Below are 115,343 nucleotides of genomic sequence, written 5' to 3' on the forward strand. Positions count from 1 at the left end.
CCGTCAAACCCAATTGATCACGCAAAAATCCAGACAATAACGTCCGACCCTCAACATCACCGCTCACAGATAATCCGTTCACAGTCATAGAGACCTGTGCCATAAGCTCCTCCCATTTCATGTTTGTATTTGGCCCGAGTTAAACACGGGAAAATTCTTTTGAGAATAGAAAACTTTACCAAATGGACACCATCCGCCCCAAGCCCGGAACGAGGAGTGTATTAAGAGCTTCTCTTGCCTGCCCGAGGCTGCGGGCGCGTGGGAATTTCCTTAAGAAGACCGCCCACTCCCATGCCTGCGATATCTGCATGGGTCGTAACAATCCCGCAGGCCACGCGCGACAGGACCCAATCCGCGCCGTTGAGCGCAGGTGCCCGTGCGCAGCCCGGAAGACCGATCACGGGACGCTCTGGCAGCGCACCCAGGAACAGCAGGTTGCCCGGGTCGACGGGCATACCGAACCGATCTACGCTTCCCCCTGCGGCACGCACCGCCTCGGGGGCCACATCGTAAGGGTCGGATGTCGCGGACCCCGTCAGGATCATGGCGATATCGCCCTTGACCTCGGAAAGCGCTCGCGCCAGCGCTTGAGTTTCATGTGGCACGATCTGAACATCGCATAGCTCCATGCCCAACGCTTCGACACGTCCGCGCATTGATGCGATCCCTTTATCATTCGATGGCCCACCGGGAATATCGGTGACGACAAGCCCGGCTGTCTTGTGGGGCGGAACCACAAGACGTATCGCACTTTGCGCCAGTCGGGCAGCCCGCAGAACATCCTTACCCGGCACCGCGTATGAGATGATCTTGATCGTGGCAACCATCCCTCCGGCACTCATTTGCTGATATTGCGGCACGGTAGCGACCGTAATCATCGGATTGATCTGATTGAACGCGTGCAGGGCATCGACATCCAGAACCGCAACACCCGGTGCCCCGGCCAGCAAGTTGACGCGACCGGTAAAAGGTTTGGTCACCCGCAACCCGGCCTTTGCCGGATCCGGGGCCAACGCGTCGGCCAGCATCTTTGCCGCCTCGTTTTCATGGGTGTCGCCCGGCTCCAGCCGGGCAACAACAACGGTGTCGAAACCCGAAGCCGCCAGCTGTTCCAAATGCGCCGGCGTCAACACCAGGCCCTTTCGCAGTTTTCCCGCGCGGGTCTGAATTGAATGAGCGAGGATGGAGCCACCTGCCCGGTTGATCGGGATCGGTCCGAATTTCACGCCTTACCCCGCAGGACAGCTGTCATTTGCGCCAGAATCGCGACCGCAATTTCAGATGGGTCCGCCGCACCAATGTCGAGCCCGATCGGGCCGTGAATACGCGCCAGTTGCTCATCGGTAAATCCGGCGGTTTTCATTCGCTCCAGCCGCTTCGCATGCGTGCGCGTCGATCCCAGTGCGCCGATATAAAAGACATCCGCCTCAAGCGCTGCCTGCAGCGCCGGATCGTCCAGTTTTGGGTCATGGGTCAGCAGGACCACGGCGGTTCGGGTATCCATCCCCAACTTGGCGACAGCCTCATCCGGCCAGTCCGTCAGGATCGTCTGATCCGGAAACCGCGCGCTTGAGGCAAAGGCGTCGCGCGGGTCGACAATGGCTGGATCATATCCGGCTATCCGCGCCATTGGCACCAATGCCTGCGCGATATGGACTGCTCCGACAACAATCAGTCGCAAGGGCGGGTTGTGAACCGCCACAAATGTCTTTTCATCTTCCTCAAAGCCCGAGCGGTCCATACGCATCCGCTGAGGGTAGGCATTGCGACGCAGGGCGCGATGGCCGGTTTCGACGTTGACCTCGTAAGCGATGGGTTCACGTTGGGCACGGGCGGCAACCAGATCAGCCAACATGGGTTCGGTCATCACGCCGCCAACCGGTTCAACCAGCACACGGATCGTTCCGCCGCAAGCAAGACCAACCGCAAAGGCATCCTCGTCACTGACCCCAAACTCCAGCAGGCGCGCCTCGCCCTCTTCAATGACCTCCAACGCCTCGACGATCACCGCACCTTCTACACATCCCCCGGAAACCGATCCCTCGATCCGACCCTCGCCCGAGATGGCCAGTTGCGATCCGACGCGGCGCGGGGCGCTGCCCCAGGTCTGCACCACCGTGGCTAAGGCCGCGCCTTTTCCGGCACGGTGCCACCGCAACGCGGTTTCCGGACTGTTGTCGAATCGTTCCATTGAGACCTCCGGTCCTCTTGAAGTTCAACATAGGGAGGATTGGCGCGATGAAAAGCGGGTCAAAAGTCTCACGCGGGGTTGTAAAATGCGCGATATCGTATTCACAAAACCAAATATTGATTGTTCTTGCCCCGGGTTCTAGCCTGTGTTCATGTTCGGCGATAACCCGAACCCAACCCTCTGCCTATTTAAAAACGGAGACAAAAAGTTGAAACGCATTCTTACACTGGGAGCCGCAATTGGCATGTTGGCCAGCACGGCCGCTGTGGCCGACACCTTTCTGCGCTACGGCGAGGTCGAAGGGTGGAAAGTATTCATTGACAACGAAAAGAAATCCTGCCTGATCGAAGCCGTGGACGACTCGGAAAATGTGGTCCAGATGGGTTTGACCGAAGATCGCGGTGTCGGTTATGTCGGCGTTTTCACCAAGGCTGAAACCGACATTAAACGGGGCGAGACAGAAGCCGTGGCCATTCTGTTGGGCGAAAACATCTATCTGGGTGAAGCGACCGGCATGAAGGGCAACATCACCAAAGGATATTCCGGTGGCTATGTCCTGTCCGACAGCCCTCAGTTTGCCGAGGACCTGGCCAAGCAAAAGGTGATGGTGGTGTTTCCCGAAAAGGAATTCGCCTTTACCGTCGACTTGACCGGAACGTTCAAGGCCATGGAAATGGCGCGTAAGTGCAACGAAGAGCAGCTGGGGTGATTACCCCTCGGACAGCGCGGCCAAGAGCCGCGCTTTCTGCCCCTGATCGTCAGGCCGCGAGATCACACTCGCCAGATCTTCGAGCGACGCGATAGAATGCCCGGCGCGGAAGCTGTCCACATGAGGTAGCATGGTCGCAACACCCTGCGCTTTGGGTGCGAACCCATCCCATCTGAGAAGCGGATTGAGCCATATCAGACGGCGGGAGGACAAATGCAGGCGCTCGATTTCCTTTTCAAGATGCCCGGGATCACCGCGTTCCAGACCATCGGTGATCAACAGGACCACAGCCCCCTGCCCCATGACCCTGCGCGACCAGTCCCGGTTAAACTGATGCAGGCAGTCACCAATGCGCGTGCCGCCTTCCCAGTCCTGAGCTTCCGCGCCTGCCGCTGCCAGGGCTGCATCGACGTCGCGTTGGTGCAGATGTCGGGTGATGTTGGTCAGGCGGGTTCCGAAGGTAAATGCATGCACCCGAGCCCATCCCGCCCCCTTGGCATTCGAAACCGTGTGCAGGAAATGCAGGATGACGCGGCTGTATTGACTCATCGAGCCGGAAATGTCGCATAACGCAACAAGGTTGGGCCATCGCGGTTTGGGGCGCTGGCGGGCAATGTCTCGCACCTCTCCGCCCTGACGCATGGCCGCGCGCAGAGTGCGCGCCCGATCAATGCGGTGACCGAGATGGCTGGCTTGCCCCCGCCGAGAGTCGATGGGTTTGACCGGCAGGGACAGGCGCGACAGCAGATGTTTGGCCTGTGCCATCTCAGCCGTGCTCATCTGTTCGAAATCGAGATTGCGCAGACGTTCTTCGGAAGATGCGGTCTGAGTGGCATCAATCTCGATTTCTGTTTCGCCTTCGGATTCAGTGATCTTGGGCGCGTCGCGTTCGATACCGTCCAACAAGGCCTCGGCCGCGCGTTTTTCTGCGGCATCTGCCTTGCGTTCTTCCTGCACGCCACGAATAGCGGGCAGCATCATGGCCATCATATGCTCCATATAACGCGGGTCGCGCCAATACATGCGAAAGACCTGCGCAAACACGGTGCGATGTTCGGGGCGGTTCACGAAACAGGCATGTAATGTCCAGTAGAAATCACGCTTTTGCGTAAAACCTGCTGCCTGAACCGCGCGTATCGCATCGACCACCCGTCCTGTTCCGATTGGTAAACCGGCTTTTCGCAAGGCCCGGGCGAAATGCGTGATGTTCTGGGCCAGTTTGGGATTGTCGGGGATGTCGATTGGAAGCTGTTCGGCCATTACATCTGGTGGGGGCTCTGCCCCCACACCCCCGGAGTATTTTTGAAAAGATGAAGCATCACGCGGGTTCGAGTGCGGCTTTGGCCTGATCGAGAATGCGTTTGGCTTCGGAGCCCTGCAGTTTCTGGATGTCGTCCTGATACTTAAGGATGGCGCCCAGCGTGTCGCCGATGACTTCGGGGCTGAGGTTGATCACGTCCAGCGCCAACAGGCATTTCGCCCAGTCAATTGTTTCGGCCACGCCCGGTTTCTTGAACAGGTCCTCGGTGCGCAGTTGCTGGACAAAGGCCACAACTTCCCGACTGAGCGCTTCGGCGGCCTGTGGTGCGCGGGCGTTCAGGATTTCGATTTCGCGGTCGAAATCGGGGTAGTCCACCCAATGATAGAGGCAGCGGCGTTTCAGGGCATCATGCACTTCGCGCGTGCGGTTTGAGGTGACGATGACAACGGGTGCCTCGGGCGCGACAATCGTGCCGAGTTCGGGGATGGTGACCTGAAAATCGCTGAGCGCTTCAAGCAGGAAGGCTTCGAAGGGTTCATCCGTTCGGTCAAGCTCGTCAATCAGCAGAACCGGGGCTCCGTTCTCGTCCGCGCGCATGGCCTGCAGCAGGGGGCGTTCGATCAGGAAGTCATCAGAGAAGAGTTCGGTTTGAAGCGATGTCCGGTCAGCACCTCCTGCGGCTTCGGCAGTGCGGATGGCCACCATCTGCGCCGGGAAATTCCATTCGTAGACTGCCGAGGACGCATCGAGCCCTTCGTAACATTGCAGCCGGATCAGGCGGCGGTTGAGACCGGCGGCAAGAGCCTTGGCGATTTCAGTTTTGCCGACACCGGCCTCGCCTTCGAGAAACAAAGGTCGTCCGAGTTTGAGCGACAGGAAGACAACCGTCGCCAGAGCCCGCCCGCAGACATAGCCTTGTGTGCCCAGCATGGACTGAACGGCGTCGATGGACTGTGGCTGCGGCATGGCGAACTCTCCCTTGGGCTCAACAGGTCATGGCGGCGCGCGGACGTCAAGCCTGTGGTTTTGTCCGGACTTACGACGTTCCGACAAGTTGACAAGGCCTGGGGCGAAAATCCGGGGTTTTCACCAGCGGATTGGCTGTGATAGCCCGATGACATGAACCAGACATTGACCATCCGCCGCCCCGACGACTGGCATCTGCATCTGCGCGACGGCGCGATGTTGCAGGCCGTCCTGCCCGAAACCGCCCGTGACTTTGCCCGTGCGATCATCATGCCGAACCTCGTGCCCCCGGTGGTGCGCGGCGATCAGGCCGCCGCCTATCGCGATCGGATCATGGCTGCGCTGCCCGATGGTATGAAATTCGAGCCGCTGATGACCCTGTATCTGACCGAGGATACAGACGCCGAAGATGTTGCCGCCGCCCATGCCAGCGGATTGATCACTGCGGTCAAGCTGTACCCGGCAGGCGCGACGACGAATTCGGCCTCGGGTGTGCGGGATTTTGATACGGTCCGCCCGGTGCTTGAGAAGATGGCCGAGATCGGCCTACCCCTGTGCGTGCATGGTGAGGTCACCGATCCCGAGATAGATATCTTTGACCGCGAGGCGGTGTTTATTGACCGTGTGCTGGATCCGATCCGCAACGCCACGCCCGGGTTGCGCGTGGTGATGGAACATATCACCACCGCGAACGGTGTCGACTATGTGAAAGCCAATGCGACCGATCTGGGCGCAACGATTACGGCGCATCATCTGATCATCAATCGCAACCACATTCTGGTCGGTGGCATCAAGCCGCATTATTATTGTCTGCCCGTCGCCAAACGTGAAGAGCATCGCAAAGCGTTGCTGGAGGCGGCCACCTCGGGCGATGCGCGGTTCTTTTTGGGGACGGACAGCGCGCCGCATACCGATGCCAACAAGGAGATGGCATGTGGATGCGCCGGGTGCTTTACAGCCACGAACACGATGTCTCTGGTCGCCGAGATGTTTGATCGCGCCGGGGCGCTGGGCAAGCTGGAAGGGTTTGTGTCGCGCAATGGGCCTGCATTCTACGGGTTGCCGGTGAATGAAGACGTGATCACTCTGATCAAGGGCGACCCGGTGAACTATCCCGACAAGATCGACACCGGCGAGGGACCGGTGACAGTGTTTGACCCCGGCTTTCCGCTGCATTGGCGCGTAAGCTAGCCGCTCAGCTTTAAGGCCAGATCGCTGGTATGGCCGCCGGTGCGTAGCATCGACCAGATTTCGTCGGCCTCGTCCTTCCCGATGAGTTTGGCGGCCTTTCCGCGCACACGGTCTTCGCGATCCGGCAGGCTTATGGGGGCAAGCAGGTCATGCGTCGCCTCCAGCCGCGCACCGTCGCGGCGCAGCACGGTCAGATTGGACTGTGTTTCCGATAATGTCTCGTCTTGCTCGACCCTGACCCGATCACGCAGGGATTGCAGACGTGGATCACCGCAGTTTTTTGCGGAAAAGTTGCCGGGCAACGCCGTGTCATATCCAAGCGCCTGCATCGCGATAACGGTGCGATAAGAAAATTTGGCGCCGAGCCCGGTTGCAGGAGACAGCTGATTGCACACGCTCATCCAGCGCGGATGAGTCCTGATCTTGATCTCGGCCACTTCCGGTTCCGCGATATCCAATTCACGGGCGGCTTCAAGCGCGGCGTGCAAACCATGACAACAGGCGTGGAATTTGTGGCTGACGCGTTCGAACAGCCACTCATCCCCAAGCCCTTCCAAGGCCGTGGCATTGTCGGCGGCACCCATATGCGTGGCGGCAAAACCGTAGGGACCTTCCAGAGCATCCGGATTGGGTTCGAACCCCCGTGACACCAAAAGCGCGGCCTCGACCCCGTTCGACGCGGCAAGGCCCGCGTTGTAAGGTTTGCCCATCGTGCCAAACTGGGCCTTCAAGCCCGAGGCGCGGGTGGCGACAAGCCCCAGCGCCTTTTGCATCTGATCGGCATCGAACCCAAGGATGCGACCCGCCGCAAGTGTCGCACCGCAAGCACCTGCGGTGGCCGTCTGGTGAAAACCACCCTGATAGTGATCGCGCCCCAACCACAGGCCCACACGGATCGAGGCTTCCATCCCGATCAGCGCTGCCTCGAGGAAATCCACCAGAATGCGTTCATCCCATTCACTCAGGGCCAAGGCGGCAGGCAGAATTGCCACCGATGGATGGCCGATATGCGCAAAATGCGTGTCATCATAGTCCAAAGCATGAGACACAGTGCCGTTGACCAGTGCAGCACCACGCAACGGGGCAACACCGCCGCCGAACAGATGAGCCTGTCCCGCACCGCCTTCGGCTGCGACCATGTCGCGCACAATGGATGAGACAGGTTCCGCCGCCCCCGCGCGCCCAACCGCCAGCCAATCCAGAACTGAGAGCGACGCGATCATCCGCGCCTGTTTCGTCGTCGAAATCGGACCCGAAGCAAAGCGGGCAAGTGCAGAGGTAAATTCGGCCATGACCGCAGTCTAGCGCGCGACCGATCAGGGTAAAGACTTAGCTGTACAAATCCGCCGCGCGAGCTTCGAACGCCTTGACGATCCTGTGCATCGCCTCGTTGAACACGACCCCGATGATGCCTTGCAGAACCGCATTCTTGAATTCGAAATCAACATGGAATGAGACGTCGCAGCCGCCATCCGCCGCGTCTTCGAAATGCCAATCAGATTTCATGTATTTGAACGGGCCGTCGAGATATTCGGTATCGATCCGCTTTTGGCCGTCAAACAGAGTGACCCGACTGCCGAACCGTTCGCGGAAGACTTTGAACGAAATGACCAGATCGGCCTCCATCACCTTTGCATCGCCGTCAACATAGGTGCGACGCACGCGCGCTGCCGCGCACCACGGCAGGAAGTCCGGGTATTTCCCAACATCACCCACCAGATCGTACATCTGCTGAGCGGTATATGGCAGGTGTCGGGTTTCGGAGTGCGTCGGCATGATGACTTGGGTATTTACAGGTGACAATGGCGCGTCATGTCGTATGTTGCGCGCCAAAGATCAAGGGGGCAGTGATGACCGACCGCGCATATGTGATAGACGAGATGATCTCGGCCAAAGCCATCGCCGCCCGGATCGAAGAGCTGTGTCGCGAGATTACGGACGAATTTGACGCAACCGACAAACTGGTTGTGGTGGGTCTTTTGCGCGGAAGCTTTGTGTTCATCGCCGATCTGGTACGCGAACTGGACTTGCCGATCGAAGTCGATTTCCTTGAGGCGTCTTCGTACGGTGATTCCATGGAGAGCAGCCGCGAAGTTCGCATTCTCAAAGACTTGCGTGGTGCAATTGAAGGGCGCGATGTGTTGGTTGTCGAAGATATCGTCGATACCGGTCATACACTGAACCACGTTACCAACCTGCTGCGTAGTCGCGAACCCAAGCGGTTGAAATCCATCGCACTGCTGGACAAACCCAGCCGGCGAGAAGTTGATTTCAGATCAGACTGGATCGGGTTTGAAATTCCGGATGAATTTGTTGTGGGGTATGGCATCGACTATGCCCAACGCAATCGCAACCTGCCATATATAGGCAAGGTTCGCTTCACCGAGGGTTAAATGAATCCCCGACATCTTTTGCGCATGTCCCAATGGGCCAGGAACCCGCCTTCAACCAGACGGGTGGTCTTCGTGTTTTCGGTCATCGCGGTTTGTCTGGGAATCGGAGCAATCGAATACATGGGGTGGTGGCCTGACTGGGCAACCGGGGAATGGACCCGGTTCAAGCCTTGAGCAGCGCGATCTCTATCGCGTTCAGAAATACCCCAGTGCCAATCGGAATCAGTACGTCGGGGAAATCATAATCGGGATTGTGCAATTGCGGATGATCCCGCCCCGCGCCCAGCCAGAACATGGCGGTTTTTGCGCTTTTTCCGAACTGTCCGAAATCCTCGGAAAACCGCTGCGGCTCGAGGCTGAACTGACAGGGTACGCCCTGCCCTGCACAGGCTTGTTGCAGGATGTCCCCCGCATCCTCATTGTTTGTGCATGCCTCGAAGATATCGTCATAGGTAATCGCCACCCCCAGCCCTTCTGCGTCACAGATCTTGGTTACGGCAGCTTCTGCATCCGTAACAAGCCGTGCCATACGCTGATCCGAGACCGTGCGCAGTGTCACCCAAAGCTGGGCGTAACCGGGCGCGATGCCAAACGTGGCTTCGCCCAGACTGGCGTGAGTCACAGTGGTCAGCGCATAGCCCTCATCCAGATCCCCGCCCAGTCCCAAACCATCCAAAACCGGAATCAAAGTTGTCAACGCCCTGGCCGGAGACAGCCCGTCCTGAGGCGCAGCCGCGTGTGAGGTCTTGCCCTGCATCTCGATCCGCATCCCGCGAGACGCACAATTGGCGGGTCCCCGACATAACGCAACCTGTCCCAGATCCAGCCCAGGCAAGTTGTGCAACGAGAACACGTAATCCGGGGCCAGTTCCTGAAACTGTGGGTCGGCACGGAACGCAGCCGCACCCTGTCCGGTTTCCTCGGCCGGTTGGAAGATCAACAAAATGCGCCCGCGCGACGGTCTGTTCCGGCCCAAGGCGCGCGCCACACCAAGCACCATGACCATATGCCCGTCATGCCCGCAAAGGTGGCCTTTGCCGGGATTTTCCGAGGCATAGGGAACTATGTTGATCTCCTGAATCGGCAAGCCGTCCAGTTCGCACCGGATGCCAATCGTTGGTCCGGGCACACCGCTGTCATAGATGGCCGCAACCCCATGTCCACCGATGCCCGTCAAAACCTTGTCGGGGTTACAAGCGCGCAACTCCTGCGCAATTCTGGCTGCGGTGTCTCTTTCCTGCCCCGAGATTTCCGGCACCCGGTGCAACGCGTGGCGCAGCTCCGTCAGTTGGTTCAGAACGTCAGGGGTCACCCCAAACTCAGTTTCTTCTGGCGCGCCTCGCGAAGGCGGGCAAAATCATCGCCCGCGTGGTACGAGGACCGCGTCAACGGGGTTGCCGACACCATCAGGAAGCCTTTGCCATAGGCCGACTTTTCATAAGACGCGAATTCTTCGGGGGTGACAAAGCGGTCGACCCCGTGGTGTTTTGGCGTTGGCTGCAGATACTGACCAATCGTCAGGAAATCGATATCCGCAGCGCGCATGTCATCCATCACCTGCCGCACGGCCTGTTCATCCTCACCCAGCCCGACCATGATGCCGGATTTGGTGAAGATCGACGGATCCATTTCCTTGACACGCTGCAACAGACGCAACGAGTGGAAATACCGCGCGCCGGGCCGTACCTGAGGATACAACCCCGGAACAGTTTCAAGATTATGATTGAACACGTCAGGCTTGGCTTCGACCACTGTTTCCACAACCGACGGATCGCATTTCAGGAAATCAGGCGTCAAAATCTCAATCGTGGTTTTCGGCGACCTGTGACGCACCGCACGGATCGTCTGAGCAAAATGCTCGGCCCCGCCATCGGCCAGATCGTCCCGGTCCACCGACGTGATGACCACATGGTTCAGACCCAGCTTTTCAACGGCATGCGCGACCCGCCCCGGTTCGAATGCATCCAGTGCGTCGGGGCGACCGGTAGCGATATTACAGAAGGTGCAACCCCGGGTACAAATCTCGCCCATGATCATCATGGTGGCGTGGCCCTGGCTCCAGCATTCGCCGACATTGGGGCAGCCCGCCTCTTCGCACACGGTCACAAGACCGTTTTCCCGCATGATCTTGTGCGTGTCCGCATAGCCTTTTCCACCCGGTGCTTTGACCCGAATCCATTTGGGCTTTTTCGGCTGCGAATTGTCGGGCCGATGTGCCTTTTCAGGGTGTCTTTGTTCGGGGATCTTCAAATCACGCACGGGCGGGGTTCCTGACTTTGGGTCAATTTGGATTGCCTGTAACATAATCCATGTTCCCTCTCTAGACCTGTGGCGCATAGCCGCTATGCGCAGCCCCCACAGGATATTGCCGATGCGACCGCATGAAAGCGCGTAATTGTCTGTTTAAAATCCCTTTTGAAGCCCGTCCCTCTGAGCAAATAGAGGCGTAAACCCTGTGCTAGGAAAACGGTCGCTTTGGTGGCACAGACAGTTTCATGCTTATAATGGGCCGATTGCGAAAGATCGCAGTTTTAAGACGCAACTTTCCGGCGGCTCTCGGCAACAATGCCTTCACCCACTGTTCGGATGACTTCTGCCAGACGTTCGAACCACTCATCCCCGCTGGTCGAGGTCCGCCGTACAAGCCCGATTGTTCGCGACGGCTGCGGCGCGTCGAAGCGCAACAATCTAAGCCCCGGCACGGCCTCGGATTCCGCGCGGGACGCCAGTTCGGGCATAAGCGTCAAACCGAAGCCCTCGGCCACGAGCCGCGACAAGGTTCCCAGTGACGACGCACCCATATTGATCTGACCGCTGGTTCTTTCCTGACCGCACACCTCCAGCGCCTGATCTGTCAGGCAATGACCGTCTTCCAGCAACATCAACTGAACATCCTTCAGATCGACAGGCCGCAGGGAATCGGGGCCAACGGTCAGGCGGTCAAGCCGGGACTGGTTGCCAGCCAGCAGGAAGTGGTCTTGAAACAGAGGCTCTTCGTACAACGCGTTCTCGCCAGACGGCAGGGCCAGAACAGCTGCGTCAACCTCACCCGTGTGCAGCAGCATCAGAAGGTGTTCTGTTCTGGCCTCACGGATAGACACGCGCAAGGACACGTCACCGGCCCGAAGACCTGCCAGAACTCCGGGCAGCAAATAAGGGGCCACAGTCGGGATAATTCCGATGGACAGCGACCTGTGCCCCTCGGAATGGTCCTTTGCAAAGCGATCCAGTTTCCCTGCAGCGTCCAAAACCTGATGTGCCCGCTCCAAAACATCGCGCCCGAGCGGGGTTAGCAGAATGTCGCGGGCCTGCCGTTCGAACAGGGTCCCGCCCATGATGTCCTCCAGCGCTTTGATCTGAACCGACAGCGCAGGCTGAGACACGTGGCATACCTGCGCTGCACGACCGAAATTGCGTTGTTCGGCCACGGCTTTGAAATACTGCAATTGCCTGAGAGAAAAGTTCATAATCTCAAGTTATTGCCAAATTTCAAAGCCGCAAGTTTTATTTATGATTTAACCAATCAAACGGTCTTTTTCCGTCTGTTCTTCGTAATGCCGCTTTAGCCGTTGCAATGCGATACGCAGCACAATCTTGCCAGACCGGGCCGACCAACCCATGCGCTTTTCCGCAAGTTCCAGCCCTTCAAGATAGCAGCAGCACCGCAATGCCACATCACTGAGACCCGGCCCCAGATCCGCAAGCGCGCGGGCAACTCGGTCGCGCGCGCCGGACGCGCCCTTGCCGAACCCAGAATCGGGCGCGAAGCCCGCGCGACCGCCGCCGGTCAGAAACCGTTCCCAGTTTTGTGTCACCTGCGGGCCGATCTGCGCCAGTTCAAAATCCTCGCGCAAGCGCTCGCCTGCCCTCACAAGCGTTTCATCCAGAAACGGCGTACCATCCCGGTCCTTCCGGCGTGCAAGCGCAATCAGAGGGCTCTCGGACGCGCTATAACGCATCCGCAACGGTCGCTTTTGTGCGACTGCCGCGCTGTCGGGTTTGGCCGCGAACGAGGTGAAGGATGCCTGCGCCTCGGCCATACCGAATTCGCTTTGCGCCCGCGCCCGGTTTTCCGCCTCGGCAATCAGATGTCCCAGCGCCGCCCGACCTGCCGACGAAATACGGTACCGTGAAATCCGGCCGGGTTTGTCGCAGGTGATCCAGTCGTTCAAGGCAAGGGCCTGCGCCAGCGTACATTCGACCACAGCTGTTTTCGTGGCTTGCTTTTCGCCGCTGTCACGCACCACAACGGCTTTGTCCATATCCTCGGCCACAGCCAGTACAGCCCCGGTTTCACAAAGCCGGCGCAAGACACGCAACGCTTTGTCGTTGAAAGCATCCGCTTCCTGCGCCTCACCCCCTCCGGGACTGGCAAAACGGCCCGCATCGGGGTACATCGCGCCATCCTGTACCGGGGTATGATCCGCTGCCAGAGCCTGTAGCGCGGCATCGACCAGCGGATCATCCCGACGCAATTCGATCTTGCGGATCTGTCTGAGGATTGTCGAGGCATGGCATCCCGCAGACCGGGCAATATCGCGGATCGAACGACCGGATTCGGTATGATCCAGATACCGCTGCGCTCCTTCCGGGACCCATGTCGGAACGTTAAATGCCACGCTGTTGTTCATCGTCTTTCGCCCTCGTCGACTACACAATTTGTCCATGTCCGCCGTCGGAATCTTGGTTAACCAAACCTAACTAGAGCCGGTTTTGTTACTCGTTCGTTAATGACGGACGGTGGAGAGCAGAATCGATTAAAAAAGATAAACAGTGGTGAAACCATAGTTCGGCGCGAAAGCAAATAGGGCAACACCCGCTAAGGTTGTGTCACAACTAAGACAACACGTTGTGAACGAAAGGAAAGCCCTGTGCAGGATCTCATGACCATGGTCACCGCCCTGAAACGCCCGCGCCTGTTGACCCGCGCCGCAAAAATCGGAGCGCGCGATTACAACAGGGACCGTCACCTACAGCGTATTCTGGGATATGGCGGGTTGCCGGGTCCGGGTGCCGCATTGATGCGGTTGATGGATCTCGAGCGAGAGATCAATTCCCAGCGGGAAGAAGAAGATGCCGGATACTCTTTGGTTCGGCATCTTGATCTTTTGATCGCGCTGGTCGGCGAGGCGCAGCTGTTTCAGGCCAGCCGCGCCAAGCGGTATCAGTGATCAGGTGAAGGCATCCGGCATGGATGCCTTTTTCGCCGCGACATACTCATCAAGCGCCGTCTTGATATCAGGATCGATCTGCGGCTGCTGGTAATTTGCCAACAGATGCTCGACCCGAGACGTGGCCAGGGTTCGCGTATCGCGCGCACCTTCTTCTTCCCAAGTCTCAAAGGGTTTGTAGTCCAGCATCTCGGATTTCCAGAATGCGTCTTTAAAGTTCGCCTGAGTGTGAGCGCATCCCAGATAATGCCCGCCGGGGCCGACCTCGCGGATCGCGTCCATCGCCTGTCCGTTTTCGTCGTAGGGCACACCTTTGGCCAGCCCGTGCAACACACCCAGCTGATCGGCATCCATGACAAACTTTTCGAAATCGGCCACAAGACCGCCTTCGAGCCATCCACAAGAATGCAGCATGAAGTTCACGCCCGCCATCAAACCCATGTTCAGCGAGTTCGCAGTTTCATAAGCCGCCTGCGCGTCTGGCAGTTTCGAACCGCAGAAGGAACCGGCAGACCGGAACGGAAGCCCGAGCCGACGCGCCAATTGTCCGGCCCCATAGGTTACCAGAGACGCTTCGGGTGTGCCGAAGGTCGGCGCACCAGAATTCATGTCGATCGAAGAAACAAATGCCCCAAAGATTGCCGGAGCGCCCGGGCGAATGATCTGGCTGTAGGCTACACCGGCCATCACCTCGGCCAGAACCTGCGTCAACGTACCAGCCACCGAAACCGGTGCCATCGCGCCGCCGACGATGAAGGGCGAGATGATGCAGGCCTGATTGTTCTTCGCATAGACTTCAAGCGAGCCCATCATCACATCATCGAAGGTCATCGGCGAGTTGATGTTGGTCAACGAGGTCATGACGGTGTTTTCCTGCACGAACTCTTTGCCGAACAGAATCTCGCACATCTCAATCGAATCCTGCGCCCGACTGGGATCGGTCACCGAGCCCATGAACGGTTTGTCCGACAGCGTCATATGCGCCAACAGCATGTCCAGGTGACGTTTGTTCACCGGGATGTCCGTGGGCTCGCATACCGTGCCGCCCGAGTGGTGCAGCCACTTGGACATATAAGCCAGTTTTACGAACTTATTGAAATCATCCATCGTCGCATAGCGACGGCCACCTTGCGCATCCCTTACGAATGGCGGGCCGTAAACCGGAGCCAACACCAGATTGCGGCCACCGATCACCACCGATTTTTCGGGGTTCCGGGCGTGCTGGGTAAACTGGCTGGGAGCAGTCTTGATCAACTCACGCGCCAGACCGCGCGGCAGACGTACACGCTCGCCATCTACATCGGCCCCAGCATCCCGCCAACGTTCCAACGCGGCAGGATTGTCGACAAAGTTGACACCTACTTCCGCCAGCACGGTTTCCGCGTTGGTTTCGATGATCTCCAAAGCCTCTTCGTTAAGGACTTCGAAATTCGGAATGTTGCGTTCGATGTATTTTGCGGTTTCGATACGGACCGCGGTGCGCTCGGCCCGGCGGGCGGCACCGCCGCCACCACGCGCCCGGCGCCGGGTGTTTGCCTCTGCCATGAGAAAATCCCGTTGGTTGGTTGATTTTATATGTAGCTACAGGAATGGTCGCCCGCCGACCGGTAATTTACGGCGAAATAGGGGGAAAAGCGACATGAACACGGTCAGGTCGCTAATCGACATACTTTTCCATCAATACAGTGTTTTCAACCACATCACGTTCTTGCCATCCCAGATGCTGGTACATGTGGCGGGTTTTCGTCATCAGACGATGCGTTCGCAGCCGCAGAAGGGACAGACCAACATTTGCGGCGGATGCCTCGGCCTCGTTCATCAACGCGCGTGCCAGGCCCTGCCCCTGCGCATGAGGCGCAATCGCAAGGTTGAAAACCATTAGGGCCTCAAGGGTTTCACCGAACACGACCACACCCAGAATACGACCGTCCTGTTCGGCAACAAAGACGTCGCGGGCTTCGATGTCCTCGCGAATGCCATCCGTAACGTCCGGTAAGTCCGGAATATCTTTTGCAAAGGATGCGTATGCGCTGGAAATACAGTCGCGGATCGCATCTGTGTCCTGAACCCTGGCCGGTCTAATACCCACTTCGGCCATTTAGTGATTCCCCCCAAAATTGCCGAATACAATGGCTTATTTGACGTCATTCCGCTTGCACAAGCAAGGCTTGCGACCTAATAGCCAAGCATGACCCAAGACACCCATGACCGCCTTCTGATCATCGACTTCGGCAGCCAGGTAACCCAGCTGATTGCCCGCCGTCTGCGCGAGCTGAATGTTTATTGCGAAATCCACCCCTATCAGAACGTCACGATGGACTTTGTGCGCCAGATGGCGCCCAAGGCTGTCATTTTCTCGGGCGGGCCCGACAGTGTCACCCGCGAAGGTTCGCCCCGAGCACCGCAGGAAATCTTCGATTTCGGCGTCCCGATCCTGGGCATCTGCTACGGTCAGCAGGTGATGATGCATCAATTGGGCGGCAAGGTGGAAAGCGGCCACGGCACGGCCGAGTTTGGCCGGGCTTTTGTCACCCCTCAATCCGGCCTCGATATTCTGGACGGCTGGTTCGCAGAGGGCGACGAACAGGTCTGGATGAGCCATGGCGATCATGTCAGCGAAATCGCGCCGGGATTTGAGGTTTTCGGCACCTCGCCCAACGCGCCCTTCGCGATCACCGCAGACCCCTCGCGCCACTTCTACGCGGTCCAGTTCCACCCCGAGGTGCACCACACCCCCAAAGGCGCGAAACTGTATGAGAACTTTGTCAAACTCGCGGGTTTTGCCGGTGATTGGACGATGGGCGCTTACCGCGACGAGATGATCCGCAAGATCCGTGAACAGGTCGGCGATAAGAAAGTGATCTGCGGCCTGTCCGGCGGCGTCGACAGCTCGGTGGCGGCGATTCTGATCCATGAGGCGATCGGTGATCAGTTGACTTGCGTGTTCGTCGACCACGGCCTGCTGCGCAAGAACGAGGCGCAGGAAGTCGTCGGCATGTTCCGCGACAATTACAACATCCAGCTAATCCACGCCGATGAAAGCGAGCTGTTTCTGGGCGAGTTGGACGGCCAGTCCGACCCCGAGACCAAACGCAAGATTATCGGCAAGCTGTTCATCGACGTATTCCAGAAACACGCCGACACCATCGAGGGCTCCGAGTTTCTGGCACAAGGCACGCTGTACCCGGATGTGATTGAATCCGTATCCTTTTCCGGCGGCCCCTCGGTCACGATCAAATCGCACCACAATGTGGGCGGTCTGCCGGAAAAGATGGGCCTGAAACTGGTCGAACCCTTGCGCGAGCTGTTCAAGGATGAGGTCCGCGCCTTGGGCCGTGAACTGGGCCTGCCCCAAAGCTTCATCGGTCGGCACCCCTTCCCCGGCCCCGGCCTTGCAATCCGTTGCCCCGGCGAAATCACTCGCGAAAAGCTCGAAATCCTGCGCGAAGCCGATGCCGTTTACATCGACCAGATTCGCAAACATGGTTTGTATGATGACATCTGGCAGGCATTTGTCGCGATCCTGCCCGTCCGCACGGTCGGTGTCATGGGCGACGGCCGCACCTATGACTACGCATGTGCCCTGCGCGCGGTGACCTCTGTGGATGGGATGACAGCGGATTATTACCCTTTCAGTCACGAATTTCTGGGCGAGACCGCCACACGCATCATCAACGAAGTCAAAGGCATCAACCGATGCACCTATGACATCACGTCGAAACCTCCCGGAACGATCGAATGGGAATGAAACCAAGCTGGGCCAAGACCCGGCTTTTTTGTTTACAGCGCAGGCAATACTCGTTCTAGTTCAGCGGGTTAAGACGCAATCTTTACAAGGGCGATCATGGACAGCGGCAAAACGCAAATCGGCAAGGCCGCGCTTTGGATGACAGGGGCCATTGCCTCGTTTTCGTCCATGGCCGTTGCCGGGCGCGAGCTGAGCGTGACCCATGACACCTTTGAAATCATGTTCTTCCGCAGTCTTGTTGGAGTCTGTGTCGTCTCATTGGTTTTGACCCTCAGCGGTAAATGGAATCAGGTGTCTACCCAGCGTCTGGGCCTTCATGGCGTCCGCAACATCCTTCACTTTACCGGTCAAAACCTGTGGTTCTACGCAGTCAGCGTGATCCCCCTTGCGCAGGTCTTTGCGCTGGAATTCACAAGCCCTCTATGGGTTATCTTGCTCTCGCCGCTGTTCTTAGGTGAACGGCTCACCGCGGTGCGGCTTGCATCGGCCGTAATAGGGTTCGCCGGCATTCTGATCGTCGCGCGTCCAGGCGCGGCACCGATAAGTCTGGGTGTCATGACAGCGGCCATGTCGGCGATCTTTTTCGCCCTCACGACGATCTCGACAAAATCACTGACCAGATTTGCCAGCACGGGTTGCATCCTGTTCTGGCTGACGGTGATGCAATCGTTCATGGGACTGGCGGCTGCCGGGCTGGATGGTCAGATCACCTTGCCGAATCCGAGCACGGCCCCCTATTTGCTGCTCGTGGGTCTGGCGGGACTGCTGGCGCATTTCTGTATCACCAACGCGTTGGCCATCGCCCCAGCCACTGTGGTGGTGCCGTTCGACTTTGCTCGCCTGCCGACAATTGCCGTTGTCGGGATGATTCTCTATCACGAGCCGCTGGACCAATGGACGCTCATTGGGGCTGCCGTGATCTTCTCAGGTATCTTTTTGAATGTTCGCGCCGAGAATCGTAACAGTTTAGCAACACTTTCCAACCACCCTGCACATAAGTAACGCGCCGTCACCGGTTGACGGTAAATTAACAATTGCGCGAGTAACAACCCGGGAACTCGCTTGAGCATTCACGAGCGTGAATGTCTGGGCAGGTGGACAGGTAAAGGGAGAAGGAAATGAGGAAAGCGCTATTGAGCGCTTGCGCGTTGTGTGCTGGGGCAACAGCTGCGCAAGCCGGGGGGCTTGATCGCAGCGGGCAGGGAATCAACCTGATCTTCGAAGAAGGATCAGCGGTTCAATTCAGCCTTGGATACACGACACCGGACGTCAGCGGGACACTGGGCGGCGTAGATTCGGGCAACGTCACCGAGAACTTCTTTTCGCCGGGCCTTGGATACAAACGTGCGCTGACCGATAAACTGGATTTCGCCCTGATTTATGACCAGCCCTTTGGCGCGGACGTATCTTATGGCGCGAATTACCCGCTCTCTCAAAACCCGTTGGCTGCTATTGGGGGGCGACCCGGTGTGCTGGCAGCAGAGGCGGATGTTGATGCGTTGTCAGCGGTATTCCGCTACAAGTTCGACAACGGGTTCAGCGCTATCGGCGGCATTCGGGCGCAGCGTGTGGATTCCAACGTAACCGTGCCCGCGGCCACCGGTTATGAATTTGATGCCGACGCCGAGGTCGACTTTGGTTACCTGATCGGTGTCGCATGGGAAAAGCCGGAAATCGCCGCGCGCGTTTCGCTGGTTTATAACTCGAAAATCACGCATGACATTCGGGCGCGTGAATCATTTGACGATCCTGCAGGCATCATCGTGATACCGGGCATCGGACCAGTTCCGACATCGGTCCAGAGGCAGAATGTTCGCACAACGACCGAGGTGGAAACACCGCAGTCGATCAACCTGGATTTTCAGACCGGCGTCGCACCGCGCACCTTGGTTTTCGGCTCGGTTCGCTGGGTGGATTGGCCTCAGACGGTCGTGCAGCCTCCGGAGTTTTTCCGTATCACCGGCACCAACCTCGTCGACTATGATGACGACACGTTCACATACTCGCTGGGTATGGGCTATCAGTTTACCGATGCATTCGCCGGTGCCTTTACGGTCGGGTATGAAACCTCCGAAGGTTCGACCGTGTCGGACCTCGGCCCGACCGACGGTTTCTGGAGCTTTGGGGTCGGCGGGACCTACTCGCTTGAAAATGCGCAGATTTCTGGCGGTATTCGCTACACCGATATTGGCGACGCCACCACAAACCAGGGCGCCGAGTTCAGCGGCAACGAAGCCTGGAGCGTCGGCATTCAGATCACATACGCGCTGAACTAAACGCGCAGCATAACTTTCAAATTGCAAAAGCCCTGCCACCGTCGGCGGGGCTTTTCGCATGTTTCGGGTCGCGTCAAACCTGATAGTCTGAAAAGACGGTCTCATGAACACTCCGATTGCCCTATCCCGCCGCGTCTGGTTCGAACTTGTTTTGCTCGGCGTCATCTGGGGTGCCTCGTTTCTGGCCATTCGCATCGCACTGGATGATATCCCCGTCATGACCTCGGTTTTTCACAGGGTGTTCTGGGCGTCACTGGCGCTGTGGATGGTGATTTGGATTCAGGGGCAGAAAATCCCCATCACACCTCAAATCTGGGGCGCATTTCTGGTTATGGGGCTTTTGAACAACGTTCTGCCGTTTTCGCTTATGGCATGGGGGCAGCTATTCGTTTCTACGGGTCTGACTTCGATCCTGAACGCGGCGACGGCAATTTTCGGCGTACTGCTGGCAGCGCTTTTCTTCAAGGATGAAAGACTGACCCTGTCTCGTCTGACGGGGGTCGGGTTGGGGTTTCTGGGCGTGTCCATCGTCATCGGTCTGCGTCAATTCACGGAATTCAACCCGAGCAGTCTGGCGCAGATCGCCATCCTCGCTGGCACCGTCAGCTATGCACTGGCCGCAGTTTGGGCCCGTCGCCACCTGTCCGGGCTCGCGCCCCAAGTTGCGGCGGCCGGAATGCTGACCACCTCGGCAGTGATGATGGTGCCGATCACCCTGATGATCGATGGCCCACCTGATCTGGTCTTACCCTTCAAAACCTGGGTCGCGATCGCTTACTATTCTCTGATCGCAACAGCCGGGGCCTATCTGCTGTATTACCGAGTTCTGGTCAGGGCGGGCAGTGGCAATCTGCTGCTGGTCACGCTGATCATCCCACCGGTTGCCATCGTTTTGGGTGCGTTGATCCGCAACGAAACGCTACCCTCATATGCTTACCTGGGTTTTGCCATTCTGGCCCTCGGGCTGCTTATTCTCAGCCGATACGGGCGCCGTGATTGACGACACGGCCTGCCCGATTTAGCTAGGGCAAAAAGCAAGGAATGGCGGATTATGATCTACAACTCGGCAAAGGACTGGCGCGACGCGGCGCGCAAAAAAGTGCTGTTTTTCGGCATGTCCGGACTGGGTAAAACCTATATGTCCAATATCCTGCGCGATTCCGGGAACTGGTTTCACTACTCCATCGATTACCGTATCGGCACGCGTTATATGGGGGAATACATCACCGACAACGCCAAGGCCGAGGCGATGAAGGTGCCGTTTCTGCGCGAGCTTCTGCTGTCAGATTCAATTTATATCGGTTCGAACATCTCGTTCGAGAACCTGACCCCCGTTTCCGCCTATCTGGGCAAACCGGGAAACCCGGATCAAGGCGGTCTGGAAATTGCCGAGTACCGCAACCGTCAGGAACAGTTCCGCCTGGCCGAGATTCATGCGTTGTTGGACACGAAGTACTTCATCGACCGTGCCGAACGGCTTTACAAATATCCGAATTTCATCTGCGACACCGGGGGATCGATCTGTGAATGGGTCGAACCGAACGATCCAAACGATCAGGTCCTTTCAGAGCTTTCGCGCCACACATTGATGATCTGGATCGAAGGCGATGAGGCACATACAGAGGAATTGATCCGACGTTTCGACAGAGCCCCAAAGCCGATGTCCTATCAGGCCGAGTTTCTGACCACGGCCTGGGACGGCTATCTGGCCGAAAACGGATGCGCCGCGCATGAGGTCGACCCCGACGCTTTCATTCGCTGGACCTATTCACGGGCGCTGAACCACAGGAAGCCGCGATATGCCGCTATGGCAGAAAACTGGGGCGTGAAAGTCACGGCAAACGACATTGCAAAAGTGCGCGATGCGGGGGATTTCGATGAGTTGATCGAACAAACCCTTGAGCACCGTGCAAACCGCGCCTAAGTTCCAGAATTCATTCATATACTCAGCAGCGTGTTCTCATGCCCATCAAGATTCCTTCCGACCTGCCTGCCTTTGACGTCCTGACGCAGGAAGGCGTTATGGTCATGGCCGAAGATCAGGCGGCCCGGCAGGATATCCGCCCCCTGCGGATCGGTTTGTTGAATCTGATGCCCAAGAAAATCCAGACCGAGAACCAGTTCGCCCGACTAATCGGTGCAACCCCGCTGCAGATCGAGCTGTCCTTGATCCGGATGACCGAACACCAGACCAAGAACACTGCTGCCGAACACATGGCCGAATTCTATCACCCGTTCCAGGAGGTCAAGGATCAGAAATTCGACGGCCTGATCATTACCGGCGCTCCGATCGAGCATCTGGAATTTTCCAATGTCACCTATTGGGATGAAATCAGCGAAGTCTTTGATTGGACACAGACAAACGTGCATTCGACCTTAGGTGTGTGTTGGGGTGGCATGGCCATGATCAATCACTTCCACGGTGTAAAAAAGCATATGCTGGACGCCAAGGCTTTTGGGTGTTTCCGGCACCAGAATCTGGATCCGGCCTCTCCGTTTCTGCGTGGATTTTCCGATGACTGCGTTATCCCCGTCAGCCGCTGGACCGAGATGAAGCAGGCCGAGATTGATGCAGCCCCGGGTCTGACCACCCTACTGGGCAGTGATGAGGTCGGCCCCTGTCTGGTCCAAGACACGGCGCACCGTGCGCTCTATATCTTCAACCATTTCGAATATGACAGCGACACGCTGAAACAGGAATATGATAGGGACATCAGCAACGGCACGCCGATAAACGTTCCAATGAACTATTATCCGGATGATGACCCAAACCGCGAGCCGCAAAACCGGTGGCGCAGTCATGCCCACCTTCTTTACGGCAACTGGATCAACGCTATCTATCAGTCCACACCATTTGAGATGGATAAAGTTGGCCGGTAAAATTCTGATATCGTTATGTGTCTTCCTTTTTGGCCTGGCGGTCGTGGTGGTGTGGCAAAACCGCCAGCGCGAATCCCGGGCCGAGGCCGCCTTTCCGCCTGAGGGCGAGATATTGCAGGTCGATGGCGTCGCCGTTCACGCGGTGGTGATGGGCGAAGGCCCCGATGTGGTTCTGATTCACGGCTCCAGCGGCAATACGCGGGATATGACTTTCGCGCTGGCTCCGATACTCGCCGAGAATTTCCGGGTGATCGTCTTCGACCGCCCCGGTTTGGGCTATTCCGAAAGCTTCAACCCCGAGGGCGAAACTATTGTCGAACAAGCAGACATTCTGCAGAAGGCAGCAGCCCAGCTTGGGGCTGACAAGCCGATTGTAGCCGGTCAGAGTTACGGTGGTTCGGTGTCTCTGGCCTGGGCCGTGACGCGACCCGACAATATCTCGGCCCTGGTGCTTATCGCACCAGCGGCGATCCCCTGGGAGACCCCGCTGGACGGGTTCAATTCCATTGCATCAACGGGCGCCGGCAACGCCTTCGCCCTGCCCCTGATTGGCGCGTTTGTACCGGATTGGTACGTGGACAAGGCTTTGGACCGCGTGTTTGCCCCGCAAAGGGCGCCTGAAGGTTATTCCGAACATTTCGGACCGGGTCTGACCATGCGACGCGCCTCCATGCACGCCAACGCCAAGCAGCGGGCCAACCTGCTGGACGAAGTGACCGAACTGCAACCACGGTACAGCGAAATTTCAGTGCCGACCGAGATCGTTTTCGGAAATGCGGATACGACTGTCAAACTGGACTGGCATGTGCCCAAGCTACTGGAACAAATTCAGGGCGCCGAGCTGATCGAGTTGGACGGGATCGGGCATATGCCACAGGTCGTGGCGGCCCCCGAGGTCGCAGCGGCCATCCAACGCGCCGCCGAACGCGCGGGTTTGCGTTAAACCCATCGGTAATCCATAGTAAGTTATGGATTTTATGACGAGGCCGGACATGACCCGTTCAGAAAAAGGCGCGATTGAGGCCTACTTTCAGAAGGACGCGCCCAAAGCGATCCGAACCGCGATTGAAGATGCCAAGAAAGGCGAAATCCTAAATCCTTCATATCCCTATTCCGATAAGATGAAGACCAAGGACTATCTGGCGCAGATGGAGGCGCTGCAGATCGAACTGGTCAAGATGCAGTCCTGGGTCAAAGCCTCGGGCAAACGGGTTGCAATTCTGTTCGAAGGCCGGGATGCCGCCGGAAAAGGTGGCACGATCAAACGCTTTCGGGAAAACCTGAACCCAAGGGGCGCGCGCAATGTCGCGCTGAGCAAACCGTCGGATGCGGAAAGCAGCCAATGGTACTTCCAGCGATACATACAGCATCTGCCTTCGGCGGGCGAAGTCGTGTTTTTTGATCGCAGCTGGTACAATCGGGGCGTTGTCGAAAATGTCTTTGGCTTTTGCACCACAAAGGAACGTGAGCGTTTTTTTCGTCAGGTTCTGCCTTTGGAAACCGGGTTTGTAAATGACGGAATCCTGCTTTTCAAATTTTGGCTCAACGTTGGTCGGGCAGAACAATTGAACCGCTTTCTGGCGCGCGAGACCGATCCGCTGAAACAGTGGAAGCTCAGCCCGATTGATGTTGCTGGGTTGCATAAGTGGGACGAGTATACCGACTCGATCCACGAAACCCTGACCCGTACGCATACCGATTTATGTCCTTGGACAATCGTGCGTTCAGACGACAAGAAACGGGCCCGTCTGGCCGCGATCCGCACGGTTCTAAGCGCCGTGGATTATGACGAGAAAGACGCCAAGGCGGTTGGGCAGCCTGACCCTGAAATCTGCGGCGGGCCGGATATTTGGGATGCGTAGGGTGACCGAAACGTACTGTCTAGCTCGTCCCCGATCAGATCATCAAACGGGCCCGAGACCTGCATGACCAAGCGCGGCTATCACCATGGAAATCTGAAGCAGGCGTTGATCGAAGCTGCGCTGTCTTTGATCGAAGAAAAAGGGCCAACGGGGTTCACCCTGTCAGAAGCAGCCAAAACCGCTGGTGTCACGCCAGCGGCTGTCTATCGCCATTATCACGGGCGCGAGGACCTGATTGCCGAGGCTGCGCGACAGGGTTTCGAGATGTTCGCTGATCTGATGCAATATGCCTATGACAAGGGCCAACCCTCGGCCCTTGCGGCGTTCGAAGCGACGGGTCGGGCCTATCTGGCCTTCGCGCGCAAGCATCCCGGGCATTACATCGCGATGTTCGAAAGTGGTATCTCGGTGAACCGTACGCCCGAACTCGCCCTGGCCGCCAACCGCGCCAAGCAGGTTCTTGAGAAAGCGGCCTCGGACCTGTCGCAGCATATCCCGCCGGAAAAACGCCCACCGGCATCCATGTTCAGCGCCCATATCTGGGCCATGAGCCATGGTGTGGTAGAACTATATGCCCGCAACACCGGTGCGACGTCGCCCTTCCCGCCCGAAGACCTGCTGGAATCCGGTATCGGCATTTACCTGCGGGGATTAGGGCTGGTTGCACAGGACGACTGATCGCAACAGACGCGTTTCAGCGTCTGTTGGTTCCTTGAATCATGCTGACCGACCGCGACCTACCAGGTGCGCAACATCTCGACCGTACGCGTCCATTCCTTACTATTGCGCGCGATCTCGTAAGCTTCGTCCATCAGGGTAAAGCTCCGTGGCTCGATCTTTGCCAGCCCGACTGTTTTTGACAACGGAGGGTCAAGACGGGCCAGCTGATCCTTCAGCACCAGATGGGCAATCCAGAACTGGTTCTCGGCGGATGTCGACAGGCCAAGTTCCAAAAGCGCGCCAGTCGGCACGTCAGAGGTGACGCCGAACCATTTCAGAAGACCCCAGTCTTCGGGCGTCTTGAATGTATCCTCTGCAATGGCGGTGGGCTGGCGGCCCGTCCCGACCGAGGCCACCTGAATATTATCCAGATGTACCCCTTTCTGCGTGGCCACCGCGATGTTGATCCCATTCAGAACCGGGTTGTTGGCGAACATACCGCCATCCGCAAAATACCCGTAATCGCGACCGGAAGATTCGATCCGGTGCGGCGGGAAATAGGTCGGCGCCGCTGAGGTTGCCATCGCCACATCCAGCAGCTTGATATCGCTCATATCGATCCAGGGGCCTTCGGTAACCATCTGATTTGTCATCGTAAAAGGTGCCCATCCCACCTTGTCATTCAGATGAAGGCAAACCGTAGTCACGGCCAGTATGATATCTTTGGAAATGGACCCGATGGTGCGGTCCCCGACCAGTTCATAGCCGATCTTCTCCAGCCCAGCTGAGGAAAACTGCGCGGCGGTGACACCCGGGCCGCCGGTCAGATGAAACCGTTTGAGCACCTCATCCAGCGCCTTGTCGAACAGAGAACGCTCGTTTTCCAGAAAAATCTGTTCGGCTTTGTCGTGGTAAAGCGAAATGAGTTCTTTCACCAAATCCGACATGTTTTTACCCTGCGTCCGGCCATCAGCCAGCACCACGGAAATCAGACCGCCCGTCGACGTCCCGGCGAATCCGTTCGCACTGTCCAGAAACCCGGTCTCTTCATGCAATCCCTGGAGGATAAGGCATGTCAGATAGCCCCGAATTCCGCCCCCATCACAGGAAACAAGTTTAAATGTCATGGCTACTCCAATGCGCTAATGAAATCGGGACATCTGTTATGTTGTGGTACAGGAATTCGGGCCTGAAAAGGAAAAATCCGCACCACGCTCAAAATACTTGCGTGGCAAAGAACGCCATGCGCTGGCTTTGACATACGTAAAGAGTAACGTTTAACACCTTGCAATTCATCATTATTACACGAAAAACAGCGCTGTTGCCCGAGTGAACTCTACTGGTTAACCTGATCCCAAAGCCGCAAGGCCGCTTCATTTTTGACGCAAGACAGTCCTTAATATCCTAATTATTCTTGAAACTATAGAACCGGCACACGCCGAAGGGAGAGTTCAATGGCACTACAGTTGGAAGAAGTCGCAAGCGGTCTGGGATTCCCCGAGGGTCCCGTGGCAATGAACGATGGCTCGGTTCTATATGTCGATATCAAGAACGAAACCCTGATGCGATTGATGCCCGACCAATCTCTGATCAAGGTGGCGGATCTCCCGGGTGGCCCAAACGGAACTGCCATTGGGCCCGATGGCGCGGCCTATGTGTGCAACAATGGCGGGGTCTACACTTTTGTCCAAGAGCCAAATCTTAAAATCACCGTCCCGTCGTCTGACCGGCCAAACTATATCGGCGGATCAATCCAGCGTGTCGATTTAAAAACCGGCGAGGTCACGGATCTTTATTACAAATACAAAGGCAAGTGCTTGATATCACCCGATGATATCGTTTTCGACAAAGAAGGTGGCTTCTGGTTCACCGATACTGGCATGCAACATGCCGAAAGCAGTGAGTTCGGAGCCGTTTTTTACGCCACCATCGACGGAAAAAAGCTGATCCACGCGGCCACAGTTCCGACGGCGAACGGCATCGGGTTGTCGCCCGACGGCACAAAGCTGTTCGTGTCCGACACTGTTTTTGGCCGCCTCTGGGTTATGGATATCGAAGGGCCCGGCAAGCTGAAACCCGGCGCATTGCCGGGAACCCCCGGAAACGTCGTGCAAACCCTGAACGGTTTCCAGTGGCTCGACAGCCTCAAGGTCGAGGCCGACGGGCGTGTCTGTGTCGCGACCTTGTTCACCGGAGGTATTACCGTCTTCAGTGCTGATGGAAGCACTGAACATCTACAGGTCCCCGACCCGATGACAACCAACCTGTGCTTTGGTGGTGCGGACATGGATGACGTCTGGATCACAGCCTCGGGTACTGGAAAGATCTACAAGACAAAGTGGCCGCGCCCGGGGCTGAAGTTGAATTTCACGGCTTAGACGTCGATCTAATACTTTAAATTGAATGCCTTACACTTTAGCACAGCCCTAAGGTGTGATGCGGCGATTCCGGTTGCGTTAACCTCACGTCAGGCGCTAGCCGATTCAATTTTAGTTGTGTTAAGCAAGTCGTACCATGGCAAAGGCTGCTGAAAATTCGGTGTCGTCGTCGACGCATTTGGGCGAACGTCGCCTGGTATCGGTGCTGTTCACCGATATGGTTGGGTATACCGCGATTGTAGACAGCCTGGGCGGTGAAAAGACCGTTCAGTTTACGCGCATGATCTATGAAATGCTCAAAGGCATCGTCGAAGACCATGGCGGCGTGGTGCGCGGCTTTGCCGGGGACAGCATCATGGCCGTCTTTGGCATTCCCGAAGCATTGGAAGACGCGGCCCTGCGTGCCTGCCGGGCCGGTATGGCCATACACACAGCCTTCGAAGACGCAGGCGACAATATCGAATCCCGCTTTGGCGTCCGGCCCGTAATGCGGGTCGGGGTCAGCTCTGGCTCGGTCGTTATGGCGAAAGTCGAAGGCGAAGGGGCCGAGATGACCGCCGTGGGCAACACCGTCAATCTGGCCTCGCGCATTCAGGATTTGGCCCCCGAAGGGCGAACTCTGATCTGCGATGCGACCCGACGGCTTGTGGAATGGCTTGTGGATCTCAGCTTTGACGGCGAACACAAGATCAAGGGTGTCCCCCGCGAACAAAAGCTGTGGTTGCTTGAGGCCATTCACGCCGGGGCATCACGGTTCGATGCGTCCCTCGCGAGGGGGCTCAGTCAGTATGTTGGACGCGATGATGAACTGACCGCTCTGACCCAGGCGCTTGAGAACTGCCATGAAAGCATGCGGGTCGTCGATCTGGTCGCCGAACCGGGCCTCGGCAAAACCCGCCTGGTACATGAATTTCTGGGCCGGGTGAAAACAGCCGAGACAATCATTTACCGCGGCCACTGCACCGCCGATGGGCAGCAAATGCCCTTCATGCCGTTTCTCGAGGTGATCCGGAACTCGTTCAACATTTATGACGAGGACGAACCGGATGAAATCGCTGAAAAACTACGGGCCGGTTTGGCTCGATCCGATCTTGAAACGCCCGAGAATATCGGGCTTTTGATGAACCTTTTGGGTCAGAAACCACCAAAAGGATCGCTGGATGGCCTAGACGGTGTTCTGATCGGTTTGAGGACACGGGATTTATTGCCTGCTCTACTCAAGGCCCAATGCAAACGCACCAAAGTGATTTTGCTGGTCGAGGATATTCACTGGATCGACGGTGCATCAGCCGAGATGATGCAGGCGCTGATTGATGAAGATGATACCGCGAACCTGCTTATCCTGCACACAAGGCGGCCCGAATATGCGCCCGGATGGCTGGGCAGCCGGGCCGCGATCACCTTGGCGCTGAAACCCCTGGACGAAACGGATTTCCGCCAATTGGCCTCGACCAGATTGGGTGTCAGCTCTTTGCCCGATGAACTGGTCCGACAGGTTAGTGAACGCGCCGGAGGCAACCCCCTTTTCGCCGAAGAAGTCCTGAGCTTTCTGATCGAACAAGGCGCATTGCGCGTGGAATCGGGCCATGTACTGTTCGACACCAGCCCGCAGGATCAAGGTTTGCCTGCCAGTATGCAAAGCCTGCTGCTGGCGCGGATCGAGCAGTTGCAACCCGAGGATCGGTTTCTGTTACAGGCGGCCTCGGCCATTGGTCGCGGGTTTGATCCCGGTCTGCTGTCTCTGGTCGCCTCCAGCCCGGACGAGATTGGTGCGGCGCTGCAAAGGCTGCAGGCGCACGATATCGTGTACCGCAAGGCCAACTCGTCGGATTACATGTTCAAGCACGTTCTGCTGCGCGACGCGGTATATCAAAGCCTTGTCAGCGCACGCAAAACCGAGCTTCATCTGGCCATTGCCACCGCGTTGGAACAGCGCAACGCCAACCGCCTGCCCGAGGCGGCGGAAACTCTGGCGCATCACTATGCGCGGACCGAGCGCACAGACAAGGCGTTCGAATACGCCGCGCTTGCCGGGGCCAAAAGCCTTGGGGTGTTCTCGCACGATCAGGCCAACCAGTATTTCGCAGCAGCGATGGATCTGTATGAAAAGGACCCTAGCTGTGCCAGCGATACTGCCTTTGCCGGTTTTCTGGCGAATTACGCGCTGTGTTCCAATATCTCGCTGGACGTTATGACCACCATCGGGTTGGCTCCGCGCATCCGTCCCATCCTTGGCAAAATCGGAGACAGCGAGGACCACGCGCTGTTTCTGCACCACTATGTTTCTTGCCTGGTCTGCAACAGCAAGTTCCTCGAAGCGCTGCGTGTTCAAAAAGAGCTCACGGCCATGGCGGACCGTCTGGGCGATCCGAAATCCGTGGCCTATGCCATGGTCAACGAACTATCGGTGTCAATCTATTGCGCGCCCCTGCCAAACGCAGAATTCGAAGCTAAGAAGGTCGAGGTTGAACAGGCATTGGCCAAGTTTGACGACGCGTATCTGCAGAACTTCTATCTGGCAACCGTGGGCTGGAACGAATTGACCCGTGGACGTGTGGTCAAGGCACGCGAAACCGCTGAACGTATGGTGGCCGTCGGTGAACAGAAGAACGACCCCCGCGCCCTTGGGTACGGCACGGCGATGAAAGCACTGGTGGCGGTGGTGACCGACGATCATCAGGCCGCCTTTGACCTGTCAGAAGAGGCCCTGCATCTGTCGCGCGCCGAGTTCGAACTGGCCATCGCGGAATCGTCGCGCGTTGCGGCGCTGGTGCCGTTGCAAAGGCCGGATGCCCGGGAAAACGTGCAGGAATATGTCGATCTAATGCACACCAAGGGCAGTACTCTTTTTGCCGGCGTCCCTCAGACAATGCTGGGTGTGGCGCTTGCCATGGAAGGCCGCGTGGGAGAAGGCCTGCAGCAAATCGAGTCGACAATCGCCCAGCGTGAAGCCGAGGGCGCCTTTACCGCCGCCGACTGGAACCGCCTGTTCCTGAGCGAGGTCTACCTGCAAATCCTGTCTGGCGACGGAGATGCCTCGCTGGGTGTGTTGCTGCGGAACCTGCGGACGTTGCTGGGCGTTATGCTGAACGGGGAAAAGCGCATAGTCGCGTTGATCGACAAGACGCGCGAAAATCCTCAGTTCGACCCGCAAGGCCACTACTTCGCGCGTGGCGAGATGATCCTTGGGCTTCTTTACAAGCTGAAGAAAAAGAAGCCCAAGGCGCTGGAACACCTGAACCGGGCGCATCATCTGATCGCGCCCACAGGCACGTCCCCGATGCTGACACGGATCGAGGACGCGCTTGCCGAGTTAGCTGCCTGAAGCCTCTTCCTGCTCACCCAGTTTCGACAGATACCGGATCGCATCCAGACTGGGCAGGAAGGTATACGCACCACCTCGGGTGATGACGAACCGAGGGAAATTGCTGAGGCGAATACGTTCCTCGGACCCGGCAATGGTCATCTCGAACATGCTGGTTTCCGGAATGTTCGCGCCCAACAGAGGATCATTTGTCCCTGTGATCTCAGGGTCTTGCAGGCCAAAGTTCAGCCAGTCACAAACTACGGCCTCAAACTGCGCGCCGTAATTTGCACCGATGAAGTTGCCCAGCAAGCCGCGTTCCTCGTTGTCGCGCTTTGCGGCGGGATCAAAATCGGGGCCATAGGACATACCACGTCTGACCAGACGACGCGACCGGTTGGCGATGCGTTGTACGATCGGCCCTCCGCGCGGATTGACCCGACGCATATGCGATCCCGCCGGGCAGCGTGATTCACGCGTATAGTCGTAATTGGTCAGCGAAACACGATCGTCAGGCCATTGAGCATTGGGTGACAGCTCATACGGTACGCCATTGCGCCAGCGCCCACACATTTGCGCCGCCACAACCTCGCGCAATGCGCCATGTCGATCCAATCCTTCACCGACGTCCTTTTCACATCCGGGCGGTAGTAACTTGTCGACCAGGGGATGATCCATCAGCTTGGTTGCTGCTTCGGTCAGATAGTCCTCGAACGCATGAACATCCTGCTTCAACACTCTGAAAGCGTTGAATGATCCAAACAGACCAAGAGCTTCGGGACTCGGAATACTGAACCGTAGCCCCTCGAAATGGGTCTGATATCCCAAAAGCGCCGTGCCCAGCGGATCCAGCGGTTCTTCAACCAGCGTTTGTTCAGGATCGACGATGCCTTTGAACTTTGGCTGAGAGATACTGTCACGATAGCCGAAGAACACCTTGCCTTCCGGTAGATTTCGACCATTCCGCACCCCGAGAACATTGAAGGCCTTGGCAACCATCTTCTCGGTCGTGTCCAATCCTGCGTCATCATTGGCATAGACCGAGGCGATAATATGGACCCTGTCGGACTTGTCGAACGGTGCCGGCCAATTTTCCGGTGCGCTTTCACCGAAATCACCCAGCTTTTCGGCCCTCTCAGCCATGCCATCAGCAAATTCCAGCGGAAACGTCGCCAAATCGCTTTCCGGCACGCCTAACGCGCGCAGGCCCTGAAAGGTGATGCCGATGTTAAAGCAAACTTCAGGTTTTACCTTCCACTTCGCGGACCGGGTAATGGTCGGGACATCGTCGCTTGTGCCATCCGCGGACGCCGCCAGAAACTGTCGCGCAGCCGCGCGGTCGGTGACCTCAAGAACGATATGGCGTACCAGATTGTTCGTATATCCGCGCAGAATGTTGCCCTGAATCTTTTCAGGATCGAATACGGGGTCTTTTACAACTTCGTTCACCAGCCCACTCCCAACTTGCGACGAATTTGCGCCGCCGAATATCCCGGATAGCCGCGATAACCGCCACCGAGTGAAATGTTTTTGTTTGCATGCAACTGCAGGATCAGATCACGCGGCAGAGCCATCAGTTCGTGCGGCGGATCGTTTGGCTTGCGACCGATTTGTTCATCCTGAACGCCAAACAGATCAATGGCATAATCCGGCGCCTGAAACAGGTCATGATCGCGCACCCAGTCGATAAAGGTTTCGACATTTTCCTCGCAGGGATACAGTTTCTCGCCACCCTCGACCAAATGCATCAGGGCATCAAAAACGCTGCCGATGGTCGAGATAAAATCGCGGATATAATTGCTGAAATCACCGTCATAGACCGAAATCATACAGATATGGTCGCCGATCAGCAGGAACCGGGCCGAATGAACGGTACCGACATTGTCGAGCCCTGCAAACACCTCGTCAACATTCGCCGCCAATGCCATGACCGCCTTTGCCCGTCCAACGGGCGACGGGTCTTTCAGCGGCATCAACAGGTTCATCATCCGTTGCGTGCTGTCGCTGGGCTGCGTGGTGATCCGGGGACCGCCGGGCAGCTTGGGTTTCGGATCACGCCAAATCCAATAAGGCACCACGACGTATCTGGACAGGAACTGAAACCAGCCCCGTTCCGGAAGACTGTTGATATACTCGTTGAGCTTTCCGCTTTCCTTGCTCATTCTTCGGTCCCCCCCGTGCCACTGAATGGGCAGGGTATTCCCCCGCGCCGTTTGCTTGAAAACTCGTATACATCCCTGCGTATTCGCAGAATCGTATCCTCGGACGGCCTGATCCCGTCGGTCAGGTGGGTCGGGTTGAAGCTGAGTTTTTCGTTATGCGCCTCCTGATCTTCGGGAACGTTGTCCAACGTCAGAGTACCCATCATCACCCGCTTACGGTGTGGCGGCCATTGCTTGGTCGAGTCTTCAAAATCATCGCCTGTCTCACCGATAGTCATCATCAGCGAAAACCGCTCGATCCCTTTGGACAGCCGATCCTTGAGGTCCTTCTTGAGGTATTTGTCCTCGGGCGGCTCTTCCGGGTCTGTGCGCAACACGCCTGCAATGGGGGCCCAGTGAAAGCGCACATATCGGTCTGTGCCATCCGGCGCGGTGACGATGAAAGTGTGCACCGCGTGATAGGAGGCGCGCACATAGCTGACCGGCGCGCCGATGATCGAGGCCTGCAGCACCGCAGGTTGCGCCCATGCGTGTTTGTCGGCGAAAGCCGTCGCGCCTTCGTTGGGACGCTCGTCCTGCCCCGGATACGGGTCGGGCATAGGCAGTTGCAGCTTCAGGTAGCTGCGTATCTTGCTCCAGGCGCTTTCGATTTCGCAGGGCGCAGGGCGTGCATGCAGGGCGAATTCCAGAAATTTCTCTGGGTCCGGTGCAAAGAATACCGGCAAGGTCATGGCGATCAGGTCCGTGCTTTTGCCCGCGCCCAGATCGAACCGCACGGCCATGCCACGCACATCCGACCAACCGTCATGTTCGGCGACAACTCCCATTCCGTTCGAGAAACGCACCGCAACAGGAACCGTTTCCGCCTGTTTGGTAAAATGCGCCGCCGTACAGAATTCCTGTGCAATCGCAGAGGCCTTGAAATGACCGGTCGCTCCGATGCCGACGGTGTGGACTGGCCGCCGTTTGGTACTGCCACCCGGCACGTCCAAAGCGTGCACAATATCTTCAACCAGTTTCGGATCTGACATGGATTCCCCCCAGAATCTTAAAATTGTTTTCGTATTGTTAACACTTTCCTCATAACACGCTGTGAACTAAATCTCATCCCTTCGGAAAATTAACTTTTGAATCGGCTAACTTGCGGGCATGCACACCAAGACCCTGCCTGATAATCAGTCAGCGGCAGACCGTTTCACAGCGCGATACAATCGGCTGATTACGTCATCTCTGCGTGTTCGGCATTCAGCTTGTCCCAGTCGAATTCCACACCAATGCCCGGCGTGTCCGGGGCCACGGCAAGGCAGTTTTCGACCACCAGCGGACGTTTGGTGTATTGATCGATCGGGAACGAATGCACTTCCAGCCAACCGGCATTCTGCTGCGACGAGACAAGGCTGACGTGAAGCTCTTGCATGCCATGGCTGCACACAGGAAGACCGTGCCCCCGGCTGAGCGCCGCAACCTGCAGCCATCCGGTAATTCCACCGCAATTGGACGCATCCGGCTGAATGAAACTGAGTTTTGCATCCTCAAACGCATATTCGAACTCATGAATCGTATGGAGGTTTTCGCCCATCGCCAATGGCACACCGGATTCGGTGGCGATGCGCCCATACCCTTTATAATCGTCAGGGATGGTTGGCTCTTCGAACCAAAGGATGTCGCATTCAGCAAAACCGCGCGCCGCTGTGATGGCCTGATCAACGCTCATCGAATAATTTGCATCAACCATGAAAAAACGGTCCGGCCCCAACATATCCCGCACGGCCTTTGCGCGCTGCAGATCGTCCGCCAGATCGGGCTGGCCTACCTTGATTTTCACCGCGTTGAAACCCCGGTCCAGGTAGCCCCGAGTTTGCGCCAGCAGTTTCTCCAACGAGAAGTTCAGGTCGATCCCGCCCGCATACGCCTTGCACCGGTCCGACGCCCCACCGGCCACTTTCCACAGGGGCTGACCTTGGGATTTGCACCGGATATCCCAAAGCGCGATGTCCACCGCCGAGATCGCGAATGAGGCGATCCCGCCGCGCGCGACGTAATGCACATGCCACTGCATCTGGTCGTACAGGTCTTCGACATGGCGCGCGTCCTTGCCGATCAGAAAGGGTGTCAGGTCGTGCCGGATCATCGCCAGTATGGCGTGACCTCCCTTGCCTCCGGTATAGGTGTAGCCGGTCCCCTCCGCCCCTTCAGAGGTGCGCACGGTCACTGTGATCAGCTGAAAAAACGTGTGGTCGCCGTGTTTGGCATCCACCAGAACCTCTGCCAGCGGGACGTTGAACAGTTGGGCCTCGACGGATTCGATCAAGCTCATATCGTACCCTTCAAGCGGTGCCCCGGACCGGACGGTCATTGTCGATGTTGAAAATCATGCCGTCCAAAAGCTCGTCCAGGTCAGGACGCGCTGCGGGGCCGTTTGAGATATCGACCAGCATTAACGATCCGTCCGGGCGGATAGCAAAGGCACCGGGTTCGGCAAAGGGGCTGTCTGTTTCAGCCTCGGACAGGGGCTCGGATACATACAGGCCAAGCTGGCGGGCTTGCGGGATGGTCATTCCGTAGCACAGGTCAAAGGACCAGCCGAACTCTGCCCGGTCAGCCTGTGCTTTTTCCAAAGGATCGGTCGAGACAACCAGAACGTCCATCCTGTCTGTCCACTCGGACAGTTGCGCATTGAGCTTGCCGAGGAACCGTTTGCAGCGCGGGCAATGGCGACCGCGATAGACAAAAACCATGCTCCACCGATCCCGGTTTCCACCGATCTGCTGGTGACCACCGTCAACATGCGGGAACTCTGTCGGGGTCACTGCGGCCCCCGCCTCTGGTCTGGATCTGTTCACTGGTATGTCCTTTCCTGTTTATGCCGTATCCGACCCCTGAAAGTTCAGCAAAACTTTCATGGCGCAGGTGCGGTCTGCGGCCGTTTCAAACGCAGTTTTGGCATCCGGTACATCGAACCGGTGCGAGATCAGGTGATCCACCTGGATCAGACCCTGTTGCATCATCTGCACGGCCGTCTCGAATTCCGGATGGAACCGGAACGATCCTTTCATGATGATTTCCTTGGCCGTAATCATCTGCAAAGGCACTGTCATGTCGCCGCCCATGCCTAGCTGAACCAAAGTACCGCCGGGTCGAAGACAGCTGACACCGGTGCTCAGCGCGGCCGCCGCGCCGGAACATTCCAGATGCACGTCAACCTGACCTTTCTCGACCTGATACCGCGTCAGAGCTTCCGCATGGGATGCCACGTTGATCGTCTCATCCGCGCCGCTGGTTCGGGCTTTGCCCAGAGTGAAGTCCGACAAATCCGTAGCGACGATATGAGCAGCCCCTGCCCGTCTTGCGGCCAGAATGCTCAGACAGCCGATTGGGCCGCAACCTGTCACCAGAACCGTTTTTCCAACCAGATTTCCTGCCTGCCGGATCGCATGCAAGCACACTGCCAGCGGTTCGGCCATCGCCGCCTGTCCCGCGCTCAACCCATCGGCGGGAATGCACTGGCTGGCCGAAGCAACCAACCGCGTCTGAAACGCCCCCTGAATATGCGGGAATGGCATTGCGCTGCCGTAAAATCGCATGTTCAGGCAATGGTTCGGCTGCCCGCGCAAGCAATATTCGCATGTCTGGCACGGACGAGATGGCGAAACGGCCACCAATTGACCGGGCTCCAGTCCTTCGACCCCGGCGCCGAGCTGTGACACCACGCCCGACACCTCATGACCCAGAACGATCGGTTCTTTCACCCTGATCGTGCCAAATCCGCCATGGTTGTAGTAATGCAGGTCCGAGCCGCAGATCCCGCCCGCCTGCATCTCGACCAGAACCTCGCCGACACCGGGTGTGGGTGTGTCGCACGGTTCCAGACGCAAATCCATTGCTGCGTGAAGGACAACCGCTACATTGCTCGTCAGCATTGCATTTTCTCCTCTTACAGACCCGCAAAAGATACGGATAGTTGGTGCCATGAACCAAGGGATTTTTGATACGAAACTTCAGATGTTTGACCTGACCACCGAGGCCGAAATCGTTCGGAGCCGACGGGACGAAGGCAAGCTGAACGCGGGCGCAGAGCAACTGAACGCCGCGCTCGTGGCTGACCCCGAGTTCAGCGCCTGTCTGGCCAAACGCACACCTGCGGGCCGCTGGGGCGATGTCGAGGGACTGGTCGGGGCGGCAATCTTTCTGTCGTCTGCGGCGTCGAGCTTTGTAAATGGCCGCACCCTGTGTGTGGATGGCGGGATCACCGCCTCGCTCTAGGCCAGCCAGTGTTGTCCACGTTTTTTGCGCAAGGCTCATAGCGTCGACACCACGGCGATGGCGACAACGATCAGCAAGGACGCAGCCATACCGATATTGATCAGGCGCTGCGTCCTCAGGCCAAGGTCCAGTCGACCTAGCGCCGTGCCTGCACCCAACCAGATCAGATGAACTGGCAGCCAGATTGCATTGAAAATAATGATCTTTAATACGACCTCCCAGGCTGGTGTGTCCGGCATAAAGGCAAAGCCGGAAAACAGCGTGGTACTGACCACGTAGGCTTTGGGGTTGATGAATTGCAGCATCAAGCCGTTGCGAAATCCCAACGGTGCTTGAGCAGGAGCAAACCCGATCCGGGACCCTGCACTGGCAATGCGCCACGCCAGATAGACCAGATACAGGGCCGAGGCGAACAGCAAAACGGACCGAAGCACAGGGACCGCAAATGCCACTGCAGCTACGCCCGAAACCACAAGCATCATGTTGACAAAACTGCCCAGCATCAGACCGCCAACAAAACCAAACCCGGCCCGATAGCCAAAGGCCGAGCCGATCCCCGCAGTGGTCAGAACACCCGGTCCCGGGGTAATCAGCAAAAAGAACACGGCGACGATGAACTCAATCACGTCGCCTGCCCTCTACAGGTCCGCGCATTCCGGAACGGCGGTCAGAACCGTGCCGTCCTTGAGGTGCTGCAACAGGTTGTCCACGGTCAGATTTCCCATCGCAGCGCGGGTTTCAACAGTGGCACTGCCGACATGCGGCAGCAAGGTAACGTTGGGCAGATCCCGAAGGGCTTGCGGCACCGCCGGTTCCGCCTCGAACACATCAAGACCGGCCCAGCCCAGCGTTCCGTCTTTCAACGCCTGGATCAAAGCCGCCTCATCCACCACTGATCCGCGGCTGACATTGACCAGTGTTCCGTTTGGCCCAAGCGCCTTCAACACCTCGGCATTGACGATCTTGTTGGTCGATGGCCCGCCCGGCGTGATGCAGATCAACGTATCAACGTAATCCGCCATTTCAGTCAGGTCAGCAAAATACTGATATTCCACATCTTTCCGAGATCGTGAGTGATATACGATCTCGGCATTCCAGGGTGCCAGCTTTCCCGCAATTGCCTGACCGATCCGGCCCAGTCCAAGAATGCCGACTTTCTGGTTATCCGCCGTGCGGGTCAAAGGCGCGTTGCCTTCGGATTCCCAATGACCGGCCCGGACATAAGCGTCATCGCGGACCAGCTCTCGGTAACAGGCCAGCATCAGCAGAACAGCGGTGGTCGCGACCTCCTGATTCAACACGTTGGGCGTATGCGTTACTTTGATCCCGCGTCTGGCCGCCTCGGTGGCGTCCACCGCGTCATACCCCACGCCGTAGACGCTGATCATTTTCAGATTGGTCAGCGCCGCCATCACCTCGGGTGGCACTCCGGCATGGCCGTTGGTCACGACATGCGTGATCGCCGCAGGATCGTAGTCATCCAGTTGGTGAATGGTGAACGCGTCGGTCAAACGCGCGCGCATCGGGTCGGTAATATTACCGATCTGCAGCAGATCAACCATCCTGACCGACCACTTGCCGTTGATGACCCAGCCCTTCAATTCGCAAATCCATCACATCCCCTTTCTTCAGGAAAACCGGGTTGGGCTTGATGCCCAGCCCAACGCCCGGAGGTGTTCCGGTCGTAATCACATCACCGGGGTGCAAGGTGAACAAATGGCTCAGATGTTCAATGATCTCGGCCACGGTAAAGATCATCGTTGCCGTATTGCCGGTCTGCATCCGCGTGCCGTTCACATCCAGCTCCATACTCAGGTTCTGGGGATCGCCGACCTCGTCCCGGGTCACCAGCCAAGGGCCGGTCGGTCCGTAGGTGTCGCAGGATTTTCCTTTGGTCCATTGACCGGACAGGTGTTTCTGAAAGTTCCGCTCAGAGACATCATTGACGATGCAGTACCCGGCAACATGTTCCAAAGCGTCCTCTTTCGAGACGTATTTGGCCGACTTGCCGATCACCACACCCAGCTCACATTCCCAATCGGTACGAGTCGAGCCGCGCGGCATGATCACGTCATCGTAAGGCCCGACAATGGCGGAATTTGCCTTGAAGAACAGGATCGGGTGTTCAGGTATCGCGGCGCCGGTTTCCGCGGCATGGTCCGAGTAGTTCAGACCGATGCACAGGAATTTGCCGATATTCCCGACGCACGCCCCAATCCGGGGCTTTCCTTCGACAATGGGAAGACTGGCGGGATCAAGTGCACGCAGGGTATCCAGACTCGCGTCGCCAAGCACATCCCCGGTAATATCGGCCACATGGTCCGAAAGGTCCCGCAGCAGGCCGGCATCATCAAGCAAAGCGGGTTTTTCGGCGCCCGCCTCACCGTAACGAACAAGTTTCATATTGGGGTCCTGTCAGTGATTGTCTCGAGGCAGGTATTGCCGAGCAATATCCTTATATTCATCGGCCCCTTTCAGGGTCATGCCCCGATCAAGCCGATCAACTTTTTCACGGAAAATCTCTTGCCACGGCGACTGATTGGGCGGCACGTCATAGCCGCCTGCCGCCTCAAGAGCGCGGGCGCGCGTGTTCAGGTCGTCGAGTGACACCAGCATATCCGCCGTGCCCTTACCCAGATCGATACGCAACCGATCGCCCGTCTGGACCAACGCCAGCCCGCCGCCCTCTGCCGCTTCGGGTGACGCGTTGAGGATTGAAGGGCTGCCTGACGTACCCGATTGCCGACCGTCACCAATGCAGGGAAGAGCTTCGACGCCCTTCTTGATCAGGTAGGACGGCGGGCGCATATTCACCACTTCTGCCGCACCGGGATAGCCTTTCGGACCGGCGCCACGCATAATCAGAATGCAATTTTCATCAATGTTTTCCGACGGGTCATCAATCCGGTGATGGAAGTCTTCTGGCCCGTCAAACACAACGGCCCGGCCTTCGAACGCGTCAGGGTCATCGGGGTTCGACAAATAGGCCTCGCGGAACGCGGGCGAAATTACCGAGGTTTTCATGATCGCGCTTTCGAACAGGTTCCCCGACAGGTTGATGAACCCCGCCTGCATTTTCACCGGTTCTCCGGCGGGTTTGATCACGTCTTCGTTCAACGTCCGCCGGGCCGTGCAGTTTTCACCCATGGTCCGACCGTTGACCGTTGGCGCGTCGGGATGCGGCAGCAAACCACCCGCGATCAGCTCACCGACGACGGCAGGAACACCCCCGGCCTGCTGATAATCTTCGCCCAGGTATTTCCCGGCGGGCTGCATATTCACCAACAGCGGAATTTCATGCCCCAAAGCCTGCCAGTCATCATTGTTCAGTGGCACGCCCAGATGGCGTGCAACCGCGTTCAGATGGATCGGCGCATTGGTCGATCCGCCGATGGCCGAGTTGATGACAATGGCGTTTTCAAACGCAGCGCGCGTCATCACGTCACTTGGGCGCAAATCTTCCCAAACCATTTCGACAATGCGCTTGCCCGTTTCATAGCTGATTTGCCCGCGCTCCCGATATGGCGCAGGAATCGCAGCTGATCCGGGCAGTTGCATCCCCAGCGCCTCGGCCAGCGAGTTCATCGTCGTCGCAGTGCCCATCGTGTTGCAATAGCCAACCGACGGGGCCGCAGCCGCCGCGATTTCCATGAACTCGTTGGTATCAATCTTGTCAGCCGCCAGATCCTCGCGGGCCTGCCAGATTACGGTGCCGGACCCCGCACGCTCGCCCTTCCACCAGCCATTCAGCATAGGTCCGACTGACAGGGCAATTGCCGGTATGTTCACCGTTGCTGCCGCCATCAACAAGGCCGGAGTGGTCTTGTCACAGCCGATGTTCAGAACCACGCCATCCAACGGATACCCGAACAGGCTTTCGACCAACGAAAGGTATGCAAGGTTGCGATCCAGCGACGCGGTGGGCCGCTTGCCGGTTTCCTGGATCGGATGCACCGGAATCTCGATACAGGTGCCCCCGGCGGCGATAATGCCGTCACGCACACGCTTCGACAATTCAATATGATGCCGGTTGCACGGGCTCAGATCGCTGCCGGTCTGTGCTATGCCGATGATCGGCTTACCCGACTGCAGTTCTTCGCGCGTCAGGCCGTAGTTCAGGTAACGCTCAAGATAAAGCGCTGTCATTTCCAGATTGTCGGAGTTCATGAACCATTTGCGCGACCGCAACTGATCCTTGGTTATTTTATGTGCCATGAGCCAGGCTCGTCCCGTCGATGGTAAGTGAAAATTCCCCGCTAACCTCGCGCTATCGGGCCAGAGGGTCAATCTCGAAAATTGACTTATTTTCGAGATTACAGTCTCGAATCAACTTTGGCATGATAAATCCACGGTGCGCGCTGATATGCTTTGGGACCGCGTGACAGGCTCAAAATCGCCTCTATATGAACATCTGCACGACGCATACTCATTCAGGAAGGACCACTTGGCATGAGCAGGAACCGCCGAATTACACTGATCGGGACCGGGTTGATGGGTGCCCCCATGGCCCGCAATTTGCTAAGCGCGGGGCACCCTTTGACAGTATGGAACCGCAGCGCCAGCAAAGCGCAACCGCTTGTCGATCTGGGCGCAGCGACCGCGCCCTCGGCCGCAGATGCCATAAATGGCGCGCAGATCATCATCACGATGCTTTCGGACGGCTACGCCACGCAGGCGCTTTTGGAAGATCCCGCCTTTGCAGCCGCTCTTGAAACCGGAATGATCTGGATCGACATGTCCAGCGCCAAACCCGAACATGCGCGCGAGCAATCCGCGCTGTTGGCCGCCAAAGGCATTCGCCACATCGATGCCCCCGTATCTGGTGGAACCAAAGGGGCCGAGGCTGGAACGCTGGCAATCATGGCCGGGGGTGACGCCGAGGTGGTTGAAGAGGTCAAAGATATCCTGTCCGCCATGGGCCGCCCTGTGCATGTTGGGCCCAGCGGGTCCGGACAATTGTGCAAGCTGGCGAACCAGACAATCGTTGCCGTGACGATCTCGGCCGTGGCCGAGGCCACATTGCTGGTGGAACAAGGTGGTGCCGACCCCGAAGCGCTGCGCGCAGCGCTCAAAGGCGGGTTCGCCGACAGCGTCATTCTGCAACAACACGGCGAACGCATGTCCGAAAGAAATTTCGTGCCGGGCGGCTTGTCGAAATTCCAGCTCAAGGATCTGGACAACACTCTGGCCGAAGCCGCATCGTTTGGACTTGCACTGCCCTCCACTCAATCCGTGCGTGACCGTTTTGAATATCTGATCGAAGAAATGGATGGCGCGGACCTCGATCATGCCGCCCTGTATCTCGAGCTCAGAAATCGGAACAACCTGACATGACACGTATTCTGATCATCGGTGGCGGCGGGATGTTGGGTCAGAAACTCGCGCTTCGCATCCAGTCCGAAAAACCGTTTGGACCAGCCGCAGAGGTGACTCTGTTCGATATGGCTTTTCCAGAAAACCACAACTCGGACAACGCTGTCTTTGGCAACGTCTCGTCACCCGAGAGTGCAAAATCATTGGCTGCTACTCGCCCGGATGTGATCTTTCACCTTGCTGCAATCGTCTCGGGACAGGCCGAAGACGAATTTGCGTTAGGCTGGGATGTCAACATGATGGCCAACTGGACGTTTCTGAATGCACTGAAAGATGAACACGAGGACTCGGGCGGTTCATACTGCCCGCGCTTGGTCTTCGCCTCGTCCATTGCCGTGTTCGGCGGACCCTATCCGGACCAGATTGACGATGCGTTCCTGTCGGCACCTCTGACCAGCTACGGGGCGCAGAAAGCTGCCAGCGAGCTGATGATCACAGACTTCAGCCGCAAAGGGTTTATCGACGGGATATCGCTCCGTCTCCCAACCCTTTGCGTGCGTCCGGGCAAGGCCAACCTCGCCGCCTCGTCCTTCTTTTCCGGTATCATACGCGAACCGTTGAACGGTCAGGAAGCGATCCTGCCCGTACCGGACACAGTGCGCCACTGGCACGCAAGCCCTTGGTCCGCCGCCGGGTTCATGACCCACGCCGCAACCTTGGACACCGAACGGCTTGAAGGTCGCCGGGCACTGAACATGCCCGGCCTCAGCTGTACTGTCGCCGAACAGATCGAAGCACTTCGCACAGTCGCCGGGCAGGAGGTGGTCGATCTGATCAAACCGCAACCGGACCCACAGATTGCGAAGATCGTCGCCGGCTGGCCGCGTGATTTTAGCCCCCAACGCGCGCGCTCTTTGGGTTTTCAGGCGGAACAGAGTTTTGAAGAGATTATCCGGCTGTATCTGGAACAGGACTTGGCGCGCTGACCTCCAAGGTTTTTCCGGTCAGATGCCGTTTCAGGTGGTCGTGGATTTTCTGACGGGTCAATTGCTCGTCGCCAGACAGTGCGGCATCCAGAATGTTGGCGTGATGCTGGATGTTGTCGGAAATGAACTCAAACTTCCGGTCAGCGACCATCAACTGTTGCCGGAACTGCGCATAAATCTGTCCATGCATCTGCTTGAGCGTGTCTGACCCACAGGCCGAGATCAGTGTCTGGTGGAATTCATTTTCCGACGCAAACCAGATATCCACCAGGTTGCTCGGGTCGCTTTGGGCATGAATACGCTTTTCGATATGGCTCAGCTTGTGATGCGCCGCGGTCAGCCGGGCCTCCCAATCGACGCCGCCGTTGCGGATGGACAGCGCCGTGCCCTCGCTCTCAAGAAGGATTCTCAGGTGGGTTAGTTCGATCAGTTTCTGAGGCGCGCGCTGCGGCACGCGAAACCCGCGCTGCTCCTGAAAATCGGCAAGGCCGACGGCGGCAAGACGGAACAGAACCTCGCGCACCGTGCTGGCCGAACAGTGATATTCCTTCCGCAAATCCTCGGCCCGGAGCTTGGCCCCATGCTCGAATCCATTTGAGACCAATCGTGTCTTAAGGTCCTGATAAATATCGACATCGCTTGTCATTTCAATGCGGGCCCTGAACATTGCTTTGGTTTTCTCCTACCGCGAATATCGTTTCTAGGCAAGAATCTCGAAATTTTCTGTAATTTCAAATTTTACTTGTCGCATTCGATTCGGCGTCCTAACGTCAAATCACGTCGTTTAAGAGAAGGCACCAAGACCTTCAGCACACACGATCAACGTCTGGGAGGACAATATGAAATTACTGACGACAGCGGCTGCCGTGGCCGTAGCAGCGACTATGGCAGCGACATTCGCGGCGGCCGAAACAACGAAACTGCGCATTCAAACCCATTTCTCTCCGGAACAGCTGTCCGGCAAGATGGCGGCCAAGTTCATCGAGGACATCACCGAGATGTCCAATGGCGAGATCGAAGTCGAGATGTTCTATTCTTCGTCCGTCGTCAAATCGGTGGAAACATTCGACGCGGCGGCGACGGGTATCCTGGATTGCGACATGACCGGGGGTGGCTACCAGACCGGGAAGAACCCTGCGTTCCAGTTCGCTGGCGACCTTCTGGGCGGTTATCAGAACCCCTATCAGCAAATGGCATGGCTGTTGCACGGCGGCGGCCGCGATGCTCTGAACGAGCTGTATAACGGCTATGACATGGAGTTCATCGGCTGGTGGATTCCGGGTCCTGAATCGCTGTCCTCGACCAAGCCAATCGCGACCGTCGGAGACTTCAAGGACTGGAAATTCCGGTCGCCCCCGGGCCTTGCCACGAAAGTCTTTGCCGAACTTGGGGCCTCGCCCATCGTGATGGATTTCAACGAAATCTTCACCGCGCTTGAAACCGGCATTATTGACGGTGCGGATGCTGCAAACCTGACCAACAATGTGGGTCTGGGTCTGTACGAGATCGCGGGTCACACCAATTTCCCCGGCTTCCACTCGATGCCCGCCGACCATCTGGCCTGCCGCAAGGATGTCTGGGAGTCCATGCCTGCGCATCACCGCAAGATCATCGAGGTCGCAATGGACAGCCTGGCGCTGCACAACGCAACCATCAACGAAGTCCAGAACGCACAGACCGCCAAGGACCTGCGCGCCAAGGGCATCCAGCTGTATGAATGGTCGCCGGAAGACTTGGCCGCATACCGTGATGCCGTACAGGTTGGCTGGACCGAGTTTGCCACCACTCCGGAAGCAAAGGCGCTGCTGGAAAGCCACATCGCGTTCCTGCAAGATCTGGGCGCGATGAAATAACCGGCGTTTCGCTGAGACAACCTGTCGGAAAGGCTGCCCCGGTGGCCTTTCCGAACGCATCTCAGGCCCCTTTGTTTTATGAAAATCACCAAAATCATCAGTCACGTCCTGCTGTACGACATGCCCGAGGTTTTGGGATATTCTCAGCAGTATTACGACAAGCGGACCGCGCATCTGGTCGAAGTGCAGACCGATGAAGGCGTCACCGGATGGGGCGAGTGTTTTGGCCCCGGCAACGTTGCCATTGCCAACAGATCCATCGTTGAGCAGGTCATTCAGCCCATGGTGCTGGGCGCGGACCCGCTGGACCGCGACGTGATCTGGCACAAGGTCTACAACCTTCTGCGAGATCATGGGCAAGGCGGAATGCCGATACAGGCCTTGTCCGGTGTCGATATCGCCCTGTGGGACATCGCGGGCAAGGTCGCGGGCCTGCCCCTGCACAAGCTGATTGGCGGGGCGCATCGGACCTCGGTGCCATGTTACGGCTATGGAATGATGCTGCGCGATGAGCCTGTGAATGATCTGGCGCGGCGGTTCACTGACGAAGCAGCCGCCATCAAACAGATGGGTTTTGTCGCGACCAAGATGAAGACCGGCTTTGGACCCGAACCAGACGTTAAGCTGTGTCAGGCGGTGCGGCGCGGTGTGGGCGATGACTATCGCTTTATGGTCGATGCCAACCACGCCTATACCACGTCGGATGCTTTCTATGTGGGTCATGCGCTGGACGAGCTTGGAGCGTATTGGTTCGAAGAACCCATCGCGCCCGAAGATACCGATGGATACCGCGAACTGCGCAAGGGATTGAAAACCAACATTGCGGGGGGCGAGGCCGTCTATAACCGCTGGGCCTGGCGCAACCTTCTGGAGCATCGGGGTTTGGATATTGCGCAGCCCGAGGTCTGTGCGCTGGGCGGAGTTTCGGAATATCTGCGCGTGCTGTCGCTGTGCCACGCGCATTTCACGCCGGTCATCAACCACGTCTGGGGCAGCGCCATTGCTGTTGCGACGAACCTGCAACTGCTTGCTGCGATGCCCGCCATTCCGGGCGGACTGCACCCGTGGGAGCCGATGCTGGAATTCGACACGACAGACAACAAGTTTCGCGACGATTTGCTGACCGATCCGCTGGATATCCAGGGCCAGGTCAAGGCCAATGCGGGCCGCGTCGCAATTCCAACGGGTCCGGGCCTCGGGGTGGAACCCGACCGGGACTTTATTGATCACTTCCGGATCGAAGACTAACGGCAAGGGGCAAGAGATGCAGAAATCAACAGGCGGATTGATTGAATGGCTTATACCTCTGGCCTTTGTCGGCACAGCCAGCTGGGTTGTCTGGCACCTGCCCGCGTTTCTTCTGGATTGGCTGCCCTACACATCCGATTCTCTGAAATCTCAGGTCGAGGAGATTTATCTGCGCAGTGACCTGACACCCAATGCAAACGGCATTTTCGGCGGACATCTGGATTATCTCGACATACTGGCGCTTATCCTGACTCCAATCCTGGCCATTGCCGGTGCCCGCACGGTGCGTCCGGCGGCAATGGAATATGGCGGCACCAGCGCCATTGACCGTATGGCCCTGTTCATTGGCCGCGTCACAATGATGATGATCGCAATCATGACGATCGTCATGCTTTACGAAGTGTTCATGCGTTACATTCTTGAGAAACCAACAGAATGGGCCAATGAAATGACCCTGTGGTTTGCCAGCTTCGTATTTTTGATGTCCGGCTATTATGCCATGCAACAACGCAGCCATATCCGCATATTTCTGCTCTACGACGTAGTGCCGCGTTGGCTGCAACGGGTGTTTGACACGATCTCGACCGTTCTGATCGTTCTGTTTGCCTTCTTTCTGGTCTACGGCAGCTACAAGCAGGTCTTCGTCAACAAGCTTTATAAATGGGAACTTTACGGCTCGGCCTTCAATCCCCCGATACCTGCGACGCTGCAACCGATGGTCTTGATCGTCATTACGCTGGTGGCGTTTCAGGCGGTCATGAACCTGATCTCGGACTGGAACAAGGAACCCGAGATACACACGGATGAACCGGATGAAGAAGAGATCGAAATGCTGAAAAAAGCGGTGGGACAAGACTGATGGATATTGGAACAATCTCACTGATCCTGATGGTCGCCCTGATCGTGCTGCTGGCGATTGGTATGCCGCTGGGCCTCGCTTCAGCTTCGCTGGCGGTGCTGGTGCTTGTTCTTAAGTTCGAGCCAAACTTGCTGGTCAATCCGCTCTCGTTCGGAGATGGCATTCTGACCGGACGCCCCGGCACCGGGCCGCTCTATATCCTTGCGCAGAAAATATACGGGCTCTTAACGGACTATGTGCTCATATCCGTGCCACTTTTCATCTTCATGGCCTCGCTGCTGGAGCGTTCTGGCATCGCCAAGGACATGTATTCGTCGCTGAACATCTGGTTGTCGCGTACACGGGGGGGCATTGCGATTGTCACGTCGATCATGGCGGTCATCATGGCCGCCATGTCCGGCATTATCGGGGGCGAGGTTGTGCTTTTGGGTCTGATCGCCCTGCCCCAGATGTTGCGGCTTGGGTATAACCAGAACCTCGCGATCGGCGTGATCTGCGCATCAGGTTCGCTAGGTACGATGATCCCGCCTTCCATTGTTCTGATTATCTACGGGCTGATCACCGAAACCTCGATCAAGTCATTGTTCACTGCATCCTTCATTCCCGGTTTCATGCTGGCGTCGATGATCATTCTTTACATCGTCATCCGCACCCGCCTGAACCCTGATGACGCGCCCCTGCCCGAACCTGATCCGAATGACCCCGAGCCAGCCGAGAAACGCAAGCTCTTTGCCGCGTTCCTCAGCATCGTCGTTGCGGGCTTTTCCACCACGCTATTCATCCGCGCCGCGTTTTTCGAACTGTCAGGTTCCAACGCGGCCAGCCAGGGAGAGCCCGCGCGATTTGGCACAGCGGACTACCTGCCCTGGTTTGCAGGCATCACCATCGTGGCGCTGCTTTTGATCTTTTTCGTGTTCGGCAAGGAACGTGCAAGAACCGGCTGGCACATGGGCAAAGGGCTTGTCGCGCCACTGGTTGTGATCGGTGTTGTTCTGGGCTCGATCTACGGAGGGATCACCGGCATCACCGAAGCAGCCGGGATGGGTGCATTTGCGGTTCTGATCATCGCCATCCTGCGCGGCGAAGGGTCGTTCGAGCTGGTCTGGGACAGCCTGATGCGTACACTCAAATCTACCGGAACGATCATCTGGGTGACCATCGGCGCAGCATCGCTGGCCGGGGCTTATACCATCGCGGGCGGGCCGCAATACGTGGCTGACCTGATCGTGGGTCAGGATCTCCCGACCATGCTGGTCATCCTTGTGATGATGCTGATCCTGCTGTTCATGGGCGCGTTCATGGACTGGGTCGGGATCGTTCTTCTGATCATTCCGGTCTTCCTGCCCATCGTTCTGCGCCTGCCGATCGAGGAAATCGGTCTGATCGGGCAGCTGCAGCCCAGCCATGTGGCCATCTGGTTCGGCGTTGTGTTCTGTATGAACATGCAGGTCAGCTTCCTGTCGCCGCCCTTCGGTCCGGCTGCGTTCTACCTTAAATCCGTCGCGCCTCCGCATATCAGCCTGACGGACATTTTCCGTGGCTTCCTGCCCTTTATCGGCATTCAGATTCTGGCCCTTTCGGTGCTGCTGATCTGGCCCAATATCATCGCGTTGTTGTTGTGAGGAAAGACCAATGCTGACGCCGACCCAAATCTCCAGCTTCAATTCAGATGGCTATCTGGTTGTGCCCGATGTCATTCCGCAGGACATTCTGGACAGGGTGGTCGCAGAATACACGACGCTTCTGGACGGGCTCTATGCCGAATGGGTGGCGCAAGGGCGCGTGCCCAAACCTGACGGTCTGGATTTCTGGGGCAAGTTGCTGGCCGCGTATGAGGCTGGGTGCGATTATTTTCAGCCAATGGACATTTCGCTGCCCGGGGATCGCATTCAGGCGGAGACGCCCTTTCACATCGGACCTGCCGTGTTCGACATGCTGACCGCCGCCCCGCTTCTGGATGTGGTCGAGCAATTGATCGGACCCGAGCTGACCAGCAACCCTATTCAGCATGTCCGCCTGAAACCACCGTCGCGGAAATTGGCCACGGATGAAATCCGCGCGCATATCACAGCAACAGACTGGCATCAGGATCGGGCGGTTGCGCTTGAAGATGCCGATCAGACCGAGATGGTCACCGTCTGGATCGCGGTGAATGATGCAACTGTCGAGAACGGCTGTTTGCAGGTTCAGGCCAAGACCCCGGATCAGGATATCCTGCCCCATTGCGCCAGAACGCAAACGGGCATCGCCGACGGGTTTGTCGACGAAGCCGCAGCTGTCCCCTTGCCGGTCAAGGCGGGCGGCATCGTGTTGTTCCACCCGCTGACCCCGCACGCATCATTAATCAACACCACCAACGATTTCCGGTGGTCCTTCGACATTCGCTACAGCGCGACCGGCCAGCCGACCGGGCGCGGTCATTTTCCGGATTTCGTGGCCCGCTCGCGCGCACGTCCCGAGACTGAGCTTAAAGACTGGAGGGTCTGCAGAACCCAATGGGAAGAGGCCCGCGCACGACTGTCTGCACAACCGCATATCGATATTCACCGATGGTCCTCGGACTCGCCGTTTTGTGCCTGATGCCGACCCCTGGACCTACATGGATGCCGACAAGTGACGGAGAGATAACGTGAAACGCATCCTTGTCGTCGGCGGCGGGCTGATCGGTATCCGCCATGTCGAGGCGGTTCAGGCGCATGACCGGTGCAAGCTGGTCGGGCTGGCCGATCCCGACATGTCCATCGCGGTGGATGTGCCACGGTTCAAAAGCATCGAAGATGTAGATCATGCAGTCGATGCGGTCATCATCGCTACCCCCACACATCTGCATGCCGCTCATGGAAAAAGCGCTGCGGCCCGAGGCTGGCATATGCTGATCGAAAAACCTGTTGCAGGCACTGTCCAGGACGCAATGATGCTGCAAAACGCGGTCGCCTCGGCAAAAGTCCATACATTGGTCGGGCATCACCGCCGGTATCATGCCTGTCTGCAACAGTTGAAAACCATAATTGCACAAGGGGCGATTGGTACCGTCATCACAGCTTCTCTGATCTGGGCGATGCGCAAGCCCGACGCGTATTTTCAGCAGAATTGGAGAACATCCGGCGGCAGCCCGGTGATGATAAATCTTGTCCATGACATTGACCTTCTGCGCTTTGTGATCGGCGAGATTTCCCGGGTTCAAGCCCTGCGCGGCACGTCCGTGCGCGGATCGGATCGCATCGAAAGCGGCGCAGTGGCGGTGGCGTTTGAAAACGGGGCGACCGGCACCATCAGCTTTGCAGACACCGCGCCCAGCCCATGGGGGTTTGAAGCCGGAACCGGCGAAAATCCCAATATTGGCACCACCCGACAGGACATGATGTGGATCTCCGGCACCAAAGGTGCGATTAGTTATCCCTCGATGACATTGTGGCGCGGGAAGGAATGGGGAACACCGGCCCGGCAAGTGCCCTTGGAAAAACATACGGATGCGCGCAAACCTCTTGTGGCACAGCTGGATCATTTTCTTGACGTGATTGACGGCGCGCGTCCGCTGATTGATGTTGCCGACGCTGCCCGCACCCTGGCCATTGCCACGCAGATCGAGGCACAACTGGCCGATCAACACACGAAGAAACCCAGCCTGAGCAGCGCCTGAAACGTGTTTGTACCGGGCCAAGGGACAAGGCGCCTTTGCGTCATTGAGACATGAAGATTGATTTGAAAGGACACCCCATGAGCAAACCAGCAATCGGATTCATCGGCCTCGGCCTGATGGGTGGCGCGATGGTCAACCGCCTGCAGGACTGTGGCTATTCCCTGACCGTGCTCGGCAACACCAACCGCACCCATCTGGATGTCGCCATAAAACGTGGCGCGACCGAGGCAGCCGATGCAAAGGAAGTGGCGCAATCCAGCGACGTTGTGATGTTGTGCATGGGCACCTCGGATCAGGTCGAGGAACGCATGCGCGGCGACACCGGAGTGATCGCCGGACTGCGCCCCGGCGCGGTGGTCATCGACTTCGGAACCTCATTGCCCGGCAGCACGCGAGCCCTCGCTGACGAAGTCGCTGCAGCAGGTGGTCAGTATCTGGACGCCCCGCTGGGGCGCACGCCGTCACATGCGCTGGACGGGCAGCTCAACATCATGACAGCGGGCGACAAGGCGGCCTTCGACACGGTGGAGCCGGTTTTGAAGGACCTCGGAGAAAACGTATTCTATCTGGGGGCTACGGGGTCTGGCCACACGATCAAGCTGATCAACAACTTCTTTGGCATGACCGTCGCAAATGCGATGGCCGAGGCCTTTGCGATGGCCGATATTGCAGGTGTCGAGCGTAAGCAGCTGTATGATGTCATGGCAGCGGGCCCCCTGCATTCGGGGATGATGGATTTTGTGACCGCCTATGGTGTTAACGATGATCCGAACCAGCTGGCCTTTGCGATCAAGAACGCGGCCAAGGATATCGGCTACTACGACCGAATGGCCCATGATGCCGGTGTGGACAGTGTCATGTCCAAAGGCACGCTGGCAGCGTTGAACGACGCGACAAACTCGGGCCAGGCCGACGACATGGTCAGTCAGATGGTTGATTATTACGTGAACCGGTTCAAAGCGTAACCGTGGCCGTCGCGGCCAAATCCACGGCAGACCTACCACGCCTCGGCATTGTCCTGATGCTGACGGCGTGGTTGTTGTTTTCCGTTGTGGATCTGGGCGCAAAATGGCTGGCCGTTGCGGGGCTGCCTGCGTTTCAGTTGGCCTTCATGCGTTACGCGGGCCATTTCGTGATCTCGATCGGCGTTATTGCCAAAGGCGGGTTGGACCTGCACCGCTTTAAGACAGACCATCCCTGGCAGGTGATCAGCCGCGCCTTGCTGTTGATCTCGGCCACGGTCCTGAATTTCTACGCGCTGCGGTTCCTGCCTTTGACAGTGGTTTCGGCCATCATGTTCTCAAGCCCGGTCATCGTGTGCTTTCTGTCGGTATTCGTCCTGAAAGAGCGCGTCGGCCCCTGGCGTCTGGCCGCAATCCTGCTTGGATTTGTCGGCGTTCTGGTTGTTGTGCGTCCGTTCGGGACCACGTTCCATCCCACCATGTTGCTGATCGTCTATAACGCCACGGCGCTGGCGCTTTATTCCCTGATGACGCGCAGGTTGTCCGGCATCGTCGCCGTGGACACGATGCAGTTTTACATGGGGCTGACCGGCACATGCGTGCTGCTGCCCTTTGCCGTCTGGTCCTGGGTGCAACCCAGCACAGTCTGGGGGATGATTGTTCTGATCAGCCTGGGCGTTTTGGGCTGGGCCGGTCACCAGCTGCTGACCAACGCGCATCGGTTCGGCACCGCGAACCAGTTGATGCCGTTCACCTATTCCTTCCTGATCTATGTCGCGATCTGGGGTTATCTGTTCTTTGGCACGGTCCCTGATGTCGGCACTCTGGCCGGGGCCGCGCTGATCATGGGGGCGGGCCTTATCATCTGGAAGCGCGAGCAGCGTTGAGCTCTGCCCTCTCTGTTCTTTGGTCAGGTGCGATCCGTGTCGCGCACCAAGGGTGCAACATCTTGCGCCTGTACAAGTGTCAAAAGCGCGCCGGTGGGATCATCCGACAGCGCCGCTGCCCTGATTTCATCCGCCTTGGGGTCATTCACCGTCTCGCCCTTTTGGGCCTTGTCGATGCAGTAGGCTATCCAAGCGCGCACCCCTTCAATCGCCGCACGCGACCCAGTCGCGCGCAGCGTATCGAGAAACCGATAGGGCAATTTCTGGCTGCCATCCATCGCGATCTGATCCAGCCGGTGTCTCAGGTCCGGGTTTTCAAACCTCGCAACCAACGCCTGCGCATAATGTGGAACCTGACCACGAACTTCCTCGGGCAGGCTTGCCCCCGCATCCGACATCAGTTGTTGCACCGAGGCGCGCAGCCCGGGGTCCGCAATCGCCTGATGTACATAACTGTGCCCACGCATCAGCCCACCATAGGCCAGCAACGAGTGCGCCCCGTTCAGCATGCGCAGTTTCCGAAGTTCATGGGGCGCCACATCCGTCACAAGCTGAACCCCGGGCCAATCCGGGCGCGGTCCCGCGAAACGGTCCTCGATCACCCACTCCGAAAACGCCTCGGTCGGAACGGCCATGGGGTCGCCGCTGATAGCGCGCACAGCATCGGTCGTGGCGGGCGTGATCCGGTCGACCATCGAGTTCGGAAACCGCACCATGTCCCAATCCACCGTCAATCCTGCCATGGCCGCAAACCTGGCCACTGCGGCCTGCAAGACAGCGCCGTTGTTGACGCGGTTATCGCAACTCAGCACCGTGACCGGGCGATCACGATCTGCAAGGCCGTGCGCAAGAAACCCGATCAGGGTCGAGGGGCCTTCCCCCGCCAGATCGGCCGCAATCGCGGGATCGGTCACATCCAATTCATCCGACGCATTCAGATAATACCCTTTTTCGGTCACCGTCGCCGAAATGATCTCGGCCTGCGACATGGCGTCCAGCACGGCGGCCGGGTCCTCGGGCGCGACCATAACATCGCGCAGAACAGTGATGCGTGAGACCCCCCGCCCCTGAACGCACAAATCATAGTCAAACCCTTGCCGGGACAGCCCATCGCGGATCGCGGCAGAGCGCAGGCTTACGCCGATCACCTCCCAGTCGCCCGCCTTCTGGGTGTAGTCCAGCAAATGCGCGCGCGCAAAATTGCCAAGCCCGAAATGCAGGATCAACGCCATCTATCTGCCCAGCCTGTAAACATCGCGAGCCAGATCGGTGGTAAGCGCCCGCGCCAACGTCTCGGCATCGGCACGACCGAAATAGCCATTCTCTACCTGCGCGGCCAGATGTTGTGCCACGCCGCGCCGCCACAGATCATGCCGCGCCGGGATCGACAAAAAGGCCCGCGTATCGTCGTTGAACCCTGCCAGATTGTAATACCCCGCCGTTTCCACCACCTGATCGAAATAGCGCGCGATACCTGCGGCACTGTCGTGAAACCACCATGGCGGCCCAATCCTAAGGCACGGCCAATGCCCCGCCATCGGGGCAAGCTCGCGCGCATAGGTGCCCTCGTCCAGTGTGAACAGAACGACCCGCAGATCAGGAATATTCCCGACCCGATTCAACAGCGCATCCAGACCATGAACCCAGTCCATCGCGATGGGAATATCCGCACCCTTGTCGCGCCCGAACTGACGCATCAACGCACTGTTGGTATTGCGTTTGCTGCCCGCGTGGATTTGCATCGTCAGGCCATCTTCGACCGACATCTGAGCCATCTCGATCAGCATATGACCATAAAAGCGCCGCGCGTCGTCTGCCGATCCGTCTCCGGTTCGCAGGCGCTGATACAGTTGGTCAGGGTCAGAGAGCCATTCAGTTTGCACAACCTCGACACCGTGATCCGTGGCCGTCGCGCCCATCTGAGCGAAAAAAGCCCGCCGCGCGCGTAACGCAGCGATATAGCCATCATAAGTCCCGACGTCGCAACCCGTAATCGCTTGCAAGTGCGTCAGATTCTGGCGGAACGCCGGGTCGCTTCCGTCCAACACACCATCAGGCCGAAAAGTCGGCACAACACGCCCCGCCCAGCCGCTCTGACTAATCTCGGCATGGTGCTTCAGATCGTCGAGCGCGGCGTCGGTGGTGGCCAGAACCTCGATATTGAATGCATCGAACAGGGCACGCGGGCGAAAGGCCTTTTGGGTCAGCCGTTCAGAGATCTGATCATAGATACGATCCGCTGTCTGCGCAGACAGCGCGGTCTGAACGCCCAGCGTATCGCGTAGCACAAAGTCGATCCAAATCCGCGTAGGAGTGCCCAGAAACAGGTGCCAATGGGCCGCAAAAATCCGAAACACCTCGCGCGGGTCAGCATCTTGTCCGCTCTCGCCCACTCCAAGATCGGCCAGTCCAACACCCTGCGCATAAAGCATCCGAAACACATAGTGATCGGGCACCACCAGCAGCTGTGCGGGGTTTGGAAAAGCCTCGTCGCGGGCAAACCACTGCGGATCGCAATGGCCATGTGGTGACACGATCGGCAGCGCCTTGATGCCTTGATACAGATCATCCGCCATTCCGTTTAACTGCAATGTCATTCGCACCTCCACCCCGTGTTCCGTACTTTTGTTAACATGTTTTTTGTCGCTTGCATCTTTTAGCCGACCACCCCCAGAATAGTTTTCAGGCAAGGGGGGCAAATGAACATCGCGTTGATAGGTTTAGGTATGGTTGCCGGCACACATGTGGCCGCAATAAAAGCCTCGGATCGGGATCTGAACCTGACCGGCGTGCTGGGGCGCGACCCCACGCGCACCGACGCCTTTGCAAAGCGTCACGACACACGCGTGTTTTCGTCGCCAAAAGAGATCGCAGATGATCCCGGGGTTGATTTCGTCATTGTCGCCACCCCACCCGACCAACGGCTTGGGCTGGTTCAGACGATGGCCGATGCAGGCAAACCGATCCTCATGGAAAAACCCATCGAACGCAATCTGGCGACCGCGACCCAGATAGTCGACCTTTGCGAACAGGCATCTGTGCCTTTGGGGATCGTTTTTCAGCACCGTGCGCGTGCGGCATCCATGCGGCTGAAATCTCTTCTGGATGCAGGCGGTCTTGGCAATATCGCAACCGTCGAAATCCGGGTGCCGTGGTGGCGGGATCAAAGTTATTACGACGCGCCCGGTCGTGGCACGTATGGGCGGGATGGTGGCGGGGTCATGATCTCTCAGGCCATTCATACGCTGGACCTAGCCATGTGGCTGCTGGGCCCGATCACTGGTGTTCAGGCCGTGATGCGGACCACAGCGCTGCATCAGCTTGAAGCCGAAGACTGGGCCGGCGCTTTGTTCGAGCTGCAAAATGGCGCCGTTGGGACGATGATGGCCACAACTGCCGAATTCCCGGGCGCGGCCGAGACTATAACGATCCAAGGAACCAAGGCGAAGGCGCATCTCGGATCGGGCGTTTTGACCCTGACGGACCTGACCGGCGAAACAACTGTTTTCGGCGAAATCGCCTCGACCGGCGGCGGGGCCGATCCAATGGCGTTCACCCATGAATGGCACCAAACCGTAATTGAAGATTTTGCGCAGGCCATCACACTCAACCGCCCTCCAATGGCCACTGGGCGAAGCGCGCTTCGCACGCATGCGGTGATTGATGCCATGGAACGCGCCAACCAGTCGGCTACCCGAGAAAGGGTATCGACATGAGCCTAACCTGCGTCGCCATCGGGCTGGATCACCGCCATATCTACGGCATGACCGAGAACATGCAGAAAGTCGGGGTTAAGTGTATCGGTTATTGGACGCAGGGCGCGCCACAAACCTTACCCGGCTTTATCAAACGCTTCCCCGATATCCCCCGGCTGAGTAGCCTCGATGCCGCGTTAAATACAGGCGCTGATCTGGCGCTGATCTCGGCCATTCCTGCGGATCGGGCCGATCTGGCGACACAGGCCATGCATCACGGTATGGATGTCATGAGCGACAAACCCGGATGCACGACACTGGATCAGCTGTCAGAAATTCGCGCTGCCGTCAAAGCAACCGGGCGCATCTGGTCGGTGAACTTTTCGGAACGGTTCGAAACTCCGGTCAGTACCCGCGCGTCCGAACTTGTCGCCTTGGGCGCGATTGGCAAGGTGGTGCAAACAATCGGCCTTGGCCCTCACCGCCTGAACCGCGCAACGCGCCCCGACTGGTTCTTTCAGCGCGACAGATATGGCGGCATCCTCGCCGATATCGCCTCGCACCAGATCGATCAGTTTCTGCACTATACCGGGTCGGCCTCGGCCGAGGTGACCAATGCTTATGTGGCCAATTATGCCAACCCGGGTGATCCCGGCCTGCAGGATTTTGGCGAACTCAACCTTCGCAGTGACGCCGGAACCGGCTATATCCGCGTTGACTGGTACACGCCCGACGCCCTGCCCAATTGGGGGGACGGACGGCTGACGCTGCTGGGCACCGAAGGGTATATCGAGCTGCGCAAATACGTGGATGTCGGCGGGGCCAGCGGAACCGACCATCTGATATTGGTGAACGGTGACAGATGCGAGAAGATCGACGCCTCGGGCGCGGGTCTGTCCTATTTCGCGCGTCTGGCGGAGGACATACAGAACCGCACCGAAACCGCGATGACGCAGGCGCATTGCTTTACCGTGATGGAACTGGCCCTCCGCGCGCAACAGATGGCAGAGACCAGATGATCAATGTCGCAATCCTGGGGGCTGGTATCGGTGCTCAGCATTTGAGCGCCTTGGTGAGCCTGCCCGACCACTTCAAGGTCGCCGCCGTAGTTGATCAGGACTTGTCACGTATCGAGAGCCTGCGGGATATGGCTGAATTTGCGGCGCTTTCTGACGTGGATTTGGCTTTGGCCGATCCGTCCATAGATGTCATCGACATTTGCCTGCCGCCACATCTGCATGTCCCCGTCACCCTGAAAGCACTGGCTGCGGGCAAACATGTTGTCTGTGAAAAGCCACTTGCCACTTCCTTGGCGGATGTGGACCGGATTGCTGCGGCAGCGCAAGCGGCAAATCGTCAGGTTTTTCCCGTGTTTCAATACCGTTGGGGCCCGTCGCTGAGCCAGTTGCGGCATCTGCAGGCAAAGGGTCTGACGGGCGCGGTGCAGGTCGCGTCGCTGGAAACGCACTGGTCGCGCGGGGCAGATTATTACGCAGTTCCATGGCGTGGCACCTGGGCCGGGGAACGCGGCGGGGCGGTTCTGGGCCATGCCATTCACAACCATGATTTGCTGACCCATATCGCAGGCAAGGTCGCGGCGCTGTCGGCCTTTGCCACAACCCGCGTCAACCCGATCGAGACCGAGGATTGCGCGGCAATCACATTCGAAATGACCTCGGGTGCCCTGTGTACCAGCAACATCACATTGGGGGCCGCGACCGATGAAACCCGCTTGCGGATCGTGTTTGAACACCTGACCGCCACCTCGGGAACTGAACCTTATGCACCGGGCGCAGCACACTGGACGTTCAAGGCGCGGCATCCGGACCAGCAGAGCACCATCGATACCGAGCTTGCAAACCTCGCCGACGAACCCGTTGGCTTTGCCGGTTTTTTCACCGAGATCGCCAAAGCGCTTAAGGAGCAAGGCAACTCGGCCGTGACGCTAGAGGATGGCGCGGCCTCGGTCGCGTTGGTGACTGCGATCTACCATGCTGCGCGAACGGGCGCGCGCGTCTCCCTGCCCCTCGCCCCGGATCACCCGCTTTATGAAGGATGGCAACCGTGAAACAATGCTGGCGCTGGTTTGGCCCGAACGACCCGATTGCCCTGTCAGACCTGCATCAGGTTGGCGTTCAGGGGATCGTAACTGCGCTGCATCACATCCCGCCCGGCGCACCATGGAACGAGGCCGACATACAGGCCCGGCAAGACCTGCTGGCCGCCAGCGGGTACGGCTGGGACGTGGTTGAAAGCTTGCCGGTATCCGAGGCTATCAAGACCCAATCCGCAGATATGGCGCAGCATTTGGACGCCTACAAGACCAGCCTGCGCGCGCTGGCGACCCGGGGCATTCAGACCGTGTGTTACAACTTCATGCCGATCCTGGACTGGACGCGCACCTCTCTGCGCGCGCGTCAGCCCCATGGCGGCAATGCAATGCTGTTCGATCTGACTGATTTTGCTGTGTTCGACCTGCATATTCTGAACCGTCCAAACGCGCCGGATGACTATCCTGACCCGGTTCTGGACGACGCAAAGATGCGCTTTTCCGCATTGACCGACGCCCAGAAAACCCAGCTTCAACACAACATCACCGCCGGTCTGCCCGGTGCCAACGATCAGTGGAGCATCGATGACGTCCGCGCCCTGCTTCAAACATATGACGGCATTGACGCGGATCGCCTGCGCGCCAACCTTGTCGATTTTCTGGCCGAGGTTGCGCCGCTGGCACAAGAACTGGGAATAAGGCTGTGTTGTCATCCGGACGACCCGCCCTTTTCTCTGCTTGGCCTTCCGCGCGTGATGTCCAGCGCAAAAGATTATGGTGCGGTCTTGCAGGCGGTGGATCTGTCCGCAAACGGGGCGACGCTGTGTACAGGATCGCTGGGCGTGGCGATCGATTTTGACGGTGCCGAGTTCGTAAAACAACACGGCCCGCGCATTCATTTCGCCCATCTACGCAACACCAAACGCCTTGCCAGCCCAGACCCGCAAAGACCCAGTTTCTTTGAGGCCGCGCATCTGGAGGGTGACACCGACATGGTCGGAACGGTGCGCGCCCTGATGGAGGAACAACGCCGCCGCAAGGTTGAAGGCCGCGCCGATTGGCAAATTCCGATGCGCCCCGACCACGGGCAGGAATTGCTGAGCGACCTGAACGGGCACAGCACGCCCGGCTACCCGTTGATCGGGCGGATGCGCGGCCTGGCCGAGTTACGCGGTATCATGGCAGCTTGCACCTGATCCCCGCAGATTGCAGCGCCCAGAAAGCTATGCTTGCGTCACGGCGCCATGCGCCGTTTACTGGCTTTACCTAAACGGGCAGCGGGGTGTCTTCCGGACTCGCCCGACGTTGACAACCGACGTGTGAAATCCCCGCGAAAACCGATGCAGTCGCATCATTTTTCGAAACGTCGGCCCGGTTAAATCCAGGTCGAAAAAAACGGGAGGTTTTTTATGAAAACCGCAGGTGTAATCGGTCTTGGTGATATGGGCAGCGGTCTGGCCAAAAACCTGATCAAGAACGGCTTTGAAACGTCAGGCTTCGACCTCAGCGCCGAGCGTATGAGCGCATTTACGGATATGGGCGGCTTGGGCAAAGCCACTGCCGGAGAAGTCGGAGCCCATGCGAGCAGTGTTTTTGTCATGGTCATGAATGGCGATCAGGCACGCGAGGTCATATTGGGCGAAAACGGGCTTGTCGCCAACATGAAGCCCGGCAGCACAGTTATTTTGTCGGCCACGATCACACCGTCCGAAGCCCGCGCCATTGCGGCCGACATGGACGGGTCTGGCATTGACCTGATCGACACGCCTGTTTCGGGCGGGTTTCCTGGCGCGCAAGGTGGCACCCTCACCATGATGGCCGCTGCCCCGCCGGATGTATTGGATAAGAATGCCGAAGTAATGCAGGCCGTTTCGGCCACAATTCACCGCGTTGGAACGCAGGTCGGGGACGGCCAGACCGTCAAAGCCTGTCTGCAATCCCTGATCGGTGCCATGTTCTCGGCCACGTTCGAAGCCGCAGCACTGGCCGCCAAGGCCGGGGTTAGCGGAGAGGTCCTGCTAAATGTCTTCTCAACCTCCAGCGCAGGCTGCGGGATCGTGAACAACGCGCTTGAAAAGATCATCGACCGGCAGTTTGTCGGCACCGGCAGCCATATCGCGACCATGCATAAGGACCTGACGATCTCGTTGGCGGTCGCCGGCGAACTGGGGGTTCCGATGCACACCGCCGCCTCAGCCATGCAGGTGTTTCACGCCGGGAAAACCAAATACCCCGATGGCGACAACTGGATATGCACCCGCGTGATCGAAGAGATCGTCGGCGCCGAACTGCATCGCTAAGCCAAGGGAACACCACATGAAACTGGGAGTAATTTGCGACGGCATCAGCCGCGACCTGCGCCACGCCGTCGATGTCATGGATGAATTCGACCTGGAATATGCCGAGTTGCAATTCGTCGGAGATACCGAGGTTGGTGACCACTCAAATTCTGAAATCGCCGAGATCGATGCGTTGCTGCGGGCCCGGGGCAAACCCGTCTCGTGCCTGTCACGCCATGTCTTCGCCGGTATGACCGCCGCAAACCGTCCGGGCGATGACCTGCACACCAAACATATGGATGCGCTGAAACGGGTGATCGACATGGCCCACGTCGTGGGCTCGCCCCTGGTGCGTATCATGACCCAAAGGAAAGAGCAGATTCTGTGGGGCAAAAACGGCGCCGAAAAATGGAATGTGGCCCACGGTGTCTGGGATACGATGGCCCCGATGATTGCCCCTGCGGTCGAATTGGCCAAAGCCGAAGGCGTCGTGCTGGTCGTTGAGACGGGGAACGGGACACTGGTGAATTCGAACTACACCGCCCGCAAACTGATTGACGAACTGGACGCAAAGGACACGTTGAAGGTTTTGTGGGACCCCGGCAACAACTGCTGGTGCCACGAGCTTGCCTATCCCGATGGTTACAAAGAACTGCACGGTGGCTATCTGGGGCATATCCACATCAAGGATGTTCAGGTCGACACGCCAAGAGCGACTCTCGAGGTGCGGCGCTTGGGCGAAGGCCAATTGGGTGATCTGTTCCAACCCATCGCGGGCGCCTTGCGGAGGGATGCCTATGACGGGGTCATCTCCTTCGAAAGCGTCTATCATCCCGGAAACGGCAACTTTGAAGACGGCTTCCGCCTGTGTGTTAACAGGTTCAAAGAGGTTTTCGGCTGATTGGCGGAACATCCATGGCCTAACGCCACGCGTGGTGAACCCATGCCGTGACCGCCGAACAGGCGACATGAGGCCGGTACCGAAATGTCAGGATAGGGTGGCGGAGAGACAGGGATTCGAACCCTGGAGACGGTTTCCCGCCTACACACTTTCCAGGCGTGCGCCTTCGACCACTCGGCCACCTCTCCGTGCGCGCGATGTTTGGACTATCGCCTGGGGATTTGCAAGGGGCGATTGTGGCGAAAATCGCCCCTTGCATCTGGAACAGTGATCAGGGTCAGACCTCGTCTCCGTCCCCATCGGACAAATCGCCCTCGGTCATTTCTGTCGGCGACGATGGTCGCGTTCTTTTTGCGACAGGTTCGGGTTTTGGCTCCTCCGCCCTCTCGGAAGCGCGTAAGACCTCGGGGTTGCGCAACCAGACATCGCGCTGCGCGAACGGAATTTCGATGCCTTCTTCAACAAAGCGGCGATTGATCTCGTGGTTCATATCCGATTTCACCGAAAGCACCCAGTTCACATCCCGCAGGATGGCGCGGATTTCGAAATCAAGCGAATCCGCCCCAAACCCCTGGAACACAACGCTGGGTGCCGGGTTGGCAAGAACCATCGGATGGGCATTCGCAATCTCACCCAAAATCTGTTCGACCCGCATGGTATCGGTGCCATAGGCGACGCCCACCGGCACAATGACCCGCCCGATTGTGTTCCCGCGCGTGTAGTTCGTGACGACACCACTGATCAGATCAGAGTTCGGAACGATCACATCCGTGCGGTCGAACGTTTCGATCCGGGTCGAGCGCACCGAGATGTCGCGAACATATCCCATCATCCCGTTCACATCGATCCAGTCACCCTTGGAAATCGGACGCTCAACCAACAGGATGATGCCTGAGACGAAGTTCGACACAATGGTCTGCAACCCAAAACCAATGCCGACCGACAGCGCACCGGCGACAATGGCCAATGATGAAAGATCGAATCCCGCCACGACAATGGCCGAAAGAGACGCAAGGAAAATACCGACATAGCCGGTCCCCGCGACAATGGCGTTCTGCCCGCCGGGATCAATCTTGGTTTTCGGCAAAAGCGAACTGCGCAATCCGCTTTGCAGCAGCCGCGTCAGGCCATAACCGATGGCAAAGATCACCAGGAAGGTGAAGAAATTACTGGGCGAGATGGTCACGCCACCGATGTCAAATCCCAGCAGCAGCCGCGACCAGGCCTCCATCAGCACTGTTTCCCGTGCCCCCCAATACAGCGCCAGAACCGGAAGGGCCAAAATCGCCATCACAAAGCCGATAAGAACGGCAAACAACGAATCCTTCGCCGCATCGCCTTGCCCGCTGATCCAGCCATAAACCGCAGTCAGGAAGCGTTGCACGATGATCAATGCCGCAATCAGAACCAATGATCTGACCGCCGGATAAACTATGGCTTCGGCGGCGTTGGTATAGCCCGCCACAGCCAGCACAGGGCTAGCCATGCCAAGCAGGAACAGCGCACGGCGCAGAAACTCAATCAGTTGCCCCAATCCCGCGCCACGCGTCTTGGCCGAGGGATCATCGGGATCGACCGGGACTTCGCTGGTGCGCACCTGACGCACACGCAACAACACCAGCGCCGTCGCGACTGTGACCGGGAACCCGACCACAGCACGGGTTGCATCCGACACGTTTTCGATCTGATCGAACAGGTTCACCAACTCGTGCAGGATCAGCAAACAGGCCAACAGATCCAGATAGACCCGCAATTCGGCGACACGTTTCGCCGCCAGACGTTTGAACCCCTGTGCCGCTTGCAAAACATAAACTTGCCGACCGATCCAATCGTAATAAAGGATGATAGCCGCCCAATAGGGTACGTTCTGGATCACCAATGTACCGCGCAGGCCCAGCACACCGACCATGACCGTGGCTTGTACGAGCAGCCAGACCCCAAACCAAGGCAGCAGAATACGTAACAGTGAGGTCAGGAAGGTCCAAACCCCACTGCCCTGCCCCCCAAGTTGACGCAGGTAATTGCCAGCCAGTTCAGACCAGTGCCGCCCGTAGAACAGCAATATTCCCGCCACCAGTACCAGCAGGAAGATACCCAACCCCTGATCCCGGAGCTTTTCATGCACGACGTCAGTTTGCAGATTTCTGCGCGCTTCATGAAACAGGCTGCGCGCGGCTTCCGTCGCATCCACCCACGCCGGTGCCCAGTAGACCGGGTTTATCGGGGACGGGCCTCGTTCCAGCAGCTCTCTCGCCTGCCGGTTTCTGAGCAACTGATCGATCTCGGCAATCAGACCATTGGCCCGGCTAAACGCTTCTTCCGAGATGATCCTAGGCACCTGAAGCGCGTTCAGCTGCTCTCCGAGAAGCGTCCGCAGATTGGCAATGTCTTCGGGTTCGTTGGCGTCACCTTCGGGCTTGGGCCCAAGCGCATCAATCTGCGCATCCAACGTCTGAATACGTTCGGTGTTTGCGCCCCTCGCCCGATTGAAATCCTCTCGGTAAGAGTTTATTTCGGCGCGCAAATTTTCCAACGCAGCGTTTGAGGCTCTGTTCGCCTCGATCACCGCTTCGGCACGGTCCGCCGTTTTGACCCAGCCCTGATAGTACTCGCTTTGTCGATCAGTCAGCTGGGCGGCTGCAGGTCCCCCCAGACAAACAAACGCAATCAGGGCAAGGGCCAGAAACCAGCGGACCTGCCGCAGCATCACACGTCCTCGAACACGCCGGGAATGCTGCGGGGTGCTTCGGTCATCCAGTCGGGGACCGGCAATTCCTTTTCGCGCAGGAATTCGGGGTTGAACAATTTGGACTGATAGCGCGTGCCATAATCACAAAGGATGGTCACAATCGTATGGCCCGGCCCCAAATCCTTGGCCAGACGCACGGCACCGGCCATGTTGATCGCGGTCGACCCGCCCATGACGAGACCTTCCTCGCGCAGCAAATCGAAGATATAAGGCAACGCTTCATTGTCCGTCATCTGATAGGCATAATCCGGCGTGAACCCTTCAAGGTTTTTGGTAATACGCACCTGCCCGATACCTTCGGCAATCGAGCTGCCCTCCATCGCGATTTCACCGGTGGTGTAGTAGGAATAAAGCCCGGCCCCCATCGGATCGACCAAACCGATCTTGACGCCTTTGGGCTGTAGCGCGTCGGCAACACCGGCCAGCGTCCCGCCCGAGCCCACGGCACAGACAAATCCATCAACCTTGCCGCCGGTCTGCTCCCATATCTCGGGGCCTGTGGTTTCCACATGCGACTGACGGTTGGCGACGTTGTCGAACTGGTTGGCCCAGATCGCACCGTTGGGTTCGCTTTGCGCCAACTCTTCTGCCAGTCGGCGCGAGTAATGCACGAAGTTGTTGGGATTTCGGTATGGTGCGGCAGGAACCTGCACCAATTGTGCGCCGGCCAAGCGCAACATGTCCTTTTTCTCTTCCGACTGAGTTTCCGGAATTACGATCACGGTCTTGAAGCCCATCGACGCCCCAACCAACGCCAGACCGATCCCCGTGTTACCAGCCGTGCCTTCGACAATGGTGCCGCCCGGTTTAAGCTCGCCCCGCGCAATGGCGTCGCGGATGATATAAAGCGCAGCGCGATCCTTGACCGATTGGCCCGGGTTCATGAACTCGGCCTTGCCGAGAATCTCGCACCCGGTTTCTTCACTGACGCGGCGCAGGCGGATCAGAGGTGTTTTTCCGACTGCGTCGGCAAGGTCTGTTGCAATGCGCATGGCGCCCTCTTGTCATTTGGTATCGCGACAGATTTACCGTTGCGCCGCATCAACCACAAGCCGGGATCACCCGGCGCGCAAACGTTTCCTGTTACGCGCTAGCCAGTTCGCCAGCATCAGCATGGGCAAATCCTTGAAAACATGCGTGTCCGCCATGTCCATGAATTCCTGAAACGGTAATATTCTGCTGCGAATATCCTCGCCCTCAGACTCAAGCCCACCGTTTTCCACCGTGTGAGTCAAATCTCCTATGCCTATGTAAAGATACACAAACTCAGTCGAAGACCCGCTGGATGTATAGGCGCCCCCGGCATGTTCCAGCGCGTTCAAAGCAATGTGCGCCTCTTCCTGCGCTTCACGATACGCAGCCTGTTCCGGCGTTTCCAAAGGATCGATCAGACCGGCCACAGGTTCCCACACCCACGGCGCGGGATCGCCGATCATGTACAGAGGAGCGCGGAATTGTTCGATCAGCAGAACCGTGTCGCGCACCGGATCATACGGCAATACAATCACCGCATCGCCCATGACCAGGCTGGCACGGCTAAGAACGGGGCTCATTTCACCGCTGTTCTGTCTGTGCTGAAGCTGGACGCTTTCCATCGAAAAGAAGTCGACATAGCCGTGATGGCGGCTGTGCAGCACGACATCGCGCGCTGTTTGCCGAACCTCATCGGGTTTGCGCGTCCGCGCCATAAGTCGCGCCCAGGCACGTCCCCGGATCGCCGGGAAGCTGCGCTCAATCCGGGCGGCATCGGTTCGTCCGAAATAGGCCATCACCTCTTCGGCGGCCAACAGAGTCAGCGGCCCCCAGGTCTCTTGCCAGTCGGACAAAGACCAGAGTGACCCGGGCATCCATACCCCCGGAGTGGGAAAAAACACCTGCGCTGAATGAACCGAGCCATCGCTCACGATGACAGTCTGATCTCGCAGATCATAATCAAAGCCCCCCTCATAGAAGGACAGCCTTTCAAGATCAGTCGCCGTCAGATCACGCACCAGAACGCCGGAGGCCCAAGCTCCGGCTTCTTCAACGATCATCGGAAATGACTGATCTTTTACCTCATAGACCGCATGATCGGCCAAACTGGCCTCAAGCACGGGTAAATCACCCGACGCCCGTCCCAGAACAAGCTCCAGCAATGGCACGTGGCGCAGGGTGCCGTAGAAAAACAGATCGGACAAGGTTCAGAGCCTCTTGATCGGCGCTGTCGCCCTATCTCCAGCGACGCGCGGCAACTTCGGTGAACAGGCCAGTGATCAGTGCTCCGATCGCAAGGGTCCACAAAATCTCAGAAATCATGAGTTGTCGGCTGAAATCCAGACCGATCTCAAAGATTGCAAGCAAGGCCTCGAACGGCCCGCCGAATTTGTGACCCATCGCCTGATCGAACATCTCATACGTGCCTTGGACAAACAGCCCCCAGAACACTAAGGCCGCAACACCAGTCAGTCCGTTGTTGATTGCGGCCGTCCAGCCTCGTCCAGCGCGTTTGCCCATGATGGCCCAACCGCACGCGACACCCAACGCCATGTTCACATAGGTGAAGTAGCCATAGTTTTTGCCCTCTTCCCCGTTTGCGATGACCATCGTCGACACAAGAAACGCCACCACCAACAAGCACAAAGCGGCGACAAGTCGTGAAGCAGTAGGCATTTAATCTTTCCGTCTGTTACCCTGGTTTTGCTATTGTGATCTGTGTCACATCGCAATTGCCGGTGTCAAAGGCCGCGCCGCAAGCGGTCAAATAATAATTCCACATGCGGCGAAAACGCTCATCAAAGCCAAGGTCGGAAATCTGGTCCCACTTAGAGTTGAATGTCTCATACCACCGGCGCAGGGTAAGATCATAGCTGGGCCCAAATTCCTTGGATCGCACGACGCTCAGTCCGGCATCGGCAATCTGTTCCTTAAGGACCGAAGGTGCGGGCAGCATACCACCGGGAAAGATGTATTTCTGAATGAAATCAACGCCGTTCTTGTAAATCTCCCAGCGATGATCGGCCACTGTGATGATCTGAAGGGTTGCGTTGGCTCCGGGTTTCAAGCGATCGCGAACAGTCTCGAAATACACCGGCCAGTATTTCTGCCCGACGGCCTCAAACATCTCGATCGAAGCGATGCCGTCATATTGACCCCGCTCATCCCGATAGTCCTGCAATTTGAACTGCACCTTGTCCGAAAGACCAGCCTTTTCAATACGTTCCTGCGCGTACTTCAACTGTTCCTGGCTGATCGTCAGACCCGTGACCCGTAAGTCACGCTCTTTGGCGGCATATTCGGCAAACCCGCCCCAGCCACAACCGATTTCGAGTATGTGGTCACCCGGTTTTGCACCCATTTCATCAACGAGGCTGGCGTATTTCGCAGTCTGGGCCTTTTCGAGGCTCTCCTGTCCGGTCTCGAAAATAGCGCTGGAATAGGTCATGGTGTCATCCAGCCAGAGCCCATAAAATTCATTCCCCAGATCATAATGGTACGAGATGTTCTTTTTGGCCTGCGTACGATTGTTGCGGTGCAACCAGAACCGCAGGCGCTCGTAAGCTCGTACAAGAAACTGGCCTGTGAAATCATCGTAAACGGTTTCAGTTCCCAAATGGACCAGATCCATAAAGGCGCGCAGGTCCGGGGTGCTCCAATCCCCTTCCAGATACCCGTCTGAAAACCCCAACTCGCCTTCTCGGACCAGTCGGGCAAACACATCTTCGGAATGAATGTCCACATGCGCGATGGGCCCGGGCTTGGACGCTTCGGCGCGAAACACCCGGCCGTCCGGCAATGCAATGTCAAGACGGCCCGAATCCATCTTGCGCAGCATCTTGAAGACCTGTGTAAAGTATCGAGGCAGGTTTTTCTGCCCATCTGTTCTTGTCAGATACATCCGCTCTCCCCTCTGCGGTCGCAGCTCAAAGCTAGGGCGGGATTCCGTTTATGGCAAGTTTTCAATTCGTTACTGGCTTTTTTCTGGAGTCGTACAAAGCCAACGCGCGCCGCCGCCCTTCGGCCAGATCCACGACAGGTCCCGGGTAGGTATCGCTTGGGCCAAGGCCCCAACGACGTGGAATTGCGTCAAAATAGGCCAGCGCCGTTGCCGAAGGTTTGTCTTGTCCTTCGGCGATCCAGCGCCGGATATACTGCGATTCAGGGTCGAACTTCAGGGCCTGCGTCGCGGGGTTGAAGATGCGGAAATACGGTGCTGCGTCCGGACCCGAGCCCGCAACCCATTGCCATCCCATCGCGTTGGCGGCGGGGTCCCAGTCGATCAGGCAGTCCTCGAACCACTGCAGACCGATTTTCCAGTGTGTTTGCAGATGTTTCGTCAGGTAACTTGCGACAATCATTCTGGCACGGTTGTGCATCCGACCGGTGACGTACATCTGCCGCAACCCAGCATCAACCGCCGGTACACCGGTTCGTGCCCGGCACCAGGCATTGACATCGGGTGAATCGGGATCCGTGCGCCAGGGGAAATCATTCCATTCCGATTTCCAGTTCGCCGACAGCAGATGCGGCCAGTGATACATCAGGTGATAGGCGAACTCGCGCCAGACCAGTTGCCGCAAATATGGTTCGGTGCCCGGCATACCCAAATTCGCCGCATGCTGCACCCTGTGCCAAACCGTTCGCGGACCGATTTCGCCCAATGACAGGTATTCCGAAAGGTTCGAGGTGCCGTCCACATCCAGTCGATCGCGCCGTTCTCCATAATGGCTGATGTGATCCAGAAACGCGTCCAACCGGTCATGCGCCGCATCCTCACCCGGCAGAACATGGGCTCGCACGATCTCCGCGCCCCGATGCATCCGCTTTCCTAGATGCCAGACATCCAGCGCATCGGAACGTGGCCAGCGATGCGGAGGCCGCAGCCGAACCGGGGCGGGTGCCGGGGGCGCCACATCCAGCAACCGGACGGCACGCCACATCGGCGTAAAAACCTTGTACGGCTGCCCCGATTTTGTGGCGATTTCCCATGGTTCAAACAACAGGTGACCGGCGAACGAGCGGGCCTCGACGCCCTGCCCGATCAGGTCCGCCTTGATTGCCCGGTCACGCCGGATGGCGTCGGGATCATACACCCGCGTCCAATAAACGGAAGTTGCACCGGTCTCGGCCAGCACATCTGCCAGAACGGCACTTGCCGAGCCTCGGCGCAGGATCAAACGGCTGTCAATCTGCTTCAGCTTGTCGGCAAAAGCATCCAACCCCAGACCCAGACGCCATTTCGGCGCAGCCCCCAGTCTTTCCGCCTGTTCGTCCAGAATGAACAGCGGAATGACCGGACGCCCGGTCTGAACCGCCGCGTCCAGGGCCACATGATCGCTTAGACGCAGATCACGCCTGAACCAGAGTAGGATCGCTTTATCGTTGCCGTGCATGAAAGCCTGCCGCTTTTCTTCAGTATACGCAGCAGCTAAATCTGCGGATCACAAAACGCGTTCAAGCGCCTCCAAAAGCTGATCAATTTCCTGCCTTGAGGTGTAGTGCGTAAAGCTCAGGCGCAACACACCCTGCGCCTCGTCAACACCCATGGCCTGCAAGGGCCGACCGGCATAGAAATCCCCACCTCCGGCCATGATCCCGTACTTTGCCAGTTCGGCCGCAACAGGTTCAGCCGGTCGGTTCAAGGCCAGCGCAACGGTCGGTGCCCGCCGGTCGGCATCTGACGGGCCGATCAGGCGCACGGCGTTGCGGGACTTTACGGCGTCCAGTACGGGTTGCAGCAATGCGACTTCCCGGGCGCGCATCAAATCGTGAACAAACGCGCCCCGCGCCGCCGCGCCAGAGGCTGGCCCGCCATGGTGATCGTTCAGCAGATCGACATAGTCAACCAGACCGGCACAGGCGGCAATCTGGGCATGATCGGGGCCCGCGGGGGTAAACCGTTTGTAAAGCACATCTCCGTTAAAGTGATGGGCCTGATTGGGCAGCAATTGTCCCAGCGCCCGCCGGATCACCATGCAGCCCTGATGCGGACCATATGTCTTGTAAGCCGAGAACAGGTAGATATCAGGACCCAGATCGCTCACATTGGGCAACCCGTGCGGCGCGTACGAGACGCCGTCCACACAAACAAACGCGCCCGCGGCATGGGCGATAGCGGTGATTTCCGTAACGGGGTTCAACTCTCCCACCACGTTGGAGCAATGGGGAAAACAGACCAGACGCACCTTGTCGTCCAGCATATCTTCAAGCGCCTGAGGGTCCAGCGAGCCGGTATCCGGGTCAATCTGCCATTCCCGTATCTCGACGCCGTCCTCGGCAAGGCGGCGCCAGGGACCGGAATTTGCTTCGTGATCCTGATTTGTCACCACGATTGCATCACCGGGCTGCATCCACTGGCGAAAAGCTTGCGCCAGCACATACGTGTTTTGCGTGGTCGATGGACCAAAGCTCAACTCATCGGTGTCCACGCCCATCAATGCGGCCAAACGGGTGCGGGCCTCGTCCATTTCTTCACCGCCCAGCCGGCTGGCCTCATAGGCAGCATAGGGCTGTACCTTGCGCTGATGATAAAAGCGAAACAACCGGTCCAGAACCGGCTTGCAAGTGTATGATCCACCTGCATTTTCAAAGAACGCCTGACCTTGCAGGCTGGGTTCGGAAAATGCGGGAAACTGCGCGCGCACGAACTCAATATCCAAACCGCTCATCGCGCGGACCTCCTGACGTCTCAATTCCACTGATTGTCCGGGGCAGTAAGCCCATAGCCGCCTGCCGCGTCAACGAAAAAGGCCCCGGTTTTCACCGGAGCCTTGTTCGTTTTCAAACCGTCGGCTCAGATCAGCTGCGGCGACGTTCGTTCATGAGGCCAATGAAAAGCGAAACGCACATCAGCACCAGAACGATCGCGAAGGGGAACCCGGTCGCAATAGCTGCAGCCTGCAGCGCACCCAAGCCTCCGCCCAGCAGCAGCACGATGGCAATCGCGCCTTCCAGAACGCACCAGAACACACGCTGTGCGGTCGGAGCGTCTGTTTTGCCGCCAGCGGTGATCGTATCGATCACCAGCGAGCCCGAGTCAGAGCTGGTTACGAAGAACACGACAACCAGGATGATGCCGACAAAAGACAGCAGCGAGGTCATCGGGAACTGTTCGAACATGGTGAACATCTTCAGTTCCAGCGCCGCGTCCGACAGGGCCTGACCGGAACCGGACAGAACCTGATCCAGTGCGGCACCGCCAAAGACGGCCATCCACAATGCGCCAACCACGGTCGGGATCAGGATCACGCAGGTCACGAATTCGCGGATGGTGCGACCGCGCGAGATACGCGCGATGAACATACCAACGAACGGCGACCAGGAAATCCACCACGCCCAGTAGAAGGTGGTCCAGCCCTGCATGAAGTTGACGTCTTCACGGCCAACCCAGTTGGACAGGGCAGGCAGCGCAACCACGTAAGCGATCAGGCTGTCAAAGAACCCGGTCAGGATCGCGATCGTCGGACCAAGGATCAGAACCAGGAATAGCAGGGCTGCGGCCAGAATCATGTTCGCCTCGGACAGACGCTTCACGCCTTTGTCCAAACCAGCCACGACCGAGACCAGAGCAAACGCGGTGATCAGACCGATCAGCAGTACCTTCATCCCATCGCTCACCGGTACGCCGAACAGATAGTTCAGACCGGCCAGCGCCTGCGTCGCCCCCAGACCCAGCGAGGTTGCCAGACCAAAGATGGTCGCGAAAACCGCAAGAACATCAATGATGTGACCCAGCGGACCCCATGTCGCTTCGCCAAAGATCGGATAGAACACCGACCGCATGGTCAGCGGCAGGCCACGGTTGAAGCTGAAGAAGGCCAGCGCCAGAGCGACAACCGCATAAACCGCCCAAGGATGCATCCCCCAGTGGAAGATGGTTGCAGCCATGGCCAGCTTTTTCGACGCCTCAGGGTCCTCCAGACCCGCACCCAGCGGGGCCCAGTCCGTGCGCACGCCGTCTTCGCCAACGGCAATACCGCCGACGGACGAACCGTAGTGCGAAATCGGTTCTGCAACACCCCAGAACACCAGGCCGATCCCCATGCCTGCCGCAAACAGCATCGCAAACCAACCTGCGTAGGAATAATCAGGTTTTGCGTCATCACCACCCAGTCGGATCGACCCAAATGGTGTGACGATCAGCATGAGCGAGAACAACACAAAGATGTTGGCTGCAATCATGAACACCCAGTCGAAGTTGCTGGTCAATGCCGGACGAAGCCAACCGAAGAACTCCGACGCCTGCTCGCGGAAGACAAGCGAGAAGAACACGAAGGCAATGACGGTTAGACCCGAAACGACAAAGACCGGATTGTGGACGTCCAGACCAAAAATCTGAACATTGTCCTGACCGACTTCATAGTCGGTATCCGTATTATCGGACATTTCTCTTCCTTTCTTATTACGTACGACAGTCTTCGGTTAAGGAAGTTGAAAGCGGCACGACTGCTGAGACCGTCCGATGACAAAAAACGACATTCTTGCACTGTTTTGTCAGATTTCCGACATCACGGATCGGTGAGCCCGACACTATGCTCCGGGAATCACGCCACGCCTTTAATTATCGGAATATGAACTTGTAACGAGCACCCGCAACACGGGTCAGCGTCAGCCCTGAACCTTGGTATAGGTCCCCTCGCCCGCCAGGATTCCACGGAACCCGCCGGGCTCATCCAGACCGAAAACGATCAAAGGCAAGTTATTGTCCCGCGCCAGCGCAATGGCCGAGGCATCCATGACGCGCAGGCGCTTAGTCAGAACGTCGTCATACGAGATCGTATCATAGCGTACGGCATCCGAATTGGTTTTCGGATCCTTGTCATAAACACCATCGACACCGTTCTTGCCCATGAAAATTGCCTCACATGCCATTTCATTGGCGCGCAGGGTCGCAGCTGTATCGGTGGTGAAATAGGGGTTACCTGTGCCTGCAGCGAAGATACAGACACGCTTCTTCTCAAGGTGCCGCACGGCGCGGCGACGAATATAAGGCTCGCATACCTCGTCCATGCGGATGGCGGAAATAACCCGGGTAAAGACCCCCTCGCCTTCCAACGCCGATTGCATTCCCAGCGCGTTCATGACGGTGGCCAGCATTCCCATATAGTCAGCCGTCGTCCGCTCCATCCCCTGTGCCGAGCCGCTGAGGCCCCGGAAAATATTGCCGCCGCCGATTACCATGCAGATCTCGACCCCCAGATCATGCACTGATTTGACCTCTTGCGCGATGCGCTGAACGGTTGGTGGGTGCAGACCGAATCCCTGATCCCCCATCAGCGCCTCGCCCGAGATCTTCAACATCACGCGTTTATACGCTGTTTTGGGGGCTTCTGTTGTCTCGGTCATGGGGGAAAGGGTCATGTTGCGCTCCGGGCTGCGACGGGGTTATTTTCCGGCGCAAAATGGAGCAAAACCGCTTCAGGTTCAATGCGGATAGTCAGGAACTGGGCAAACTATATGGACGACAATTCTGCCGTACGGCTTTGGGATCGCCTGCCGCCCATTCCAAACGACAAACCCGTGCTGATCGCCGGCCCGACCGCGTCCGGAAAATCGGCACTGGCGCTGCTGATCGCCGCGCGCCTGGGTGGCGTCATCGTCAATGCGGATGCCAGTCAGGTCTATGATTGCTGGCGGATCATCTCGGCACGACCGTCTGTGGACGAAGAGGCCCGGACGCCCCACCGGCTTTACGGCCACATCGCTTATGACCAGAGCTATTCCACCGGCCATTGGCTGCGCGAAGTCACGCCCATGCTCGACGCGGGTTCCCGCCCGATCATCGTGGGCGGCACGGGGCTGTATTATTCCGCGCTGACGGAAGGGATGGCCGACATTCCGCCAACACCAGCCGACATTCGGGCAAAGGCGGATGATATGCCGCTTGCAGAATTGATCGCCGGAGTTGCCGATGAAACGCTGCTGCGTCTGGACCTGCAAAACCGGGCCAGAGTTCAGCGCGCATGGGAGGTACAGAAGGCAACCGGTCGCCCCCTGCACGAATGGCAGGCCCAAACCCGCCCCCCGGTTCTTGCACTCGAACACACCGTTCCCATTGTCTTCAACGCCGACAAGACCTGGTTGCTGAACCGCATCAACCAACGCTTTGACAAGATGCTGGAACAGGGGGCCTTGGCCGAGGTCGAGGCCATGAGGGACCGGTATGACCCCGCCCTTCCAGCCTGCAAGGCCATTGGCGTCCCAGAGATTATGGATCATCTGAACGGTCGCCTCAGCCTTGACGACGCGCGAGAGCGGGCCACGGTTTCAACCCGGCAATTCGCCAAACGCCAGCGCACCTGGTTTCGCGCGCGCATGAAGAACTGGCACTGGATCGATGCCACGCCCTGACGGTGACAGTCCGCCCGACTTTGCGGAAGTTTGATTGCGCAAAGGCGCAAGGGTTCATCCGCTTGCGTCCCGCGCGCCATGCCATCGCGATCCAAATCCGCATGCAGAATCGCTGGCGTTGTTAGGTTTCAGATTGCGACATCGCCTGCACTACTTTCACGAGAGATGTCGTTTTTGGATGATCTATGACGATTCCGAACATTGACCTATATTCAAATCTGGTGCGGAATGCCGTCATGGGGGATGACCACAACGAGAATAACAAGCTCTTGGTCCAGCTGACCGGCGGCAGCCTGTTCAGGTAACGCAGATCGCAATCAAAAGAATTCAGTGTCACAGGGAGACATCTATGGAAAACCAGACAATCAATGGAAAGCCGATGCATTGGGCGGCCGAGATGCACGCCAGGGAATACCGCGAAGGCAATCTGAGCCGTCGCGAGTTTCTGGCCCGCGTCACCGCGCTGGGCGTTGCCGTTCCGACCGCATATGGCATGATCGGTCTGCAATCACCCGCGGCAGCAGCCGAACCGCAGCAAGGCGGCACCATTCGTTATCAGATGGAAGTACGCGCGCTCAAAGATCCGCGCACCTTTGACTGGACGCAAATCGCGACCTTTACGGCGGGCTGGTTGGAGTATCTTGTCGAATACAACAATGACGGCTCGTTCAAGCCCATGCTGCTGGAAAGCTGGGAAGCGAACGAAGACGCGACCGAGTACACGCTGAATGTGCGCAAAGGCGTCAAGTGGAACAATGGCGATGACTTTACCGCCGAAGACGTCGCGCGCAACATCACCGGCTGGTGCGACGCAACGCTCGAAGGCAACTCGATGGCTTCGAGGATGGCGTCGCTGGTTGACGAAGCGACCCAGCAGGCCTCCGAGGGCGCGATCACCGTGGTGGACAGCCACACCGTCAAGCTGAAATGTAACGCGCCCGATATCACCATCATTCCGGGCATGGCCGACTATCCCGGCGCAATCGTTCACAGCAGCTTTGATGCCAACACGATGCTCGACAACCCGATCGGCACCGGCTTTATGAAGCCCGAAAGTCACGAGGTCGGCGTCAAAGGCGTTCTGGTGCGCAACGAGGACCATGACTGGTGGGGCTACGAGGCCGGCAAAGGCGGCTATATCGACCGGATCGAGTTCATCGATTACGGCACCGACCCGGCCGCGTTCCTGGCCGCCTATGAGGCCGAAGAAATCGACATGAACTGGGAATCGGTCGGTGAATTTGTCGATATCTTTGACAGCATCGGCCTTGTGCGCTCGGAAATCCCGTCGGGCTTTACCATCGTGATCCGCCCGAACCAGCTGGCCGAAGATGCGGATGGCAACAAGATTTATGCGGACAAGCGAGTCCGTCAGGCGCTTGCCATGGCGGTGGACAACGAGGTTTGTTTGGAACTGGGCATGTCCGGCTATGGCATCCCCGCGGACAACTGCCATGTTGGTCCGATGCACCCCGAATATGACTCGTCGGTCACCCGTATCCCCTATGATCCCGCCGGGGCAAAGGCCCTGATGGAAGAAGCGGGCATGGCTGACTTTGAGCACGAAGTGCAGTCCATCGACGATGACTGGCGCCGGAACACCACCGCCGCCGTTGTGGCCCAGCTGAATGACGCGGGTATCAAGGCCAAGCACACGGTTCTTCCGGGCTCGACTTTCTGGAACGACTGGACCAAGTACCCGTATTCGTCGACCAACTGGAACCACCGTCCGCTGGGTACGCAGATCCTGGCCCTGGCCTACAAGTCGGGCGCGGCTTGGAATGAGTCTGCTTTCTCGAACGAAGAATTCGACACATTACTGGCCGAAGCAAATTCGCTTTCGGATGTGGACCAGCGCCGTGAAGTGATGGGCAAGATACAAGCGATCATGATCGAAGAAGGTGTGGTCATCCAGCCCTATTGGCGGACGGCAATGCGTCACCATCGCGACAACATGGTCGGTGTTGAAAAGCATATCGCGGACCTGCCGCAGCTTTACAAGTTCGGCCTGACATCCTGAGCCGCAACAAATAAGGGCCGCGCCACACAGGCGCGGCCCTTCGTCCTCAATACGGCGACCAGCAGAATAGCAACGCGTCGGGCAAGTTGCGCCCAACGCCAGCCGACCAACAGGGGCTAACATGGGACTTTTCATTCTAAGGCGCGTCGGGATCATGCTGATCACAGCATTGTGCCTGACATTCCTGGTCTTCTTTCTCACCAATCTCTACCCGAACCTGGAAAAGCTTGCGAAAACGCAGGGCAATTTCCGGATGTCGGATGAACAGGTCGAGAGTTTTCTGGAAAAAGGCGGGTATCTACAGTCAACGCCGATCAAATACGGCGAATGGCTGGGCGTTCTGCCCTCATACCGGCACACGAATGAGGACGGCACTGTTCAGGGCCGATGCATTCTACCGGGCAAAACCGCCGAAGAGTCTCCTAATTTCTGCGGCATCCTTCAGGGCTATTGGGGGTATTCGACCGTCTTCAAGGAAGAGGTCGGAACCGTTGTCGGAACCCGTCTGGCTCTGACCGGGCGGCTGATGTTCTGGGTGATGCTGCTGATGGTCCCCTCGGCGCTGATCCTTGGCATTCTGGCGGGGATGAAAGAGGGTTCGGCCACGGACCGCACGCTTTCGACCTTTGCCATCACAACCACCGCGACACCGGAATACGTATCAGGCGTGATCTTCATCGCGATCTTCACGTCCTCTGCCGTAGGGCTGAAATGGTTCAAGGGCACAGCCACGCAGGCAATGGAGAACCCGACGTTCGAGAATTTCTTCTTACCCGTGCTGACAATCGCGCTGTATGGCATGGGCTACATCGCCCGGATGACCCGCGCCTCGATGACCGAGGTGATGACAGCGCAGTATATCCGCACCGCGCGCCTGAAAGGTGTGTCCTTCCCCAATATCGTCATGAAACACGCGCTGCGCAACGCTCTGATCGCGCCGTTCACCGTCATTATGCTGCAGTTCCCATGGCTGCTGAATGGTGTGGTGATCGTCGAGACCCTGTTCAACTACAAAGGATTCGGCTGGGCGCTGGTGCAGGCGGCGGGGAACAATGACATCCAGCTGTTATTGGCGATCTCGGTCGTGTCGGTCTTTGTGGTGCTGGTGACGCAGCTGATCTCGGATATCGGCTATGTCTACCTCAACCCGCGCATTCGCATTTCTTAAGGGAGGGTCAGATCATGGAACCACTTACCTGGACCGGCTCTATCGCCTTCCTCAACCCGCTATTCGCTCTGGCATTGGCGCTGATGGCCTTGTCCATCGTCGTCTGGATGCTGGCCAGCATCGTGCTGCCCGAGGACCAGATGACCGTGAACCCCGATGGCACGCTCACCTCAAGCTCGGGCCTGCGGAACATGATACAGGCCGCGCTGCGCTATAGCTTTCTGGCCAGCGTGGGGATTGCCGTCGCCTATGTCGTGCTCGGTATCCTGATGGGAACAAGCGCCGGGATCATCGGTGCGATTTCACAGCAATTCCTGCCCGTCTGGCTGTCGCTGGTCATCCTCTATGCCATGTCGATCGCGTTCAAACGCAAGCTGGGTCTTTATGGCAAATTGTTCGACAGCCCCATCGGCATGATCGGCTTTGGTCTGGTGATGTTCTGGGTCTTTACCGGCATTTTCGGCGCAATGGACCTGATCGTCACGCATGACCCGCTGTCGCAGGTTTCGGGCATGAAGAACAAGGTGCCCGGCACCCCGCTGGCAGGTGCGGAGGAAGGCGTCTATTCCTGGTATCTGCTGGGTGGCGATAACCTTGCCCGCGACGTCTTTAGCCGCATGGTCAAAGGCGCGTGGATCGTGGTGCAGATCGCACCGCTGGCGACGATGTTTGCCTTCATGGTCGGGATAACTTTGGGCCTGCCCGCCGGGTATTACGGCGGTCGTCTGGATACCCTGCTGTCCTTCCTGGCGAACCTGATCCTGGCTTTCCCCGTGATCCTGCTGTTCTATCTGCTGGTCACACCCGAGATCGTTGCGACCGGGGTGCCGAACTATATGGCCGCGATCCTGTTCATCTTCCCGATCATCTTCCTCGGCGTCCTGTTGAATTCGCGGTACTACACCCGGCCGAATTTCCGGACGCCTTTGTTGATCGGCGTTCTGGGCGTGGCGCTGTGGTTCTACCTGTCGCTGATCTCGACCGGAGGCTACATCATCAACACCGACAGCTACCGCATCTGGGGCCTTCCGACCTATCTGGACCTGTTCGACATTCCGGGCGGCATTCTGGTTGTTTTTGTCTCGGTGGTCTTCGTGAACTCGCCCACGGTGTTCCGCATCGTGCGCGGGCTGGCGCTGGACATCAAAACCCGTGACTATGTGGCGGCGGCGCAAACACGCGGCGAGGGTCCGTGGTACATCATGCTTTGGGAAATCCTGCCCAACGCGCGGGGTCCGCTGATCGTCGATTTCTGTTTGCGCATCGGCTATACCACCATCCTTCTGGGGACTTTGGGTTTCTTCGGGTTGGGCCTGCCGCCGGAAAGCCCGGATTGGGGGTCCACGATCAATGAGGGGCGCAAGCTTTTGTCGATCTATCTGCACCCTGCCCTTCCGCCTGCTCTGGCCCTGTTGTCGCTGGTTCTTGGTTTGAACCTGCTGGCCGATGGTCTGCGCGAAGAAAGTCTGAAGGACTGATTGAGAGCGGCCGGGGGGCCAGCCCCCCGGACCCCCCGGGATATTTTTAGCCAGATGAAGGGGATCCCGCATTTGGTGAGGAGCAAGCAAGATGAACAAACTGGCGGATTATGACGGGCCTATTCTGGAGATCGACAAGCTTTCGATTTCTTTTTTCACCCGGCTGAGGGAAATTCCCGCCGTTATGGATTTCTCGGTCAGCGTGCAGCCCGGGGAGGCTGTGGGTCTGGTCGGCGAATCCGGCTGTGGGAAGTCCACTGTGGCGCTGGGTGTCATGCAGGATTTGGGCAAGAACGGACGCATCGTTGGCGGCTCGATCAAGTTCAAAGGGCGTGATCTGGGTGAAATGAGCACCGAGGAGTTACGCGATATTCGCGGCAATGAGATCGCGATGATCTATCAGGAGCCGATGGCCTCGCTGAACCCGGCGATGAAAATCGGCAAGCAGCTGATGGAAGTGCCGATGATCCACGAAGGCGTGGGCGCGGAGGAGGCCTATGCCCGTGCGCTAGAGGTGGTCACTGATGTGCGTCTGCCCGATCCCGAGCGGATGCTGAATTCCTTCCCGCATCAGCTGTCAGGTGGTCAGCAGCAGCGGATCGTGATTGCGATGGCGTTGATGTCTAAACCCTCCCTGTTGATCTTGGATGAACCAACAACTGCTTTGGATGTGACGGTTGAGGCCGCGGTGGTTGAGCTGGTCAAGGATCTGGGCAAGAAATACGGCACTTCGATGCTGTTTATCTCGCACAATCTTGGGCTGGTGCTGGAGACCTGTGACCGGCTTTGTGTGATGTATTCAGGTGAGGCGGTCGAACGTGGCTCGATCAAGGATGTGTTTGACGAGATGCAGCACCCTTATACGCAGGCGCTGTTCCGGTCGATCCCTCTGCCGGGGGCCGACAAGAACGCGCGCCCGCTGGTGGCCATTCCGGGAAACTTTCCGTTGCCGCATGAGCGCCCGCCGGGATGTAATTTTGGCCCGCGCTGCGATTATTTCGAAGAAGGTCGGTGCGACGCCAAGGACATTCTGATGGAGGCTGTGCCGGGGAATGACCGGCATCACACACGCTGTCTGAAGTTCCAGGAGATCGACTGGAATGCACCGATCACCGTGGGCGAGCGGAAAGACAAGGGTGAGATTGGCCGGGCCGTTCTGAAAATGGACAACCTCAAAAAGTATTACGAGGTCGCGGCGAATGCATTATTCGGCGGGGGTGAGAAGAAGGTTGTGAAGGCCAATGAAACGTTGAGTTTTGAGGCCCACGAATCCGAGACCCTGGCCATTGTCGGGGAATCCGGTTGCGGCAAGTCTACCTTCGCCAAGGTGTTGATGGGTCTTGAGACGGCAACCGACGGGCAGATATTGCTGGACAATCGCAATATCGAAGATGTGCCGATTGAGGAACGTGACGCCAAAACCGTTGGCGAGGTTCAGATGGTGTTCCAAAACCCGTTCGATACGCTGAACCCGTCGATGACCGTAGGTCGTCAGATCATCCGGGCGCTGGAGATCTTCGGCGTTGGGAATTCCGAGGCAGACCGCAAGAAGCGAATGCTGGAACTGCTTGATCTGGTCAAACTGCCGCGCGCGTTTGCCGACCGGATGCCACGACAATTGTCAGGCGGACAAAAACAGCGCGTGGGTATCGCCCGCGCCTTTGCCGGGGACGCCCGAATTGTGGTTGCGGATGAGCCCGTCTCGGCGTTGGATGTGTCAGTGCAGGCGGCGGTGACTGATCTGTTGATGGAAATTCAGCGCGAGCACAAGACGACCCTGCTGTTCATCAGCCACGATCTGTCCATTGTCCGTTATCTCAGCGACCGCGTGATGGTGATGTATCTGGGCCATGTGGTCGAACTGGGCACCACCGATCAGGTCTTTGCCCCGCCCTATCACCCCTATACCGAGGCATTGCTGAGCGCGGTGCCCATCGCGGACACATCCGTTGAAAAGCAGCATATCGTGCTGGAAGGCGATATCCCCTCGGCCATGAACCCGCCGCCGGGCTGCCCGTTCCAGACCCGATGCCGCTGGAAGTCCGAAGTGCCAGACGGGCGCTGCGAGTCCCATGTTCCACCAGTTCAGACCCTGGCGGATGGGCATCAGGTCAAGTGCCACCTGTCAGAAGATATTCTCGCCCGGATGGAACCCGTTATCAAAATCGCGGCGGAGTAATTCACAGCGTACTGAAAAGGGGCCGGTTCAAGACCGGCCCTATGACGTTCGATGGGCGTTGTAACGGAAACACGCGGAATATTGGATACGCGCAAGAGACAGCCCATTCCTGAACCTCAACCCGTCAAGACATTGTTTCCGAAATGCATGAACTCTTGGTTCATGCCCGATATCTCAGCGGCTTCCAGCGACAGGCTGGCACTGTCCAGCATCTTATGGCTTTTCTGTCCCTTGACCCATTCATCGGCAGATTGCAGCGTCGTTAGCGTATAAGACGTGACTTCGTTCAAATAGTGGGTCGGAATAATAATCTTGGGCTTCAGTTTAGAAACGATGTCATTGCCCTGATCATAGCTCAGGATGTGCTCTGAGCCGTCGACAGGTAGTGTCAACACATCAACCTGACCAATGGCATCCCAAAACTCCTGCGGTGGGTTGTGGCGGTTATCACCCCAGATCAGTGTCCGAATACCCCCGGTCTCGACCAGATAAACTACCATATCCATATGACCGACATTATTCGGCGGGCATGCCTCGACCCCAAACTCTGCAAGTGCGTTCGTCCAGTCATACCAACCGGGTGCCACACATGCGTGCTTGTCCGCAAATCCGGTGATTTTCACATCCGCGAACTCGAATTTACCGACCATCCTGTCCAGAACCATTGTCGAATTTGGCCGCTCAATCGCGTCATGGTCGAAATGCGCATGTGTGGACAATGTAATATCAACCGGAATTTGCGGAAACTCGTTTCTGAACCATAAACCCCAGGCGCCAGATGGGTCATCCCGCCATGGGTCAAACAGAACCGTAGCACCGTTGGGTGAGGTAATCCTGATCGCACAGTGACCAAAATAGTCGATACCGACTGCTCCGCTGCTGGCAGTACCGGTCGAACCTTGCAGATCGATGACATGATTGTTGTTGCCGGGCTGCAGCCATGCCTGCGATTGCGCATCGGCTGGTTTAGACGTCAACAACGACGCCCCTGCCCCAACTCCGGCGGCACCGGCGGCCATGAAAAACGAGCGCCGCGACACTCCTGTGGCCAGCTTGTCCTTTTTACCATTCATCAATGTTGGCTTGAGATCTTTCCGATCCATTCTGGTTCCTCCCTTGAATTCGCAACACCGGCGTTTACCGGCCAATGCGGCAAGCCTAGCAATTGCGTTTGGGGAACCTCAGACGGGAAAAACACGGGGGGAATATGGGGGCTTTCCCCATATAACCCGCTCACGAAATCGTGAGGAGATGGCTGCGCAAGTTCTGGTCGCGCCCTTCCAGCCCAAGCTTTTTGCGAATGTTGTTGCGGTGGAAATCGATCGTCGATGTCTCTCGGGACAAGGCCCTGGCGATGTCCTTGGTGGTTTTTCCAGACATGACCAACTGCGCAATTTCAATCTCGGTCGGCGTCATGATCGCAAAGGCATCCGTCAGCTTATCAGACAGGGTCGAGGTAATCTGCTTTAGGTTCTTATCCGCAAGATCCAGGTAGATTTGAGATGCTTCATTACCGCTGACATGGTCCCGAAGCTTGTCAAGATACGGCAAGACCATACCACGCACCTGGTCCACAATTTCCTGGTCTCGCGACTGGCGGTCTGCATCCACGTTGCTGAGTAAAACCCGCAGCGCGGTATTTGTTTCGCGTAACTCACGCGTCCTTTGTTGCACGCGGATTTCAAGATGCGACAGCGTTTCGGTCAGTTTCTGCTCCAGTGCGCGTCTCAGGTAAACCTCTTGCAACAATGCCAAATCGGCTTCGACCATTCGTGCGAACTGAGCAAGGCCCTTACGGAACAACAAAGCTTGGCGATTGCGGTTGCGGTCCAACACACAGATCGTGCCAAAGACCCTGCCATCCGGCCATTTCAAAGGTAGACCAATGTAAAAGGACATGCCGTGTTCCATATCCTCATTATCCATCCACAGCGGATCACAATCGGCGTCCTCGACCACAAGCTCATCATCGCGCTCAAGAACGCCCTGACAGTATAGCTTTGGATGGAGATGAAAGGTCATCCCCTCCGGATACGGATTTTCGGGGTGATCAGAAGTGACAAGAACGGCGTGTTGCGGTGCGTCAGTCTTCATGATCAGGCTGGCTGGCACATCGGCAAGTTGCGCGACAAGGTCAACAAGGCTCTGCCAGTTTTCGATGGTTTCCTGTGGAATTTCCGGACGATCAACGGTCACTTGGCGGGGCGCCTTTTGCGGTTTCGACCGCTTGAGCTTACTATGCCGGTCCAGCAGCGATCAACAATCCGTCCTGCCGCAACGCGGCACCGCCGGATTACCCGCCCCAGATCACCTTCACGTAGTTCTGGGTTTCGGCGTAGGGCGGGATTCCGCCGTATTTCTCAACAGCACCCGGGCCCGCATTATAAGCGGCCAATGCAAGGGGCCAGGATTTGAATTTCCGGTATTGCGTCGACAGATACCGCGCGCCGCCTTCAAGGTTCTGTATCGGATCATGCGGGTTCACACCCAAGGCCCTTGCCGTTTGCGGCATGAGCTGGGCCAAGCCGAGCGCGCCTTTGTGGGATTTGGCCTGAGGGTTCCAGCCACTTTCCTGTTGCACCAGACGCAGAAAAAGCTCTTCCGGGACGTTATGCTGACGGGCCACGCGGCGGGCGTGATCCAGATACTGGCCTCGGTAGTTTCCGGTATAGCGCTTGTTAAATCCGGTGTGCTTTGTTTTCGGCTTCAGCCGTTCTGAGCCGCGATATTGACTGGCAGCGCGTCCATCAAGCACCTTGGATTGCTTGAGAAATATTGCCTGTCGGTTCTTCGTCGACAGCGTTTCCGCTTGTGCTGCAACAGACACAAGACACAGTCCCAAAACCGAGATACCACCAACCAGAAAGCGCATAGATGCCTATCCTGCCCGCTCAACAACCAGACGGATTATAGGTATTCCAGATGGAAATGAAAGCTTGGTAAACGGGTTCGAAAAAATTTGATCGGACCCGTTGCGTCGATCAACCATGTTTTAACCATGACGCAGGCCGTATAGGGTCGGCACGAGAACACAGGCGTCAGATTCGGGCGCGATCCAGTCAGAAAAGAACGAGGGAATATATGGCGGGTTCAGTCAACAAGGTCATTCTGGTCGGCAATCTGGGCCGAGACCCCGAAGTGCGGTCGTTCCAGAACGGGGGCAAAGTGTGCAATCTGCGCATCGCCACCTCGGAAAACTGGAAAGACCGGAACACGGGTGAACGGCGCGAACGGACCGAGTGGCACTCGGTCGCGATCTTCTCGGAGCCACTGGCCCGTATTGCCGAGCAGTATCTGCGCAAGGGCAGCAAGGTCTATATCGAGGGCCAGTTGGAAACCCGCAAGTGGCAGGATCAGTCCGGTCAGGACCGCTATTCGACTGAGGTCGTTCTGCGCCCCTATCGCGGGGAGCTGACACTGCTTGACAGCCGTGGCGAAGGCGGCGGCGGTCAGGGCGGCGGCTATGGTGGCGGACAGGCCGGCGGCGGCTATGGCGACCCATATGGGGGCCAGTCCAGCGCGCCCGCACCTGCATCGGGCGGAATCGATGACGACGAGATTCCGTTTTAATCGATACGGAGACACAACATGGCATGGTCCTTCTCACTCGGCCGGTTACTCGGTTCGGAACTGAGGGTCCATGTCACCTTTTTTCTGCTGCTCGCATGGGTCGGGTTCGCGGCTTACAGCAGTGGTGGATGGCCCGCTGCCATTAACAACCTGCTATTTGTCCTGACCCTGTTTGCCTGCGTCGTCGCGCATGAATTCGGGCACGCGCTGATGGCACGACGGTTTGGTATCCGAACGCCCGACATCACCCTGTTACCCATTGGTGGTCTGGCCCGGTTGGAACGGATGCCGGAAAAACCCATGCAAGAAGTGTGGGTGGCCTTGGCTGGCCCGGCGGTCAACGTGGTGATCTGGATTATTCTGATGATCCTCGGCGCACGCATTCAACCGGACACGCTGAGCCAGATCACACCCCCCCGGCTCGACCTGCTGAACCGCCTTGCCTACATCAATTTGTTGCTGGCCGCGTTCAACATGATCCCTGCCTTTCCAATGGATGGCGGGCGTGTGTTCCGGGCGTTGCTGTGTCTGAAAATGGATCGCGTGAAGGCCACTCGGTTTGCCGCCATCGCTGGGCAGATCGTTGCCGTTGGTCTGGGCTTTTTTGGACTGACATCAGGAAATCCAATTCTGGTGCTGATCGCTGTGTTTGTCTTTGTTGCGGCCAATGCGGAAAGTCAGGATGTGGCCATGCAGTCGGTCGCCCGGCGTGTCCTGGCCCGCGATGCCATGATCACCGAGTTTCACGCCCTGTCGCCTTTGGATACGCTTGCGATTGCGGCCCATGCCGTCATTCACACGACGCAGCACGAGTTTCCGGTGCTGGATCAGGATGGCACGCTGTTGGGCTTTGTCCCCCGAAACCGGCTGCTTGCCGCTTTGGCAAGTGATCATCCCCGCTCGGATCCGGTGACGTCGGTCATGGACACGGATATCCCCCGGGTTAGCTTGACCACAGGTCTGAACAAAGTGCTCGAAGGGCTGCATCAGGGCGCACCCGCAATTGCCGTTTGCACGAAGGCGGGTCAGATGGTGGGCTATATCACGCGTGAAAACATCGGCGAGTTGATGGTGATACAGGGACGCTGACGGACTTAGCGCGTGTTCAAGGCATCTTCCAACACAGTCAGAACTGCATCACGCGGCACCTCGGCAGTCACAAACGCGTCGCCGATTCCGCGGGCCAGAATAAACCGCAACTGGCCGTCGATGACCTTCTTGTCCTGCCCCATCAAATCAAGCAAGGCAGGTGCGTCCGGCAGATCTCCGGGGATGTCGGCCAGATCGGTCTTCATTCCCATGGCCCGCAGATGCGCGCGCACGCGACTTGGGTCTTCCTGAGAACACAGACCAAGGCGCGAGGACAGCTCGAACGCAAGCGCACACCCTATGGCCACACCTTCTCCATGCAGCAATCGGTCGGAATATCCTGTCGCGGCTTCGAGCGCATGACAAAAGGTATGGCCAAGATTCAATAGCGCCCGGTCGCCCTGTTCCGTTTCGTCGCGCGCGACTATATCGGCTTTCATCTGAACCGAGCGGGTTACGGCCTGCACCCGTGCGGCCATGTCACCAGCAGACAGGGACGGGCCATTCTCTTCCAACCATTCAAAGAACGAGGCATCGCCCAATAGACCGTATTTGACGACTTCCCCATACCCGGCCAGAAAATCGCGTGCTGTAAGCGTGCCCAGAACCGCGGTATCGGCCAGAACCAGAGACGGTTGGTGAAAAGCACCGATCAGGTTTTTGCCATGGGGCGCGTTGATCCCCGTTTTACCGCCGACTGAACTGTCCACCTGAGCCAGCAATGAGGTCGGGATTTGAACAAACCGCACCCCACGTCGCAGCACAGCCGCCGCAAACCCGGCCAGATCGCCGATGACCCCCCCGCCCAGGGCGACCACGACGTCGCGCCGTTCGACCTTTTCTGACAGCAGCCATTCGACTGCACGTTCGAAATGGGGCCAGCTTTTGGTGGCCTCGCCCGGTGGCAGCGCCAGAGCGCTCATCTCGATCCCCGCGGCCCCCAGGCCATCGCGCAGCGCGTCCAGATGCAAATCAGCAACCGTTTCATCCGTCAGAACCGCAACGCGCCGACGCGGCAACAATGGTGCAATGCGCGCCCCGGCCTGCGCCAGAAGATCAGGACCGATTTCAACGTCATAAGAGCGCTCGGCCAAATCCACATGTACTGTTTGATGCATTTACTTCTGTTCCAATACGTCCGGACGTGTCAGCAGCGCTGCAACAACCCGGTCCACCATATCCTCGATCGCGGTCTCGCCGTCCGACTGAGCCACCAGGTCAGCCTGACCATAAACCGGCACGCGGGTCTCATAGAGATCACGCAGTGTCGCAAAAGGGTCCGACGTGCGCAGCAAGGGGCGTGTGTCCTTGTGGCGAACCCGGTTCCACAAAACTTGCAGGTCGGCCCGAAGCCAGACCGATACCCCTCTGGCCGAGATCATCCGGCGATTATGTTCCGACAAGAATGCTCCGCCACCGGTCGACAGAATGCCCTTTTCATTGTCCAGAAGGCGTCCGATCACCTGACTTTCTTTGGTCCGGAAAAACGGCTCACCGTCGCGGGCGAAAATCTCGGGGATGGTCATGTTGGCCGCCGATTCGATCTCGGCATCGCTGTCCAGGAATGGCACCCCGAGCCGCGCGGCCAACGCACGGCCCACGGCTGTCTTACCCGCACCCATCATACCCACCATAACGACCGTTTTGTGCAGAATTAATTTCTGCGCAGTGCTTGTCCGGGACTCGTTATGCTTAATTTCGCTCATTTCGTCGTGAATGACGTGATCTTGGCAAAAATGCTAGCTATAACTTGGACAAAAGCAAAAAATGAGGCAGCGTTCACCTATGGGTCGTCTGATCAAATTTCTCGTGTACTTGATCTGCCTGTGTTTTATCGGGCTGGTTGGATATGCCTATATCGGGCCTTACTTTGGTGCTGATTTTTCGGCACCGCAAGATGAAATTCGCGAACCGGTAATTCTGAATGCAGACTAAAGCCACTCTGCTGGCACTTGTTTTCAGTGCGGTGCAGGTTCAGGCAGAAGAACCGCTTTCGGTCATCGACTGGCTCAGCGATCCACCCGAACACTTGCCCGGAACGGTGCTGCTGGAACCGCCAATCTCCCAAACCGGGGTACTGCCCGAAGTGCAGGTTACGCCATTGGAAACCCTGTCACCGCCGCTTGGGTTGGTTTCGTCTTCGGTGACCGGTCTTCCGGTTGATATGTGGCAGGCCAGCGATCCGATGCGCCTTGCAGACCTGATTGCGCGCGTTCCGGTGAAATCGAACCCCGCCATGCAGCGGCTTTTGTTTACGCTTTTGTTGTCCGAGGCGCGCGCCCCTGCGGATGCATCTGTGCGGGATGAATTGCTGTTGGCGCGATTGGATCGCCTGATGCAGCTGGGGGCTGCGGACCCGGCGCAATCTCTGGTACAACTGGCGGGCCCCACAGATTCCCAAGACCGGTTTCAGCGCTGGTTCGATGCCACCTTGCTGACCGGTGACGAAGATCGCAGTTGCACCGCGTTGATTGCGCAGCCGCATTTGTCACGCGACTACGCGGCTCAGATATTCTGCAAGGCCCGTCGGGGGGATTGGACATCGGCCGCCCTGACACTTGAGGCCGCGCACGCCCTGCAGCTTTTGCCCGACGAGGAGCTGGCGCTGCTGGATCGCTTCCTCAGCCCCGAACTGTTTGAAGACGCCGCATATCTGCCGCAGCCGGATCATCCTGATCCACTGACCTTTCGCCTGTTCGAGGCCATTGGTGAACGTCTGCCCTCGGCCTCCTTGCCGCGCGCCTTTGCCAATGCGGATTTGCGGGATGTTGCCGGCTGGAAAGCCCAGATCGAAGCCGCCGAACGGCTGACGCGGATCGGTGCACTGACGTCAAACCAGTTGCTGGGATTGTATACGGAACGCAAACCCGCGGCATCCGGCGCGGTGTGGGACAGGGTGGCGGCAATCCAGAACTTTGAAAGTGACCTGGAAGCGGGCGACCCTGATCGCATTGCAAAGTCACTGATGACAGTTTGGGACCAGATGACCCGGGTCAGCCTCGAGGTACCCTTTGCCGAACTTTTTGCTCCGCGCCTGGCGTCGCTCAGCCTACCGACACCCGAGGCCGAAGATTTACGATGGCGTATTTTGCTCTTGTCTGAGCTTTACGAGGACGCGGCGAAGGACACACCCGGGCAGTCCAGCGCAAATGCCTATCTTGCCGCGTTGTCCGCTGGCGATCCAGGCCGCGCGCCCTCGCCATCGCCTCTGGCGGACGCGATTGCCGAGGGGTTTGCGTGGTCTGCGCCAATCCCGTCCGACATAAACCTGTTGTTGACCAACAATCGTTTGGGCGAAGCCATTCTGGAAGCCATGCAGCTGTTCGCCCACGGCGCGCGCGGAAACCTTGTGGACCTGACCGCCGCAATCGCCACGCTGCGCCGGGTGGGACTGGAAGACACCGCCCGGCGCGCGGCCCTGCAGCTGATGATCCTGAACGGAGCGTGATCATGCGCGCACCGGACAATCAGGATCAGTGGATTTCCACCTTTCTTGAGGCGCAGGCAGCCGAGCTGGGCGCGGCCACAAACACATTGCTGGCCTATGGGCGGGATTTGAAGGATTTCTCGGATTGGCTGAGCCAACAAAATTCGACATTTGACCGCGCCGACCGGGATCAGATCGAAGGTTACCTGATCGATTGCGACGCTCAGGGCCTGTCCAGTTCGACCCGCGCGCGGCGCCTTTCGGCAATCAAACAACTGTATCGCTTTGCCTTTGAGGAAAACTGGCGCGAGACCAACCCGGCCATACAGATCAAAGGACCTGGTCGTGCCAAACGCCTGCCGAAAACCCTTGATGTGTCCGAGGTCGACCGGCTGCTTGAAGCCGCCCGCAAGACCGGTCGCACCAAAGCGGACAGGCTGCGCAACACCTGCCTGATGGAACTGCTTTATGCCACCGGCATGCGCGTGACCGAGCTGGTGTCACTGCCTGTGTCTTCGGCCCGCGGCGACCCACGCATGCTGCTGGTGCTGGGCAAAGGCGGCAAGGAACGTATGGTCCCCCTGTCCCCACCTGCCCGCGACGCATTGGCCGCCTGGCTGGTAGTACGTGACGAGGCAGAGGATCAAGCGGTAGCCGATGGCGGACAGCGCTCTCGGTTTCTGTTCCCATCGCGCGGGAAATCCGGGCACCTGACCCGGCACTGGTTTTTCCTGCTGATCAAGGATCTGGCGGTCGGGGGCGGTGTCTCACCGCAGAAAGTGACCCCTCATACCCTGCGGCACGCCTTTGCGACGCATCTGCTGGCAAACGGGGCCGATCTGCGTTCGATCCAGACCCTGCTCGGGCATGCCGATGTCGCGACGACCGAGATTTACACCCATGTTCTGGATGAACGGTTGTCCGAACTGGTGCTGGAACATCACCCGCTGGCAAAGGATGAACCAACCGACAAGGGCTAACCCCTTGATCGGCGGGTGTCGCGCCCCCATAACGAATGCATCAACAAGAATATTCTAGGACCGATGGAACCCACTTCTTCCCTGCTCGACGGCGCTTTTTGGATCACCGCAAGCTCTATCCTTCTATTGCTCGTGTTGTCGGGCTTTTTCTCGGGCTCGGAAACCGCCCTGACCGCGTCATCGCGCGGCAAGCTGCGCACACAGGCGGACAAGGGATCACGCGGCGCGCAGAAAGCGCTGGAGATCACTGACGACAACGAGCGTCTGATCGGGTCGGTCCTGCTGGGCAACAACCTTGTGAATATTCTGGCGGCCTCGCTGGCAACCGCCCTTTTTACAAGGCTGTTCGGTGAAAGCGGCGTGGCCCTGGCGACTTTGGTAATGACGCTTCTGGTGCTGATCTTCGCCGAAGTTCTGCCCAAGACCTATGCCATCACAAATGCCGAGAAGGCTGCCGCTCTTGTGGCACCCGTCATCAGTGTCGTGGTCACCGTATTTTCGCCGGTCGTGGCCGCCGTGCGGCTGTTTGTGCGCGGTGTTTTGCGCCTGTTCGGTGTTCAGATCGACCCGGACAGCAACATTCTTGCCGTGCGCGAGGAAATCGCCGGAGCGATCCAGCTGGGCCATTCCGAAGGGGTGGTCGAGAAGGAAGACCGCGACAGGATTCTGGGAGCGCTGGATCTTGGGGACCGCGTCGTCGAGGAAATCATGCTGCACCGCTCGAATATCGAGATGATTGATGCGGACGACGACCCCGAGACGATCCTCAAGCAATGTCTGGAAAGCCCTCACACCCGGCTGCCGGTTTTTCGGGAAGAACCCGAGAACATCATCGGAGTGGTACACGCCAAAGATCTGTTTCGTGCCATGTACGCACAGGCAGGCGGGGCGGATGACAGCAGGGAACGGCTGAAAAGTTTTGACATCACCAAGGTCGCCAATGATCCCTATTTCGTACCGGAAACAACCACGCTGGACGATCAGATGCGCGAGTTTCTTCAGATGCACAGCCACTTCGCGCTGGTGGTTGATGAATACGGCTCGCTGCGTGGCCTGATCACGCTGGAAGATATTCTCGAAGAGATTGTGGGCGAGATTGCCGACGAGTTCGATATCGAGGAAGAAGTCCCCGTGACCCGCACCGACGACGGTCAGTTCCTTGTGGAAGGTGCTATGACGATCCGCGACGCCAACCGTGCGCTGGATTGGTCTCTGCCCGACGAAGAAGCCAACACGCTGGCCGGGCTGGTGATCCACGAGGCGCAGATGATCCCGATTGTCGGGCAGGTCTTTTTGTTTCACGGTTTTCGGTTCGAGGTCACGGCGCGTGAAGGCAATCGGGTGACCGCGCTGAAGGTGCGTCCACTATAGCGACACAGTGTCGCTGATGGTTTCGGCAACCGACGCGACAGGTGCGACCTGCGCGCTTTGATCTCAGATGACATATGCGACCAAGGCTGTCGTGAACGGAACAGTAATGCACTGACCGCGCCCACAGTCTTTGCCAAAACACAGGGGGCTCGCGCGTGAAGACCACTACGCAGGTTGCAGTCATTGGCGGAGGTGTCGTCGGATGTTCCGTCCTTTATCATCTGACCAAACTGGGCTGGTCGGATGTTATGTTGCTGGAACGGTCGGAATTGACCAGCGGTTCGACCTGGCATGCGGCGGGTGGGTTTCACACGTTGAACGGCGACACCAATATGGCCGCGCTGCAAGGGTATACGATCCGGCTGTACAAAGAGCTGGAAGAGATCGCCGGCATGTCTTGCGGACTGCACCATGTGGGCGGAGTGACTCTGGCAGACAATCAGGACCGGTTCGACATGCTGCTGGCCGAACGCGCCAAGCATCGCTTTATGGGGCTTGAGACCGAAATCGTCGGGCCGGACGAGATCCGCAACATTGCTCCGATCACCAATACCGACGGTATCATCGGCGCGCTTTATGATCCGCTGGATGGTCATCTGGATCCATCGGGGACTACGCATGCCTATGCCAAGGCCGCACGGATGGGGGGCGCTACCATAGAAACCCATTGCATGGTGCGCGAAACGAACCAGCGGCCGGACGGAACTTGGGACGTGGTCACCGATAGCGGCACGATCCACGCCGAACATCTGGTCAATGCCGGTGGTCTCTGGGCGCGCGAAGTTGGTGCGATGGCCGGCGTCTATTTCCCGCTGCACCCGATGGAGCATCAATATCTGGTCACCGATGCGATCCCACAGATCGAGGCGATCATTGATGCGGGTGGCGAGCACCCGCATGTGATGGACCCGGCTGGCGAAAGCTATTTGCGACAGGAAGGGCGCGGCCTGTGCATCGGGTTTTACGAACAGCCCTGCAAGCCCTGGGCCGTCGATGGAACGCCATGGGAGTTCGGCCATGAACTGCTGCCCGACGATTACGACAAGATCACCGACAGCATCGAATTCGCGTATCGTCGCTTTCCGGTTCTGGCCGAGGCCGGGGTGAAATCAGTCATCCACGGCCCATTTACCTTTGCGCCTGACGGAAACCCTCTGGTCGGGCCTGTGCCGGGAATGCGCAACTATTGGTCGGCCTGCGGGGTAATGGCCGGGTTCAGCCAGGGCGGCGGCGTTGGCCTGACGCTGGCGCAGTGGATGATCGAGGGCGAACCCGAGCGGGATGTGTTTGCCATGGACGTCGCCCGGTTCGGCGACTGGATCAGCCCCGGATACACCCGTCCAAAAGTGATCGAGAACTATCAGAAACGCTTCAGTGTGGCCTATCCAAACGAGGAGCTGCCGGCCGCCCGTCCCAACCGGACGACGCCCATGTATGACATCTTTTCGGATCTCGGCGCGGTCTGGGGGCAGCAATATGGGTTGGAGGTTCCGAACTATTTCGCCCGGGACGGCGAACCAGACTATGAAACCCCGTCGTTTCGCCGTTCGGATGCGTTTGACGCCACCGGTCGCGAGGTCCGGGCCGTCCGCGAAGGTGTCGGTATCAACGAGGTGCATAATTTCGGCAAGTACCGCATCACCGGACCCGGCGCGCGGGACTGGCTGGATCGGATCATGGCTGGTCGTATTCCGAAACCCGGTCGCCTGTCGCTGACGCCAATGCTGTCACCCAAGGGCAAACTGATCGGCGATTTCACCATCTCATGCCTCAGCGAGACCGAGTTCCAACTGACCGCCTCGTACGGCAGTCAGGCCTTTCACATGCGCTGGTTCCAGCAGAACGCACAGGACGGCGTTGCGATCGACAATGTCAGCGACCGACTGAACGGCTTCCAGATTGCCGGGCCAAAAGCGGCCAAGGTTCTGGCCATCTGCACGCGCGACGACATCAAAGCTTTGCGCTTTCTTGACGTGCGCCGCATGACCGTCGGCATGACCGACTGCATCGTTCAACGCGTCAGCTATACAGGCGATCTGGGATATGAGATTTATTGCGATCCAATGGCGCAAAGACAACTTTGGTGGACCTTGTGGCAGGCTGGTCAGGCCTTTGACATGACACCTTTTGGCATGCGCGCCATGACGAGCTTGCGGCTGGACAAGTTCTTCGGTTCCTGGATGCGGGAATTCTCGCCCGACTACACAGCCGCCGAAACCGGGTTGGACCGGTTCATTGCTTTCTCGAAAACGGCGGACTTCATCGGCCGTGACGCAGCCGAGGCAGAAAGGGTGACCGGCACAGTCCGTAAGCTGGTCGCATTCGAGGTGGACGCATCCGATGCCGATGTGAACGCCTATGAGCCGATCTGGCTGGATAGGCAGGTTATCGGGTTTTGCACATCGGGTGGATATTCCCACTTTGCGCAGAAATCCGTCGCGATGGGCTTTCTACCAACCAAACGTATCAAAGACCGGCTGCGGGTCGAGATTGAAATACTCGGCCAGATGCGCCCGGCCCACGTGATCTCGACCCCGCTATTTGATGCGGATGGCGTGCGAATGCGGGGATGACAACCGACGGCCGCAACGCCACAGTCTGGCAATGACACAGATTCCCATCATCCTGCTGGCCGCAGGCCAATCCAGCCGCATGGGCGGCACAGACAAGCTGATGCAGCCCGTTGATGGCGTGCCACTGCTGCGCCGCTCGGCGCTGAGGGCACAGGCCGTTGCGCCCACGATCGTCGCCCTGCCCCCATCCCCGCATGCCCGTTATGAAACGTTAGACGGGTTAGTGGTCAATCGGGTCGAAGTGAAAGATGCCGCCGAAGGTATGAACGCCAGCCTGCGCCGGGCCTTGTCCGAAGTGCCAGAAACCGCGCCCGCTGTCATGGTGATGCTGGCTGACCTGCCCGATCTCACATCCGATGACTTGCGGGGCGTATTGCGCGCCCGGGATGAGAACCCGGACTGTGCTATTTGGCGCGGCGCAACAGATACAGGCGCGCCGGGCCATCCCGTTGTATTCGACCGCGCGTTGTTCGACGACCTGTTGAAGTTGTCCGGCGATGACGGCGCGCAAAAGATCGTAAAGGCGAACAACGACCGGGTCCATCTGCACCGTTTGCCATCCCGGCACGCGCTGCTGGATCTGGACACGCCCGAAGACTGGGCCGCATGGAGATCACGCCCGGAGGCTTAAAATGACACGGCCCGGTCGAAATCGACCGGGCCGGCTGCCCAATACAGGACTACCACTTTCATCAATCTCCCAAAGCGCAACCGGATCGCCTGACAGGCATTCCGATTTTTTCGCTGCCGAACCTAAACAAGACCCCCTCGTTAACATGCCGCTCTGCGCTACAGAGACTGAGATGTGCCATCAACACCCCCTAGTGTTTCAGGCCCCCTCACTTGGGCAAGAACATCCTCGCCGATTGAGTGCTTTCAAACAACGTAAAATTGGAAGAAACGGTTAATTTCGAGTGTCGTTGCAAAAAATCAGGGCAACGGCGCAACACCACACTTTCGCCCTATGGTTGTGGCACCGCGCGTGGCTTGTCCATCACCTGGACAACATGCTCAGACATGAGCTCGATTAACCACGTATTTCAGAAGGCTGTCTGGCGGTTATTTGAGCACTTTAGATAAAAGATACTCTCATAGGTTGCATCATTATGAGAGCACGCGTCTTACCTTTTCTTTGTTAACAAATCTGAATCAATGCAACTGTTTTCTTACAGGCTTGCATTTTTGAGCAACAATTCACCGATTCGACGCCGCGACTGCCGTTTGATTCTGTCCCGATGCATGTTGTCAGCCTCGCAGACTTCACTGCGGCAAAGTGGCAAAATTAAGGTTTCTTAATCTTTTGAACAGGAACCACCAATACTCGTAGCGCATTTCGTCTCACAAGCGCGGACGCAACCGCCAAACACAGACAGGAGACAAAATGAGCATCCGAAAATCCTCACTGCTTTTCCCCCGCACTTCCAACATGATTGGCGTTGGCGCCCTGGGTGCCGCCATGTTGGCCACCACTGCGCTGCCCTCGATGGCGGATGAAGCACTGGCCGACCTTGTTGAAACCGTGTCGCCTTCGGTTGTGACCATCATCGCAAAACAGGACACAACGCCCACCCCGGCGCAGGGTCAGCAGTTCGATTTCGAAGGGCATCCTTTTGGCGAGTTCTTCAAGCGGTTCGGCGGCCCTGAAGGGTTCCAGACACCGCAGCGCGGCCCAAGCCAGGGGCTGGGCTCGGGCTTTGTGCTGGACAAGGATGGCTATATCGTCACCAACCACCACGTGGTCGACGATGCCAGCACCATCACGGTGCGTCTGAACGACGACCGCACTTTCGAGGCCGAGGTTGTGGGCACCGACCCGCTGACCGATATCGCGGTTCTTAAAATCGACGCGGGCGAGGATTTGCAGGCCGTTCAGATGGGCGACAGCGACGTCATCCGCGTGGGCGAAGACGTGGTCGCAATTGGCAACCCCTTTGGGCTGAGTTCAACCGTGACGACCGGGATCGTGTCGGCCAAGGGCCGCAATATCTCGGAAGGGCCTTATGCCGAGTTCATTCAGACGGACGCGGCCATCAACAAGGGCAATTCCGGCGGCCCCCTGTTCAACATGCAGGGCGAAGTTATCGGCGTAAATTCAGCTATCTACTCACCCAGCGGTGGGTCAGTGGGTCTGGGCTTTGCCGTCACATCGAACATCGTCGATCACATTACCGCCGACCTGCGGGACGATGGTCAGGTCAGCCGCGGCTGGCTGGGTGTGTCGATCCAGAATATCAGCCCTGAGCTGGCGGCTGCCATGGGAATCGACGCCACCTCGGGCGCGCTTGTCTCTGACGTCGTCGCCGACAGCCCCGCGGATGGTGTCCTGCAGCAAGGGGATGTCATTCTGTCGTTCAACGACGAAGCCGTGGACTCCAGCAGCGATCTGCCGATCCTTGTGGGCACCACAAAGGTGGGAACCGATAGTACTCTGACAGTGCTGCGAAACGGCAAGGAAGAGCTGCTGCAGATCACCATCGGACAACATCAGACCGCCTCGGCCGAGGCGGACAGCGTGGTCGAGGACAAGTTCGAAGGCACCTCGCTGGGCGTCATGGTGGCCCCCCTGACCGAGGCTGCGCGCGCCGAGATGGGTGTGGACACCAATGTTGACGGGGTCGTGGTGACCGAGCTGAACCCCGACGGCCCGGCGGCCAAGGCCGGTTTGCAACGCGGCGATGTGATCGTCCGCCTGGGCAATCTGGACACGGCAACACCGGAAGCTCTGAAATCCGCATTAGACAGCGAAAAGACCGACCCTGCGCTGGTTCTGATCAACCGGGCAGGTAACCAGATCTTCGTCGCCGTCGAGATCGCCTGACCAAAACCAAAGCGCGCCACATGATGGGGAAATATGGTGCGCTTTTCCAGCGGTGCGGATTGTCCACGTACCGCCGGGACTGCCGGGTGCGGCGTCGCACCCGGCATGTTTTTTTCAGCCAGCAGATATGTTTAAATTGCCAGTGAAAGGACCCCCAGCATGAGCAGACGACTATTGATCGTTGAAGATGACCAGGACACGCGGGACTTCATCGCAAAAGGGTTCAGCGAAGAAGGGTACGTGGTCGAAGTGGCCGCTGACGGCCGCGAAGGGCTTTACCACGCAACCGACGGAGGATTCGACGCGGTCGTGCTGGATCGCATGTTGCCGGGGCTGGACGGATTGTCCCTGATCAAATCCATGCGCGCCGCCGGTTTGAAGACACCGGTTCTGATGCTGACCGCGATGAGTGCAGTTGACGAACGCGTCAAGGGCCTGCGGGCCGGGGCGGATGACTATCTGGTCAAACCATTCTCGTTTCAGGAACTGCACGCCCGGATCGAGGCGCTGTTGCGGCGTCCGCAGGAATCCGAAGAAACCCCTACCCTGACCTGTCGTGATCTGGAAATGGATCTGCTGACCCGCAAAGTCACTCGCGACGGGCGAGAGATCACCCTGACCCCGCGCGAATTCCAGATTCTGGAGTTTTTCCTGCGCCGCAAGAACCGCGTCGTGTCGCGCACGATGTTGCTAGAGGGCGTCTGGGACTACCATTTTGACCCAAACACCAATGTGGTGGATGTGCATATTTCGAAACTGCGCCGTCAGCTGGACGAAGACGGGGCTTCTCCGATCATTGAAACCGTCCGGGGGGCCGGCTACATGGTCTCGGATGGATAACCTTCGACTTTCCTTAAAGAATTCCCGAACCCGACTGGTGCTGGCCAGCATGGTTCTGAGCACATTGCTGACCGCAACCGTTCTGGCCATGGTTTATGTCACCGCCAACCGCACCATCTCGGGCGAGACGCGTTCGGTTGTATCCGCCGAACTGACCGGCCTTGCGGATGAATACGAGCGGCGCGGCATGATCGGCCTGATCACAGCAATCGAACGCCGCCTACCCACAGCCGCCGAGCGCGATGCGCTGTATCTGCTCACCGGACGTCAGGGCACCAAACTTGCCGGGAACCTCACACGATGGCCTACAGGCATTGTGGCGGGCAGCGGCTGGGTCGATCTGGAGCTGCACCGGGGCGAGGCGGATCAGATCGTCCCGATCTCTGCCGCCTCAATCCGCCTGCCGGGCGGTGAACGGCTATTGGTCGGGCGCGACGCGCTCGCCCGGCAGCAGTTTGACCGTGTTTTGCTGCGATCTGTGGCACTGGCACTTGCAACCGCATTAGCGCTGAGCCTTCTGACCGGATGGCTACTGACCCGGTTGGTCTTCTCGCGGCTGAAAGATATCGCGGACACGGCGGATACGATTGTGTCCGGCGATCTGTCTCAGCGAATGCCGATACGCGGCACCGGGGACGAGTTTGATCAGGTCGCAGGTACCTTGAACAACATGCTGGACCGGATTGAGGAACTGATCAGCAATCTCAGAACCACATCCAATTCCATCGCGCATGACCTCCGCTCGCCCCTGTCTCGGTTGCGCCAGCGCGTTGAAGCGTTGGCCGAGCCCGGCAAAACGGATCAGGAGCGCGAAATCGACACCGCGCGTGCATCCGGAGAGATCGACCACCTGTTGCGCGTGCTAAGCCAACTGACCGAGATTTCCCGCGCCGAAGCCGGGCTGGGCCGCGAACAATTCGAAACCGTCAACATCCTGCAGCTGGCTGCAGACGTGGTCGAGCTTTACGACCCTGTCGCCGCCGATCAGGGCATCCGGCTTGAGGTCACAGGCACCGCCCCTCCGATACAGGGTCACCGGCCGCTTTTGTCGCAAGCGCTGTCCAATCTGTTGGAGAATGCGTTGCGCTATGCCCCGCCGGACAGCGAGATCACGATCCATGTGGGCGAGGATGGACCAGATACACTGCTCAGCGTTCGCGACCGCGGGCCGGGCGTGCCCAAGGCCGACCTTCCGCGCCTACAGATGCCCTTTGTCACGCTCGATCCGGCGCGAACGGAACGCAATGCGGGTCTGGGTCTGGCCTTGGTCGCCGCCATATCGCATATGCACGGCGGCCGGTTTGTGGCGCGGAATTGTGATCCCGGCCTTGAAACAACGATCCGGATCAAACGGCAGCCTTAATCCGGTTTACCATTGATCGCCATATTCTTGTTTTTATAGCGTTTATCATCCGTCACCTCGGGTCCGAACCAATCGGGTACGTGGAAGCTCAGCGCCTCGGCCTCGGTCGTGAACTCAACCTCGACCAGACGCAGCGGAGCGAGGTCACCCAGAAACACGTCCAACTCATAAATCATTCCGTTAGGTAGTGATCCGGTGAACCGCTCTTTTTCGACCCGGCGCCCTTCGGTCTCGGGCCAGAACATCTCGAATTGAGCCTGCGGTATCTCCGACTCACGCTCAGTGCGCACCATGCCGCCGGCCCCTTTCAGAGTGAGATAATAGGTGTCGTTCTTTTGCCGCAGCCGCAGCTCGGTCGAATCCTCGGGCGCGGTAAGATACCCCTGCCGCACCACCGCTTTTTGCGCCCGCATCAGGTCGGGTGTCCGAGCGACCAGAAACTTGCGTTCGATCTCATTGCTCATTTGCGCGACCCCAATCCCGCTTTCAGCTCTTTGAACAGGGCATTATACGCCGCACCCGCCGCACTGCGACCGGCATAGGTCAGCACCGGCGCACGATGCAATCCCATACGCTCGATATCGGCGACAAATGGAATCTCGGACTTGAGAAACCGTTTTTGGTACTGTTTCCGCATCGCCTGCATTGTCTCAAGATGCAGGGTCTTGCGTTTCTGGACCATCGAAAAGAAAGCACGCAGCTTTTTCTTCGGGATTTTATGTTCGTCGAAAAAGCTCACCAACTGGCCGAACGTGCGCTCGGACAAGGTGGTGGGAATGACCGGCACAACAATGGTGTCGGCGGCCTTGAAGATATTCTCGGACAGGGTCGAGAAATTTGGGGGGCAATCCAGGATAATCACGTCATAATCCCCACCGACCGAAGTCAGCGCCTTTTTTAGACGCGACCGTTTGTTGCGCATGCGGGACAGGAAAATATCGAAGTCACGAAAGGTCAGATTGGCGGGCAGAACATCCAAACCCTCGTAGTCACTGGCCCGGATTGATTTGGTGAAGCGCTTCACGTCCTCGAAGAACCGGGCCTCGGTCAGTTTCTTCGACGGTTTGACCCGAAAATAAAAACCCGACGCGCCTTGCGGGTCCAGATCGCACAAGAGAACCTGCAATCCCGCCTGCGCGCAGGCATAGGCCAGATTGACCGAGGTCGCGGTTTTCCCGACACCGCCCTTGTTGCTGTAGCAAGCAATAATCTTCATCCCTCAACGCTCCTTCCGGTGAAACAGGTCCTGAAACAATGCCCTGATTTTCTGGCTGTCAAAATGCGCGAAATTGGCCATCACGCGATCTCGCTCGGCGGCTTGTCTTTGGCTGAGCACTGCAATCAGTCCGCCAACAGCCAACGTCACTTGTATGTCCGCCTTTGTGTGCGTAGCGGACCGTTGGCTTACATACGTCATCAATGCGTCCTGCTGCACCGCATAGTCATTAAAATAACCCAGGTTGTTTTGAAGCTTTTTCAAGGGTCTGATAATCGTCTTGAAAGCACGTGCTTCGAATAACGGGGCAAAAAACTCCATCAGATAACGCAGTTTCTTGCAATCAATGCGCAAAGCATGAATGACGTCATCCGGTGTGTCCACCGTGATGCGGCGCGCAATTTTGCAAACTTTACCATAGCGTTTCCAGATCAGCGCACAGGCGTAATCATAGGCGGCCCGGTCCGCATTTGGACCTGGCTCAAGGTGGTTCACATCGGCAAACAGCGCGGTCAGGTCGTCCATTTTTTGGGTATAAGCTTTGCTTTGCAAATGTCTGGACAGGTTGATCAACTCGCGGTTCCGCTCGGCTTGAAACGCGCCGAACATCGCGTCGACCCCTGAATGAAGTTTTGATGGCACTAAATTGTAAAAACTGTCTTTTTCCAGCAGATACACATCCAGGTCACGCAACCGACCGGTTGCGGCCATCAAGTCAGAAAACTCTTGTTTCAGCACCCGCGTTTGCTGCTCGGAAAACACCCCTTTGAACAGGCTCAGAACCGAGCGGATGCGGCGCAGAGACACGCGGTAGTCGTGCAGGAATTCAGTGTCGATATCCGCGACAGCCCCCCATTCATTTTGCCGCGCAACCTTCAGAAAAACCTCTACGATATCCTTGGCCACCTGAATGGATGGTTCATGTGTGCTCATCACAATCTCGGGTTTGGCATTGTATGGCATCACCGACGGAAAAAGGGCCTCTATGACGCGCCCCGCATCTCGTGTGGGCCGCATCCCGCGCAGCGCATCGCAAACAACCGCGCCGGATTTTTCGTATCCCCGCAGCGAATGGATCGAGAGAACCGTGACCTGCCCATCAGATGAGGTAAGCGAAATCATCTCGCCCCGGACATGTATCTTTTGCAGATCATCCTGAACGACAAAAAGAGTTCGCTCTAGCTGACCCTCGCCCCAGCTTATCAGTGCACGCAGTTTGGGAACCCCACGGATTGCGTTCTTAACCGGGCCGTCAGGCAAGTTCTGCACGACTTGCCCCTTGGCGTGCATCGACTGGGTCAGAATTGGCCTTCCATCCTCGATCAGATGGGTCTCGCCGCCACTTTCCAGGAGAACCTGATTGGATTTTCGCAAGGACTGGTCGTGGCAATCCAACAGCTGGAACGGTTGTGGTGCCGCGCCGGTTTGCCGTTGAATGGTCAATGTGTTCAGACGATCCGACAGCGCGCTCAGATTCAACGCCTGCGGGAAGACATAAACCGAACCGTGTCTTCCAGTCATGATCCGCCCCTTCCAGATGACCCGAGGTTGTTCTCGGCCCGCACATCAATGGTAATCTGACCGCTGGCGCTTCCAAGCAGTCTGGTCACCAGGCGCTCCGTCTTTGGAAGGAAACGGTCATTTGATCACATGAGTACGCGTTTGGAATAAGCGTGCAAGTGGCATCTTCGACCCGTGTGTCGGATCTCCAATCCGTCCGGTCCGGCGAAACTGTCGGGTGACAGCGCCACGGCGCAGCGGTAAGACTGAGGGCATGTCTGATCCGGTCTCATCAATCCGCAATCTCGGCCCTGCATTCGAACAAGCCTGCACCCGTGCGGGCATCCATTCTGCGCAGGAATTGCGTGAACTGGGGGCGGATGCAGCATATGCCCGGCTGCTGCAATCCGGATCGCGCCCGCATTTCATCGGCTATTACGTTTTGGTGATGGGCCTTCAGGGACGCCCATGGAACGATTGTAAAGGCGATGAGAAAAAGGCGTTACGTCAAAGGTTTGATGCAATCAAATCAAGCACCACGGTCGCACCGAAAAACCAGATGATCTCGGAATTGGATGCGATTGGCGTTCGCATCTCGGCCAGTGACCTGGAAACTCAATAAAAAAGCCGTCCCCAACACGGGAACGGCTTGAAGCTTAGTTTTTTCGCGGCTTAGCCGACCAGTTCGATGCCCGAGAAGAAATAGGCGATCTCAACCGCAGCCGTTTCCGGTGCGTCCGAACCGTGAACCGAGTTTTCACCAACCGATTCAGCGAACTCGGCGCGGATGGTGCCGGCTGCGGCGTCTGCGGGGTTGGTTGCGCCCATGACTTCGCGGTTCTTCGCAATGGCGCCTTCGCCTTCCAGAACCTGAACAACGACCGGTGCCGACGACATGAATTCGCACAGTTCGTCATAGAACGGACGCTCGGCGTGGACTTCGTAGAACTTGCCTGCCTGTGCTTTGGTCATGTGGATGCGCTTTTGCGCAACGATGCGCAGGCCAGCCTCTTCAAACTTGGCATTGATCTTGCCGGTCAGGTTACGGCGGGTTGCATCGGGTTTGATGATCGAGAATGTGCGTTCCAGTGCCATGTCGGCCTCTCCTTACTATAAGGCGCGACCCCCGCGCCGAAATCCATCGCGGGCCGCCTAGCATGGTCTGTCGCTTATGAAAAGCACTATGTGGGCCAAGGTTCAGATCGTATCCGGCAATGGATCTTGCAGGTCCACCCAACGAACGTAGAAGATGGCAACAAGACCCGCGAAACTGCTGACAAACATCATACACAGAACCAGAAACGGGGCGTTGGCTGCGGTGACATATGTGCCTGTGGCAAAGGTCAGCACAGCGCCCAGCGCCACCGTCATCGCCCCGGACAGACCTGCCGCGCTGCCTGCCAGCTGCGGGCGCACGGACATCAGACCCGCCGTTGCGTTGGCCACCGTCAATCCATTGCCGAAACCCACCAGAACGGCCGAACCAAAAAAGGTCCAGACATTGCCGAACCCGGCGGCAAAGCTCATAAACCCAAAAACCGGGCCGACCGAAGCAATTATTCGCCCCGCCAGAATCAGGGTATTCAGCCGGGTATGCCCCGCCATTCGTCCGGTCAGGTAACTGCCCGCCATAAAGCCCAATGTAATAATCCCGATCCCCAAGCCCAGCAGAGCCGGGTTCAGGTCAAACCACGTGGCCGCAACCAGCGGCGCGCCGGTAATGAAGGCGTAGAACCCCCCGATCGAGAACGCCGCACAGAATGAATACCCCCAGAACCTGCGAGAGTTGAACAGGTGCGGATACAGCCTCATCTGGGTGGCGAATGTGGCCGTGGTGTTTGTGTTGGTCTCACCCAGATCGACCCAGACCAGCGCCAGCAGGCTGGCTCCCATCAGGACATAAAGTGCAAACCCGGCCCGCCAACCGAACAGCATCTCAAGCACACCGCCCAGCATAGGGCCCAGCATCGGAGCCAGTGCCATGGCCATCGAGACATATCCCAGCTTGCTTGCAGCTTCGTTCGGCGGGTGCATGTCACGGATTGCCGCGCGGGCCAGTACCTGTCCCGCAATCACCGCGCCCTGCAACATTCGGAACCCAAGAAACACCCAGATCGACCCGGCAAGCGCGCATCCGATTGATGCCAGAACGAATATCCCCATGCAGATCAACAGAACCGGGCGACGTCCGTACCGGTCTGACAGTGGCCCCATGATCAGTTGCAGCACCGCCGACAACGCCAGATATCCCGCCACTGACAGATTGACCAACCCATAACTGGCCTCCAGGTCGGCGCCGATATGCGGCAGCGACGGCAGGAACATGTTCAGTGACAGCACCGACAGCGCCGTGATCAGAACCAATGTAATCAGTGATGGGGGCGACTGAGCCGCGCGCATGGGAATAGCCGTTTAAATATGCCAACCGGCACAGCGCTAACACATCATCCGCAAGATGAACATGGCCAGAACAGCGTTGGACCTGATGCAGAGGGTCACTTTATGCGTTCAATTGTCAATTCGACGTGTCCCGAGTTGTTGCCATAGGTCGCCCAGGCGTCATTGGCGAAGGCGTATAGAAAGCCATCTTCCTTAGGGGGCAGTGTACAGCCCTCTCCGATTTCAAAATACTGATGGGTATCCAGCTTCATGGAACCCGGGTCGACTCCTTTTCCATTCGACACCATCCCGATCAGCGAAAACCAGGGGGCTTCGGAAAATCGTCGTGAAAACGAATTGTCCGCGTTTCGCGTCTGCCTGAACCGGCGCAGCGTCCTGCGGTAGGACTCGGGGATCTTAGCCAGAAGATAGGCGGCTTTGGCCGGTTTGAAGCCGGGATTTGCTCCGCGCGGTGAGGCTGTAATTCCCGCGTCCAACCATTCCCCCCGCGCGGTCAGGGCGTATTCCTCGCCCTTTTGCACAAAAACGCCTGTTCGGTTCCATCTCTCTCGTGCGCTGATCCGCAGAGTTACGGATGCATTCAGGTCAAGATGGTCGCAAGGCCAGTAGTCCGGCTCACCCAGGGCTGGCAGGTTGTTGCGCGCAATCGCCTCGCCGCTGAGGCTGGACAGGTCGTCCCGGTGTGTGACGAAGCTGGGGGTCGAGCGTGGGCGGGTGCGGCGAAACCGGAACACGCCCGAGACGGAGTCGTGCAACAGTCCTTGCGGGTTCGCCGTCAACGCGGTTTTCGGGTCTCTGCGAAAATGCAGCCCCTCGTCTTCTGCCTCCATCATCATCCAGCGCAAAGTCGTGTCGCCTAGGCTGTGCTGTGCATACCCGCCCCCCACGTCACCATGCACACCGGGAAACCAGACCTGTTTCACGCGGCTTTCATCGATCTCGGTCCAAAGCGTCGGCGTAAAATCCAGTCGACGCTCATCTATCGCCACAGCGTGGCGGGCCTGTTTTACGCAATCTCCCAGCTTGGTGTCGTGAAACGCGTGTTTACGCGGATCGCCGATCAGCGCATTCAGCAAACCCAGATCGTCCGGAACACCAAGCGAGCCGACCGTATCCCAGACCCCAAGGAAATGAATGTCGATTTCCCTGTAATCCAGTTGAGGCAGTGGTGTTTTCGAGTTTTTCAACCACACGTGCTTTTGCATAAAGCGCAGATCACCATCGCGCTTTTTTGCCTGATACCAAAGCAACGAGGCGGTGACCGCGTCCCATTTCTCTTTCTCTGCAAGTTCGGGATCGGTCAGATCGCACAACCCGATCTGACCAAGCATCCCCGCCAGGCTGCGCGCCGTATAGGCGCCACGGCTGAAACCAAGCAAATAGATATTGTCCTGCGGACCCTCGTAGGTTTCAGCCAGAAATTTGTACGCACTTTTGATGTCATCTTCGAGCCCAAGGCCAATCGCGCCCCCCAATGCGCGTTTCAGAAAACCCCCGCTGGTGCCCACGCCATTGCGGTAATAGGATTTTTGCGGAACTCCGTTCCCGTCCTGCTTGGCGACATCTGCATAGAATTTTCGTACATTGGTCGGGGCCGGCAGCCCATCATCGCTGTTATCCGCCGAATTCCAGGTTCCGTCGCAGCAGACAATGATGTTGGCCATGGCAGGAAACCTCCGAAATATATGCGGCTGTAAGACTGTTTTTGTGAATACAATAAAGCCTAACACGGCCGATCCGTCTTTCAAAACCTGTCTATGTCTTATGACGGATTGACCCGGCTTTCTGCTTGAGCCACACAGCCCCCATGCTACGGATCGAAGACATCACCTATGCCGTCGAAGGCCGTCCCCTGTTCGACGGGGCCAGCGCGACTATTCCCGATGGCCACAAGGTCGGCCTTGTGGGTCGCAACGGAACCGGCAAAACCACGTTGTTCCGCCTGATCCGGGGTGAGCTGTCGTTGGAATCGGGCAATATCGCCGTTCCCAAACGCGCGCGCATCGGGGGTGTGGCGCAAGAGGTCCCCTCGTCCGATGTCTCGCTGATCAATACCGTTCTGGCCGCCGATACCGAACGCAGCGCACTGATGGCCGAGGCCGACAGCGCCACCGACCCTGCCCGCATCGCCGAGATCCAGACCCGGCTGGCGGATATCGATGCCTGGTCGGCTGAGGCGCGGGCGGCCTCGATCCTCAAAGGTCTGGGGTTTGATGACGAAGATCAGCTGAAACCCTGTTCGGATTTCTCGGGTGGCTGGCGAATGCGCGTCGCTTTGGCGGCGGTGCTGTTTGCGCAGCCCGACCTGCTGCTGCTGGATGAACCAACCAACTATCTCGACCTCGAGGGCGCGCTTTGGCTGGAAAGCTATCTGGCCAAGTACCCTCACACCGTCATCATCATCAGCCACGACCGGGGGCTGCTGAACCGCGCTGTGGGGTCGATCCTGCATCTGGAAGATCGCAAGCTCACCTATTACGCGGTGCCTTACGACAAATTCGCCGAACGCCGCGCCGAACGTCTGGCGCAGGCGGAATCGGAAAACGCCAAAGCCAAGGCCCGCATCGCCCATCTGCAAAGCTATGTGGACCGGTTTCGCTATAAGGCGTCGAAAGCCGTTCAGGCCCAGTCGCGCCTGAAGATGATCGAACGCATCCAACTGGTCTCAACCCCGCAAGAGGCCGCCCTGCGCGCGTTTTCCTTCCCCGAGCCCGAGGAATTGTCGCCCCCGATCATTCAGATCGAAGGTGGCGTGACCGGGTATGGCGAGACCGAAGTTTTGCGCCGCCTGAACCTGCGCATCGATCAGGACGACCGCATCGCCCTGCTGGGCAAGAACGGTCAGGGCAAGTCAACGCTGTCCAAGCTGCTGTCGGACCGCCTGCCGTTGATGGCGGGCAAGATGACCCGCAGCAACAAGCTGCGCATCGGCTATTTCGCGCAGCATCAGGTGGATGAGCTTTACGTTGACGAAACCCCGCTGGACCACCTGCGCCGCCTACGCCCGGATGAGGCTCCGGGCAAGTGGCGCTCGCGTCTGGCCGGGTTCGGATTGAATGCAGATCAAGCCGAAACAGTGGTTGGCCGTCTGTCGGGCGGGCAAAAGGCACGGCTGTCGCTGCTGATCGCCACCATCGACGCGCCGCATATGCTGATCCTCGACGAGCCGACCAACCATTTGGACATCGAAAGCCGCGAGGCGCTGGTCGAGGCGTTGACCGCCTATTCCGGTGCGGTGGTTCTGGTCAGCCACGATATGCACCTGCTGTCGCTGGTGGCCGATCGGCTGTGGCTTGTTTCCGAAGGTACCGTCAAACCTTTTGACGGCGATCTCGAAGCCTATCGCAACCTTCTGCTGGCGCGCGACAAGCCGGTGAAAGAAAAGCCAAAGGCAGCCAAGCCAAAACGCCCCTCGCGCGATACGTTACTTGCGTTGCGCGCCGATCTGCGTAAGTGCGAAGACCGGATCGAGAAACTATCGGACATGCACGAGAAGCTGTCGGCCAAGCTGGCCGATCCGGCATTGTATGAAGATGACCGTGTCAACGATCTGGAAACCTGGAACCGCAAGTTCGCCGAAGTGGTCGAGGCCATGCAAAAGGCCGAGGCCCTTTGGGTGGCCGCCGCCGAACGGCTAGAACAGGCAGAGAAAGCAGCATGATGGACAGTCTATTTCTGATCACCGCATTCACAACGCTGTTTGTGGTTCTCGATCCACCCGCCCAGACACCGATCTTTGTGGCACTGACGCAGGGCATGGACTGGCACACCCGGCGCTCGATTGCGATCAGGGCGTGTCTGACGGCGGGTATCATATTGGCCGTTTTTGCAGCCTTCGGCGAGGCCGTTCTGGGTTTTGTCGGTATCTCGATGGAAGCCTTCCGGGTGGCCGGTGGTGTGCTGCTGTTTCTGACCGCGCTGGATATGTTGTTCGAGCGGCGGACAAAGCGGCGCGAAAACAGTGCCGAAGAAGAAGAACACCCCGACCCTTCGGTCTTTCCTCTGGCAATCCCTCTGATTGCCGGTCCCGGCGCGATTGCCACCATGATCCTGCTGGCCGGTCAACAGCCCGGAATTCAGGGGCTGGCAGTTGTCATCGGCGTCATGCTGGTCGTTCTGGCGATGGTGTTCGTGATGTATCTGTCATCCGGCGCCGTGGCGCGCGTACTGGGCAAAACCGGCCTGAACGTGCTGACCCGGTTGCTGGGCATGCTGCTGGCTGCACTGTCGGTTCAGTTCATTCTTGACGGTCTCAAGGCCTTTGGTTTTGCATCCTGAATCCCCATATACCTGTCGGGGTTATTGGTTAGGGTAGCAGCATGGATGGCGATAACATTGCGCGTTTGGCATATTTGAGCCTGCTTGGGGCGGCTGTGGTGGCGTGGTTTGTCTCGCAGAACCGTCAGAATCTGAACAAGACGCTGCAACAGGCGATGGCCTGGGTGTTCATTTTTATCGGCGTTATCGCTGTGGTTGGATTGTGGGAAGATATCCGGACCACCGTGGCCCCTGTCCCGCAGATGACAGTAACGGGTCAGACGATCCAGGTGCCCCGTGCACCGGACGGTCATTACTATTTGCCGGTCGAGGTAAATGGCGAAACGATCAACTTTCTGGTCGATACCGGTGCCAGCCAGATTGTTCTGAGCGCGCTGGACGCCGAGCGCATTGGGATCGATCCCGACCAGTTGAACTATTTCGGCCGTGCGCTCACCGCGAATGGCGAGGTCCGCACCGCTCCGGTGCGACTGGAGACGCTGACGCTGGGGCCGATTACGGACCGCAATGTCCCGGCATCGATCAACGAGGGTGACTTGCACCAGTCACTGCTGGGGATGGATTACCTGCACCGGTTCTCGAATATCCAGTTCGCCGAGGGTCGCCTGGTCTTGTCGCGCTGAGGGCATTTCCAGATTGAGAACAAAATGAGAACATGCTAATCTGACGGCATGTCCACAAATCTTCTTGGCCGCAAACCCGCGCGTGCCGCACCAGGGCTGGTGCTGCATCCTCAGATCACCCTGCAACTGGCCCGCGTGCACGAGGCTTGCGGTCCTGCCCGGCGCAGCTTTGCCATGTGGCTGGCTGGTCAGGCGCAGGGTCAGGTTCTGTGGATTTCCCCCGCGTGGGAACCTGGTCAGTTGAACCCCGACGGGATGATGCCCTTCGCCGATCCTGCCCGGTTCCTCTTTGTCCGCCCCACCCGGCCCGAGGACCTGCTGTGGTGCATGGAAGAGGCGCTGCGCAGCGGGGCGATCCCGCTGGTCATCGGCGATCTGCCCCGTGCGCCGGGGCTGACGCCGGTCCGGCGGATGCATCTGGCCGCCGAACAGGGCGGCGCGATGGGACGTGCTCCGCTGGGCTTGCTGCTGACACCCGGAGATGGCGGCGCGCAGGGGGTTGAGACGCGCTGGCACATGGCTGCCGATCATGCCGGAGAGGCCCGCTGCTGGACCCTGACCCGCCGCCGCGCCCGCGCCCTGCCCCCGGTCAGCTGGCAGGCCACCCAGACCAAGCCACGCGCCGGGCTGAACCTGCAAAGGATCGGGGTTGACGCGGCTTTGGCGTGACACTCTTCAGGTGATCACGCAAGATGTGACTGGCCAAAGACCCGGCCCCGCCCTAGCGTTCCGGGATGACCCACGCAATCCACGATAGCCGCTATTCCTGGCTGCGCCTTCTGATCACGCTCGCCATTGCAACGGTGGCGAATGTGGGCATGTGGGCGGTGATCGTGGTGATGCCTGCCATCGAAGCACAGTTCGACGCGGGCCGCGCAGCCGCGTCGATGCCCTACGTTCTGACAATGATCGGCTTTGCGCTGGGGAACATGTGGCTGGGGCAACTGGTCGACCGGCTGGGCGTGACCAAGGCCCTGATCGGGGCCGCCGTCCTGAGTGCAATAAGCTATCTTCTGGTGGCCCTCGCCCCGAACATGACAATGCTGTCGCTGGCGCATCTGTTTCTGGGGCTCGGCACCTCGATCGGGTTCGGGCCGCTGATCGCCGATATCTCGCACTGGTTCATGAAACGGCGCGGCATCGCGGTCGCACTGGTGGCCAGCGGGAACTATCTGTCCGGAGCAATCTGGCCCACCCTGCTGTCGGGCATTCTGGCACGCGACGGCTGGCAGCAGGTCTATCTGACTCTGGCCGTCATCACGCTGATTGTGGTCGTCCCCCTGTCTCTGCTTTTGCGCCGAAACGTCCCCCCCGAGGCGCATCAGACCGCCGCCACCAACGCGCAGATCAACGCCAGCAGCGTCGGAATCTCGCCCCGCGCACTGCAGTATATCTTGGGTCTCGCCGGGATCGGCTGTTGCGTGGCGATGTCGATGCCACAGGTTCATATCGTCTCGTATTGCGTCGGGCTGGGCTATGGTCCCGCCGTCGGGGCCGAGATGCTGTCGCTGATGCTGCTGGGCGGCGTGGTCAGCCGTGTCATCTCGGGGATGGTGGCCGATAAGCTGGGCGGGCTTATGACTTTGCTGATCGGGTCGATCCTGCAATGCATCGCCTTGTTCCTGTTCCTGCCCTACGACGGGATGGTCTCACTTTACATCATCAGCCTGATGTTCGGATTGGCACAGGGCGGTATCGTGCCCAGTTATGCGCTGGTCGTACGGGAATACATGCCCCCGCAAGAGGCCGGTGCCCGCGTCGGGTTTGTCATGATGATGACCATCATGGGCATGGCATTGGGCGGCTGGATGTCCGGCTGGATTTACGACTTAACCGGAAATTATCAATTGGCCTTTATCAATGGCATCCTTTGGAACGGGGTCAACATCGCAATCCTGCTGATGCTGTTGAAACGGTCGCGTCCCCGCAGGCAAGAGGTTCTGGCATGACTTCAACCACACGACGCACGCTGTTGGCCGGGCTTGCCGCTCTGGCGCTGACCGGCCCGGGTCTGGCCGCGCCACTGGCTTACGAGCTGGTGCAGGATGAGACCTCGGTTGATTTCACCTTTGACGTCTCGGGCATCGCCCAGTCGGGAACCATGCCGATCAAATCCGCCGACATCCAGATCGATCTGAACGATCTGCTCAACAGCCGCGTTGATGTGGTCCTGAATGTCGCCAAAGCCCGCACCAGACTGCCTTTCGCGCGCAAACCGATGCTGAGTGAAAGCGTCCTGCACGCCGAAGGGTTTCCGACGATCCAGTTTGTCTCGACCGGTGTGCAACTTGGTGAAGACGGGCGAATATCCGGCGGGGCGAAGATCAGCGGAGATCTGACCGTGCGCGGCGTCACACGCCCGATTGTTCTGAAGGCCGATCTGTACCGCCCGCCGGGCAGTACGTCAGATAACCTGGATGACCTGTCCATCCGTTTGACGGGGGCGTTGAACCGGCATGACTTCGGCGCGTCCGGCTATGCCGATCTGGTGCAAGACACCGTGGGGCTGGACATCCGGGCCGAAATCAAAAAGGCCGAATAGGCTAAAAACGACGCGAGAACGTCGATAAGCCGCGCGCATCGGCAGGGTGATGCGGCAAGCTTAACCCATTATGCGTACGATCATTTCCTTCGCTGCCCTGTTTCTCTCGGTCATTCTGCTGCAATTGTCGACGGGCGGAGTTGGTCCGTTGGATGCGATCTCGGGCCTGACGCTTGAGTTCTCGACCGAGCAGATTGGTCTGTTGGGGTCGGCGCATTTTCTGGGTTTCTTCATCGGCTGCTGGTGGGCCCCCCGCCTGATGGGCAATGTGGGCCATTCCCGGGCTTTTGCGGTCTGCACCGCGCTGGGCGCGATGGGGCTGCTGGGGCATACATTGACAGACGATCCCCGTAATTGGGCAGTCCTTCGGATTGCCTCGGGCACCTGCGTTGCGGGATGCTATACGGTGATCGAGGCTTGGCTGAACGCCAAGGTGACCAATGAAACCCGCGGGCGTGCGATGGGCACCTATCGGATCGCCGATATGGGTGCCTCGCTTTGCGCGCAGCTGATCATCGCAGTACTGCCGCCTGCCTCTTATGTGTCGTATAACATTCTGGCGATCCTGTGCTGTGCCTCGCTGTTGCCGCTGACCTTGACACGGGCCAGCCAACCCAAAACCCCGGACGCACCGCGCCTGAGACCCAGGCTTGCATGGCACAGCTCTCCTCTGGCCGTGGCGGGTGTGATCGTCGCAGCGCTCAGCTCGGCCTCCATGCGTATGGTAGGGCCGGTTTATGGGCAAGAGGTCGGCCTGGGCGTTGATCAGATCGCGTTTTTTCTTGCGTCTTTTGTTCTGGGCGGCGCGCTGGCACAGTATCCGCTGGGCTGGCTGGCCGATAAATATGACCGTCGTTGGGTCTTGATCTGGCTGTCCGCAGCCGCGGTTCTCAGCTGCGGCATTACCATGCTGGCCAGTTCGGCAGGAACGGTCGGCGTCATGCTGGCCGCCGGGTTCTTCGGGCTGACCACTTTCCCGATCTTCTCGGTTTCGTCAGCGCACGCAAACGACTTTGCCACGACCGAGCAGCGGGTCGAGCTTTCCGCTGCTCTGATGTTCTGGTACGCGTTGGGGGCGATCGCCTCGCCCTATGTTTCGTCCTCACTGATCCAGCAGTATGGACCCGGAGCGCTGTTTGCCTTTGTCGCGTTGGGTCATGTTTTCCTGATTGTGTTTGGACTGGCCCGAATGCGGTCGCGCCCCACACCAGACGAACGCACCAATTATGTCTATGCCCCGCGCACGTCCTTTACTATCGGGCGCTTGCTGAAACGATCGCGCGAAGAATAAAGGGCCGGGAAATCCCGGCCCTTGCTTTGGTTATTGGGTCGGAGGCATCTCATCCTCCAGCACCTCAACGGTGTCGGCCGGGTCGGGCGTTGCATCCAGCGCCCCGTTGACCACGCCACCAACGCCATTCTCCATCGACAGGCCCAGTTCCTCGCCCAGTTTCTTGAGCGCGGGCATCTGCACCGCCATCCCCATGATCGAATCCAGAGCTTGATTGACCACCGGCTTGTCTCCGCCCGATGCACTGCCACCAGTCGTACCACCAATACCACCAACCTGATGGATCTTGATCGAGTCGATCTTCTCAGCCGGTTTGACCATTTCCGAGATGATAGAGGGCATAGTCTCGATCCGTGCCAGATCCACCTTCATACGGATCTGAGCGGACGACAGAGCGTTGTCAGCCTCGACAATCGCACGCTTACCTTCCGCTTCGGCCAGCATGTCGTTCTTCTTGGCCTCCGCGCGAATATTCAGCGCATCCGCTTCGGCCTGAGCTTCCTCACGGCGCGCTTCGGCGCGGTCGGCAGCGGTCTCTTTCTCGGCCTGCGCGGCCAGACGGATCGCGGTGGCCTGACGTTCGGCTTCACGGGTCGCTTCGATCAGAACGATCTGCTTCTGACGCTCGGCCTCAGCCACTTCACGCGCAGTCGCCACGGCTTCGGTCGCCTTGGTCGCCTCGGCGCGGGCCAGATCAGCAGAGGCACGCGCGCGGCTTTCCTCTTCGGATTTCTGCGCGATGATGATCTGACGTTCCTGTTCGGCCACTTCGATCTCACGCTCTTTGGCGATCTCGGCGTCGCGGATTTTGCGCTCCCGCTCAATCTCAGCCGCACGAATGGCCTCTTCACGCGCGATCCGGGCGCGCTCGGTTTCACGGACCGAGTCCTCGGTCCGCGCCGCGATCTCGGCCTCTTGCGCCACGCGCAGGGTTTCGACCTTCTGCGTCTGCTCAATCCGCGCCTGCGCTTCGTCCTGTTCGATCAGCAACTTCTGGCGCTCAGCCTCCATCGCGGCGCGGCGCACTTCGACCTCGGCCTCGGCATCAATCTGGGCGCGTTCTTTCTTGGAAACCGCGATCACCTCGGCCAGTTTACGCATACCAACGGCGTTAAACGCGTTGTTCTCGTCCAGAGCTTCGAACGGCGTCTGGTCCAGCGCAGTCAAAGAGACAGATTCCAGCGACAGACCGTTTTTCAACAGATCCTCAGACACCGCATTCTGCACCTCCTGCACAAAGTCGGCGCGGTTTTCATGCAGACCGTCCATGGTCATCTGAGCGGCCACGGCGCGCAGACCATCGATCAGCTTGCCCTCGATCATCTCGCGCAGTTGCTCGACGTCGAAGGTGCGATCACCCAGCGTTTGGGCTGCGCGCGCGATCCCCTCTTCGGTGGCCATGACCGAGACGTAGAATTCAACGCCAACATCCACGCGCATCCGGTCTTTGGTAA

General features: G+C 58.2%; 101 protein-coding genes, 1 tRNA gene and 2 pseudogenes (1 of these 104 running past the window's edge). 55 read left to right on the top strand and 49 right to left on the bottom strand.

Translation table 11 applies throughout. The features are described 5' to 3' along the window. The 3 genes and pseudogenes from ACR0K4_RS05100 to ACR0K4_RS05110 form a co-directional block, all read right to left on the bottom strand. Window positions 1-103, bottom strand: a pseudogene (locus ACR0K4_RS05100) ((2Fe-2S)-binding protein); the annotation flags it as partial. Window positions 104-221: 118 nt separating this feature from the next. Then, complete coding sequence (locus tag ACR0K4_RS05105; RefSeq protein ID WP_480853113.1) at window positions 222-1,226, bottom strand: molybdopterin-binding protein; 1,005 nt, start codon at window positions 1,224-1,226, stop codon at window positions 222-224. Then, window positions 1,223-2,191: an XdhC family protein gene (locus tag ACR0K4_RS05110; RefSeq protein WP_480853114.1), complete on the bottom strand. Its 969-nt coding sequence runs from the start codon at window positions 2,189-2,191 to the stop codon at window positions 1,223-1,225. The genes ACR0K4_RS05105 and ACR0K4_RS05110 overlap by 4 nt, the downstream gene beginning before the upstream one ends. A 208-nt stretch (window positions 2,192-2,399) precedes the next feature. Between ACR0K4_RS05110 and ACR0K4_RS05115 the strand changes: the two genes are divergently transcribed. Further along, window positions 2,400-2,900, top strand: a complete 501-nt coding sequence (locus ACR0K4_RS05115) for a hypothetical protein (protein WP_480516561.1) — start codon at window positions 2,400-2,402, stop codon at window positions 2,898-2,900. On the opposite strand, the gene ACR0K4_RS05120 is transcribed toward ACR0K4_RS05115, so the two are convergent. Both ACR0K4_RS05120 and ACR0K4_RS05125 read right to left on the bottom strand, forming a co-directional pair. Next, window positions 2,901-4,160: a vWA domain-containing protein gene (locus ACR0K4_RS05120; protein WP_480853115.1), complete on the bottom strand. Its 1,260-nt coding sequence runs from the start codon at window positions 4,158-4,160 to the stop codon at window positions 2,901-2,903. It abuts the gene before it with no gap. Window positions 4,161-4,218: 58 nt separating this feature from the next. Continuing rightward, window positions 4,219-5,127 (bottom strand): AAA family ATPase, encoded by a 909-nt coding sequence (locus tag ACR0K4_RS05125; RefSeq protein ID WP_480853116.1) that lies wholly within the window; start codon window positions 5,125-5,127, stop codon window positions 4,219-4,221. Between the two features lie 153 nt (window positions 5,128-5,280). Between ACR0K4_RS05125 and pyrC the strand changes: the two genes are divergently transcribed. Then, a complete protein-coding gene (gene pyrC / locus ACR0K4_RS05130; RefSeq protein ID WP_480853117.1) occupies window positions 5,281-6,318 on the top strand; it encodes a dihydroorotase in 1,038 nt (345 codons plus the stop codon). Here the strand turns inward: pyrC and ACR0K4_RS05135 are convergent. Beyond that, the gene (locus ACR0K4_RS05135) at window positions 6,315-7,610 is read right to left on the bottom strand and encodes an MmgE/PrpD family protein (RefSeq protein WP_480853118.1); all 1,296 of its coding nucleotides are present in this window, start codon (window positions 7,608-7,610) and stop codon (window positions 6,315-6,317) included. The genes pyrC and ACR0K4_RS05135 overlap by 4 nt on opposite strands. A gap of 37 nt (window positions 7,611-7,647) precedes the next feature. Beyond that, the gene (locus tag ACR0K4_RS05140) at window positions 7,648-8,094 is read right to left on the bottom strand and encodes a type II toxin-antitoxin system RatA family toxin (RefSeq protein ID WP_480853119.1); all 447 of its coding nucleotides are present in this window, start codon (window positions 8,092-8,094) and stop codon (window positions 7,648-7,650) included. Between the two features lie 74 nt (window positions 8,095-8,168). Between ACR0K4_RS05140 and hpt the strand changes: the two genes are divergently transcribed. Next, complete coding sequence (gene hpt / locus ACR0K4_RS05145; protein WP_480516550.1) at window positions 8,169-8,711, top strand: hypoxanthine phosphoribosyltransferase; 543 nt, start codon at window positions 8,169-8,171, stop codon at window positions 8,709-8,711. Window positions 8,712-8,874: 163 nt separating this feature from the next. On the opposite strand, the gene ACR0K4_RS05150 is transcribed toward hpt, so the two are convergent. The 4 genes from ACR0K4_RS05150 to ACR0K4_RS05165 all read right to left on the bottom strand — a co-directional run bounded on the left by ACR0K4_RS05150 (window position 8,875) and on the right by ACR0K4_RS05165 (window position 13,342). After that, window positions 8,875-10,023: an amidohydrolase gene (locus ACR0K4_RS05150; RefSeq protein ID WP_480853120.1), complete on the bottom strand. Its 1,149-nt coding sequence runs from the start codon at window positions 10,021-10,023 to the stop codon at window positions 8,875-8,877. After that, window positions 10,020-10,970 (bottom strand): lipoyl synthase, encoded by a 951-nt coding sequence (gene lipA / locus ACR0K4_RS05155; RefSeq protein WP_480516546.1) that lies wholly within the window; start codon window positions 10,968-10,970, stop codon window positions 10,020-10,022. The genes ACR0K4_RS05150 and lipA overlap by 4 nt, the downstream gene beginning before the upstream one ends. Window positions 10,971-11,242: 272 nt before the next feature. Next, window positions 11,243-12,178: a LysR substrate-binding domain-containing protein gene (locus ACR0K4_RS05160; RefSeq protein ID WP_480853121.1), complete on the bottom strand. Its 936-nt coding sequence runs from the start codon at window positions 12,176-12,178 to the stop codon at window positions 11,243-11,245. A 48-nt stretch (window positions 12,179-12,226) separates the two neighbouring features. After that, window positions 12,227-13,342: a DUF6456 domain-containing protein gene (locus ACR0K4_RS05165; RefSeq protein ID WP_480853122.1), complete on the bottom strand. Its 1,116-nt coding sequence runs from the start codon at window positions 13,340-13,342 to the stop codon at window positions 12,227-12,229. A 240-nt stretch (window positions 13,343-13,582) separates the two neighbouring features. Here ACR0K4_RS05165 and ACR0K4_RS05170 point away from each other — a divergent pair, with 240 nt between their 5' ends. Further along, window positions 13,583-13,882 carry a DUF6477 family protein gene (locus tag ACR0K4_RS05170; protein ID WP_480853123.1) on the top strand — a complete coding sequence of 100 codons (300 nt, stop codon included), beginning with the start codon at window positions 13,583-13,585 and terminating at the stop codon, window positions 13,880-13,882. Here ACR0K4_RS05170 and ACR0K4_RS05175 read toward each other — a convergent pair whose 3' ends face one another. Next, on the bottom strand, window positions 13,883-15,427 hold the full coding sequence (locus ACR0K4_RS05175) for a trimethylamine methyltransferase family protein (protein WP_480516537.1): 1,545 nt from the start codon (window positions 15,425-15,427) through the stop codon (window positions 13,883-13,885). A gap of 112 nt (window positions 15,428-15,539) precedes the next feature. After that, window positions 15,540-15,980, bottom strand: coding sequence for a GNAT family N-acetyltransferase (locus tag ACR0K4_RS05180; RefSeq protein ID WP_480516535.1), 441 nt, complete (start codon window positions 15,978-15,980; stop codon window positions 15,540-15,542). Window positions 15,981-16,070: 90 nt separating this feature from the next. Here ACR0K4_RS05180 and guaA point away from each other — a divergent pair, with 90 nt between their 5' ends. The 9 genes from guaA to ACR0K4_RS05225 all read left to right on the top strand — a co-directional run bounded on the left by guaA (window position 16,071) and on the right by ACR0K4_RS05225 (window position 25,326). Continuing rightward, window positions 16,071-17,630: a glutamine-hydrolyzing GMP synthase gene (guaA, locus tag ACR0K4_RS05185; protein WP_480853124.1), complete on the top strand. Its 1,560-nt coding sequence runs from the start codon at window positions 16,071-16,073 to the stop codon at window positions 17,628-17,630. 96 nt (window positions 17,631-17,726) lie between these two features. Next, a complete protein-coding gene (locus tag ACR0K4_RS05190; protein ID WP_480853125.1) occupies window positions 17,727-18,632 on the top strand; it encodes a DMT family transporter in 906 nt (301 codons plus the stop codon). A 116-nt stretch (window positions 18,633-18,748) separates the two neighbouring features. Next, window positions 18,749-19,906 (top strand): OmpP1/FadL family transporter, encoded by a 1,158-nt coding sequence (locus ACR0K4_RS05195; protein ID WP_480516529.1) that lies wholly within the window; start codon window positions 18,749-18,751, stop codon window positions 19,904-19,906. 103 nt (window positions 19,907-20,009) lie between these two features. Further along, window positions 20,010-20,906: a DMT family transporter gene (locus ACR0K4_RS05200; protein ID WP_480516527.1), complete on the top strand. Its 897-nt coding sequence runs from the start codon at window positions 20,010-20,012 to the stop codon at window positions 20,904-20,906. 51 nt (window positions 20,907-20,957) lie between these two features. Then, on the top strand, window positions 20,958-21,830 hold the full coding sequence (locus tag ACR0K4_RS05205; protein ID WP_480853126.1) for an ATPase: 873 nt from the start codon (window positions 20,958-20,960) through the stop codon (window positions 21,828-21,830). A gap of 38 nt (window positions 21,831-21,868) precedes the next feature. After that, window positions 21,869-22,786: a homoserine O-acetyltransferase MetA gene (gene metA / locus ACR0K4_RS05210; RefSeq protein WP_480853127.1), complete on the top strand. Its 918-nt coding sequence runs from the start codon at window positions 21,869-21,871 to the stop codon at window positions 22,784-22,786. After that, window positions 22,776-23,729, top strand: coding sequence for an alpha/beta fold hydrolase (locus ACR0K4_RS05215; protein WP_480853128.1), 954 nt, complete (start codon window positions 22,776-22,778; stop codon window positions 23,727-23,729). Before metA ends, ACR0K4_RS05215 begins: the two co-directional genes overlap by 11 nt. Before the next feature lie 49 nt (window positions 23,730-23,778). Next, window positions 23,779-24,648, top strand: coding sequence for a polyphosphate kinase 2 (gene ppk2, locus ACR0K4_RS05220; protein ID WP_480516519.1), 870 nt, complete (start codon window positions 23,779-23,781; stop codon window positions 24,646-24,648). A 63-nt stretch (window positions 24,649-24,711) separates the two neighbouring features. After that, a complete protein-coding gene (locus tag ACR0K4_RS05225; protein ID WP_480516518.1) occupies window positions 24,712-25,326 on the top strand; it encodes a TetR/AcrR family transcriptional regulator in 615 nt (204 codons plus the stop codon). 59 nt (window positions 25,327-25,385) lie between these two features. Here ACR0K4_RS05225 and ACR0K4_RS05230 read toward each other — a convergent pair whose 3' ends face one another. Further along, window positions 25,386-26,435: a patatin-like phospholipase family protein gene (locus ACR0K4_RS05230; RefSeq protein WP_480853129.1), complete on the bottom strand. Its 1,050-nt coding sequence runs from the start codon at window positions 26,433-26,435 to the stop codon at window positions 25,386-25,388. Window positions 26,436-26,762: 327 nt separating this feature from the next. Between ACR0K4_RS05230 and ACR0K4_RS05235 the strand changes: the two genes are divergently transcribed. Together ACR0K4_RS05235 and ACR0K4_RS05240 are read left to right on the top strand one after the other, a co-directional pair. Next, window positions 26,763-27,686, top strand: a complete 924-nt coding sequence (locus ACR0K4_RS05235) for an SMP-30/gluconolactonase/LRE family protein (RefSeq protein ID WP_480853130.1) — start codon at window positions 26,763-26,765, stop codon at window positions 27,684-27,686. A gap of 136 nt (window positions 27,687-27,822) precedes the next feature. Continuing rightward, window positions 27,823-31,011 carry an ATP-binding protein gene (locus ACR0K4_RS05240; protein ID WP_480853131.1) on the top strand — a complete coding sequence of 1,063 codons (3,189 nt, stop codon included), beginning with the start codon at window positions 27,823-27,825 and terminating at the stop codon, window positions 31,009-31,011. Here ACR0K4_RS05240 and ACR0K4_RS05245 read toward each other — a convergent pair. From ACR0K4_RS05245 to ACR0K4_RS05270, 6 genes are all read right to left on the bottom strand, one after another. Next, window positions 31,000-32,439: a Dyp-type peroxidase gene (locus ACR0K4_RS05245; protein ID WP_480853132.1), complete on the bottom strand. Its 1,440-nt coding sequence runs from the start codon at window positions 32,437-32,439 to the stop codon at window positions 31,000-31,002. The two genes, ACR0K4_RS05240 and ACR0K4_RS05245, sit on opposite strands and share 12 nt — an antisense overlap. After that, on the bottom strand, window positions 32,436-33,152 hold the full coding sequence (locus ACR0K4_RS05250) for a hypothetical protein (protein ID WP_480853133.1): 717 nt from the start codon (window positions 33,150-33,152) through the stop codon (window positions 32,436-32,438). Before ACR0K4_RS05250 ends, ACR0K4_RS05245 begins: the two co-directional genes overlap by 4 nt. Beyond that, entirely contained in the window at window positions 33,149-34,183 is a 1,035-nt protein-coding gene (locus tag ACR0K4_RS05255) for a catalase (RefSeq protein ID WP_480516506.1), read from the bottom strand. Before ACR0K4_RS05255 ends, ACR0K4_RS05250 begins: the two co-directional genes overlap by 4 nt. Before the next feature lie 188 nt (window positions 34,184-34,371). Continuing rightward, window positions 34,372-35,469: a mandelate racemase/muconate lactonizing enzyme family protein gene (locus ACR0K4_RS05260; protein ID WP_480853134.1), complete on the bottom strand. Its 1,098-nt coding sequence runs from the start codon at window positions 35,467-35,469 to the stop codon at window positions 34,372-34,374. Window positions 35,470-35,479: 10 nt separating this feature from the next. Next, window positions 35,480-35,995, bottom strand: a complete 516-nt coding sequence (locus ACR0K4_RS05265; protein WP_480853135.1) for a redoxin domain-containing protein — start codon at window positions 35,993-35,995, stop codon at window positions 35,480-35,482. An 18-nt stretch (window positions 35,996-36,013) separates the two neighbouring features. After that, on the bottom strand, window positions 36,014-37,072 hold the full coding sequence (locus ACR0K4_RS05270; protein ID WP_480853136.1) for an L-idonate 5-dehydrogenase: 1,059 nt from the start codon (window positions 37,070-37,072) through the stop codon (window positions 36,014-36,016). A 160-nt stretch (window positions 37,073-37,232) separates the two neighbouring features. Here ACR0K4_RS05270 and ACR0K4_RS05275 point away from each other — a divergent pair. After that, window positions 37,233-37,415: pseudogene (locus ACR0K4_RS05275) on the top strand (SDR family oxidoreductase); the annotation flags it as partial. A gap of 35 nt (window positions 37,416-37,450) precedes the next feature. Here the strand turns inward: ACR0K4_RS05275 and ACR0K4_RS05280 are convergent. Genes ACR0K4_RS05280 through ACR0K4_RS05295 form a run of 4 tightly spaced genes read right to left on the bottom strand, consistent with a single transcriptional unit; the run spans window position 37,451 to window position 41,630 of the window. Continuing rightward, the gene (locus ACR0K4_RS05280; protein WP_480853137.1) at window positions 37,451-38,041 is read right to left on the bottom strand and encodes a LysE family translocator; all 591 of its coding nucleotides are present in this window, start codon (window positions 38,039-38,041) and stop codon (window positions 37,451-37,453) included. A 12-nt stretch (window positions 38,042-38,053) separates the two neighbouring features. Then, window positions 38,054-38,977 carry a 2-hydroxyacid dehydrogenase gene (locus ACR0K4_RS05285; RefSeq protein WP_480853138.1) on the bottom strand — a complete coding sequence of 308 codons (924 nt, stop codon included), beginning with the start codon at window positions 38,975-38,977 and terminating at the stop codon, window positions 38,054-38,056. Next, window positions 38,970-39,818: a fumarylacetoacetate hydrolase family protein gene (locus ACR0K4_RS05290; protein WP_480853139.1), complete on the bottom strand. Its 849-nt coding sequence runs from the start codon at window positions 39,816-39,818 to the stop codon at window positions 38,970-38,972. Before ACR0K4_RS05290 ends, ACR0K4_RS05285 begins: the two co-directional genes overlap by 8 nt. 12 nt (window positions 39,819-39,830) lie before the next feature. Beyond that, complete coding sequence (locus ACR0K4_RS05295; RefSeq protein ID WP_480853140.1) at window positions 39,831-41,630, bottom strand: IlvD/Edd family dehydratase; 1,800 nt, start codon at window positions 41,628-41,630, stop codon at window positions 39,831-39,833. 234 nt (window positions 41,631-41,864) lie between these two features. On the opposite strand from ACR0K4_RS05295, the gene ACR0K4_RS05300 reads away from it, so the two are divergent. Both ACR0K4_RS05300 and denD read left to right on the top strand, forming a co-directional pair. Continuing rightward, a complete protein-coding gene (locus ACR0K4_RS05300) occupies window positions 41,865-42,749 on the top strand; it encodes an NAD(P)-dependent oxidoreductase (RefSeq protein ID WP_480853141.1) in 885 nt (294 codons plus the stop codon). Continuing rightward, the gene (gene denD, locus ACR0K4_RS05305) at window positions 42,746-43,714 is read left to right on the top strand and encodes a D-erythronate dehydrogenase (protein WP_480853142.1); all 969 of its coding nucleotides are present in this window, start codon (window positions 42,746-42,748) and stop codon (window positions 43,712-43,714) included. The genes ACR0K4_RS05300 and denD overlap by 4 nt, the downstream gene beginning before the upstream one ends. Here denD and ACR0K4_RS05310 read toward each other — a convergent pair. Continuing rightward, window positions 43,677-44,381 carry a GntR family transcriptional regulator gene (locus tag ACR0K4_RS05310; protein WP_480853143.1) on the bottom strand — a complete coding sequence of 235 codons (705 nt, stop codon included), beginning with the start codon at window positions 44,379-44,381 and terminating at the stop codon, window positions 43,677-43,679. The two genes, denD and ACR0K4_RS05310, sit on opposite strands and share 38 nt — an antisense overlap. A 172-nt stretch (window positions 44,382-44,553) precedes the next feature. Between ACR0K4_RS05310 and ACR0K4_RS05315 the strand changes: the two genes are divergently transcribed. The 8 genes from ACR0K4_RS05315 (at window position 44,554) to ACR0K4_RS05350 (ending at window position 53,163) form a co-directional block, all read left to right on the top strand. Next, window positions 44,554-45,567, top strand: coding sequence for a TRAP transporter substrate-binding protein (locus ACR0K4_RS05315; RefSeq protein WP_480853144.1), 1,014 nt, complete (start codon window positions 44,554-44,556; stop codon window positions 45,565-45,567). Window positions 45,568-45,645: 78 nt separating this feature from the next. Continuing rightward, window positions 45,646-46,815: a mandelate racemase/muconate lactonizing enzyme family protein gene (locus tag ACR0K4_RS05320; RefSeq protein ID WP_480853145.1), complete on the top strand. Its 1,170-nt coding sequence runs from the start codon at window positions 45,646-45,648 to the stop codon at window positions 46,813-46,815. Window positions 46,816-46,831: 16 nt separating this feature from the next. Continuing rightward, complete coding sequence (locus ACR0K4_RS05325; protein WP_480853146.1) at window positions 46,832-47,674, top strand: TRAP transporter small permease subunit; 843 nt, start codon at window positions 46,832-46,834, stop codon at window positions 47,672-47,674. Continuing rightward, a complete protein-coding gene (locus tag ACR0K4_RS05330) occupies window positions 47,674-49,296 on the top strand; it encodes a TRAP transporter large permease (protein ID WP_480853147.1) in 1,623 nt (540 codons plus the stop codon). Before ACR0K4_RS05325 ends, ACR0K4_RS05330 begins: the two co-directional genes overlap by 1 nt. A gap of 10 nt (window positions 49,297-49,306) precedes the next feature. After that, window positions 49,307-50,254 (top strand): phytanoyl-CoA dioxygenase family protein, encoded by a 948-nt coding sequence (locus tag ACR0K4_RS05335; protein ID WP_480516476.1) that lies wholly within the window; start codon window positions 49,307-49,309, stop codon window positions 50,252-50,254. A 49-nt stretch (window positions 50,255-50,303) separates the two neighbouring features. Continuing rightward, entirely contained in the window at window positions 50,304-51,314 is a 1,011-nt protein-coding gene (locus ACR0K4_RS05340) for a Gfo/Idh/MocA family protein (RefSeq protein ID WP_480516474.1), read from the top strand. Between the two features lie 50 nt (window positions 51,315-51,364). Beyond that, the gene (locus ACR0K4_RS05345; RefSeq protein WP_480853148.1) at window positions 51,365-52,279 is read left to right on the top strand and encodes an NAD(P)-dependent oxidoreductase; all 915 of its coding nucleotides are present in this window, start codon (window positions 51,365-51,367) and stop codon (window positions 52,277-52,279) included. 2 nt (window positions 52,280-52,281) lie between these two features. Continuing rightward, on the top strand, window positions 52,282-53,163 hold the full coding sequence (locus tag ACR0K4_RS05350; RefSeq protein WP_480853149.1) for a DMT family transporter: 882 nt from the start codon (window positions 52,282-52,284) through the stop codon (window positions 53,161-53,163). Window positions 53,164-53,186: 23 nt separating this feature from the next. On the opposite strand, the gene ACR0K4_RS05355 is transcribed toward ACR0K4_RS05350, so the two are convergent. Together ACR0K4_RS05355 and uxaC are read right to left on the bottom strand one after the other, a co-directional pair. Beyond that, window positions 53,187-54,395, bottom strand: a complete 1,209-nt coding sequence (locus ACR0K4_RS05355) for a mannitol dehydrogenase family protein (protein WP_480853150.1) — start codon at window positions 54,393-54,395, stop codon at window positions 53,187-53,189. Then, the gene (uxaC, locus tag ACR0K4_RS05360; RefSeq protein ID WP_480853151.1) at window positions 54,396-55,760 is read right to left on the bottom strand and encodes a glucuronate isomerase; all 1,365 of its coding nucleotides are present in this window, start codon (window positions 55,758-55,760) and stop codon (window positions 54,396-54,398) included. A 102-nt stretch (window positions 55,761-55,862) separates the two neighbouring features. Between uxaC and ACR0K4_RS05365 the strand changes: the two genes are divergently transcribed. The 6 genes from ACR0K4_RS05365 (at window position 55,863) to ACR0K4_RS05390 (ending at window position 62,088) form a co-directional block, all read left to right on the top strand. Beyond that, window positions 55,863-56,879, top strand: a complete 1,017-nt coding sequence (locus ACR0K4_RS05365; protein ID WP_480853152.1) for a Gfo/Idh/MocA family protein — start codon at window positions 55,863-55,865, stop codon at window positions 56,877-56,879. Further along, on the top strand, window positions 56,876-57,877 hold the full coding sequence (locus ACR0K4_RS05370) for a Gfo/Idh/MocA family protein (protein ID WP_480853153.1): 1,002 nt from the start codon (window positions 56,876-56,878) through the stop codon (window positions 57,875-57,877). Before ACR0K4_RS05365 ends, ACR0K4_RS05370 begins: the two co-directional genes overlap by 4 nt. Next, window positions 57,874-58,926 carry a Gfo/Idh/MocA family protein gene (locus ACR0K4_RS05375; RefSeq protein ID WP_480853154.1) on the top strand — a complete coding sequence of 351 codons (1,053 nt, stop codon included), beginning with the start codon at window positions 57,874-57,876 and terminating at the stop codon, window positions 58,924-58,926. Before ACR0K4_RS05370 ends, ACR0K4_RS05375 begins: the two co-directional genes overlap by 4 nt. Beyond that, window positions 58,923-60,104 (top strand): mannonate dehydratase, encoded by a 1,182-nt coding sequence (gene uxuA / locus ACR0K4_RS05380; RefSeq protein ID WP_480853155.1) that lies wholly within the window; start codon window positions 58,923-58,925, stop codon window positions 60,102-60,104. Before ACR0K4_RS05375 ends, uxuA begins: the two co-directional genes overlap by 4 nt. Window positions 60,105-60,317: 213 nt before the next feature. Continuing rightward, window positions 60,318-61,208, top strand: coding sequence for an NAD(P)-dependent oxidoreductase (locus tag ACR0K4_RS05385; RefSeq protein WP_480853156.1), 891 nt, complete (start codon window positions 60,318-60,320; stop codon window positions 61,206-61,208). A gap of 16 nt (window positions 61,209-61,224) precedes the next feature. Continuing rightward, a complete protein-coding gene (locus ACR0K4_RS05390; protein WP_480853157.1) occupies window positions 61,225-62,088 on the top strand; it encodes a sugar phosphate isomerase/epimerase family protein in 864 nt (287 codons plus the stop codon). A 98-nt stretch (window positions 62,089-62,186) separates the two neighbouring features. Here ACR0K4_RS05390 and ACR0K4_RS05395 read toward each other — a convergent pair. From ACR0K4_RS05395 to pyrH, 10 genes are all read right to left on the bottom strand, one after another. Next, window positions 62,187-62,276 (bottom strand) — tRNA-Ser (locus ACR0K4_RS05395). A gap of 89 nt (window positions 62,277-62,365) precedes the next feature. After that, window positions 62,366-64,795: a DUF3772 domain-containing protein gene (locus tag ACR0K4_RS05400; protein ID WP_480853158.1), complete on the bottom strand. Its 2,430-nt coding sequence runs from the start codon at window positions 64,793-64,795 to the stop codon at window positions 62,366-62,368. After that, entirely contained in the window at window positions 64,795-65,829 is a 1,035-nt protein-coding gene (locus ACR0K4_RS05405; protein WP_480516450.1) for a cysteine synthase A, read from the bottom strand. The genes ACR0K4_RS05400 and ACR0K4_RS05405 overlap by 1 nt, the downstream gene beginning before the upstream one ends. A 66-nt stretch (window positions 65,830-65,895) precedes the next feature. After that, window positions 65,896-67,014: an NUDIX domain-containing protein gene (locus ACR0K4_RS05410; protein WP_480853159.1), complete on the bottom strand. Its 1,119-nt coding sequence runs from the start codon at window positions 67,012-67,014 to the stop codon at window positions 65,896-65,898. 31 nt (window positions 67,015-67,045) lie between these two features. Next, window positions 67,046-67,486, bottom strand: coding sequence for a TrgA family protein (locus ACR0K4_RS05415; RefSeq protein ID WP_480516446.1), 441 nt, complete (start codon window positions 67,484-67,486; stop codon window positions 67,046-67,048). A gap of 16 nt (window positions 67,487-67,502) precedes the next feature. Beyond that, window positions 67,503-68,711, bottom strand: coding sequence for a class I SAM-dependent methyltransferase (locus ACR0K4_RS05420; protein ID WP_480853160.1), 1,209 nt, complete (start codon window positions 68,709-68,711; stop codon window positions 67,503-67,505). Window positions 68,712-68,772: 61 nt separating this feature from the next. Continuing rightward, window positions 68,773-70,206: a cryptochrome/photolyase family protein gene (locus tag ACR0K4_RS05425; protein WP_480853161.1), complete on the bottom strand. Its 1,434-nt coding sequence runs from the start codon at window positions 70,204-70,206 to the stop codon at window positions 68,773-68,775. A 48-nt stretch (window positions 70,207-70,254) separates the two neighbouring features. After that, on the bottom strand, window positions 70,255-71,481 hold the full coding sequence (locus ACR0K4_RS05430; protein ID WP_480853162.1) for an aminotransferase class V-fold PLP-dependent enzyme: 1,227 nt from the start codon (window positions 71,479-71,481) through the stop codon (window positions 70,255-70,257). A 130-nt stretch (window positions 71,482-71,611) separates the two neighbouring features. Beyond that, complete coding sequence (locus ACR0K4_RS05435; protein ID WP_480516438.1) at window positions 71,612-73,198, bottom strand: BCCT family transporter; 1,587 nt, start codon at window positions 73,196-73,198, stop codon at window positions 71,612-71,614. Window positions 73,199-73,420: 222 nt separating this feature from the next. Beyond that, entirely contained in the window at window positions 73,421-74,158 is a 738-nt protein-coding gene (pyrH, locus tag ACR0K4_RS05440) for a UMP kinase (RefSeq protein WP_480516591.1), read from the bottom strand. Window positions 74,159-74,269: 111 nt separating this feature from the next. On the opposite strand from pyrH, the gene miaA reads away from it, so the two are divergent. The 5 genes from miaA to ACR0K4_RS05465 all read left to right on the top strand — a co-directional run bounded on the left by miaA (window position 74,270) and on the right by ACR0K4_RS05465 (window position 82,008). Beyond that, the gene (miaA, locus tag ACR0K4_RS05445) at window positions 74,270-75,163 is read left to right on the top strand and encodes a tRNA (adenosine(37)-N6)-dimethylallyltransferase MiaA (protein WP_480853163.1); all 894 of its coding nucleotides are present in this window, start codon (window positions 74,270-74,272) and stop codon (window positions 75,161-75,163) included. Window positions 75,164-75,512: 349 nt separating this feature from the next. Beyond that, window positions 75,513-77,183 (top strand): ABC transporter substrate-binding protein, encoded by a 1,671-nt coding sequence (locus ACR0K4_RS05450; RefSeq protein ID WP_480516434.1) that lies wholly within the window; start codon window positions 75,513-75,515, stop codon window positions 77,181-77,183. A 121-nt stretch (window positions 77,184-77,304) separates the two neighbouring features. Further along, the gene (locus ACR0K4_RS05455; RefSeq protein WP_480516432.1) at window positions 77,305-78,351 is read left to right on the top strand and encodes an ABC transporter permease; all 1,047 of its coding nucleotides are present in this window, start codon (window positions 77,305-77,307) and stop codon (window positions 78,349-78,351) included. A gap of 14 nt (window positions 78,352-78,365) precedes the next feature. Then, window positions 78,366-79,829 carry an ABC transporter permease gene (locus ACR0K4_RS05460; RefSeq protein ID WP_480853164.1) on the top strand — a complete coding sequence of 488 codons (1,464 nt, stop codon included), beginning with the start codon at window positions 78,366-78,368 and terminating at the stop codon, window positions 79,827-79,829. A 91-nt stretch (window positions 79,830-79,920) separates the two neighbouring features. Continuing rightward, window positions 79,921-82,008, top strand: a complete 2,088-nt coding sequence (locus tag ACR0K4_RS05465; protein WP_480853165.1) for a dipeptide ABC transporter ATP-binding protein — start codon at window positions 79,921-79,923, stop codon at window positions 82,006-82,008. 116 nt (window positions 82,009-82,124) lie between these two features. Here ACR0K4_RS05465 and ACR0K4_RS05470 read toward each other — a convergent pair whose 3' ends face one another. The 3 genes from ACR0K4_RS05470 to ACR0K4_RS05480 all read right to left on the bottom strand — a co-directional run bounded on the left by ACR0K4_RS05470 (window position 82,125) and on the right by ACR0K4_RS05480 (window position 84,880). Beyond that, entirely contained in the window at window positions 82,125-83,111 is a 987-nt protein-coding gene (locus tag ACR0K4_RS05470; RefSeq protein WP_480853166.1) for an MBL fold metallo-hydrolase, read from the bottom strand. 130 nt (window positions 83,112-83,241) lie between these two features. After that, a complete protein-coding gene (locus ACR0K4_RS05475) occupies window positions 83,242-84,204 on the bottom strand; it encodes a LuxR C-terminal-related transcriptional regulator (RefSeq protein ID WP_480516424.1) in 963 nt (320 codons plus the stop codon). Window positions 84,205-84,301: 97 nt separating this feature from the next. Next, window positions 84,302-84,880, bottom strand: a complete 579-nt coding sequence (locus ACR0K4_RS05480; RefSeq protein WP_480516422.1) for a lytic transglycosylase domain-containing protein — start codon at window positions 84,878-84,880, stop codon at window positions 84,302-84,304. Window positions 84,881-85,089: 209 nt separating this feature from the next. On the opposite strand from ACR0K4_RS05480, the gene ssb reads away from it, so the two are divergent. Then, on the top strand, window positions 85,090-85,578 hold the full coding sequence (gene ssb / locus ACR0K4_RS05485) for a single-stranded DNA-binding protein (protein ID WP_480516420.1): 489 nt from the start codon (window positions 85,090-85,092) through the stop codon (window positions 85,576-85,578). 18 nt (window positions 85,579-85,596) lie between these two features. Continuing rightward, entirely contained in the window at window positions 85,597-86,667 is a 1,071-nt protein-coding gene (locus ACR0K4_RS05490; RefSeq protein ID WP_480853167.1) for a site-2 protease family protein, read from the top strand. 5 nt (window positions 86,668-86,672) lie between these two features. Here the strand turns inward: ACR0K4_RS05490 and aroB are convergent, their stop codons facing one another. Beyond that, on the bottom strand, window positions 86,673-87,785 hold the full coding sequence (gene aroB, locus ACR0K4_RS05495; protein WP_480853168.1) for a 3-dehydroquinate synthase: 1,113 nt from the start codon (window positions 87,783-87,785) through the stop codon (window positions 86,673-86,675). Beyond that, window positions 87,786-88,373 (bottom strand): shikimate kinase, encoded by a 588-nt coding sequence (locus tag ACR0K4_RS05500; RefSeq protein ID WP_480853169.1) that lies wholly within the window; start codon window positions 88,371-88,373, stop codon window positions 87,786-87,788. A gap of 218 nt (window positions 88,374-88,591) precedes the next feature. Here ACR0K4_RS05500 and ACR0K4_RS05505 point away from each other — a divergent pair, with 218 nt between their 5' ends. From ACR0K4_RS05505 to ACR0K4_RS05540, 8 genes are all read left to right on the top strand, one after another. Further along, window positions 88,592-90,115, top strand: a complete 1,524-nt coding sequence (locus ACR0K4_RS05505; protein ID WP_480853170.1) for a hypothetical protein — start codon at window positions 88,592-88,594, stop codon at window positions 90,113-90,115. Window positions 90,116-90,117: 2 nt separating this feature from the next. Continuing rightward, entirely contained in the window at window positions 90,118-91,074 is a 957-nt protein-coding gene (locus ACR0K4_RS05510; protein ID WP_480853171.1) for a site-specific tyrosine recombinase XerD, read from the top strand. Between the two features lie 63 nt (window positions 91,075-91,137). Next, window positions 91,138-92,445 (top strand): HlyC/CorC family transporter, encoded by a 1,308-nt coding sequence (locus ACR0K4_RS05515; protein ID WP_480853172.1) that lies wholly within the window; start codon window positions 91,138-91,140, stop codon window positions 92,443-92,445. Between the two features lie 155 nt (window positions 92,446-92,600). Beyond that, window positions 92,601-95,018 carry a GcvT family protein gene (locus tag ACR0K4_RS05520; protein ID WP_480853173.1) on the top strand — a complete coding sequence of 806 codons (2,418 nt, stop codon included), beginning with the start codon at window positions 92,601-92,603 and terminating at the stop codon, window positions 95,016-95,018. A 31-nt stretch (window positions 95,019-95,049) separates the two neighbouring features. Then, window positions 95,050-95,649 (top strand): nucleotidyltransferase family protein, encoded by a 600-nt coding sequence (locus ACR0K4_RS05525; RefSeq protein ID WP_480516405.1) that lies wholly within the window; start codon window positions 95,050-95,052, stop codon window positions 95,647-95,649. 750 nt (window positions 95,650-96,399) lie between these two features. Continuing rightward, entirely contained in the window at window positions 96,400-97,836 is a 1,437-nt protein-coding gene (locus ACR0K4_RS05530) for a Do family serine endopeptidase (protein ID WP_480853174.1), read from the top strand. Between the two features lie 159 nt (window positions 97,837-97,995). Next, entirely contained in the window at window positions 97,996-98,676 is a 681-nt protein-coding gene (locus tag ACR0K4_RS05535) for a response regulator transcription factor (RefSeq protein WP_480516401.1), read from the top strand. Next, window positions 98,669-100,039 carry a sensor histidine kinase gene (locus ACR0K4_RS05540; RefSeq protein WP_480853175.1) on the top strand — a complete coding sequence of 457 codons (1,371 nt, stop codon included), beginning with the start codon at window positions 98,669-98,671 and terminating at the stop codon, window positions 100,037-100,039. The genes ACR0K4_RS05535 and ACR0K4_RS05540 overlap by 8 nt, the downstream gene beginning before the upstream one ends. Here the strand turns inward: ACR0K4_RS05540 and ACR0K4_RS05545 are convergent. Genes ACR0K4_RS05545 through ACR0K4_RS05555 form a run of 3 tightly spaced genes read right to left on the bottom strand, consistent with a single transcriptional unit; the run spans window position 100,036 to window position 102,776 of the window. Then, on the bottom strand, window positions 100,036-100,503 hold the full coding sequence (locus ACR0K4_RS05545; RefSeq protein ID WP_480853176.1) for a CYTH domain-containing protein: 468 nt from the start codon (window positions 100,501-100,503) through the stop codon (window positions 100,036-100,038). The genes ACR0K4_RS05540 and ACR0K4_RS05545 overlap by 4 nt on opposite strands. Next, the gene (locus ACR0K4_RS05550) at window positions 100,500-101,255 is read right to left on the bottom strand and encodes a ParA family protein (protein WP_480853177.1); all 756 of its coding nucleotides are present in this window, start codon (window positions 101,253-101,255) and stop codon (window positions 100,500-100,502) included. Before ACR0K4_RS05550 ends, ACR0K4_RS05545 begins: the two co-directional genes overlap by 4 nt. A gap of 3 nt (window positions 101,256-101,258) precedes the next feature. Next, window positions 101,259-102,776: a CHAD domain-containing protein gene (locus tag ACR0K4_RS05555; protein ID WP_480853178.1), complete on the bottom strand. Its 1,518-nt coding sequence runs from the start codon at window positions 102,774-102,776 to the stop codon at window positions 101,259-101,261. Window positions 102,777-103,029: 253 nt separating this feature from the next. Here ACR0K4_RS05555 and ACR0K4_RS05560 point away from each other — a divergent pair, with 253 nt between their 5' ends. Then, the gene (locus ACR0K4_RS05560) at window positions 103,030-103,377 is read left to right on the top strand and encodes a TfoX/Sxy family protein (protein ID WP_480853179.1); all 348 of its coding nucleotides are present in this window, start codon (window positions 103,030-103,032) and stop codon (window positions 103,375-103,377) included. Window positions 103,378-103,427: 50 nt separating this feature from the next. Here ACR0K4_RS05560 and ndk read toward each other — a convergent pair whose 3' ends face one another. From ndk to ACR0K4_RS05575, 3 genes are all read right to left on the bottom strand, one after another. After that, a complete protein-coding gene (ndk, locus tag ACR0K4_RS05565) occupies window positions 103,428-103,850 on the bottom strand; it encodes a nucleoside-diphosphate kinase (RefSeq protein ID WP_480516389.1) in 423 nt (140 codons plus the stop codon). A gap of 102 nt (window positions 103,851-103,952) precedes the next feature. Next, window positions 103,953-105,155, bottom strand: coding sequence for a multidrug effflux MFS transporter (locus tag ACR0K4_RS05570; protein WP_480853180.1), 1,203 nt, complete (start codon window positions 105,153-105,155; stop codon window positions 103,953-103,955). 95 nt (window positions 105,156-105,250) lie between these two features. Continuing rightward, complete coding sequence (locus tag ACR0K4_RS05575) at window positions 105,251-106,819, bottom strand: DUF2235 domain-containing protein (protein WP_480853181.1); 1,569 nt, start codon at window positions 106,817-106,819, stop codon at window positions 105,251-105,253. A 143-nt stretch (window positions 106,820-106,962) separates the two neighbouring features. On the opposite strand from ACR0K4_RS05575, the gene ACR0K4_RS05580 reads away from it, so the two are divergent. The 7 genes from ACR0K4_RS05580 to ACR0K4_RS05610 all read left to right on the top strand — a co-directional run bounded on the left by ACR0K4_RS05580 (window position 106,963) and on the right by ACR0K4_RS05610 (window position 113,889). Then, window positions 106,963-108,816, top strand: a complete 1,854-nt coding sequence (locus ACR0K4_RS05580) for an ABC-F family ATP-binding cassette domain-containing protein (RefSeq protein WP_480853399.1) — start codon at window positions 106,963-106,965, stop codon at window positions 108,814-108,816. After that, on the top strand, window positions 108,813-109,433 hold the full coding sequence (locus ACR0K4_RS05585) for a MarC family protein (protein WP_480516383.1): 621 nt from the start codon (window positions 108,813-108,815) through the stop codon (window positions 109,431-109,433). The genes ACR0K4_RS05580 and ACR0K4_RS05585 overlap by 4 nt, the downstream gene beginning before the upstream one ends. A 41-nt stretch (window positions 109,434-109,474) precedes the next feature. Then, window positions 109,475-110,056, top strand: coding sequence for a retropepsin-like aspartic protease family protein (locus tag ACR0K4_RS05590; RefSeq protein WP_480853182.1), 582 nt, complete (start codon window positions 109,475-109,477; stop codon window positions 110,054-110,056). Window positions 110,057-110,104: 48 nt separating this feature from the next. Then, window positions 110,105-110,725, top strand: a complete 621-nt coding sequence (locus tag ACR0K4_RS05595; RefSeq protein ID WP_480516379.1) for an ImuA family protein — start codon at window positions 110,105-110,107, stop codon at window positions 110,723-110,725. Between the two features lie 65 nt (window positions 110,726-110,790). Beyond that, window positions 110,791-112,005: an MFS transporter gene (locus ACR0K4_RS05600; RefSeq protein WP_480853183.1), complete on the top strand. Its 1,215-nt coding sequence runs from the start codon at window positions 110,791-110,793 to the stop codon at window positions 112,003-112,005. Then, complete coding sequence (locus ACR0K4_RS05605; RefSeq protein ID WP_480516375.1) at window positions 112,002-112,598, top strand: YceI family protein; 597 nt, start codon at window positions 112,002-112,004, stop codon at window positions 112,596-112,598. The genes ACR0K4_RS05600 and ACR0K4_RS05605 overlap by 4 nt, the downstream gene beginning before the upstream one ends. A gap of 70 nt (window positions 112,599-112,668) precedes the next feature. Then, a complete protein-coding gene (locus tag ACR0K4_RS05610; protein ID WP_480853184.1) occupies window positions 112,669-113,889 on the top strand; it encodes an MFS transporter in 1,221 nt (406 codons plus the stop codon). 30 nt (window positions 113,890-113,919) lie between these two features. On the opposite strand, the gene ACR0K4_RS05615 is transcribed toward ACR0K4_RS05610, so the two are convergent. Further along, on the bottom strand, window positions 113,920-115,343 hold the 3' portion of the coding sequence (locus ACR0K4_RS05615; protein ID WP_480853185.1) for a flotillin family protein. 247 nt of this gene lie beyond the right edge of the window; the window shows 1,424 of its 1,671 coding nt (coding positions 248-1,671); its start codon lies beyond the right edge, outside the window; it ends in the stop codon at window positions 113,920-113,922.

This window comes from Ruegeria sp. K11 (assembly GCF_056531905.1).

Coding starts and splice junctions, on each gene's coding strand:
- ACR0K4_RS05110 (WP_480853114.1), bottom strand. CDS start 2,191: ATGGAACGATTCGACAACAGTCCGGAAACCGCGTTGCGGTGGCACCGT.
- ACR0K4_RS05120 (WP_480853115.1), bottom strand. CDS start 4,160: ATGGCCGAACAGCTTCCAATCGACATCCCCGACAATCCCAAACTGGCC.
- ACR0K4_RS05125 (WP_480853116.1), bottom strand. CDS start 5,127: ATGCCGCAGCCACAGTCCATCGACGCCGTTCAGTCCATGCTGGGCACA.
- pyrC (WP_480853117.1), top strand. CDS start 5,281: ATGAACCAGACATTGACCATCCGCCGCCCCGACGACTGGCATCTGCAT.
- ACR0K4_RS05135 (WP_480853118.1), bottom strand. CDS start 7,610: ATGGCCGAATTTACCTCTGCACTTGCCCGCTTTGCTTCGGGTCCGATT.
- ACR0K4_RS05140 (WP_480853119.1), bottom strand. CDS start 8,094: ATGCCGACGCACTCCGAAACCCGACACCTGCCATATACCGCTCAGCAG.
- hpt (WP_480516550.1), top strand. CDS start 8,169: ATGACCGACCGCGCATATGTGATAGACGAGATGATCTCGGCCAAAGCC.
- ACR0K4_RS05160 (WP_480853121.1), bottom strand. CDS start 12,178: ATGAACTTTTCTCTCAGGCAATTGCAGTATTTCAAAGCCGTGGCCGAA.
- ACR0K4_RS05165 (WP_480853122.1), bottom strand. CDS start 13,342: ATGAACAACAGCGTGGCATTTAACGTTCCGACATGGGTCCCGGAAGGA.
- ACR0K4_RS05175 (WP_480516537.1), bottom strand. CDS start 15,427: ATGGCAGAGGCAAACACCCGGCGCCGGGCGCGTGGTGGCGGCGGTGCC.
- ACR0K4_RS05180 (WP_480516535.1), bottom strand. CDS start 15,980: ATGGCCGAAGTGGGTATTAGACCGGCCAGGGTTCAGGACACAGATGCG.
- guaA (WP_480853124.1), top strand. CDS start 16,071: ATGACCCAAGACACCCATGACCGCCTTCTGATCATCGACTTCGGCAGC.
- ACR0K4_RS05190 (WP_480853125.1), top strand. CDS start 17,727: ATGGACAGCGGCAAAACGCAAATCGGCAAGGCCGCGCTTTGGATGACA.
- ACR0K4_RS05195 (WP_480516529.1), top strand. CDS start 18,749: ATGAGGAAAGCGCTATTGAGCGCTTGCGCGTTGTGTGCTGGGGCAACA.
- ACR0K4_RS05200 (WP_480516527.1), top strand. CDS start 20,010: ATGAACACTCCGATTGCCCTATCCCGCCGCGTCTGGTTCGAACTTGTT.
- ACR0K4_RS05205 (WP_480853126.1), top strand. CDS start 20,958: ATGATCTACAACTCGGCAAAGGACTGGCGCGACGCGGCGCGCAAAAAA.
- metA (WP_480853127.1), top strand. CDS start 21,869: ATGCCCATCAAGATTCCTTCCGACCTGCCTGCCTTTGACGTCCTGACG.
- ppk2 (WP_480516519.1), top strand. CDS start 23,779: ATGACCCGTTCAGAAAAAGGCGCGATTGAGGCCTACTTTCAGAAGGAC.
- ACR0K4_RS05225 (WP_480516518.1), top strand. CDS start 24,712: ATGACCAAGCGCGGCTATCACCATGGAAATCTGAAGCAGGCGTTGATC.
- ACR0K4_RS05230 (WP_480853129.1), bottom strand. CDS start 26,435: ATGACATTTAAACTTGTTTCCTGTGATGGGGGCGGAATTCGGGGCTAT.
- ACR0K4_RS05235 (WP_480853130.1), top strand. CDS start 26,763: ATGGCACTACAGTTGGAAGAAGTCGCAAGCGGTCTGGGATTCCCCGAG.
- ACR0K4_RS05240 (WP_480853131.1), top strand. CDS start 27,823: ATGGCAAAGGCTGCTGAAAATTCGGTGTCGTCGTCGACGCATTTGGGC.
- ACR0K4_RS05250 (WP_480853133.1), bottom strand. CDS start 33,152: ATGAGCAAGGAAAGCGGAAAGCTCAACGAGTATATCAACAGTCTTCCG.
- ACR0K4_RS05255 (WP_480516506.1), bottom strand. CDS start 34,183: ATGTCAGATCCGAAACTGGTTGAAGATATTGTGCACGCTTTGGACGTG.
- ACR0K4_RS05260 (WP_480853134.1), bottom strand. CDS start 35,469: ATGAGCTTGATCGAATCCGTCGAGGCCCAACTGTTCAACGTCCCGCTG.
- ACR0K4_RS05270 (WP_480853136.1), bottom strand. CDS start 37,072: ATGCTGACGAGCAATGTAGCGGTTGTCCTTCACGCAGCAATGGATTTG.
- ACR0K4_RS05285 (WP_480853138.1), bottom strand. CDS start 38,977: ATGGTTGATCTGCTGCAGATCGGTAATATTACCGACCCGATGCGCGCG.
- ACR0K4_RS05290 (WP_480853139.1), bottom strand. CDS start 39,818: ATGAAACTTGTTCGTTACGGTGAGGCGGGCGCCGAAAAACCCGCTTTG.
- ACR0K4_RS05295 (WP_480853140.1), bottom strand. CDS start 41,630: ATGGCACATAAAATAACCAAGGATCAGTTGCGGTCGCGCAAATGGTTC.
- ACR0K4_RS05300 (WP_480853141.1), top strand. CDS start 41,865: ATGAGCAGGAACCGCCGAATTACACTGATCGGGACCGGGTTGATGGGT.
- denD (WP_480853142.1), top strand. CDS start 42,746: ATGACACGTATTCTGATCATCGGTGGCGGCGGGATGTTGGGTCAGAAA.
- ACR0K4_RS05310 (WP_480853143.1), bottom strand. CDS start 44,381: ATGTTCAGGGCCCGCATTGAAATGACAAGCGATGTCGATATTTATCAG.
- ACR0K4_RS05315 (WP_480853144.1), top strand. CDS start 44,554: ATGAAATTACTGACGACAGCGGCTGCCGTGGCCGTAGCAGCGACTATG.
- ACR0K4_RS05320 (WP_480853145.1), top strand. CDS start 45,646: ATGAAAATCACCAAAATCATCAGTCACGTCCTGCTGTACGACATGCCC.
- ACR0K4_RS05325 (WP_480853146.1), top strand. CDS start 46,832: ATGCAGAAATCAACAGGCGGATTGATTGAATGGCTTATACCTCTGGCC.
- ACR0K4_RS05330 (WP_480853147.1), top strand. CDS start 47,674: ATGGATATTGGAACAATCTCACTGATCCTGATGGTCGCCCTGATCGTG.
- ACR0K4_RS05335 (WP_480516476.1), top strand. CDS start 49,307: ATGCTGACGCCGACCCAAATCTCCAGCTTCAATTCAGATGGCTATCTG.
- ACR0K4_RS05345 (WP_480853148.1), top strand. CDS start 51,365: ATGAAGATTGATTTGAAAGGACACCCCATGAGCAAACCAGCAATCGGA.
- ACR0K4_RS05355 (WP_480853150.1), bottom strand. CDS start 54,395: ATGGCGTTGATCCTGCATTTCGGGCTTGGCAATTTTGCGCGCGCGCAT.
- uxaC (WP_480853151.1), bottom strand. CDS start 55,760: ATGACATTGCAGTTAAACGGAATGGCGGATGATCTGTATCAAGGCATC.
- ACR0K4_RS05365 (WP_480853152.1), top strand. CDS start 55,863: ATGAACATCGCGTTGATAGGTTTAGGTATGGTTGCCGGCACACATGTG.
- ACR0K4_RS05370 (WP_480853153.1), top strand. CDS start 56,876: ATGAGCCTAACCTGCGTCGCCATCGGGCTGGATCACCGCCATATCTAC.
- ACR0K4_RS05375 (WP_480853154.1), top strand. CDS start 57,874: ATGATCAATGTCGCAATCCTGGGGGCTGGTATCGGTGCTCAGCATTTG.
- ACR0K4_RS05385 (WP_480853156.1), top strand. CDS start 60,318: ATGAAAACCGCAGGTGTAATCGGTCTTGGTGATATGGGCAGCGGTCTG.
- ACR0K4_RS05390 (WP_480853157.1), top strand. CDS start 61,225: ATGAAACTGGGAGTAATTTGCGACGGCATCAGCCGCGACCTGCGCCAC.
- ACR0K4_RS05400 (WP_480853158.1), bottom strand. CDS start 64,795: ATGCTGCGGCAGGTCCGCTGGTTTCTGGCCCTTGCCCTGATTGCGTTT.
- ACR0K4_RS05405 (WP_480516450.1), bottom strand. CDS start 65,829: ATGCGCATTGCAACAGACCTTGCCGACGCAGTCGGAAAAACACCTCTG.
- ACR0K4_RS05415 (WP_480516446.1), bottom strand. CDS start 67,486: ATGCCTACTGCTTCACGACTTGTCGCCGCTTTGTGCTTGTTGGTGGTG.
- ACR0K4_RS05420 (WP_480853160.1), bottom strand. CDS start 68,711: ATGTATCTGACAAGAACAGATGGGCAGAAAAACCTGCCTCGATACTTT.
- ACR0K4_RS05425 (WP_480853161.1), bottom strand. CDS start 70,206: ATGCACGGCAACGATAAAGCGATCCTACTCTGGTTCAGGCGTGATCTG.
- ACR0K4_RS05430 (WP_480853162.1), bottom strand. CDS start 71,481: ATGAGCGGTTTGGATATTGAGTTCGTGCGCGCGCAGTTTCCCGCATTT.
- ACR0K4_RS05435 (WP_480516438.1), bottom strand. CDS start 73,198: ATGTCCGATAATACGGATACCGACTATGAAGTCGGTCAGGACAATGTT.
- pyrH (WP_480516591.1), bottom strand. CDS start 74,158: ATGACCGAGACAACAGAAGCCCCCAAAACAGCGTATAAACGCGTGATG.
- miaA (WP_480853163.1), top strand. CDS start 74,270: ATGGACGACAATTCTGCCGTACGGCTTTGGGATCGCCTGCCGCCCATT.
- ACR0K4_RS05450 (WP_480516434.1), top strand. CDS start 75,513: ATGGAAAACCAGACAATCAATGGAAAGCCGATGCATTGGGCGGCCGAG.
- ACR0K4_RS05455 (WP_480516432.1), top strand. CDS start 77,305: ATGGGACTTTTCATTCTAAGGCGCGTCGGGATCATGCTGATCACAGCA.
- ACR0K4_RS05460 (WP_480853164.1), top strand. CDS start 78,366: ATGGAACCACTTACCTGGACCGGCTCTATCGCCTTCCTCAACCCGCTA.
- ACR0K4_RS05465 (WP_480853165.1), top strand. CDS start 79,921: ATGAACAAACTGGCGGATTATGACGGGCCTATTCTGGAGATCGACAAG.
- ACR0K4_RS05470 (WP_480853166.1), bottom strand. CDS start 83,111: ATGGATCGGAAAGATCTCAAGCCAACATTGATGAATGGTAAAAAGGAC.
- ACR0K4_RS05480 (WP_480516422.1), bottom strand. CDS start 84,880: ATGCGCTTTCTGGTTGGTGGTATCTCGGTTTTGGGACTGTGTCTTGTG.
- ssb (WP_480516420.1), top strand. CDS start 85,090: ATGGCGGGTTCAGTCAACAAGGTCATTCTGGTCGGCAATCTGGGCCGA.
- ACR0K4_RS05490 (WP_480853167.1), top strand. CDS start 85,597: ATGGCATGGTCCTTCTCACTCGGCCGGTTACTCGGTTCGGAACTGAGG.
- aroB (WP_480853168.1), bottom strand. CDS start 87,785: ATGCATCAAACAGTACATGTGGATTTGGCCGAGCGCTCTTATGACGTT.
- ACR0K4_RS05500 (WP_480853169.1), bottom strand. CDS start 88,373: ATGAGCGAAATTAAGCATAACGAGTCCCGGACAAGCACTGCGCAGAAA.
- ACR0K4_RS05505 (WP_480853170.1), top strand. CDS start 88,592: ATGCAGACTAAAGCCACTCTGCTGGCACTTGTTTTCAGTGCGGTGCAG.
- ACR0K4_RS05510 (WP_480853171.1), top strand. CDS start 90,118: ATGCGCGCACCGGACAATCAGGATCAGTGGATTTCCACCTTTCTTGAG.
- ACR0K4_RS05515 (WP_480853172.1), top strand. CDS start 91,138: ATGGAACCCACTTCTTCCCTGCTCGACGGCGCTTTTTGGATCACCGCA.
- ACR0K4_RS05525 (WP_480516405.1), top strand. CDS start 95,050: ATGACACAGATTCCCATCATCCTGCTGGCCGCAGGCCAATCCAGCCGC.
- ACR0K4_RS05530 (WP_480853174.1), top strand. CDS start 96,400: ATGAGCATCCGAAAATCCTCACTGCTTTTCCCCCGCACTTCCAACATG.
- ACR0K4_RS05535 (WP_480516401.1), top strand. CDS start 97,996: ATGAGCAGACGACTATTGATCGTTGAAGATGACCAGGACACGCGGGAC.
- ACR0K4_RS05540 (WP_480853175.1), top strand. CDS start 98,669: ATGGATAACCTTCGACTTTCCTTAAAGAATTCCCGAACCCGACTGGTG.
- ACR0K4_RS05545 (WP_480853176.1), bottom strand. CDS start 100,503: ATGAGCAATGAGATCGAACGCAAGTTTCTGGTCGCTCGGACACCCGAC.
- ACR0K4_RS05550 (WP_480853177.1), bottom strand. CDS start 101,255: ATGAAGATTATTGCTTGCTACAGCAACAAGGGCGGTGTCGGGAAAACC.
- ACR0K4_RS05555 (WP_480853178.1), bottom strand. CDS start 102,776: ATGACTGGAAGACACGGTTCGGTTTATGTCTTCCCGCAGGCGTTGAAT.
- ACR0K4_RS05560 (WP_480853179.1), top strand. CDS start 103,030: ATGTCTGATCCGGTCTCATCAATCCGCAATCTCGGCCCTGCATTCGAA.
- ndk (WP_480516389.1), bottom strand. CDS start 103,850: ATGGCACTGGAACGCACATTCTCGATCATCAAACCCGATGCAACCCGC.
- ACR0K4_RS05570 (WP_480853180.1), bottom strand. CDS start 105,155: ATGCGCGCGGCTCAGTCGCCCCCATCACTGATTACATTGGTTCTGATC.
- ACR0K4_RS05575 (WP_480853181.1), bottom strand. CDS start 106,819: ATGGCCAACATCATTGTCTGCTGCGACGGAACCTGGAATTCGGCGGAT.
- ACR0K4_RS05580 (WP_480853399.1), top strand. CDS start 106,963: ATGCTACGGATCGAAGACATCACCTATGCCGTCGAAGGCCGTCCCCTG.
- ACR0K4_RS05585 (WP_480516383.1), top strand. CDS start 108,813: ATGATGGACAGTCTATTTCTGATCACCGCATTCACAACGCTGTTTGTG.
- ACR0K4_RS05590 (WP_480853182.1), top strand. CDS start 109,475: ATGGATGGCGATAACATTGCGCGTTTGGCATATTTGAGCCTGCTTGGG.
- ACR0K4_RS05595 (WP_480516379.1), top strand. CDS start 110,105: ATGTCCACAAATCTTCTTGGCCGCAAACCCGCGCGTGCCGCACCAGGG.
- ACR0K4_RS05600 (WP_480853183.1), top strand. CDS start 110,791: ATGACCCACGCAATCCACGATAGCCGCTATTCCTGGCTGCGCCTTCTG.
- ACR0K4_RS05605 (WP_480516375.1), top strand. CDS start 112,002: ATGACTTCAACCACACGACGCACGCTGTTGGCCGGGCTTGCCGCTCTG.
- ACR0K4_RS05610 (WP_480853184.1), top strand. CDS start 112,669: ATGCGTACGATCATTTCCTTCGCTGCCCTGTTTCTCTCGGTCATTCTG.